Consider the following 112977-nt stretch of genomic DNA (forward strand, 5'->3'; position numbering starts at 1 on the left):
TTGCTGGCCGGCGTCGCCAGCGACGACGTCATCGTCAACATCCTGGCCCGCCGGCGCGAACCGCCGCGACCGCTGACTATTGTCACGCCAGAAGACCTGGCGCTGCGCCATCCGCCCCGCGCCGACTGCAACCGCTATGACAGCCTGCGAGGCCTCCATGCAGCGGCATGAGATGATGACGGCCATGACCGAGTTGGGGCTGAAGGGCATGGCTGGCGCTTTCGACGAGGCGGTCACTACCGGTCTCCAGCGCAAGCGCACGACCATGGAGGTCCTGACCGACCTGCTGCGTGCCGAGGCGACGCACCGCCATGCAGCCTCGGTCCGTTACCGGATGTCGGCCGCCAGGTTGCCCGCGGTGAAGGACCTCGACGCCTTCGTCTTCAGCGACACTCCCATCAACGAGGGACTGGTGCGCTCGCTGTACAGCGGCTCGTTTCTTCCGGGCCGACGCAACGTCGTGCTGGTCGGTGGAACGGGTACCGGCAAGACGCATCTCGCCACCGCCATCACTGCCAATGTGGTACGAGCCGGCGCCCGCGGACGCTACTTCAACACAGTGGACCTGGTGAACCGGCTCGAGGAGGAAACGCGCCTTGGCAAGGCCGGCACGCTGGCGGCCCAGCTCTCGCGCCTCGACCTCGTGGTGCTCGACGAGCTTGGCTACCTGCCGTTTGCACGCTCGGGCGGTCAAATGCTCTTCCACCTCGTCAGCAAGCTCTACGAGCAGACCTCCGTCATCGTCACCACGAACCTCGCCTTTGGCGAGTGGCCGACCGTCTTTGGCGACCCCAAGATGACCACCGCACTGCTCGACCGTATTACCCACCATTGCGACATCGTCGAAACCGGCAACGACAGCTGGCGCTTCAAACATCGAAGCTGACGCCCAGGACCACCGGCAGAGAACGCTTCGCGCTGGTTGCGCCTCCGGTCGGGCTACGCCCGCCCTACGCCGCAACCAGCGCGAACGGTGCACCCGTCATACCCGTCACGCTGCTCGACGAAGGGGGTCCCTTTTGGACGCCGATAGGGGGTCCTTTTTGGACGCCGATTGACACGCGAGATCGACGAGACAGGAACTGCCCCACCGATCACCGCGATGGCGAGCCTGCGACTCGTCTCATACGCCTCTCGCGTATTGGCGGTCCAAGCGCGGGTCGGATCGTCGATGTAGCTGCGATACGCCTCGCCAAGCGTGAGCGGTTTGTCGGGCTGAGCATTTGTATTGAGCGGCTGAGCGATCTCAATCGCATGCTCGACATGGTCGCCCTTCAACGATTGGATGAGCAGCGCATCGACCGGCAAGCCCGCCATCGCGCGAGCATGCTCAATTTCCATCTCAATTCGCGCTATCACGCTGGGCAATCGCCGCACAGCGATGGTGAGGCTGTCCGTCCGCAATGAACGCCAAATTTCGAGCCGATTCAGAAGCCGCTGAGCGTCAACCGGAATGGTGTGGCGATAGTAGAGTTTGCGCCCGCGTCGAGCCACGCCTTTGGGCAAATCCCGTAGCAGCTTACCGTAGCAGCCGGGGCTGTCAGAACGGACGGTTTTCCGGGATTTTCGGCCTGACGATTGGCCACGTTCCCGTAGCAGTTTGTCGTAACAAACACTCTCTGGGGACCGTCTTTCCGACGATCCCCAAGAGATTTCAACGCTGTATGAAGCGATGGTGCCCAGAAGAGGACTCGAACCTCCACGACCTTGCGATCGCCAGCACCTGAAGCTGGTGCGTCTACCAATTCCGCCATCTGGGCACGGGGTAGGCCCGCGCCTTTAGGGGAGGGTTCGAATCCTTGTCAACGGCTTTTTTGCGAGGCAAAGGGGCGCAGCACGATTTTTTTCGGGAAATAGGGACGGTCATGACGAACAAGCTGGTGACGCTGATCGGCGGCGGGGGCTTTCTGGGCCGCTATGTCGCACGCGAGTTGATGCGCGACGGAACGCGGGTGCGGGTGGCGCAGCGCGATCCGCGCCAGGCCTATTTCCTGCGCACGCAGGGCGGGTTGGGCCAGACGCAGTTCGTCGCCGCCGACATCACCCGCCCCGACACGGTCGCCCGCGCGGTCGAGGGGGCGGATGCGGTCGTCAATCTGGTCGGCGTGATGGGCGGCAAGATGCAGGCCGTCCATGTCGAAGGCGCGCGCACCGTCGCCGAGGCGGCTCGTGCGGCGGGCGTGGCGGCGCTGGCGCATGTCTCGGCGATCGGCGCCGATGCCAACGGCCAGGCGGCCTATGCGCGTTCCAAGGGCGAGGGCGAGGCGGCGGTGCGCCAGGCCTTCCCGAACGCCACCATCCTGCGCCCCTCGATCGTATTCGGGCGCGAGGATCAGTTCGTGAACCGCTTCGCGGGCATGGTGTCGGCGCCGGTCGTGCCGATCCTGCGCGCGGGCGTGAAGTTCCAGCCGGTGTTCGCCGGCGATGTCGGCGAGGCGATCGCCGCCGCGTTGCTCGATCCCGAGGCGCATGGCGGCCGCACCTATGAGCTGGGCGGCCCCGATGTCATTTCCATGGGCGAGCTGGTCCGCTGGATCGCCAAGACGCTGGGCCGCGCGCCCCATTTCCTCGAGCTGCCCGACGCCGTCGGCGCGCTGCTGGCGCGGGTGCCCGGCTCGCCGATCACCCGGGACCAGTGGCTGATGCTGCAACAGGACAATGTCGTTGCCGACGGCGCGCCGGGTCTGGCCGAGCTGGGCGTGACGGCCGAGCCGCTGGCCGCGATCGCCCCCGATTATCTGGTGCGGTTCCGCAAGGCGGGCCGTTTCGGACGACGGACCGAGACGCTGACGGCCTGAGCCGTCCCGGGCGAGCACGTCTTTGTCGTTTCGCTCGACGCCCCGTCGCCTTATGGCGGCGGGGCTTTTTCTTGGGGACGCATGTGAACGATCTGCTGGCCGCCATCATCCTGGGCATTGTCGAGGGTGTCACCGAATTCCTGCCGGTGTCCTCCACCGGGCACCTGATCCTGGCGGGCGCGCTGCTCGGCTATGACGATGCGCGGTGGCAGATGTTCAACATCGTCATCCAGCTGGGCGCGATCCTGGCGGTCGTCGTCCTCTATTGGCGGACCTTCTGGACCGTCATGGTCGGCCTCGCCAAGCGCGATCCCGGTTCGATCCGCTTCGTGCGCAACCTGCTGATCGCCTTCATTCCCGCCGCCGTCATCGGCGTGCTGGCCAAGAAGCATATCGAGGCGCTGCTGCTCCAGCCCAAGGTCGTCGCCGTCGCGCTGATCGTCGGCGGCATCGCGATCCTGGTCATCGAGCGGCTGGTGAAGCCCGGCACCACGCGCGGCATCGCCGCCGTGCCGGCCAGGACCGCGCTGGGCGTCGGCTTCCTCCAGTGTCTGGCGATGATCCCCGGCGTCAGCCGCTCGGGCGCGACGATCCTGGGCGCGCTGACCCTGGGCGTCGAGCGGCGTACGGCCGCCGAATTCAGCTTCTTCCTCGCCATCCCCACCATGCTGGGCGCCAGTGTGGTCGAGACGGCGGGACATCTGGACGCGATGCGCGCCGGCAACAGCGTCGGTCCGCTGGAGATCGGGATCGGCTTCGTCGTGTCGTTCATCGTCGCGCTGCTGGTCGTGCGCTGGTTCGTTGGCATCGTCGGCAAGCACGGCTTTGGCCCCTTTGCCTGGTATCGAATCGTCGCCGGTTCGCTCGCACTCGCCCTGCTGACGATGCATTGATGCCATATCGGACCTATTTTATTGCGGGTCTTTCGCAATAGATAGGGCTGATCGACGATATGGCGATTAAATAGGACAGCTTGGCTTTCCTATATGTCGCTTTTGGCGTGACATAGGATCGTTCGCGCAATATCCGGCTCTTCGGAGGCGCATATGGCGAACGATTCTATGCTGAAGTTTGTAGGCCGCGATCAGGCCTATCCGGCCAAGCGGGCCGCAGAGACCCGCGCGGAGGATTTCCGCGAGATCGCCGAGCGCTATGCGCCCCCGGCGGCAGAGGATCAGGCCGGGCGCTGCTCGCAATGCGGCGTGCCCTATTGCTCGGTCCATTGCCCGCTGCACAACCATATCCCCGACTGGCTGCGCCTGACCGCCGAGGGGCGCCTGCGCGAAGCCTATGAGCTGTCCAACGCCACCTCGACCATGCCCGAGATTTGCGGCCGTATCTGCCCGCAGGACCGGCTGTGCGAAGGCAATTGCGTCATCGAATTTTCGGGCCACGGCGCGGTCACGATCGGATCGGTCGAGAAGTTCATCACCGACACCGCTTGGGAAGAAGGCTGGGTCGAGCCGCTGGTCCCCGGACCGCCGCGCGGTCAGTCGGTCGCGGTGATCGGCGCGGGGCCTGCGGGCCTGACGGCGGCGGAATATCTGCGCGTCTCGGGTTACGAGGTGCATGTCTATGACCGGCACGACCGGGCTGGCGGCCTGCTGACCTATGGTATCCCCGGTTTCAAGCTGGAAAAGCCCGTCGTCATGCGCCGGGTCGAGCGGCTGAAGGCGGGCGGCATCGTCTTCCATGAGGGCTTTGCGGTCGGCCAGGACGCGACGCTGGAGGAACTGCGCCGCCGCCATGACGCGGTGCTGATTGCGACCGGCGTGTATAAGGCCCGCAATGTCGATGTGGACGGTTCGGGCGCGAACGGCGTGATCGCCGCGCTCGACTATCTGACGGCCTCCAACCGCAAGAGCTTCGGCGATACCGTCGAGGCGTTCGAGAATGGCTCGATGAATGCCGAGGGCAAGAATGTCGTCGTGATCGGTGGTGGCGACACCGCGATGGACTGCGTCCGCACCGCGATCCGTCAGGGCGCCAAGTCGGTGAAGTGCCTCTATCGCCGCGACCGCGCCAACATGCCCGGCTCGCAGCGCGAAGTGGCCAATGCGGAAGAAGAAGGCGCCGAGTTCGTCTGGCTCTCCGCGCCGCTCGGTTTCGAGGGCGGCGAGACGGTGACCGGCGTGCGCGCCGCCAAGATGCGCCTGGGGGCGCCCGACGCTTCGGGCCGCCGCGCGCCGGAGGCCGAGCCGGGTGCCGACCATCTGCTGGAGGCCGACATGGTCATCAAGGCTCTGGGCTTCGACGCGGAAGACCTGCCCAGCCTGTTCGGCACCGCCGAACTGGGCGTCAGCCGCTGGGGCACGGTGCTGGTCGATGGCCGCACGCTGATGACCAGCTTGGACGGCGTGTTCGCCGCCGGTGACATCGTGCGCGGCGCCTCGCTGGTCGTGTGGGCGATCCGTGACGGGCGCGACGTCGCCAAGGCGATGCACCAGTGGCTCAAGGCGCGGGCGAAGACCGGTGTGCGTGAAAGGCAAGCGGCGTGAGACGGAACGCTTCCCTGATCGCGTCGGTCGCGATCCTCACTCCGGGCGTGGCCTTTGCACAGGCCGCCCCGGTGGCCACGCCCGCAGCTGCCGTCGCCGAACCTGATGCGGCGCGCCTCGCCTCCGCCCGGCAATTGCTCGACCAGATCATGCCGCCCGCGACGCGCGAAGCCATGATCCAGTCGATGCTGACCCCGATGCAGGCCAATATGCGGCAAGGCATCTTGCAGTCCGAGGGCATGCAAAAGATGCTGGGCGATCCGAAGGCCAAGGCCGCATTCGATCAGTTCCTGGCCAAACAGGACGCACGGACCGGAACCATGTTGCGTGAATCGCTGCCTGGCATGGTCGATGCGATGTCGCGCGCCTATGCCCGTCGCTTCGATGTCGCCCAGCTGGACGATCTGAAGCGGTTTTTCGCGACCCCGACCGGCCAGGCCTATGTAGCCAACTCGTTCTCGATCATGGCCGACCCCGACATCGCCGCTTGGCAGCGCAAATTGATGAGCCAGGCGATGACCCACATGCAGGACGACATCGCCGCGATGGTCAAGGACATCGAAGCGACCCAGCAGGATAAGAAGTGATGACCGACCAGCGCCAATATCTCGCCGAGCATGGCATGTACCGCCCCGAGTTCGAGGGCGATGCGTGCGGCGTCGGCATGGTCGCGGCCACCGATGGCCAGCCCTCGCGCCGGGTCGTCCAGTCGGCGATCGACGCGCTGAAGGCGGTGTGGCATCGTGGCGCGGTGGACGCGGACGGCAAGACCGGCGACGGTGCGGGCCTGCACGTCGACCTGCCGCACCGCTTCTTCGACGATGCGATCGCCGCTTCGGGGCACAAGGTGCTGCCGAACCGGCTGGCGGTCGGCATGATCTTCATGCCGCGCACCGATCTGGGCGCGCAGGAAACCTGCCGCACCATCGTCGAGAGCGTCATCATCGAGGCGGGCTATACCATCTATGGCTGGCGCCAGGTGCCGGTCGACGTGTCGGTCATCGGGTTGAAGGCGCAGGCGACGCGTCCCGAGATCGAGCAGATCATGATCGCCGGGCCGATGCCCGACGAGGTCGACGCCGCCGAGTTCGAGAAGAACCTGTACCTGATCCGCCGTCGCATCGAAAAGCGGGTGATCGCGGCGCAGATCAGCGGCTTCTATATCTGTTCGCTGTCCTGCCGCTCGATCATCTACAAGGGGCTGTTCCTCGCCGAGAGCCTGTCGGTCTTCTACCCCGACCTGCAGGATCACCGGTTCGAGAGCCGCGTGGCAATCTTCCACCAGCGGTACTCTACCAACACCTTCCCGCAATGGTGGCTGGCGCAGCCCTTCCGCTGCCTGGCGCATAATGGCGAGATCAACACGATCCGTGGCAACAAGAACTGGATGCTCAGCCACGAGATCCGCATGGCCAGTATCGCGTTCGGCGACAATTCGGAGGACATCAAGCCGGTGATCCCGGCGGGTGCGTCCGATACCGCCGCACTCGACGCGGTGTTCGAGGCGATCTGCCGCTCTGGGCGCGACGCACCGACCGCCAAGCTGATGCTGGTGCCCGAGGCGTGGCAGAAGGATCTCGACGCGCCCAAGGCGCATGCCGACATGTACCAGTATCTCGCCTCCGTCATGGAGCCGTGGGACGGCCCCGCCGCGCTGGCGATGACCGATGGCCGCTGGGCGGTGGCGGGCATGGACCGCAACGCGCTGCGCCCGCTTCGCTACACGCTGACCGCCGACGGCCTGCTGATCGTCGGGTCGGAAAGCGGTATGGTCGTGGTGCCCGAAGCCACCATCACTGCCAAGGGGCGCCTGGGGCCGGGGCAGATGATCGCCGTCGATCTGGCCGAGGGCAAGCTCTACGACGACCGCGCGATCAAGGACCAGATCTCGGGCGAGCAGGACTATGCCGCGATGATCGGCGAGTTCCTGACCATGGACCAGCTGCCCCAGCCGTCCGAAGAGGAAGCGCTGGTGCGGATGCCGCGCGCCGAAATGCTGCGCCGTCAGGTCGCCGCCGGCCAGACCATGGAGGATATGGAACTGATCCTGTCGCCCATGGCCGAGGGGGGCAAGGAAGCCATCGGCTCGATGGGTGACGACACGCCGCTTGCGGTCATCTCCGACAAGCCGCGCCTGATCAGCCAGTTCTTCCGCCAGAATTTCAGCCAGGTCACCAACCCGCCGATCGATTCTTTGCGCGAACGCTATGTGATGTCGCTCAAGACCCGGTTCGGCAATCTCGCCAACATCCTCGACACCGAGGATCGGCGGGAGCGCGTGCTGGTCCTGCCGTCCCCGGTCCTGACCGGCGCCGACTGGCACCGGTTGAGGGCGCATTTCGGTCGTTCGGCGGCGGAAATCGACTGCACCTTCGAGGCCGATGGCGGCCCCGACCGTCTGCGCGCCGCGATCCAGCGCATCCGCAACCAGGCCGAACAGGCGGTGCGCGAGGGCCGGTCCGAGCTGTTCCTGACCGACGAGCATGTCTCCGAAGGCCGGGTCGCCATTGCGGGCGTGCTGGCGGCGGCGGCGGTGCACACGCATCTCGTCCGCCGGGGCCTGCGCAGCTATGCGTCGATCAACGTCCGCTCGGCCGAATGCCTCGACACGCATTATTATGCGGTGCTGATCGGCGTCGGAGCGACCACGGTGAACGCCTATCTGGCCGAGGCCGCGATCGTCGACCGGCATGGGCGTGGCCTGTTCGGCGATCTGACCATCGAACAATGCCTGACCAACCATCGCACCGCGATCGAGGACGGCCTGCTCAAGATCATGGCCAAGATGGGGATCGCGGTGATCTCCAGCTATCGTGGCGGTTATAATTTCGAGGCGGTGGGTCTGTCCCGCGCGCTGGTCAACGACCTATTCCCCGGCATGCCCGCCAAGATCTCGGGCGAGGGGTATAACTCGCTCCATTACTCGGCGATGGTCCGCCACGAAGCGGCCTGGGACCAGCATGTCGCGACGCTGCCGATCGGCGGCTTCTATCGTCAGCGCGACGGCGGTGAGACCCATGCCTATTCGGCGCAGCTCATGCACCTGTTGCAGACGGCGGTCGCGACCGACAGCTACTCGACGTACCTGCAATTCGCGCGCGGGGTCGGCGATCTGCCGCCGGTCTATTTGCGCGACCTCCTCCAGTTCAACTTCCCGAACGAGGGTGTGCCGGTCGATCAGGTCGAGGCGATCACCGAGATCCGCAAGCGGTTCGTGACGCCGGGCATGTCGCTGGGCGCGCTGTCGCCGGAAGCGCATGAGACGCTGGCGATCGCGATGAACCGGATCGGCGCGAAGGCCGTGTCGGGTGAGGGCGGCGAGGACAAGCTGCGCTATCAGCCCTATGACAATGGCGACAACGCCAACTCGACGATCAAGCAGATCGCGAGCGGCCGCTTCGGCGTGACGGCGGAATATCTGAACGCCTGCGACGAGATCGAGATCAAGGTCGCGCAGGGTGCCAAGCCCGGCGAGGGCGGGCAGCTGCCCGGCTTCAAGGTGACCGAGTTCATCGCCAAGCTGCGTCACGCGACGCCGGGCGTGACGCTGATCTCGCCGCCGCCGCACCACGACATCTACTCGATCGAAGATCTCGCGCAGCTCATCTATGACTGCAAGCAGATCAACCCCCGCGCGCGCGTCTGCGTGAAGCTGGTGTCGTCCGCTGGCATCGGCACCGTCGCGGCGGGCGTGGCGAAAGCGCATGCCGACGTCATCCTGGTGTCGGGCCATGTCGGCGGCACGGGTGCCTCGCCCCAGACCTCGATCAAATACGCCGGAACGCCGTGGGAAATGGGCCTGTCGGAGGTCAACCAGACGCTGACCCTCAACGGTCTGCGCGGTCGCATTCGCCTGCGCGCCGATGGTGGCCTGAAGACCGGGCGCGACATCGTGATCGCGGCGATCCTGGGGGCGGAGGAGTTCGGCATCGGCACGCTGAGCCTCGTGGCGATGGGCTGCATCATGGTGCGCCAGTGCCATTCGAACACCTGCCCGGTCGGTGTCTGCGTGCAGGATGAGCGGCTTCGCGCCAAGTTCACCGGCACGCCGGAAAAGGTCATCAACCTGATGACCTTCATCGCCGAGGAAGTCCGCGACATCCTGGCGCGCCTGGGCGTGCGCTCGCTGGACGAGGTGATCGGGCGGACCGAGCTGCTGCGCCAGGTCAGCCGTGGGGCCGAGCATCTCGACGATCTCGACCTCAATCCGGTGCTGGCCAAGGTCGATGCGACCGATGCCGAGCGGCGGTTCAGCCTGTCGACCTTCCGCAACGAAGTGCCCGACAGCCTGGATGCGCAGATCATCAAGGATGCCGCCGCCGTCTTCTCGCGCGGCGAGAAGATGCAGCTGACCTATTCGGTGCGCAACACCCACCGTGCGGTCGGCACGCGGCTGTCGTCCGAGATCACCCGCAAGTTCGGGATGAGCAAGCTGGCCGACGGGCATGTCACCGTCCGGCTGCGGGGCAGCGCGGGCCAGTCGCTGGGCGCGTTCCTGTGCAAGGGCATCACGCTGGAAGTGTTCGGCGATGCCAACGACTATGTCGGCAAGGGGCTGTCGGGCGGCACGATCATTGTGCGGCCTGCGGTCAGCTCGCCGCTGGCCAGCCAGAAGAACACGATCATCGGCAACACCGTCCTCTATGGTGCAACGAGCGGCAAGCTGTTTGCGGCGGGCCAGGCAGGCGAGCGTTTCGCGGTGCGCAATTCGGGCGCGACCGTGGTGGTCGAGGGCTGCGGCGCCAATGGCTGCGAGTATATGACCGGCGGCACCGCCGTCGTGCTGGGTGAGGTCGGCGCGAACTTCGGCGCGGGTATGACCGGCGGCATGGCCTTCATCTACGACCCCGAAGAGCGCTTTACCCGCCGTGCGAACCCTGAAAACATCGTGTGGCAGCGCTTGGCTTCGGCGCATTGGGAAGGCGTGCTGCGCGGCCTGATCGAGGAACATGCCGCACGCACCGACAGCAAGTGGTCGAAGGGCCTGCTGGAGGATTGGGACCGGGTGGCCGGGCATTTCTGGCAGGTCTGCCCGAAGGAAATGCTGACCCGTCTGGCGCATCCGCTCGACGACAGCGTCGCGGCGGTGGCGGCGGAGTAGGGCTGTACTTTTCCTCCCCTGCAAGGGGAGGGGGACCATCCGAAGGATGGTGGAGGGGTGTCCCCGCTGGCCGTGACACCCCTCCGTCAGCCCTCCGGGCTGCCACCTCCCCTTGCAGGGGAGGAGTGACTAAAACCTCCGTTCAGCCTGAGCGACGTCGAAGGCCACACGACTTCCTGTCCACGCGCGCGGGGCGACGGGATTCCCTTTGCCTTCGACTTCGCTCAGGCTGAACGGGGGGCGGGGGTTTGCGCATTCCTGCCATCGCCGCCATCCCCTGAACCAGATCACGGAACCGTTCCGCCGCCGTGACGGTTGGGGCGCGATGCGGAAAGGGGACGGCAGCATGACCATCGATCGGCAGAAGATCGAACGCGGGGGGTTCATCCTGTTCCTCGCGCTGATCACCATCGGCCTGACGGCGGTGATCTCCAGCTTCCTGATCGCGCTGCTCTGGGCGGCGCTGGCGGCGATCCTGTTTCGGTCGCTGTTTCAATGGCTGCTGACCAAGACCGGCGGGCGGCGCAATCTGGCCGCCGGGCTGACCATGTTGATCATCACCTTCGCGGTCGTCGTCCCAACGCTGCTGATCGGTAGCATGGTCGTCGACCAGGCCAGTGGCGTCTATCTGAAGATGCGCAGCGGCCAGATCGACTTCGCGCAATATTTCCAGCAGGTGCGCGACGCGCTTCCCACGCGCCTCCGCCAGGCGATGGACAATTCGGGCGTCGGCAGCCTGGAGGGGCTGCAACAGCGCATCTCGCGCACGCTGAGCAGCAGCGTCAGCCAGATCGCGTCCCAGGCGCTGTCGATCGGTCGCAACGCCTTCGCGTTCGCGCTGGCCTTCGGCGTCGGCCTCTATGTCGCCTTCTTCCTGATCCGCGACGGTGAGCGTTTGGGCCCCGCCTTCGTCCGCGCGCTGCCGCTGGAGCAGGGGGTGGCCGCGCGGTTGACCGAGACCTTCGTCGCGGTGGTGCGTGCCACCATCAAGGGGTCGGTGATCGTCGGGCTGGTGCAGGGTGCGCTGGGGGCGATCACCTTCTGGATCGTCGGCGTGCCCGCCGCCTTGCTTTGGGGCGTGCTGATGGCGATCGCGGCGCTGCTGCCGGCGATCGGGCCGGCGATCATCTGGGGGCCGGTCGCCATCTATCTGCTTGCCACCGGTGCGATCTGGCAGGGGGCGGTGGTCATCGCCTCGGGCGTGCTGGTCATCGGCCTGGCCGACAATATCCTGCGGCCTATCCTGGTCGGGCGCGACACCGGCCTGCCGGACTGGATCGTGCTGCTGACCACGCTGGGCGGGATCGAGTTGCTGGGGCTGAGCGGCATCGTCGTCGGCCCGGTGGTCGCGGCGCTCTTCCTGGCGGGCTGGCGCATCCTGAGCGAAGAGCGCGGCGTCGCGCTGCCCGAGACGGAAACCGCCTGACCCGCGCCGGCCCATTTCGGACCGGCGGCGCGTGCAAAGCCGGTTTGCGCCAGGCCCTCGCGCTACCTATGGTCCGCGCCCGGGGCGGGCCGGCCGGATCGGGCCGGACAATGGGGTAGGGACATGCGATTGCGACTGGGGGCCTGGGGGATGATGGCCGGGCTTGCCGGACTGTTGGCGGGGTGCGGCGATGGCGGCGCGGTGGCGCGCCGGGCGGGCTCCAGCGGTACCTCGCTCGAGCTGCCCGTGCCCGAGCCGTCGCCGAGCGCCAAGGCACCCAGCACCACCGAGACGCGATCGGACGCGATGGTGATCGGCTTTCCCGAGGGCGGGGCTTCGCTGAACCGGGAAGCGAGGGCGGTGCTCGACCGGCTGGCGGCCGAGCCGGCGGTGCGGAGCCGTCGCCTGATCTTACGCGGTCATTCGGACTGCGATGGCGACGATGCGGGCAATCGCCGCATGTCGCGCCAGCGGGCCGAGGCGGTGCGCGACTATCTGGCGGATAAAGGTATCGCGCGGGATCATATGCAGGTGATCGCGCTCGGCGAGACCCGCCCCATCGCCCCCAACGCCAAACCCGATGGCAGCGACGACCGCGCCGGCCGCGCCCGCAACCGCCGGGTGGAGATCGAGGTCACGACGTGATCCCGCCAGCGGCTTGCCACTGGTCGCCTGCCCGCGCATCCTGACGCGATGGAAAGCCAGCGTCTGGAACCGTCAGCGACGACCTTCAAGCCATGGAAGCTGGCCGTATCGGCCTTGATCGTCGCCGGTTTGACGTTCGTAACCGTCATGGGCAACGCGGATGGCGACCGATGCCGGCAATATGGCCGAGACCACGGGGTCAAGACGCGGGCATGGTCGATCAACGAATGGGGCTCATGCCAATATTTCGATGGCGGGTCGTGGCGCAGCGTGCATACCGACAAGCCGATGAAGCATCTGAACTGGAGCTCCCGCTGAGGCCAGGGCGGGATCGCCGCCCTTGGCCGTTCAATTCCGCCGGTTGCGCTCGTTGGTGCTGGTCATGTTGAGCGCGCGGCGAAACTCGCCCACGCCCTGCTGATTGACCCCGTCGAACTCGCGCCACTGGGCCTCGGTATTACAGACGCGGGTCGGCATGAAGGACCCGGTCGGCGTCAGCGAGCGACAGGTCTTCTTTAGTTTCGGCGCGGGTGCCGGCGCTGGTTCGGCCGACTGGGCCATGGCCGGTGCGGCCGTCATCAGCATCGCCGTGGCGGCGATCGCTGTCCAGATTCGATTCATCCTGTCGTCCTCCCTCTTGTGGAGCGAGGATGCGACAGGAATGCAGACTTATCAAGCGGTTGGACGGGGGCGGCCCCGATCCGTCACGCTGCCTGCAACGCCTCCACCGCCACGGCCGCGATGTCGTCGCCCAGCTCGTCCACCCGCGCCGGATCGGCGTCCCAGGCGAACATGAACCGCGCGCCGCCGCCGATGAAGGTATAGAAGCGCCAGCCCCTAGCGCGCAGCCCCTCCAGCACCGCCGGCGGCGCGCTCAGGAACACGGCATTCGCCTCGACCGGGAACATCGGCGCGATGCCGGGCAGCCCCGCGACCCGCGCCGCCAGCCTTTGCGCACAGGCATTGGCGTGCGCGGCGTTGCGCAGCCACGCGCCGCTGTCGAGCATGCCGATCCAGGGCGCGGCCAGATAGCGCATCTTGGACGCCAGCTGTCCCGCCTGTTTGCAGCGATAATCGAAATCCTCCGCCAGCGCAGGGTCGAAGAACAGGATCGCCTCGCCGACCGCCATGCCGTTCTTGGTGCCGCCGAAGCACAATACGTCGACGCCCGCGCGCCATGTCATGTCGGCGGGCGAGCAGCCCAGCGCGGCACAGGCATTGGCGAAGCGCGCGCCGTCCATGTGCAGCCGCAGGCCCAGTTCGCGGCAGGTCGCCGACAGCGCGTGGATTTCGGCCAGCGTATAGACCTGGCCCGTCTCGGTCGGCTGGGTGATCGTCACCGCGCGGGGTTTGGGGAAGTGGATGTCCGAGCGACCGGTGGCGAGCGCGCGCACCGCCTCGGGGGTCAGCTTGCCGTCCTCGGTCTGCGCGACGAGCAGCTTCGATCCGTTGGAGAAGAATTCGGGCGCGCCGCACTCATCCGTCTCGACATGTGCGGAGGCCGAACAGATGACGCTGTGATAGCTCTGGCAAAGCGCCGCCAGCGCCAGCGAGTTGGCCGCCGTGCCGTTGAAGGCGAAGAAGACCTCGCACTTGGTCTGGAACAGCGTGCGGAACGCGTCGGCGGCACGGTCCGTGAACGGGTCCTCGCCGTAAGCCGGGACATAACCGCGATTCGCCTCGGCCATCGCCGCCCACGCCTCGGGACAGATTCCGGCGTAATTGTCGCTGGCGAATTGCTGGGGAATAACCGCGTCCATCACAAATCCTTCCGTCCGTGTCGCGAGTCGGAGATGAGGAATGTGGCGGATCGTCCCGTTGTTGCCGGTTCGGCCACATCCCTCCCCATATCCGGAGAGGCACCACCTTGCCGGGGGGCAGGTTGGTGCCGGGTATTGGCCCGACTCTTGATGCTGGCGCGGCGCCTAGCCCCAAGGACGGTGCGAATCAAGCGCGTATCGATGCGGCAACGGTCATAAAAGCCGCGCAAAGCATTGCGTATCGGGTGCGAAACGTGGAAGCGTAAACGTTATGAGCATCAGGACCACGCGGCGCGGCAGCAGCGCTCCCACGATCAGCGATGTCGCGCGGGTCGCCGGCGTGTCGTTGATGACCGTCTCGCGCGTCATCAACAACGAAGCCAATGTCCGCCCCGTCACCCGCGAAAAGGTGGAAGCGGCGATCGCGCAGCTCAATTATGCGCCCAATCCGGCGGCGCGCAGCCTGGCGGGCGCGGCGCAGATCCGGGTCGGCATGCTCTACAGCAACCCCAGCCAGGGGTTCCTCAGCGAGTTCCTGCTCGGCACGCTAGACCAGGCGTCGCGGCTCGACGTGCAGATGGTGGTCGAGAAATGCGAGATCGGCGACCATGAGGTCGAGGTCGCGCGCCACCTGATCAAGGGCGGGATCGACGGCGTGATCCTGCCGCCGCCCCTGTGCGAGGCGGAGGCGGTGCTGACCCTGCTGCGCGAAGCCGGGGTGCCCGCCGTGGTGGTCGCGACCGGGCGTCCGCCCGAGGAGATGCCCGAGGCGACGATGGCGGTGCAGATCGACGACCGCGCGGCGGCCGAGGCGATGACCCGGCATGTCATGACGCTGGGCCATCGGCGCATCGGCTTCATCTGCGGCAACCCCAATCTGACCGCCAGCGCGCGGCGGTACGAAGGCTTCCGCGCCGCGCTCGACGCTCTCGGCGTGCCGTTCGACGAGGATCTGGTCGCGCCCGGCCTCTATACCTATCGCTCGGGACTGGACGCGGCCGAGCGGCTGCTCGACCTGGCCGAGCCGCCCACCGCGATCATCGCGTCGAACGACGACATGGCGGCGGCGACGGTGGCGGTGGCGCATCGCCGCGGGCTGGACGTGCCCAGCGACCTGACCGTCTGCGGCTTCGACGACACCACGCTGTCGACGACGATCTGGCCCGAGCTGACCACGATTCACCAGCCGATCGCCGACATGGCGCGCGCCGCCGTCGAGATGATGGCGACCGTCATCCGCCAGAAGAACGCCGAGGCTCCGCCGCATCGCCTGCTCGACTATAGCCTGATCCGGCGCCAGTCCGATGCCGCGCCCCGGCGTAGGCCGCGCGGGATCTAGGGTTTCGTCTATTCCTCCCCTGGAAGGGGAGGTGGCAGGCCGAAGGCCTGACGGTGGGGTGTCCCCATCGGAAAAGGCGGGCAAACCTACGACCCGTAACACCCCTCCACCACCCTTCGGGTGGTCCCCCTCCCCTTGCAGGGGAGGAATGAAGGCGATCCGGTCGGGGGCCACCGGCTCGTGTTCTGCGGCGAAGCGGGACGAACCGTGTGTACATCCGCTTGACGGCGCGATGTTTTAAGATAGCGTTACCATTATGGCTGGCCGTGAATCGCGCCGGTGACAGGACATTGCCGTGCGGATAGGCGAAGACGCCATGCACGGACGAGGAGAGGGCCCGAGTGACCGATAATGTGAGAGGATTGGACGCCGCGCGCGTCAATCATGGTTTCATCGCCGCCATCGTGGTCGTCGCGACCATTGGCGGCTTCATGTTCGGCTATGACTCGGGCGTCATCAACGGCACCCAGAAGGGGCTGGAGGCCGCGTTCGACCTCGGTCGCCTGGGCGTGGGCGTCAATGTCGGTGCGATCCTGGTCGGCTCGGCCATCGGTGCGTTCGGCGCCGGCCGGCTGGCCGATGCGATCGGCCGCCGCAACGTGATGATGCTCGCCGCCGGCCTGTTCCTGGTGAGCGCCATTCTGGCGGGGGCGGCCAATAGTTCGGCCATCTTCATCCTGGCGCGTATCATCGGCGGCCTGGGCGTCGGCGCGGCCAGCGTCATCTCGCCCGTCTATATTTCCGAAGTGACCCCGGCCTCGATTCGCGGCCGTTTGTCCAGCGTGCAGCAGGTGATGATCATCACCGGCCTGACCGGCGCGTTCGTCGCCAACTTCGCGCTGGCGCGTTATGCCGGTGGTTCGACCGCCGAGTTCTGGCTGGGCTATCCCGCCTGGCGCTGGATGTTCTGGCTGCAGGCGATCCCGGCGGCGGTCTATTTCGCGGCGCTGTCGATCATCCCGGAAAGCCCGCGCTTCCTGGTCGCCAAGGGCCGCGATGCCGAGGCGCATACCGTCCTGACCAAGCTTTTCGGCGAGGCCGAGGCGACGCGCAAGGTCGCCGACATCCGCCGCTCGCTCGCCGCCGACCAGCACAAGCCCAAGCTGTCCGACCTGATCGACAAGACCACCGGCAAGATCCGCCCGATCCTGTGGGCGGGCATCGGCCTGGCGGTGTTCCAACAGCTCGTCGGTATCAACGTCGTCTTCTATTACGGTGCGACGCTCTGGGAAGCGGTCGGCTTCTCGGAGGATTACGCGCTCCAGACCAACATCCTGTCGGGCGTGCTGTCGATCGCGGCCTGTCTGTTCACCATCGCGACCGTCGACAAGATCGGCCGCAAGCCGCTGCTGCTGATCGGCTCGGCGGGCATGGCGGTGACGCTGGCGATCGTGGCCTATGCCTTCTCGACCGCCGTCACGGGTGCCAACGGCGCGGTGTCGCTGCCCGGCAATAACGGCGTGATCGCGCTGGTCGCGGCGAACCTGTACGTTATCTTCTTCAACGCCAGCTGGGGCCCCGTGATGTGGGTCATGCTGGGCGAGATGTTCCCGAACCAGATTCGCGGATCGGGCCTCGCCGTCTCGGGCTTCGCCCAGTGGATCGCCAACGCCGCCATCTCGGTCAGCTTCCCGGCGCTTGCCGTGTCGCCGGGCCTGAGCGTGACCTATTTCGGTTACGCCTTCTTCGCGGCGGTATCGTTCTTCTTCGTCCGCGCCATGGTCAACGAGACCCGTGGTCGCGAGCTGGAGGATATGGCGGGATAATCGCCATCATGATGTGAGACGCCTGACAGGCCCGCCTTCCCCAGGGAGGCGGGCCTTTTCTTTATATTCCCCGACCCCCGTTCCGCCTGAGCGAAGTCGAAGGTCAAGGGAATGCATTGGCCCAAGGGGTTGGGCGCGGTCCGGGCGTGGCCTTCGACTTCGCTCAGGCTGAACGGAGCGGGGGGGATGGGGGAGTGGGGCGCCCCTAACCCCGCCCGGCCTGGATCAGGATCGAATCGGACGGCAGCAGCCTGTCCATGAAGGGCAGCATCGCCGCGCCGATCGCGGGGGCGTCCTGCGCCATATGCGCCGGGCGGATGTCGGGCCGGGTGGGCAGGTCGATCGCCGCCAGCGCCTGCGCGACGGCGGTCGCCAACCGCGCGTTGAGGCAGGCGGGCAGGCGCCCCCCGATCAGGATCGCATCGGGGTCGAACAGGGTGGTGACCGCGACCAGCGGCTGGACCAGCGCCGCGACCGAATCGGCGACCCACCGGTCGATGACCGCGCGCGCCGCCGGATCGTCCATCGTCGCCAGCGCCTCGGGCGAGGCGAGGCTCTGCCCCACCGCCGCCAGCCGGGTGCGCAGCGCGGCGAGCGATACGCAGTCCTGCACCACCGCGCCCGCACGCCCGGCCGTCGGGTCGGGCATCAGTCCGATCTCCCCCGACCGGCCATGCGCGCCGCGATGATAGCTGCGATCGATCACCAGTCCGCCGCCCAGGCCGGCGGTGATCAGCAGATAGAAGAAACTGGGGCAGTCGAACGCCTCGTCATATTGCGTCTCGCCCAGCGCGGCGGCGGCGGCGTCATTGTCGCGGTAGATCGGCCAGGGCAGGACCGGGCCGAGCAGCGCGTCCAGATCGATCGCGTCCCACTGGTCATAGCCTTGGGGCTGGTCGGGCAGCGAGCGGCCGACATCGTCGGGCATGGCGACGCCGACGCCCAATATGCGGTCGTGCGCGACATCGCCCTCGACCAGCGCGGCGGGCAGCGCTTCCTGCACGAAGGCCAGCACCTGCTCGGGGCCGGCAAAGGCGATCTCGCGCGTCGTACGCGCCCGCACCCGCCCGGTCAGGTCGAGAATGGCGAGCGACAGGTGGTCGCGGTCGATGGTCAGGCCGATGCCGAACGCGCCGTCGGGACACAACTCGATCTTGAGCGCCGGCTGGCCGCGCCCGCCATGCAGCCGCCCGGCATGGCGGATCAGTCCCATCTCGGTCAGCCGGCCGGTGATGTTGGCGATGGTCGGTGCGGTCAGCCCGGTCTGCTGGGCGATCGCGACGCGGGTCGACTCGCGGTGGACGCGGATGACCTGCAATACGGTGCGCAGATTATAATCGCCCGCGCGCTCCAGATTGGTGCCCGACAGCCCGCGCGACAGCCGGGCGTCGCGCGAATGTCCCTCGGCGCGGCGGCGGCCCGGTGGAATCGGGTGCGGCGATGTCATCTTTGTCTCTCCCCACCGCTTCTTCGACACGATGGGGGTATCAGGTCAAGCCGTGCCGTCACCGTCGCGCAAACGATAACGGCACGGATCGGGCGAGCGGGTGATCAGGCCGGGGTCAGCTTGATCAGGCGCCCCTGCGAATCGCCGCCATCCTCCAGGACATAGATGGCGCCGTCCGGCCCTTGCTCGACCTCGCGGATGCGCGCGCCCATGTCCCACTGGTCGCCCTTGGCGGCGCTGGTGCCGTTCAGGTCGACGCGGATCAGCGCCTTGCTCGACAGCCCGCCGATAAAGGCGGCGCCGCGCCATTGCGGGAATAGCGAGCCCGAATAGATCATCAGCCCGCCCGGCGAGATCACCGGGTTCCACCAGACCTTGGGCGCTTCATAGCCATCGCCGGCGCGGTGGTCGGGAATGTCGCGGCCGTCATAATGCGATCCGTTGGACGCGTTGGGCCAGCCATAATTGCGCCCCGGCAGGATCAGATTGACCTCGTCGCCGCCCTTGGGGCCCATTTCCTGTTCCCACAGATTGCCGCTGGCGTCGAAGGCGAGGCCGAGCAGGTTGCGATGGCCATAGGACCAGACGGCCGGATCGAACCCCTGCGCCGCCAGCGGATTGCCCGGCGCCGGCTGGCCGTCCGGGGTCAGACGCAGCACCTTGCCCAACGTCGCCTTGGGGTCCTGCGCGGGCGTGAACTTCTGTCGGTCGCCGGCGGTCAGGAACAGATACTGGCCATCGGGGGAAAAGGCGATTCGGCCCGAATAATGGCCGTCGCCCGTCACCGCCGGGGTCGCGGTCCACAGGGTCTCGATACCGGTCAGCTGCGCGGTGCCGTTCGCCTCCTGCAAACGCCCGCGCGCCAGCACGACGCGCTTGCCGCCATCGGCGGCGGCCGAATAGGTGAAATAGACGCGCCGGCTCTGTGCGAAATCGGGGGCGAGGACCACGTCCATCAGGCCGCCCTGGCCCGCCGAATCGACCGCGACGGTCGCCACCGTCTGTCGCGCCTGCCCGTCGGCGGTGACGAGCAGCATCCGCCCGTCCTTCTCGGTCACCAGCATCCGCCGGTCGGGCAGGAAGGTCATCGCCCAGGGCGCATCGAAATCGGCGATGACGGTCCGGCCGAAGGGCTGTCCGTCGACGACCGTCGCGGGCGGGGTGGCGGAGGCGGAGGGCGAGGGGCTGGGCGTGCCGGGGGTCACCGTCACCGGGGGCGTATTCCCCGTCTCGTCGGGGCCGGGGCCATTGCCCGAACAGGCGAGAAGGGCCACCGGCAGGGCGGCAAGCAACGGCATCTTCATCATCGACTCTCCCGGAGGGGCCATTTGGACCCGGATGGACCATGTCGGCCCGATGGGCCGCTAACGCTTCGAGATGGCAGCTTGTTTCGTCATGCCATTCCGGCTATAGAATGGGCCATTCTCTTACATCGTCGGGTGAAAGAGGCTGCGGGACGGGTTCCGCGGCAGCGCACCGGCACATCTGGAGCTTTCATGGCGGACATCGCCCTTCTGACGCAACTCATCGAACCCGAGGCCAAGGCGCTCGGCTTCGAGCTCGTGCGCGTGAAGATGTATGGCGGCACGTCGGACCCGACGCTTCAGGTGATGGCCGAGCGTCCCGACACCCGCCAGCTGAACATCGACGATTGCGCCGACCTGTCGCGTCGCATCTCGGACGTGATGGACGCGCTGGAAGCGGAAGGCCGCGACCCGATCGACCATGCGTACCGGCTGGAGGTCTCCTCGCCCGGTATCGACCGGCCGCTGACCCGGCTGAAGGATTTCGCCGACTGGGCGGGGCATGAGGCGCGGATTACGCTCGCTGAGAAGCTGAACGGTCGCAAGCAGTTCAAGGGCGATCTGGCTGGCATAGAGGGCGAGACGGTCGTCATCGTCGACGGGGAGGAGGTTCGCCACGAACTGCCCTTCACCGCGATCGAGGATGCCAAGCTCGTCATGACCGACCGGCTGATCGCCGCGACGGTGCCGCTGTCCGTCGAGGGCGCGGAAGAGGTTTATTATCAGGACGCGCCCGAACAGGACGGCGCCACCACGGAAGGACGGCACTGATGGCTACCGCCATTTCCGCCAACAAGGCGGAACTGATCGCGATCGCGAATGCGGTCGCCTCGGAAAAGATGATCGACAAGGGCATCGTCATCGAGGCGATGGAGGACGCGATCCAGCGCGCCGCCCGCGCCCGCTATGGTGCCGAGAACGACATCCGCGCCAAGCTTGATCCGAACTCGGGCGATCTGCGCCTGTGGCGTGTCGTCGAGGTGGTCGAGCAGGTCGACGATTATTACAAGCAGATCGACCTGAAAGGTGCTGAGAAGCTGCAAAAGGGTGCCGCGATCGGCGACTTCATCGTCGATCCGCTGCCTCCGATCGAGTTCGGCCGCATCGCGGCGCAGGCCGCCAAGCAGGTCATCTTCCAGAAGGTTCGCGACGCGGAGCGCGATCGTCAGTATGACGAGTTCAAGGACCGCCAGGGCGAGATCATCACCGGCGTCGTCAAGCGCGTCGAGTTCGGTCACATCGTCGTCGATCTGGGCCGCGCCGAGGGTGTGATCCGTCGCGACCAGCAGATCCCGCGCGAAGTCGTCCGCGTGAACGACCGCATCCGCTCGCTGATCCTGAACGTCCGCCGCGAAAATCGCGGGCCCCAGATCTTCCTCAGCCGCGCGCACCCGGACTTCATGAAGAAGCTGTTCGCGCAGGAAGTGCCCGAAATCTATGACGGCATCATCGAGATCAAGGCCGCCGCCCGCGATCCGGGCAGCCGTGCCAAGATCGGCGTGATTTCGCACGACTCGAGCATCGATCCCGTAGGCGCCTGCGTCGGCATGAAGGGCAGCCGCGTTCAGGCCGTCGTGCAGGAGATGCAGGGCGAGAAGATCGACATCATCCCCTGGTCGCCCGACACCGCGACCTTCGTGGTGAACGCGCTCCAGCCCGCCAATGTCAGCCGCGTCGTGATCGACGAGGAAGAGGACCGGATCGAGGTCGTCGTTCCCGACGATCAGCTCAGCCTCGCCATCGGCCGTCGCGGCCAGAATGTCCGCCTTGCCAGCCAGCTGACCGCCAAGGCGATCGACATCCTGACCGAGGCCGATGCCTCCGAGAAGCGCCAGAAGGAGTTCGTCGCGAATTCCGAGATGTTCCAGAACGAACTGGACGTGGACGAGACGCTGGCCCAGCTGCTGGTCGCCGAAGGCTTCGGCGCGCTGGAAGAGGTCGCCTATGTCGAGCTCGACGAGCTGGCCGCGATCGAGGGCTTCGACGAGGACCTGGCGCAGGAGCTGCAGAGCCGTGCGCAGGAAGCGCTGGACCGCCGCGAACAGGCTGCCCGCGACGAGCGTCGTGGCCTGGGCGTCGAGGACGCGCTGGCCGAGATGCCCTATCTGACCGAGGCGATGCTGGTCACGCTGGGCAAGGCGGGCATCAAGACGCTCGACGATCTCGCCGACCTGGCGACCGACGAGCTGGTCGAGAAGAAGCGCGCCGAGCCGCGTCGTCGTGGTGACGATACCCCGCGTCCCGCCCCCAAGGGCGGCATCCTGGCCGAATATGGCCTGAGCGATGAGCAGGGCAACGAGATCATCATGGCCGCTCGCGCGCACTGGTTCACCGATGAGGACGAACCCGCAGCGGACGACGCGCAGGCGGAGGGCGACGAAGCCTGATGCCGTTCGTCTCGATCCGTCTGGCGGGCACCGCCTCCAAGCAGCAAAAGGCCGAGATCGTCGCCGACGTGACTCGTTCGCTGGTGGAGCGGCTGGGCAAGAACCCGGCCGCCGTCCAGATCGTGATCGAGGAGGTCTCCACCGAAAATTACGGTGCGGGCGGTCAGTTGATTGCCGACCGTGATGCCCCTGCCCCTCAACCCCGGGGAGACGCGCATGCGGAACCGGGACAATGAGCGCGCTGGCGTAACCACCGCTCCGGCCGCCAAGGGCCGGAGCCCCCGGAACGCGGCGAAGGCGGCCCGCGAGTCGATCGACGGGCCGGTTCGCCGCTGCATCCTGTCGGGCGAGCATGACGCGCGCCCGCATCTGATCCGTCTGGCGCTCGCGCCCGACGGGCGGGTGCTGCCCGATGTCCGTGCGAAAGCGCCAGGCCGGGGCGGCTGGATCGGCGTGAACCGGGCGGAGCTTGAGGCGGCCATCGCCAAGGGCAAGTTGAAGGGAGCCTTGGCGCGCGCGTTCAAGACGGGCGAGTTCAGCATCCCGGACGACCTGCCCGACCTGATCGCGTCCGCGCTGGAGCGCAACGCGCTCGACCGGCTGGGACTCGAGTCGCGTTCGGGCATGCTGCTGACGGGATCGGACAAGATCGCGACGGCCGCACGCTCGGGGCAGTTGCATGCGCTCTATCATGCGTCCGATGCGGGCGAGGATGGCATGCGCAAGCTCGCCCAGGCGTGGCGCGTCGGATCGGACCGCGAAGGTTCCGATCTCAAGGGGTTGGCACTGCCCGCCACACGCCCCATATTGTCAATGGCGTTGGGCCGCGAAAATGTGGTACACATCGGCCTGACAGATCGTAACGCGGCAAAGCGGGTGAGCGAAGCGCTCGACCGCTGGCTGCATTTTATCGGACCCGACCCTGTGGCAACGCCTTGCGAAACGGCCTCGCAAGGCGCATCGGCGTCCGACATTACTGGTGACCGAACGGCCGTGACCGTACACGAGGATTTTGAGTGAGCGAGACCGACAACGACAAGCCGAAACTCGGGATGCGCCAGCCTTTGGGGCTGAAGCGCACGGTCGAGACCGGCAAGGTGAAGCAGAGCTTCAGCCACGGCCGCTCGAACACCGTGATCGTCGAGACGAAGCGCCGTCGCGTCCTGGGTCCCCAGGGTGGCGCGCCCGAAGCGGCTACTCCGGCGCCGACTCCGGCTCCGGCCGCCCCTGTGGCAACGGCTCCGGTCGCCCCGCCGCGTCCCGTTCCGTCGAACGAGACGGCACTGGAGCGTCAGGCCCGCCTGCTGCGTGAGGCCGAGGAACAGCGCCTCGCCATGCAGGAAGAGATGCGCCGCCGCGAGGACGCCGAGCGTCAGCAGCGCGCCGAGGACGAGCGTGCCCGCGCCGAGGAACGCGCCCGCGCCGAGGCGGAAGCCGCCGCAACACCCGAGCCGACTCCGGCCCCGGAACCGGCCCCCGAGCCTGTCGCCGAAACGCCCGCCCCGGCGGAAGCGCCGGCCGCGCCGACCATCTCGGTGCAGCCGCGCATGTTCCGCCCGGTCGAGCGCCCGGTGATCCCGGCGCCCGAGCCCAAGGCCGAGGAACCGAAGGTCGAGGTACCCGCCCCGACTCCGGCGCCTGCGCCCGCACCCGCTCCGGTTGCGGCCAAGCCTGCACCCGCTCCGGCCCCGGCGCCCGCCGTGCCGACGCCGCCCGTGCTGGGTCGCGATCCCGCCATGCCCGCGCCGCGCCGCTTCTCGCCGGTGCAGCGTCCTGAGATTCCGAAGCCCGCGCCCAAGCCCGCGCCTGCGCCCGCCGCAGCCGCTGCGCCTGCCGCCAGCGCGCCGAGCAACAACGCCGCCTCCGCCCCGTCGGGTGGCGCGCCGCGTTCGATGCCCTCGGGCCAGCCGACGCCGCGCAACGCGCCTCCGGGCCGTCCGCAGCAGCGCGACCGCAAGGGTGACGAACGTCGTGGCGGCAAGCTGACCGTCACGCGTGCGCTGAACGAGGACGGCGCCCGCGCCCGCTCGCTCGCCGCGCTGAAGCGTGCCCGCGAGAAGGAAAAGCGTGGCTTTGGCGGCCCGCGCGAGCCGCAGGTCAAGCAGGTCCGCGACGTGCAGGTGCCGGAGGCGATCACCGTCCAGGAACTGGCCAACCGTATGGCTGAAAAGGGCGCGGATTTGGTCAAGGCGCTGTTCAAGATGGGCATGCCCGTCACGATGACGCAGACCATCGACCAGGATACGGCCGAGCTGCTGGTGACCGAATTCGGCCACAACATCGTCCGCGTCTCCGACAGCGACATCGACCTGGCGCTCGACACCACCGAGGATGCGGCGGAAAGCTTGCGTCCGCGTCCGCCGGTCGTGACGATCATGGGTCACGTCGACCACGGCAAGACCTCGCTGCTCGACGCGCTGCGTGGCACCGACGTGGTGCGCGGCGAGGCCGGTGGCATCACCCAGCATATCGGCGCCTATCAGGTCACGCTGAAGGACAAGTCGAAGATCACCTTCCTCGACACGCCGGGCCACGAGGCCTTCACCCAGATGCGCGCCCGCGGTGCCGACGTCACGGATATCGTGGTGCTGGTGGTTGCGGCCGATGACGGGCTGATGCCGCAGACGATCGAGGCGATCAACCACACCAAGGCGGCGGGCAAGCCGATGATCGTGGCGATCAACAAGATCGACAAGCACGACGCCAATGCCCAGCGCGTCCGCGAACGCCTGCTCGAGCATGACGTGCAGGTCGAGGACATGGGCGGCGAAACCCAGGACGTCGAAGTGTCGGCGCTCAAGAAGATCGGTCTGGATACGCTGATCGAAAAGATCCAGCTTCAGGCCGAGCTGCTCGAACTGTCCGCCAATCCCGATCGGCCTGCCGAGGGCAGCGTGGTCGAGGCCAAGCTGGACAAGGGCCGTGGTCCGGTCGCGACCGTGCTCGTCACGCGCGGCACGCTGAAGGTCGGCGACGTGTTCGTGGTCGGCGCGGAAAGCGGCAAGGTCCGTGCGCTGGTCGACGACAAGGGCCGTCAGGTGAAGGAAGCGGGTCCGGCGATGCCGGTCGAGGTCCTCGGCCTGTCGGGCGTGCCCCAGGCGGGCGACCTGCTCCAGGTCGTCGAGAACGAGGCGCGTGCCCGCGAGGTCGCCGAATACCGCCAGAGCGTGCTGCTCCAGAAGCGCACCACCTCGGCCCCGGCCAGCCTGGAGTCGATGTTCTCGGCACTGAAGGCGAACCAGGCCAAGGAATATCCGCTGGTCGTGAAGGCGGATACGCAGGGGACGGTCGAGGCGATCGTGGCGTCGATCAACAAGATCGCGTCCGACCTGATCAAGGCGCGCATCCTGCATTCGGGCGTCGGTGGCATCACCGAGTCGGACGTGACGCTCGCCGCCGCCAGCGGTGCGCCGATCATCGGCTTCAACGTCCGTGCCAATGCCAAGGCGCGCGAGATCGCCGAGCGGAACAAGGTGGCGCTCAAATATTACGACGTCATCTACGACCTGATCGACGAGATTCGCGCGGGCATGGCCGGCGAGCTGGGCCCCGAGGCGTTCGAAACGGTCGTCGGCCGCGCCGAAATCCGCGAGGTCTTCTCGGCGGGCAAGATCGGCAAGGCCGCTGGTCTACTGGTCACCGAGGGTGTCATCCGCAAGGCGCTCAAGGCGCGCATCACGCGCAACGACGTCATCATCTACCAGGGCGAAATCAACTCGCTCCGCCGGTTCAAGGACGATGTCGCCGAGGTTCGCGCCGGTCTGGAATGTGGTGTGACGTTCACGCAGAACTTCACCGACATCAAGGCGGGCGACTATCTCGAAACCTTCGAGGTCGAACTGCGCGAGCGTTCGCTCTGATGCGGGCAGGGTGGTGGGATCGCTCCTGCCGCCCGCCTCTGCCGGACATGATCGCGGTCGCCCGTCGGGCGGCCGCGATTTCCGTTTGAAGAAGAACTGATATGGTCCAAGCCAAGAACCCCGCCGAACCCTCGGTCCGCCTGCTCCGCGTCGGCGAGCAGGTGCGTCACATCCTCTCCGACATCCTCGCACGCGGCGACGTGCATGACGAGACGCTGGCCAAGCACATGGTCAGCGTTACCGAGGTGCGCATGTCACCCGACCTGCGCCACGCGACGGTCTTCGTGAAGCCGCTGCTTGGGCGTGACGAGGAGGTGGTGATCAAGGCGCTGCGCACCAACACCGCGTATTTGCAGCGAGAGGTCGCGCACCGGGTGAAGATGAAATACGCCGCCAAGCTGAAGTTCCTGGCGGACGAGAGCTTCGATGAGGGAAGTCACATCGACTCGCTCCTGCGCTCGCCCAAAGTGTCGCAGGATCTGGAGGAAGGGGAAGCGGGAGAGGCGTGATCGCTTTCCTGCTTCAGGCATCTTCCCACCCTTCGTTCAGCCTGAGCGAAGTCGAAGGCCACGCTGTGACCGTCGTAAAATAGGGTTCACGCGAAGCCACGAAGACGCAAAGATTTTTGGTTCGCGCAGAGGCGCGGAGGGCGCAGGGAAGAAGAGCCCTTACCCAATAGTGCACCCCACCCCCGGCGAAGGCCGGGGTCCAGTATCTTCCACGTCGATGGCCCACTGCGCCAAGGCGGGGGAGGGAAATGCACCGCGCCATCGTGCATCCATCGCAACTGGACCCCGGCCTTCGCCGGGGTGGCGCTTGGGGGATTCGGGCCATGATGACATTACATGAACTCAACGCGAGCCCCTCCCCTTCAGGGGAGGGGTTGGGGTGGGGCCTCGCCACAGGCGGCATGCTTGCGGAGGTGCCCCACCCTCCGCCCCTAAAGGGGAGGGGTGAATCCATCTTGTGTGATCACGCTTTAGCAGAATCCCTCTGTGTCCTCCGCGCCTCTGCGCGAACCAAAACGCTACGCCTTCGCGTGGCCTTCGACTTCGCTCAGGCTGAACGGGGGTGGGGTTAAGTCCCCGAAGGCACCAAGTCCGCGTCGATCGCGATCGTCACCTGTCGGCCGACGATCAGCGGATAGGCCGTCATCCCGAAGTCCCGCCGGTCGATCCGTGTCGTCGCGGCGATATGCACCGGCTCGCGCCCCGTCATCGCTTCGAAGGCGCGGGAGAAGTCGACCGCCAGCGTCGCCGGACGCGTGACGCCGCGCGCGGCGATCGTGCCCGTGACGGTCGCGCTGTGCGGCCCGGTGCGGGTCATGCCGGTCGCGTGGAAGGTCACGCGCGGATAATGGTCGACATCGAAGAAGTCCGGCCCCCGCAACCGCGACCGGGTGAGTGAATCGCCCGCTTCCAGCGCCTGGGCATCGATCCGCACGTCGAGCGTCACCGCCTTCGCGTCATGGTCGGACAAGGCGACACGCCCCTCCACCTTGGGAAAGCGCGCGGTCTTGCTGCCCAGCCCGAAAAAGCCGACCTTGGCCTGGACGCGGGCATGGGCGGGATCGATGGCATAGCCGATCGCCCCCGGACTGGCCGACCCATCCGCGGCGCTGATCATGATCGCCGCGATGATCGCCGCTCGTATCCCTGTCCTCGTCACGTCGATTCGTCCTGCCGCTCGAAATGGCGGCTCCCTTCCGATAAGGGCGGGCGATGGCCAAGCTCTATTTCTATTATGCCAGCATGAATGCGGGCAAATCGACCATGCTGCTGCAGGCCGACTTCAATTATCGCGAGCGGGGGATGAACACGATGCTGTTCACCGCCGCGATCGACGACCGCTTCGCCTATGGCACCATCGCCTCGCGCATCGGCTTGTCGCAACCCGCCACGCCGTTCCATGCGACGACCGATCTGGAGGCCTGCGCGCTGGGCCAGCACGGCAAGACGCCGCTCGCCTGCATCCTCGTCGACGAAGCGCAGTTCCTGACGGCGGAGCAGGTGGATCAGCTGGCGCGGCTGGCCGACCAGCATCGGATTCCGGTGCTGTGTTACGGCCTGCGTACCGACTTCAAGGGGCAGCTCTTTCCCGGATCGGCGCGGCTGCTGGCGCTGGCCGATGCGCTCAGCGAGATCAAATCGGTGTGCGTGTGCGGCGCCAAGGCGACCATGAACCTGCGCGTTGACGCGCAAGGCCATGCCATCGCGGAGGGCGCGCAGACCGAGATCGGCGGCAATGACCGCTATGTCGCGCTGTGTCGCCGCCATTTCTGTGCAGCGCTGGCGGGAGAGCCGGTGCTTGAGGGGCGGGGCAAGCCCGACTAACGCCTTGCCGATGCATGGATGGATCATTCTCGACAAGCCGCTGGGGCTGGGTTCGACACAAGGGGTGAGCGCGGTCAAGCGCTGCTTGCGCCAGGGCGGCTATGGCAAGGGCATCAAGGTCGGCCATGGCGGCACGCTCGATCCGCTGGCGACGGGCGTGCTGCCGATCGCGGTGGGGGAGGCGACCAAGCTGGCGGGCCGGATGCTCGACAGCGACAAGGTGTATGACTTCACCATCCGTTTCGGCGAGCAGACCGCGACGCTGGACGCGGAGGGCGAAGTGGTGGCGACCAGCGATTTGCGGCCGACTCGCGCGGCGCTGGAGGCGGTGCTGCCGCGCTTCACTGGGCCGATTAACCAGGTGCCGCCCGCCTATTCCGCGCTGAAGATCGATGGCGAGCGCGCGTACGACCTCGCGCGTGCCGGCGAAGAGGTGGTGCTGGCGAGTCGCGCGGTGACGATTCACAACCTCCATTCCTCCCCATCTCCGATGGGGAGGGGGACCGCGCTCGAAGAGCGTGGTGGAGGGGCGGGGGCGCTCGCCGCCGTTCTCGGCGCTGGCGCGCCGCCCCTCCACCATCCTGCGGATGGTCCCCCTCCCCAAGCGGAGCTTGGGGAGGAATTGTTGGGGGAGGTTACCCTCACCGCCCATGTCTCGAAGGGCACGTATATCCGCTCCCTCGCTCGCGACATCGCGCTGGCGCTCGGCACGGTCGGCCATGTCACCATGCTCCGCCGCATCAAGGCGGGGCCGTTCACCCTGGCGCCTGCGATATCGCTGGACAAATTGAACAAAATGGGGCAGGCGGCCACCCTTGAACAGATACTCCTGCCGCTGAGGGCGGGGCTGGACGACATCCCGGCTCTTGCTCTCGACCCCGACCAGGCAGGGGCGCTCCGTCAGGGGCGTGTGCTGGCCGGGATTGCCGTGGACGATGGCCAATATTTCGCGATGCTGGGGGACACCCCGGTGGCGCTGGTGGAGGCGCTGGACGCACAGGTCCGGGTCGTTCGTGGTTTCAACCTCGATTAAGAAAGGATCACGATGTCGATCACCGCTGAACGCCGCCAGGAAATCATCAAGGATCATGCCCGCGCCGAGGGTGACACGGGTTCGCCCGAAGTCCAGGTCGCGATCCTGACCCAGCGTATTCAGAACCTGACCGAGCACTTCAAGACCCACGCGAAGGACAACCATTCGCGTCGCGGCCTGCTGATGCTGGTCAACAAGCGCCGCTCGCTGCTCGACTATCTGCGTCACAAGGATGGCGACCGCTATCTGGCGCTGATCGCCAAGCTCGGCCTGCGCAAGTAAGCCACGCGGCGATACGCCACGAAAAAGGGCATCCCTCACGGGGTGCCCTTTTTTTATCGGCTGGTGTATAGAGCCCCCGGCCGACCGGACGGCGCGGATGCGCCTCCCCAAAGCCCATATGTCATGAAACCCGTCGAACGCGGCGGGTAGGATCGGAGGATCGGCAATTCGGTCGACCTCCAGAGCCAATCTTGGCTCAACCCATAGGCCCCGGCGGGATAGGCCCGTCGGAGTGAAGGATATTCCATGTTCAATACCAAGAAAGTGGCCATCGAGTGGGGCGGCAAGACGCTGACCCTCGAAACCGGCAAGGTGGCCCGTCAGGCCGACGGCGCGGTGATCGCGACGCTGGGCGAGACGGTGGTGCTGTGCGCCGTGACGGCCGCGAAGAATGTGAAGGAAGGGCAGGACTTCTTCCCGCTGACCGTTCACTATCAGGAGAAGTTCTCGGCGGCGGGCCGCATCCCCGGCGGTTTCTTCAAGCGCGAGCGCGGCGCGACCGAGCGTGAGACGCTGATCAGCCGCCTGATCGATCGTCCGATCCGCCCGCTGTTCCCCGAAGGTTTCTACAACGAGATCAACTGCATCTGCCAGGTGCTCTCCTATGACGGCGAGAACGAGCCGGACATCCTGGCGCTGGTCGCCGCGTCGGCCGCGCTCACCATCTCGGGCGTGCCCTTCATGGGCCCGATCGGCGCGGCGCGCGTCGGCTATGTCGATGGCGAGTATCAGCTGAACCCGACCGACGCCGAGGCGCTGGCCGGTGACCTGGACCTGGTCGTCGCCGCGACGCATGACGCGGTGATGATGGTCGAGTCGGAAGCCAAGGAGCTGTCCGAGGAAGTGATGCTGGGCGCGGTCATGTTCGCGCACAAGGCGTCGCAGCAGATCATCGACGCGATCATCGATCTCGCCGAACAGTCCGCCAAGGACCCCTGGGAGCTGAAGGTCGGCGACGACCAGAAGGCGGTCAAGGCCGAGCTGAAGAAGCTGGTCGGCAAGGACATCACCGCCGCCTACAAGCTGACCGACAAGCAAGCGCGCCAGACCGCGCTGGGCGAGGCGCGCGCCAAGGCGAAGGCCGCCATGGCCGACCGCACGCCGCAGGAGCAGCTCGTCGCCGCCAAGCTCGTCAAGAAGCTGGAAGCCGAGATCGTCCGCACCGCGATCCTGAAGGACGGCCGCCGCATCGACGGTCGCTCGACCACCCAGATCCGTCCGATCGAGGCGGAAGTTCACTTCCTGCCGCGTTCGCACGGCTCGGCGCTGTTCACGCGCGGCGAGACCCAGACGATCGCGACCACCACGCTGGGCACCCGCGACGCCGAGCAGATGATCGACGGCCTGAACGGCCTGTCGTACCAGCACTTCATGCTGCACTATAACTTCCCGCCCTATTCGGTCGGCGAAGTGGGCCGCTTCGGCGCGCCGGGTCGTCGTGAGATCGGCCATGGCAAGCTGGCCTGGCGCGCGCTGCACCCGGTGCTGCCGACCAAGGAGGAATTCCCCTACACCATCCGCGTGACCAGCGACATCACCGAGTCGAACGGCTCGTCGTCGATGGCCACCGTCTGCGGCGGCTCGCTGTCGCTGATGGATGCAGGTGTTCCGCTGAAGCGTCCGGTCTCGGGCATCGCCATGGGCCTGATCCTGGAAGGCAAGGACTTCGCCGTCCTGTCGGACATCCTGGGTGACGAAGATCACCTGGGCGACATGGACTTCAAGGTGGCGGGCACCTCCGAGGGCATCACCTCGCTCCAGATGGACATCAAGATCGCCGGTATCACCGAGGAGATCATGAAGGTCGCGCTGGCACAGGCCAAGGAAGGCCGTGCGCACATCCTGGGTGAGATGAACAAGGCGCTGGGCGAGACCCGCACCGAGCTGTCGGCCCACGCTCCGCGCATCGAGACGATGACGATCGACAAGTCGAAGATCCGCGACGTGATCGGCACCGGCGGCAAGGTGATCCGCGAGATCGTCGCCACCACCGGCGCCAAGGTCGACATCGACGACGAGGGCGTGATCAAGATCAGCTCGTCGGACGGTTCGCAGATCGAAGCCGCGATGAACTGGATCAAGGGCATCGTCGAAGAGGCCGAGGTCGGCAAGATCTACAACGGCAAGGTCGTCAACCTGGTCGATTTCGGCGCGTTCGTGAACTTCATGGGCGGCAAGGACGGTCTGGTCCACGTCTCGGAGATCAAGAACGAGCGTGTCGAGAAGGTCTCGGACGTCCTGAGTGAAGGCCAGGACGTCAAGGTCAAGGTCCTCGAGATCGATCCGCGCGGCAAGGTCCGCCTGTCGATGCGCGTCGTCGACCAGGAAACCGGCGCCGAGCTGGAGGACAATCGTCCGGCCCGCGAACCGCGTGAACCGCGCGGCGACCGTGGCCCGCGCGGCGACCGTGAAGGCGGTCGCGGTACGCGCCGTGACGGCGGCGACCGTGGTGGCGAAGGACGTGGTGACCGGGGCGGCGAAGGCCGCAGCGGCCCGCGTCGCGACCGTGGCGACCGTCCCCGTCGTGAAGGCGGCGAGCAGGGCGGTTCGTCCGAATTCGCCGCTCCGGCCTTCCTGACCGGTGATCGCGACTGATTCCGGCGCGATTCGGAACGAAAAGAAGGAGGCCCGGAGCGATCCGGGCCTCTTTTTTTGGGCAGCGGCCCGGACATGGGCGCATGTTACAAAAATAATTTCATCACTAAATCCATGATAGTGCGGCAAATGCCGCGCCCCTGCGTCGAGGGGCGCATCCGCTCACAACGGCTCGTTAAACCTCCCCGCCTAACCGTTCGCGCGATTGACGGAATAGAGGAACGGGCGAATGCTGGCGGTTAGGAACAAGCTGGAATGGCTGGCGACGCTGTGCAATCATTCGGGGGTGGGGCTGTGGGATGCGCTGATCCACAATGGCGATGCCGCCCATGCCAAATCACGCTGGACCTGGTCGTCCGAGTTTCGGCGTCTGCTGGGCTATAGCTCCGAGGTCGATTTTCCCAATGTGATGACGTCCTGGTCGGATTTGCTGCACCCCGATGACGTCGCACCGACCTTCGCGGCCTTTGGCCAGACGCTGGAGAGCGGCATCCCCTATTGCGTGACCTATCGCCTGAAGGTGAAGAGCGGCGATTATCGCTGGTATCAGGCGACGGGCGGCGTGGTGAAGGGGCGCAACGGCAAGGTGCGGCGCGCCAGCGGCTCGCTCGTGGATATCCACACCGCCAAGACGCTGGAACTGGAGCAGCAGGAGGCCGTGTCGGTGCTGCTCGACCGGATGCGCGGGCTGGCCGCCGGACAGCTGGCGGTGCGCATCGGCGACGATTTCCCCGCACGTTTTGGGGAGCTGAAGAGCGATTTCAACGCGGCGATGGAGTCGCTGTGCACGACGATCGGCGGCGTGTCCCAGGCGTCGGGCATCATTCGCGGCGGTACCGACGAGGTTCGCACCGCGGCCGACGATCTGTCGCGCCGTACCGAGCAGCAGGCCGCCTCGCTGGAGGAAAGCGCCGCCGCCATCGGAGAGATCACCGATACGGTCCGCCGCTCGGCCGAGGATGCGAGCCGCGCCAATGATCTGGTCGCGCAGGCGCGCAAGGAAGCCATCGAGTCGGACGACGTCGTCGAACGCACGATCAGCGCGATGCGCGGGATCGAGCATACCTCGAACGAGATCGCCGATATTATCGGCGTGATCGACGGCATCGCGTTCCAGACCAATCTCCTCGCGCTCAATGCGGGCGTCGAGGCGGCACGCGCGGGCGATGCGGGCAAGGGCTTCGCGGTCGTCGCCTCCGAAGTGCGTGCATTGGCGCTCCGCTCCGCCGATGCGGCCAAGGATGTGAAGGCGCGGATCACCGCCAGCTCCGAACAGGTCGGCACCGGCAGCAGGCTGGTGGTCGAAACCGGACAGGCGCTGCAACGCATCAGCGGCCGGATCAACGAGATCAGCGGCCTGATGACCGACATGGCCAGCAACGCCCGGCAGCAGGCGGCGTCGCTGGAGCAGGTCAATATCGCGATCGGCGAGATGGACGGCGTGACGCAGCAGAACGCCGCGATGGTCGAGGAGGCGACCGCCCTCTCGCGCCAGCTGGCGGCGGAAGCCGAACAGTTGAACGGCCAGATCGCGCGGTTCGATGTCGGTGCCTATGGCGGACAGTCGGGCCACGCCGGGCGGACCATGGGGCGTCCCACGCTACGCGCGGTCGGTCTGTAACGATCGGCCAGCGCAGGGGGGCTGATCAGCGCGGCGGCGCCGTCGCCCCCTCATGCGCGCTATAGCCCAGCCGCGCATGGCCCTGCACCGGCCCGGCGACATCGGCGACGAGATAAAGCGGCCGCCGCTTCGATTCGATATAGAGCCGCCCCAGATACTCGCCGATCATGCCCAGCACGAACATCTGCACCGCGCCCAGGATGACGGTGACCAGCATGGTCGAGGTCCAGCCCTGCACTGCCGTCCCCGTCAGCCAGCCGATCGCGATATAGACCAGCAGCAGCAGCGACGCCGCCGTCAGCGCCAGGCCGATATGGCTGGCCCAGCGCAAGGGGGCTGTCGAGAAACCCGTCACCGCGTCGAAGGCCAGCGCGATCATCTTACCCAGCGGATAGTGCGTCTCGCCCGCATGGCGCTCGGCGCGGTCATAGGGGAAGGGGACCTGGCGGAAACCGACCCAGGCGACCATCCCGCGAATGAAGCGCGCCTGTTCGGGCAGCGACTGCAATGCGTCGAGCGCGCGCCGGCTCATCAGGCGGAAGTCGCCGGTGTCGAGCGGGATCGGCGTGTCGGTCAGCCGGTCGAGCATCCGGTAGAAGAGCGCCGCCGTCGCCTTCTTGAACAGCGTCTCGCCCGCCCGCTTGCGCCGCACGGCATAGACCACATCGGCCTCTTGCGCCGCCATGGTCGCGCGCATCTCGGTCAGCAGTTCGGGCGGGTCCTGCAAATCGGCGTCGATGATCAGGATCTGCTCGCCCGCGCACAGGTCGAGCCCGGCGGTCAGCGCCAGCTGATGCCCGTGATTGCGCGACAGGTTGATCGCGACCAGATGCGGATCGGCGGCGGCCAGCCGCTGCATCACCGGCCAGCTGTCGTCGCGCGAGCCGTCGTTGATCAGGACGATCTCATAATCCTCGCCCACCGCCGCGCGCGCCGCGCCCGAGATGCGCGCGTGCAGCACGTCCAGACAGGCGGCTTCGTTATAGCAGGGGACGACGACGGACAGGGCGGGGCGCTTCATGACGCCGCCGGTTTAGGGTCCGGCCCCATAAACGGCAATGGCCGTGACGGAGCCGATTTTGGTTCAGGGCAAGAAGCGAGGAGTGGAGCGATGCTTGCGCATCGAGACCGACGAGCGACGCCATCCTGGGGTAAAATCGGCCCGCCGCACAGCGGTTGCCCTGTCGCGCCCGCCGCCTGCGCCGCACGTCTTGCAGGTAGCGCCGCTACCTGCTGCACCGCGCTCCTTGCCGGACGAACACGACAGGGCAATCACGACCGTTGCCGCTTATGGGGCCGGACCCTCGCGGCGTCCGAAGCGTCCGTCACCCGTTGACGACAAGCTTGACCAAGCGGCCCGGCGTCAGCGCCTGTTCCGCATCCAACCCGTTCAGCGTGATGAAGCGTTCGCGCTTGTAATCGGGATAGGCCATGCGCGCCGCAAGGCTGTCGATCGTGTCGCCCTGACGGACGGTCACGATGCTGATCTTCTTGCCGCGAATGGCATTGGCTTCGGCGGTCGAGAGCGGCGCGACCGAGGCGAGCAGCGGCTGGAACGGCCCGATCCCCGAACCCGCCGGCGTGACCAGCGTGAAGGTATAGGTGGCCGAGGGGAAGCGGTACGCGACCACCGTCGCATCCACCGCGCGGCGATTGGCGGCGGCGCGCGTCGTCACATAGGCATAGGGGATGCCGTTGGCAGTGCCGTTCTGCAACTGGCCCGAGGGGGTGCCGGTGCCGAGCTGGCCGAAACGCTGGGTGATCGCCTGGCCCAGATCGCTGCCCTGGGCGAGGCGCATCTCGGCCTGTCCGCCCTGGCCGACGATGCTCACCGCATCGCTGCCATTGGCGATGCGATAGCCGCTGGGCGCGGTGAATTTCAGCTTCAGGCCCGGATGGCGGAAGGTCTGGCCGTCGATGATGCCTTCCTTGGGATCGTCGTCATAGGGCATGCCGTCGAGCATCCGCAGGAAGGCGGTGTCCTGCGCCGGCGTGGTCTCGGGCCGGCCGGTCGCTTGCGCCAGCGCGGCGGCGCGGCGCACGCGGTCGGCGCTGTTGGGGTGGGTCGACGCCCAGGTGGGCACGGCATTGGCATCGCGCCCCGCCGTGCGCGCCGCCAGATTGCTCGACGCCGCCAGCGAGGCGAGCATGTCGGCCGAGGCGTAAGGATCATAGCCGGCGGCGGTCATGTAGCGGATGCCCAGGCCATCGGCCTGATATTCCTGATCGCGCCCATATTTCAGCGTGTAGAGCTGCGCACCGGTGCCGACGACCTGGCTGGCGAGATTGCTGCCGGTCAGCAGCCCCGCACCCGCCGCCAGGATCGAGCCGATGGTCGAGCGGGTGTTGCGGCTCTGCGAGTGACGCGCGGCGACATGGCCGACCTCATGCCCCAGCACCGAGGCGAGCTCGGCCTCCGAGTTCATCAGCGCGAGCAGCTGGCGCGTGACATAGATATAGCCGCCGGGGATGGCGAAGGCGTTCTCGACCGGCGAATTGAGCGTGGTGACGGTGAAGTCGCCCTGCGCGTTCGACAGGCCCGACTGGACCGCGACCCGCTTGCCGACGCGCTCGACGAACGCCGCCTGCGGGCCGGTGTAGCGGCCGCCATATTGCTTGACGAGTTCGGGATTGGCCTGCGCCCCTTGCGCCTTGTCCGAGGCGGAGATTGATCGCGCCTGCTGGGCGGCGGCGGGGGTCGCGACGAGCGCGAGCATGGCGGCGGCGGTGACGAAACGCATCGATGACGGACTCCCTGTTCGCGCTTTTCAAAGCGTGTCGCGGGCATGGGTTCCAGGATTTTGTTACGGGGGCGTCATTCTGGCGTCAGGATCGTCTCCAACGGCGGGGCGTACCCCGGCGAAGGCCGGGGTCCAGTTTCTTCTCAGTCTGTGATGCGCGAAACGGTGCGGGGCAGGCATCTGCCTCGCATCGCCGCTGAGCTCTGGCGTTCGCGGGGTACAAGAACTGGTTCGCGCGGAGGCGCGGAGGACGCAGAGGTGTCTGGCCGCGCCGCACAGGTCGGCCGCCCCTCCAGCCAAACATTCCTCCCCTGTAAGGGGAGGGGGACCATGCGCAGCATGGTGGAGGGGTGTCACCCCTATCGAGAGCGGGACACCCCTCCGTCAGGGCTTACACCCTGCCACCTCCCCTTACAGGGGAGGAAAGTGCAATTTTGGCGCAGCGCGCATCCTCCGCGCAAATTAAACCCGCTCCACCATACTCACCACATCGGCCGCCCGCAGCGCCGCGATCAGGCGCATCAGGTGTTGCAGGTCGTGTACCTCGACATCGATCAGGTTCGTATGGAAGCGCGTGTCGCGCGTATCCAGCCGGACGTTGATGATGTTGGCCTTATGCTGGCCGATGATCGTCGCCAGGATGCCCAGCGCGCCGGGCTCGTTCTTGACCATGACCGAGATGCGCGCGGTCGCGCCCTCGCTGTCGTCGCCCCAGGACACGTCGACCCAGTCGGTTTCCTCGTCGGTCCGATCCGCCAGCTCGGCCAGTACCGGGCACTGGATCGCGTGCACCTCGATCCCCGCATCGGGACGGCGCAGGCCGACGATCCGGTCGCCGGGCACCGGGTGACAGCATTGCGCGAGATCGTATGCGACGCCGGGCGTCAGCCCCTTGATCGAGATCGCGCTCGACTGCGGCGGGACGGCGGCGACATCCGCGCCCGCCGAGCCGGGCATCAGCGCCTCCATCACGGCGGCGTCGGACAGGGTGCGCCTGGCGATCGCGATCATTAGATGCGCCTCGTCGGGCATCTTCAACCGCTGCAGCGCATGGGTCAGCGCATCGGGGCCGATCTGCGCGGGCAGGCGGCGGACGATATCCTCGTACAGCTTGGTGCCGAGCGTCACCTGCTCGTCGCGCTCGGCATGGCGCAGATGGCGGCGGATCGCGGCGAGCGCCTTGCCGGTGATCGCCAGATTCAGCCAATTGGCCTGCGGCGTCTGTCCCGCCGAGCGCAATATCTGCACCTGGTCACCGTTCGAGATGACGGTCGACAGTGGCACGACGCGGCCATTGAGTTTGGCACCCACCGCCTGGTCACCCAGATCGGTGTGCACCGCATAGGCGAAGTCGATCGGCGTCGCGCCCTTGGGCAGCTGGATCAGCTCGCCCTTGGGGGTGAAGGCGAAGATGCGATCCTGATACATCGCCATCTTCGTATGCTCGATCAGCTCTTCGGGGCTGTCCGAGGTGTCGAGGATTTCGACGAGATCGCGAATCCAGCTGACCTGCGCGTCGTGGCGGGTCGCCTGCTTGTAGGTCCAGTGCGCCGCCAGACCGAAATCGGCCTCGGCATGCATTTCCGGCGTGCGAATCTGAATCTCGATGCGCGCATTGTCGGCATGGATGACGGATGTGTGCAGCGAGCGATAGCCGTTGCGCTTGGGCGTCGAGATATAATCCTTGAACCGCCCCGGCACCATCGGCCAGCGGCGATGAATCAGGCCCAGCGCGCGGTAGCAATCCTCTTCCGTGGGTACGATCGCACGGAAGGCCATGACGTCGGACAGCTGCTCGAAGCTGATGTGCCGCTCGTTCATCTTGCGGAAGATCGAGAAGGCGGACTTTTCGCGCCCCGTCACCTCGGCATCGACGCCGCCGCGCGACATGAGGAGCTTCAGGCCCGAGGCGATCTTGGCGATCCGGTCGCCGCCGCCCTCCTTCATCTGAGCGAGACGCAGCGTGATCGATTCATACGCCTCGGGTTCGAGCTGCTGGAAGGAGAGCATCTGCATCTCCTTCATGAACTCGTACATGCCGATCCGCTCGGCGAGCGGGGCGTAGATGTCCATCGTCTCCTTCGCGATGCGGCGGCGCTTCTCCGGCTTCGCGATGTGATGGAGGGTGCGCATATTGTGGAGGCGATCGGCCAGCTTGACCAGCAAGACGCGGATGTCGTCCGACATGGCGAGCAGGAACTTGCGCAGATTCTCGGCCGCGCGTTCGCTCTCGGTCTGCGCCTCGATCTTGGACAGCTTGGTGACGCCGTCGACCAGCCGCGCGACATTGGGACCGAACAGCCGCTCGATCTCGTCATAGGTGGCGACGGTATCCTCGATCGTGTCGTGCAGGATGGCGGTGGCGATCGTCTCGTCATCCAGATGCAGGTCGGTGAGAATCCCGGCCACCTCGATCGGATGGCTGAAATACGGGTCGCCCGAGGCACGCTTCTGGCTGCCATGCGCCTTCATCGAGAAGACATAGGCACGGTTGAGCAGCGCCTCATCGGCCTGGGGGTCATAGTCGAGCACGCGGTCGACGAGTTCATACTGGCGGAGCACGAAATCAGATTTGCGGGGTAGGGATGGGCATTGCAACATTTTTGATGCGATCAGGGTGATCGATTCGCGGTGATGCTTCTTCTTTTTTGACGCCCCTCCCGCAGGCGGGAGGGGTTTGGGGAGGGCATGGGGTCTCACCGAGTCTGTCGCTTGTGGCGTGCCCTCCCCCATCCCCTCCCGCCTGCGGGAGGGGAGCGGCAAGACGGTAGGGATTCCTATCCCTCGCTCCGTTCCGCCTGAGCGAAGTCGAAGGCCATACGAATCCCTTACCTCACGCCCCCATCGCCTCCGCCGCGAGCGCTTCCGCCTCGATCAACAGATCGTCATCCGCACTCCCCGTCGCGACCTTTTCCCGCCCGATCAGCACCAGCACCGGCACCGCCAGCGGGCTCACCCGCTCCAGATCGACGTGCAGCATCGTGCCCCCCGCCCGGTCGAGCAGATTCGCCAGCCGCCCCACATCGGTCATCCGCGCCCGCGCATCGTCCCACGCCGCCTGGAGCAGCAGATGGCCGGGCTCGTACTTGCGCAGCACGTCGTAGATCAGGTCGGTCGAAAAGGTCACCTGCCGCCCGGTCTTGCGCTTGCCGGGATGCTGGCGGTCGACCAGCCCGCCGATCACCGCGACCTCGCGAAAGGCCCGCTTGAGCAGATGCGATTGCTGCACCCAGTCGACGAACTCGTTTTCGAGGATGTCGGGGGAGAAGAGGCTCGCCGGATCGGTTACCTTCTCCAGCCCGTAACAGGCGAGCGCATAGTCGCTGGCGACGAAACCCAGCGGCTTCAGCCCCTGCGCCTCCATCCGCCGGGTGATCAGCATCCCCAGCGACTGATGCGCGTTCCACCCCTCGAAGCTGTAGGCGACCATGTAATGCCGCCCCTCGCGCGGGAAGGTCTCGACCAGCAACTGGCCGGGGCGGGGGAGGACCGAGCGGCGGTCCTGCATCTCCAGCCAGTCGTGCACGTCCGGGGGAAAGCGGTCCCACTCTTTCCGGTCGGCGAGGAATGCGCGCACTCGGTCGGCGAGACTGGTCGACAGCGGCATCCGGCTGCCGCCATAGGTCGGGATGCGCGCGGGGCGGGAGGTGGCGCGGACGATCAGGTCCTCGCCGTCTATCGATTCCACCTCCAGGCTGAGACCGGCGAATAAGAAGGTGTCGCCGGGCGCCAGCGTCGCGGCGAAGCCTTCCTCGACGCGGCCGAGCTGGCGGCCGTTGCGGAAGCGGACCTTGAGCATCGTCGCTTCCACGATGATCCCGGCGTTGAGGCGGTGTTGGGCGACGAATTGCGGATGGGTGACGCGCCACGTCCCGTCCGGCTGCTGGACCAGCCGCTTGAACCGGTCATAGGCTTTCAGCGCATAGCCGCCGTCCGCGATGAAGCGCAGCACCCGCTCGAACGTTTCGTCGTCCAGCGCCGAATAAGGCATGGCCGAGCGGATTTCGTCGAGCAGCGCGCCCTGCTCGAACGGTGCGGCGCAGGCACAGGCCATGACATGCTGCGCCAGCACGTCGAGCGCACCGGGGCGGAACAGGTCGGGGTCCAGCTCGCCCGCCTCCACCGCATCGAGCGCGGCGCGTGCCTCCAGATATTCGAAGCGGTTGCCGGGGACCAGGATCGCGCGGCTCGACTCGTCCAGCCGGTGGTTGGCGCGGCCGATGCGTTGCAGGAGGCGCGACGAGCCCTTGGGCGCCCCCATCTGGATCACGCAATCGACATCGCCCCAGTCGACGCCGAGGTCGAGGCTGGCGGTCGCGACCAGCGCGCGAAGCTGGCCGTCCGCCATCGCCGCCTCGACCTTCGCCCTCGCCTCCAGCGAGAGTGAGCCGTGATGGACGCCGATCGGCAGGCTCTTGTCATTGGCCTTCCACAGATCCTGGAAGATCAGCTCGGCCAGGCTGCGCGTGTTGCAGAAGAGGATGGTGGTCCGGTTCGCCTCGATGACGCGCATCACTTGGCTCGCGGCGTAACGGCCCGAATGGCCCGCCCAGGGGATGCGATCCTCTGGCAGCAGGATCGAGATGTCCGGCGGCGCGCCGGGCTCGCCGGTGACGAGGCCGACCGCATCGATGTCACCATCGGGCGCGAGCCAGGCGCGATAGCCGTCCGGGTCCGCCACCGTTGCCGACAGCGCGACGCGGCGCATGGCGGGGGCGATCCGCTGGAGCCGTGCCATGCACAGGGACAGCAGGTCGCCGCGCTTGCCGGTGGCGAAGGCATGGACCTCGTCGACCACGATCGTCTTGAGGCTGGCGAACATCGTCCCGGCATCGGGATAGCTGAGCAGCAGCGACAGCGATTCGGGCGTGGTGAGGAGTATCTGCGGCGGCTTCACCCGCTGCCGCGCCTTCTTGTCCGACGAGGTGTCTCCGGTGCGTGTCTCGACCCGGATGTCGAGGCCCATCTCCTCGATCGGCGTGACGAGGTTGCGGCGGATGTCGACCGCCAAGGCTTTCAGCGGCGAGACATAGAGGGTGTGCAGCCCCTCGCTCGGGGCTTCGATCAGCTCGGTCAGCGTCGGCAAGAACCCCGCCAGTGTCTTGCCCGCACCGGTCGTCGCGACCAGCAGCGCGTGGCGTCCGGCGCGCGCTTCCTCCAACATCGCCAGCTGGTGGCTACGCGGCTGCCAGCCCTTGGCGGCGAACCAGTCGGTCAGGGCAGGGGGAAGGGAACCGGGGAGCATCCCGAAGGATATAGGTATCATGGTCAAGCTCGGCGACTGGATACAGCCCCATAAACATGGGATTCACGTGGCCCCCGCCGATGTGTGGGTCGATCCGTCCGAACCCGAACCTAAGGCGCTGGTGACCCACGGCCATGCCGACCATGCGCGCGGTGGGCACGGCACCGTCTGGGCGACGCCGGAGACGCTGGCGATCATGGAAGCGCGCTACGGCCCGCAGAACGGTGTCGGCGTTGGCTATGGCGAGACGATCCGGCTGGGCGAGGTGGATGTCAGCTTCGTACCTGCGGGCCATGTGCTGGGATCGGCGCAGATCGTGCTCGACTATCGGGATGAGCGGGTCGTGGTGTCGGGCGATTACAAACGCCGCGCCGATCCGACCTGTACGCCGTTCGAGCCGGTGAAATGCGACGTGTTCGTCACCGAGGCAACCTTCGCGCTGCCCGTCTTTCGCCATCCCGAGACGGGCGACGAGATCGACAAGCTGATCGCGCGGCTGCACGCCAATCCGACGCGCTGCGTGCTGGTGGGGGCCTATGCGCTGGGCAAGGCGCAGCGGGTGATCGCCGAACTTCGCGTGCGCGGGCATGAGGCGCCCATCTATCTCCATGGCGCTTTGGCGCGGCTCTGCGCGCTCTATCAGGAACTGGGCGTCGATCTGGGCGAGCTTCGCATGGTGGCCGACACGCCCAAGGCCGAGATGGCGGGGCATGTCGTCATGTGCCCGCCCGGAGCCCTCAACGATCGCTGGTCGCGGCGGCTGCCCGAGCCCATCACGGCGATGGCGAGCGGCTGGATGCGGGTCCGCCAGCGCGCGCGGCAGAAGAATGTCGAGCTGCCGCTGATCCTATCCGACCATGCCGATTGGGATGAGCTGACGACCACGCTGACCGAGATCGCACCGCGCGAGGTGTGGGTGACGCATGGGCGCGAGGAGGCGTTAGTGCACTGGTGCGAGACGCGGCAGATGAAGGCGCGGGCCTTGGCGCTGGTCGGGTTTGAGGATGAGGATGATTGAGTCCCTTGGCCTTCGACTTCGCTCAGGCTGAACGGGGGTTTGGGATTGGGTCCTTTACCAACGGCCGTTCAGCCTGAGCGAAGTCGAAGGCCAAGGGAATCACGCCAAGGCCAAGGGCCGAACCGGCTCCGCCACCTCCGACCCCGGCACCGCGAACACGCCCTTCTTCGCCAGCCGCTCGCCCGGCCGCACCTTGGCGGTCTCCATCGCCAGCCACGGCGCCAGCAGCAAGCCCAGCGTCACCGGCGACAGCCACGCCCCCAGCATCGGGTTCAGGAACGACACGAAGACCAACGCGGCCCCCACTCCCAGATGCCAGTAATAACGCGGCATCGCATCCGCCGCCGCCAAGCCGTCGCGCACCCGGCTTTGCGGGCTCCAGCCCGAGGGCTTGCCGCGCACGATGTTGATCAGATCGATCGTCTGAGTGAGCGCGATGACGGGCGCGGTCAGGATCGACAGCGGCACGTCGAGCGCGACCGAGGCCAGGATGCCCTTCGCCCCGCCATAGCTCGCCCGCCGTTCGGCATCCGCCATCGCCCATATGATGCTCAACACCTTCGGCCCGAACAGCAGGACCAGCGTCACGACCAGCACCTGGGTCGAGGTGACCGCGCGCACCGTTGCGGCATCGTCGGACAGGCTTTGCGCGATCGAGGTCGCGATCAGGATCAGCCAGGCGGGCGACATCAGATAGGCGGAGGCACCAATTAGCAACTGCAATCGGCTGATCCAGTGGAACCCGCTCGCCCCCAGCAGCTTCAGATGCTGGATGTTACCCTGTGCCCAGCGCCGGTCGCGCACCGCCTGGTCGATCAGGGTCGGCGGAAACTCCTCGAAACTGTCCTCGACCATCAGCATGTGCAGCCGCCAGCCGCGCCGGCGGAGCAGCGCCGCCTCGACCATGTCATGGCTCATGATCGTGCCGCCGAAGGGCGGCCGTCCGGGCAGGTCGGGCAGGCCGCAACTCTCGGCGAAGGCGCGGATGCGGATCAGCGCGTTATGCCCCCAGAAGGTCGATTCGGACCCCGACCACCAGACGAGGCCAGCGGTCGAGATCGGCCCGTAGAAGCGGCTGGCGAACTGCATCCAGCGCTGGAAGAAGGTCGTCGCGCCGATGATCATCGGCACGGTCTGCAACAGCGCGATCGACGGGCGCTGCTCCATCACCTGCGCCATGCCGACGATGGTGTCGCCGCCCATCAGGCTGTCGGCGTCGAGCATCAGCATGAAGTCGTACCCGCCGCCATGGTTGCGAATCCATTCGGCGACATTGCCGGGCTTGCGCCCGATATTCTCGGTCCGGCGACGATAATAGAGCGGCACCCGCAGGCGCGGTGCCCAGCATTGCCAGGCGGCACGCTCCTCGTCCTCGGCCGCTTCGCCCGAGTCGGACAGGACGAAAAAGGCGAAGCGGTGGGCCGCGCCGGCGCGGTCGATCATGACCGCCATGCGCGCGATCCGGTCGAAGACCGCGTCGACATCCTCATTGTGCACCGGCACCAGCACGGCGGTGCGCGCGGTCGGCGGCGCGGCGTTCTTGGGGGCGGCGGTGATGCCGGGATGCGCGCGCGAGATCAGCAGGATGAAGCCGATCGCCGCCGTCACGAAGCCGAACGAAATCCAGGCGAACAGCGGAAAGAACAGCAACAACAACAGCCCGTCGAGCAGGCTGAACCCGTCGCTGAGCAACGCCTCCTTCACCGAGGCGGAGGCGGCGGTGGCGAGCAACCCGGTCAGCAGCACCAGCAGCAGACGGCGCGTCAATATGTCGTCGGGGGACAGGTTGACGCCCGGTCGCGGTTCGGGCGCGTTGTGTGGCGGCGGCGGGCCGTCGAACCGCTGGACCGGCATCGCCAGCGGCACCGGTTCGGGCATCATGACGCGCGAGGTGTTCATGGCAGGAAGACCGGCGCCAGCACCGTCTCGGTCAGCGCCTTGGTCCCCCGCTTCAGGAACAGGCGGACATCGGCGGGACCCTGACCCTCGGGCGCGACGTCGGCGGTCACGCGCCAGCGATTGGCTTGGCCGACCACCGGATAGGCGGCCTGGGTCAGCAGCTTGCCGCGCGCGACCGAGATGTCGGTGGCAACGCCGCTCTGCCGGTCGAGGCCCGCCAGCGCCGGGCCGACGAAATCGACGACCAGCTTGCGCGCGCCGGGCGTCGGCTCCGCGCCGGGGCGGCCGGCGGCGCCGGTCCACTGGTCGACCGCATGCGCCACGGCGGACACCACCGTCGGATCGGTCGAGCCCCAGCTCAGCCGGTAATCGAACTGGCGCTTCTGTCCGGCCTTGGGCGCATCGGCGGGGTTCCAGAAGGCGACGATATTGTCGACCGTCTCCGAATTGGTGGGGAAAGCGTAGAGCATCACCTGGCCCCGGCCCCAATCGCCTTGTGGCTGGACCCACAGATTGGCGCGTCGGTCGTAAAAAGCCCCGTCATCCTGATAATGGTCGAAGTCGCGGTCGCGCTGGAGCAGGCCAAAGCCGCGTGGATTGGTGTCGGCGAAGCTGTCGAGGGTGGCGCGCGGCGGATTGACCAGCGGTCGCCACAGCCGCTCGCCCGCGCCGGTCAACAGCGCGAGGCCGTCCGAATCGTGAATCTCGGGCCGCCAGTCGCTGCCCGCCGCACGATTGCCCTCACCATACCAGAACATGCTGGTCGCGGGCGCGATGCCCAGCCGCTCGACGTCGCGGCGGAAGAACAGGACGGCGGACACGCGCTGTTCGACGCCGTTCGCGCCCTTGATCGACTCGATCCGATAGGCACCGGTGACGCTCGGCCCGTCGAGCAGGGCATGGACGGTATAGGCCTGCGCCCCCGTCCGCTCGATCCAGAAATCGGTGAAGGCGGGAAATTCCTCGCGCCCGTCGATGCCGGTGTCGATCGCGATCCCCCGCGCCGACAGACCGTATTGGTCCTGCGCGCCGGCGGTGCGGAAATAGGAGGCGCCCTGGAACGCCAGCCAGTCGCTCTTGCCGTCCGCCGTCATCGCGCGGAAGCCGGCGATGCCGAGCGGCGGGGCGTGACCGGCCTCGGCGGTGAACAGGTCGGCCGAGAAGGGGACGGTGCGTGCGGTGCCGCCCTCGACGATATGGATGCCGACCGGGTTGGGGGCATAGCGACCGAGCGGAAAGAGCCGGATACCGCCCGCCAGCGTCTTGTCGTCGCGGTAGCGGATGGTGCCGACCGCGTCATAATCGATCGCGGCGGCCGCCTCGACCTTGGCCTGCGGCGTATAGGGCTGGCGGGCCAGCTGTTCGGCCCGGCTCTGGAGCATCGCCCAGGAAAAGGGCTGCGCCTTGCCCAGCGGCGCAGCACTCTGCGCGGCGAGGCGCGTGGCCATCGCCGGCGACAGTCCCAAAATGGCGAAGGCGGCGACCAGCTCGCGGCGATTGGCCTGCATCATCGGCTCCCTGAAGCGTCATTCGTCACGTCCGATAGTTCGCTGGGCGCAACGATCCATTGGTGCAACGCAACATGCGATGATCGGTTGCCTGGGGCTGCCCACCCGACCTCCCATCCCAAAATAGCATCCTAAATACGGTATAATATATTTGACATGGACGTGATCTTAGGTCAGCCTTTGGTCCTATAAGATCAAAGAGGGGGGTCATACGTGACCGGAAATTACAAGAAGCTGGCCTGTTCGGCCGGCGCCATTGCGATTGCGCTGCTCTCGGTGTCGACGGCGCAAGCCCAGCAACAGACGACCACGTCCGATGCCGTGACGGTATCCAGCGATGGGTCGGCAGGGCAGGACGGCGAGGCGATCGTCGTCACCGGCACCCGCCTGCAACGGCCCAACCTGACCAGCAACAGCCCGCTGACCGTCGTCGATGCGACCGAAATCCGCTATCAGGGCGCGGTCCAGGTCGAGAATGTGCTCAACCGCCTGCCGCAGGTGACGCCGGACGCCAATGAGAATGGCTCGAACGGTTCGGACGGCACCGCGCGCGTCAACCTGCGCAACCTGGGCAGCAACCGCAACCTGGTGCTGATCAACGGCCAGCGCATGCTGCCGGTGCAGGCCAACGACCTGAACTTCGTGCCGACCGCGCTGATCAAGCGCGTCGACGTGGTGACCGGCGGCGCCTCGGCGGTGTACGGCTCGGACGCGATTTCGGGCGTGGTCAACTTCATCCTGCGCGACGATCTGAACGGCGTGCGCGCGGATGTGCAGTATGGCTTCGCCCAGCACCAGAACGACAACGACTTCGCGCGCGGCATCCAGCGTCAGGCCAATTACCGCTTGGCTCAGCCGATGATCCTCGACGGGCAGAAGCTGGACGTCAATCTGGCCTTCGGCACCAACTTTCCTGACGGGCGCGGCAATGTGACCGCCTATTTCGGCTATCGCGACACCAAGCCGGTGCTGCAGGGCAATCGCGACGTCTCGGCCTGCGCCTTCGATCCGGCGGGGGCGGGCAATTCGACGCTGACCTGCGGCGGATCGAGCAACAACCAGTACGGCCTGTTCGACCCGATCACCGGTCCCAGCGCCGATGCGGGCCGCTTCAACAACACGCGCGACGGCAACCGAACCTGGGTCCCCTATGATTCCAGCTTCCGCTACAATTATGCGCCGCTGAACTATTTCCAGCGCAACGACACGCGCTACACCGCCGGTGCCTTTGCCAAGTACGAGGTCACGCCCGCGATCGAGGCCTATGGCAGCGTGATGTTCATGGACGACCGCACCAATTCGCAGGTCGCCCCCTCCGCGCTGTTCCAGGGCTTCACCTACACGGTCAACTGCGACAATCCGTTCCTGAGCGCGCAGCAGGGCCAGATCCTGTGCGGCAACGCCTATGGCACCAACGCCTCGCAACAGGCCTATATCGGCTATCGCCCGGTCGCCGGGAATGCGCGGCCGCGCCGCGACGATCTGCGCCATACCGATTACCGCTTCTCGGGCGGCGTGCGCGGCCAGATCGCCGAGGGCATCCGCTATGACGCCAACGCGCTGTTCTCGACGGTGTTGTTCAACGAGACCTATTCGAACGACATCGATCCCACCCGCGCCAATCGCGCGATCCAGGTGGTCAACCGCAACGGCACGCCCACCTGCAAATCGGTGATCGACGGCACCGACCCGAACTGCATTCCGCTCGACATCTTCCGCTTCAACGGCATTTCGGATGCGGCCTTCGGCTATATCTATGCGCCGACCTCGACCCGCGGCATCGACAAGGAAACGGTGCTCAGCGGCAATATCAGCGCGGATCTGGGCACGTACGGCGTGAAGTCGCTCTGGTCGGACGACGGCATCGGCCTCGTCCTGGGCGTCGAGCATCGTTACGAGAGCCTGGAGTTCAAGGCCGACGCACTCGCCCTGCAAAAGGGGACGAAGGAAACCGAGGGCCGGTTCGACGTGAACGAGGTCTTCGCCGAAATCGAAGTGCCGCTGATCCAGAACAAGCCGTTCTTCAAGGATCTGTCGCTCAACGCCGGCTATCGCGGATCGGACTATAGCAACCTGTCCAAGATCGTCTCGACCTACAAGGCCGAGCTGTCCTGGGCGCCGAGCAGCGACATCCGCCTGCGCGGCAGCTACAACCGCGCGATCCGCGCCGCCAATGTGTCCGAGCTGTTCGGGCCGCAGGTCAACGGCAATGTCAGCGCGCAGGACCCCTGCGCCACCGCGACGCCGACCGCGACCTTCGCCCAGTGCGCGCGCACCGGCGTGACCCAGGCGCAATATGGCCGCATCACCGACTGCCCGGCGGAAACCTGCACCGCGCAGTTCGGCGGCAACCCGGCGCTGCGCCCCGAAACCGCCGACACCTATACGGCGGGCATCGTCTTCACGCCCAGCTTCCTGCGTCGCCTGACCTTCTCGGTCGACTATTACGACATCCGCGTGCGCGACTATATCGGCTCGATCTCGGTCAACCAGACGATCAGCCAGTGCATCCAGACCGGCAACCCGTTCTTCTGCCGCCTGTTCAACCGCGATCCGCGCGGCGGCATCATCTTCGGCGACCAGGGCTATATCGTCTCGACGACGCAGAATACTGGCTCGCTGCGCACCTCGGGCGTCGATTTCGGGCTCAGCTACCTCCAGCCGCTGAGCGGCGCCGGTTCGCTGGGCGTCGACTTCCAGGGCAACTGGAACCGCAAGCTGGTCAACGAGCCGGTGCCGGGCCTCGGCTCCTATGACTGCGTCGGTTTCTTCGGTCCGGTCTGCGGCCAGCCGACGCCCGAATGGCGGCATCAGGCGCGCTTCACCTGGACCGATGCGGCCAAGGTCGGCTCGCTGTCGCTCAACTGGCGCTATATCGGCGCGACGAACCTGACCAGCAATTCGTCCGACCCGAATCTGGCCGGCACGCCGTCCGCGTTCAACAGCCGGATCAAGGCGTACAACTATTTCGACCTCGCCGGCACCGCCAAGGTGCAGGACGGCATCGTCTTCCGCGCGGGCGTCAACAACCTGTTCGACAAGGACCCGCCGATCATCGCCCAGGGCCTGCTGACCTCGTTCGGCAACGGCAACACCTATCCGGGCCTGTACGATGCGGTCGGCCGGACCATCTTCATCGGCCTGACCGCCGAGTTCTGATGCCGGATGGGGGCGGCGCCCGTCGCCCCCATTCGACGAGTTGGCGTGCGCATCTAAACCCCAGACTGCCCCGTTCGGCCCGAAGGCCGGGCGGGGTTCTTTTTGCGCCTGTGCTGGCCCACCCCTCCGTTCACGCTGAGCGAAGTCGAAGCGAACGGGGCACCCTTGGCGATCGCGGGGCGTGGGCTTCGACTTCGGCGCTATGCGTCGAAGTTTATCCTGAGCGGCTGGCTTACCGGCCAGCCGAATGGCTCAGCCTGAACGGGGAGGGGGCTTACGCCTCGGCGAGCAGCTTCTGCGCTTCGGCCCCGGCCCAGTCGAAACCGCCGGTGACGCGCCAGATTTCCTTGCCGGTCGCATCATACAGGATCGTGGTCGGCAGGTTGGCACGGTAATGGGTGCTCAGCCCCAGCTTGGGGTCGAGATAGACGGGCAGCGCGTCGAGCTTGCGACCGGCCAGGAACGGCGTGACCTTGGCCGCGCCGTCCAGGTCCTGGCTGACCGCGATCACCGCGACCTTGCCCTTCAGCCGTTCGGCCTTGGCGGCCAGCGTCGGCATCTCGGCGACGCACGGCCCGCACCAGGTCGCCCAGAGATTGACCAGCACCGGCTTGCCCCGGAAATCGGCCAGCGTCGCCGGCTTGCCGTCCAGCGTGGTGAAGCCCAGCGCCGGGGCGGCCTCGCCCTTATGGGCACGGTCGACCGTGCCGGCGGGCTTGGGCGCTTCGGGCGCGGGCGCGGCGGTGACTTCGCCGCCGGTCACTTCGCCGCTCGAAACTTGCGCCACGGCGGTGTTGGCGGCTTGCTCCGGGGCGGGGCTTTGCTTATCGCACCCGGCGACCATCAGCCCCAGGAGACAGGCGATCACGGTACGCGACGACATGGGCGGCTCCAACGCAATGTGGGGCGGGCGCTTCGCAGAAGGTCCCGCCGCGGTGATGCGCGAGATAAACGCGTCCATCCCCTTCGACAAGCGACTGTGGAAACAGGACATCGCCGGGTCGAAAGCGCATTTCGCCATGCTGGGCAAACAGGGCATCGTCTCGGCCGAGGATGCCGCGACGATCGCCGCCGGGCTGGACAAGGTTGCCGAGGATTATGCCGCCAATGGCGTGGCCGAGGACTTGACCCTCGAAGACATCCATATGCAGACCGAGGCGAAGCTCAGCCAGCTGATCGGCCCTGTTGCTGGGCGCCTGCACACCGCACGGTCGCGCAACGACCAGGTGGCGACCGATTTCCGCCTGTGGGTGCGCGATGCGATCGACGAGACGCTGACCGCGCTGGGCGCGCTGCGCGAGGCGCTGCTGACCCGTGCGGAAGAGCATGCCGACAGCGTGATGCCGGGCTTTACGCATCTGCAATCCGCGCAGCCGGTGACGCTCGGCCATCACCTGATGGCCTATCACGAGATGATCGTGCGCGACGCCAGCCGCTTTGCCGATGCGCGCGCGCGGATGAACCAGTGCCCACTCGGCTCGGCGGCGCTGGCGGGGACGGGCTTCCCGGTCGACCGGCACATGACGGCCGCCGCGCTGGGTTTCGACGCGCCGACGCGCAACTCGCTCGATGCGGTCAGCGACCGCGACTTCGCGATCGACTATCTGCAGGCGGCGACCAACTGCTCGCTGCACCTGTCGCGCCTTGCGGAAGAGTTCGTGCTCTGGGCGTCGCAGCCCTTCGGCTTTGTAGCGCTGTCCGATCAATGGTCGACCGGCAGCTCGATCATGCCGCAGAAGCGCAACCCCGACGCCGCTGAGTTGGTGCGCGGCCATGCCGGGCGGATCATGGGCTGCATGACCAGCCTGATGGTCACGATGAAGGGCCTGCCGCTCGCCTATTCCAAGGACATGCAGGACGACAAGCCGCCGGTGTTCGAGGCGCACGACCTGCTGGCGCTGTCGATCGCGGCGATGACCGGCATGATCCAGAGCGCGACCTTCCGGACGGAGCGGATGCGCGGCGTCGCGGAGGCGGGTTTCTCGACCGCGACCGATCTGGCCGACTGGCTGGTGCGGGTCGGCGGCATCCCCTTCCGTGAGGCGCATCATATCACCGGCCGCGCGGTGAAGCTGGCCGAGGAGAAGGGCGTGATGCTGCACGAGCTGTCGATCGACGACCTGACCGCGATCGACGCGCGGATCGATGACGGCATCTATGACGTGCTGTCGGTCGATGCCTCGGTCGCCAGCCGGGTCAGCTTCGGCGGCACCGCGCCCGCCAATGTCCGCGCCGCCATAGCCACCGCGCGGGGCCTGCGGCCATGAAGCGCGCGTCCGTCCTGCTGATCGCGCTCGGCCTGTCGGCCTGTGGCGCGGCCAACCGGCTGCAACCGCCCAAGGGCGAGCCGCTGCCGGTCGCGCCGCGTGGTGCCAGCGCCCGTCCGACGGCGCAGCAATTGCTGACGCCCACCCCCCAACAACGCCCGCAACGCTCCGACGAACTGATGACCCAGTCGCAGGAACGGCGTTCGGACGAATTCGATTTGCCCCCCCGCTGATGGACCATTTTCACTTTTCGAACGGCGAACTCCATGTGGAGGATGTGCCCGTATCCAAGATTGCCGCGGACGTCGGTACGCCGGTCTATATCTATTCCGCGTCCACCTTCCGCCGCCATGCGCAGGTGTTTCGCGAAGGGCTGAGCGCCTTGCCGCGCGTGCATCTGGCCTATGCGATCAAGGCGAATCCGAACCTCGCCGTGCTGCGCGTGCTGGCCGATGAAGGGTACGGTGCCGACGTCGTCTCGGTCGGCGAGATGCGCCGTGCGCTGGCGGCGGGGATGAAGGCGGAGGACATCGTCTTCTCCGGCGTCGGCAAGACCCGTGCCGAGCTGGTCGCGGCGCTCGAGGCCGGGATCGGCCAGTTCAATCTGGAACTGGAAGAGGAAGGCGCGGTCCTTGCCGAGTTGGCGCATGCGCGTGGCCTGGTCGCGCCCGCCACGTTGCGGGTGAACCCGGACGTCGATGCCGGCACCCACGCCAAGATCTCGACGGGGCGGAAAGAGAACAAGTTCGGCGTGCCGATCGACCAGGCGCTCGGCATGTTCGATCGGCTGGCGGGGCTGCCCGGTATCGACCTGAAGGGCGTCGCCTGTCACATCGGCAGCCAGCTGGGCGATCTCGCGCCCTTGGAAGCCGCCTATAAGCGTGTCGGCGAACTGGTCGCCGAGCTGCGCGGGGCGGGACATCGCATCAGCCGCGTCGATCTGGGCGGTGGCCTGGGCGTGCCGTACAAGCCGGGCGACGTGATGCCCGCGCCCGCCGCCTATGGCGAGATGGTGGCGCGCGTGACCAGCGACTGGGATGTCGAGCTGATGTTCGAGCCCGGCCGGGTGATCGCGGGCAATGCCGGGGTTCTCGCGACCGAAGTCGTCTGGGTGAAGCCCGGCGTCGCCAACCCCTATGTCATCGTCGATGCGGCGATGAACGATCTCGCGCGGCCGGCGCTCTATGACGCCTATCATGATTTCGTCGCGGTGAAGCCGACCGGCGAGACGATGATGGCGAATATCGCCGGGCCGGTGTGCGAGACGGGCGACACCTTCGCCATGAACCGCGAGATCGATGTGGTGCAATCGGGCGACCTCGCCGTGTTCCGCACCGCCGGCGCGTATGGCGCGACCATGGCGTCGACCTATAACAGCCGCCCGCTGGTGCCCGAAGTGATGGTCGAGGGCGATCGCTACGCCGTCGTCGCCGACCGCATCGCCGCCGAGACGATCATCGCCGCCGAGCGCGTGCCGGAGTGGCTGAAGAAGTGATGCCCGCCGCCCCATTCCTCCCCAAGCTGTGCTTGGGGAGGGGGACCATCGCGCCAGCGATGGTGGAGGGGCAGGACGGACCGGTCATGCCCCTCCACCACGGCCTTCGGCCGCGGTCCCCCTCCCCGAGCAAGCTCAGGGAGGAATAGGTGAGTCTTAACAGCCTGCCCCTGTTCGTCCGGCTGGGTGGCCGCCCGGTCATCCTGCTGGGCGAGGGGGAGCCGGCCGAGGCCAAGCGGCGTCTGCTCGACCGCGCCGGGGCGCGGGTCGTCGGCGAGGACGCCGCCGCCACCCTCGCCATCGTCGCGATCGAGGATGAGGACGCGGCGCAAGCCGCCATTGCCCGGCTGAAGGCGCGCGGGATACTGGTCAACGCGGTCGACCGCCCGGCGGCGTGCGACTTCACCCTGCCCGCCATCGTCGAGCGCGGGCCGGTGATCGTCGCGATCGGGACGGGCGGCGTGTCGGCGGGCCTCGCGGCGGCACTTCGCCAGCGGCTGGAGACGCTGCTGCCCGCCGGCCTCGGCGCGCTGGCCGAGGGGCTGTTTGCCGCCCGTTCGACCTTGCGCGCGCGCTTTCCCGACGGGGCCGAACGGCGGCGCGCGATCGGTGCGGCGCTGTCGCCCGGCGGCGCGCTCGATCCGCTGGCGGGCGAGACCGATGTGGAGGGCTGGCTGGCCAGCGCCGACCGCCCGGCGGCACGGGTCGAGGCGTTCGTGCTGACCTCGACCGACCCCGACGACCTGACGCTGCGTCAGGCACGCGCGCTCGCCGCCGCCGACCGGGTCTATCACCGCGCCGACGTACCGCCCGCCATCCTCGACCGCGCGCGTGCCGATGCGGTGCGGATCGAAAGCGACATGCTGCCCGCCGATGCGAGCGAGGGGCAGGTTGTCGATCTGTCGATGGCGGCGCGCGCATGACCGGGTTCGCCTATCGCATCGATCAGGGCCATGCCGAGGCGATCGGCGTGCGCGACGCCGTGTCGGTCGAGGCGCGGCTGGTCTGGGTGCATCTGGAGACCAACAATGCCGATGCGCAGGCCTGGCTGCATGATTCCGCGCATCTGCCCGATTATGTCGTCGACGCGCTGACCGCCGCCGAGACGCGACCGCGTTGCGAGGCGGTGGGCGAGGGGGCGTTCCTCAACATGCGCGGGCGCAGCAGCCAGCCGCTCGACGGGTCGGACATGCTCGCCTCGGTGCGCATCTGGGCGGTCAAGGGCCGCGTCTATTCGGTGACGCGCCGCCCGCTGCTGGCGGTCGATACGGTGCGCCGGGAGGTGGAGAGCGGCACGGTCGCCGATCCGGGCGACCTGATCACCGCCTTCGCCACCGCGATCACCAGCGATCTCGACCCCGATGTCGCCAGCCTGGGCGACGACCTCGACACCTGCGAGGAGCAGCTGGACGAACACCGCGTATTCCAACTGCGCCGGACCGTCAGCCGGGTGCGCGTTGCCGCGATCGGCTATCGCCGCTTCCTCAGCCCGCAGCGTGCGGCGCTGGAAAAGCTGGCGGCGCTGCCCGGCGACTGGCTGGCCGATGACGACCGGCTGCATCTGTCCGCCGCCGCCGACCGCGCCGCGCGCATGGCCGAAGAGCTGGAGTCGATCCGCGAGCGCGCTGCGCTGATCCACGAAACGCTCACCGACATGCGCGCCGAGCAGATCGACAATCGCGCGCTGCTGATCTCGATCGTGGCGATGGTGTTCCTGCCGCTGACCTTCATTACCGGGCTGTACGGGATGAACGTCAAGAACCTGCCCTATGCCGACGAACCCTGGGCGTTCGACGCGATCCTGGGCGCCTGCGCGCTGATCGCGGCAGGGATCGTCATCTATTTCGTCCAGCGGCACTGGTTCCGGCGGTAAGCCGGGCGCGCGGTTCCTGAGCCTGGTCCAGCCTGAGCAGGAGGTCGGGGGATGGCGCCGGGCGTGCGCTTCGACTTCGCTCAGCGTGAACGGGGGTAAGGTGTTGTGGCCGGGGCTTGGTTCGACGCGCTGGCCTATCCCCCCGCGCCGTTCAGCCTGAGCGAAGTCGAAGGCCACGGGATGGCGTTTCTTGGCGCGGCGCGGGGCGTGCGCTTCGACTTCGCTCAGCGTGAACGGGGGCCGAGGTGTTGTTGAGCCAACGCTCGGTTCGACACCCCGACCTATTCCCCCGCACCGTTCAGCCTGAGCGAAGTCGAAGGCCACGGGACGGGGTTTCGTCGCGCAGCGCGGGGGCGTGCGCTTCGACTTCGCTCAGCGTGAACGGGGATGGGGTATTGTCAGCCCGAAACTCAGTTCCCGGCCTTGCCCGCGTTCATCTTGCGGACCGTTTCCCAGGCCTCGGCGATCTCGACCATGTTGGCGGCGACCGCGCGGAAGACATTGGCGTCCTGGCCCAGCGAGCCGTCGACGATCTGCTTGCGCGCCCCGGCATAGAGCTTGGCAAAGGTGATCGACATCTCGCCGCCATTGTCGAAGTCGAGGCCGGCTTCCAGCGCGAACAGGATGGCGGTGGCCCGGGTCACGCGCTCGCTCTTGCGCGCGAGCTGGCCATGTTCGGTCGCCCAGGCGGCCGAGCGCAAGGCCGCGATCAGTTCCTCGTAGAGCAGCTGCACCAACGCGGGGCCGTCGGCCATCGCGGTGCGGCCGACCACGTCGATCTGGCGATAGACGGCGGCGGGATCGGTGAGAAAGGCGGACGCATAGGTCATGTCAGCTGCTCTTCGTCCACATCTTGACCTGCTGGTCCATGAAGCTCTGCACCGATTTATACGCCGAGACGCGGTTGTTCATTGCCGAGAAGCGCGCGGTCAGCGCGTCGCTTGCCCGGTCGCGATTGTCGGACAGCCGGCTTTGCTGGTCCGACAGGTCCTTTTGCGCTTCGTTGAGATTGTTGTACGACGCGGTCAGGCCATAGACGCTGCTGGTCGCTGACAGCTGGACGCTGTTCATTCGCGCCGACAGGCCGATCAGATTGTCGCCGCTGGCCTGGAACATCTTCTCGACCGAACCCGGAAAGTCCGACAGCGTCTTGGCAAGTCGCGTCTGATCAATGCTGAGCGTGCCGTCCTTTTCGGTCTTCACGCCCAGATCGGCCAGCGTCTTGGGCCCCAGATCGACATCGTCGCCGGGCACCAGCTTGGTGGTGGTCAGCGTGCGCATCGTCTGCGCCAGCGAGCGTGCGGCGGGGTCGCTGCGCAGTTCGCCGGTGATCGGATCGATCGCCTTGTTCAGCGCGCTCATATTGTCGTTGAAGGTCGACACGAAATTGGCAACCACGGTGCTCAGCGCCGCGGTGGGCGCGGTGCCGGTCAGCGACAGCGGCTTGGTCGACACCGCCGACAGGGTCATGGTCACGCCGGGCACCAGGTCGTTGACGGTGTTGCTCGCGCGCTCGACAGTGACGCCGTCCATCGTGATGCTGGCATTGGCCGCGCTCGACGAGGTGACGGTGCCGCTCGCGCCGCTGCCGACGTTCAGCCGGGCCAGACCCGCCGTATCGCCTTCGGTCGCGGTGATGGTGAAGCTGTTGTCCTTGCCGCTGGCGCCCGTGAAGGACAGGAAGGCGTTGCCGCTGGCATCGGTGATGACCGACGCCTTGATCCCGGTATTGGCGGCGTTGATCTTGGCGGCGAGCTGATCGGGCGTCGAATCGTCCGCGCCGAACGACACCGACACCGCGTCCTTCGACCCGACCTTGATCGACAGGCTGCCCGTGCCCAGCGACGCGGTCTTGGAATAGGCGTCCTTGGTCGAGGAGACCTGCGCGCTGGCCAGCGCGTTGATGCTGATCGACTTGGACATGCCCGCCAGCTTGGCGCCGGCGGCCGTCGTCACGCTCAGCGTCGAGGGATCGGAGCTGGTCGCCTGGGTCGCGAGCGTGCCGCCGCTGGCCAGCGAGGCGAGCGCCGCGGAGAAGTCGGTGATCGCGCTCTTGATCGACGACACGACCGAAATCTGCGCGGTCAGCGTGTCCGCCTTCGCCTTCAGCGCGGCGGTCTTGGCGGCGAACTGCGCCTCGATCAGCGAGGGGACGACGGTGGAGAGGTCGATGCCCGAGCCCGTTTGGAGCGAGTTGAACAGCTGCTGCGCGGCGGTCTTGGTCGCGGCCTGCGTGCCGTTGCCCGTCTTCGAGGTCGACGTGCTGCTCGTCGGCGTCGGTGTCGGGGACGATGTGCTCGAGGAAACGGTGGTCATCGACGATACTCCGGCGCGCGCTTGTCTTGCTTAACGGCCGTACGGCGCCGGACTTTAGGGGTTCGGGCACCGGCGATCATGGCTGTGCGACGCCGTTTTCGTCGAAGCGTGCGGTCGTCGGCACCTCGACCGACGGCTGCGCGGTGCCGCCCGCGCCCGCATTGAGGCCGAAGACGAAGGCGAGGACGACGGCGATCGCCTGATACAGGTCGGCGCGCACCTCCTGGCCCTCGCGGCTGGTATAATAGAGCGCGCGGGCGAGCTGCGGATATTCCAGGATCGGCGTCGCGAACTCGCCGGCCAGTTCGCGAATGGCCAGCGCGGTCGCGCCGCGCCCCTTGGCGACGACCACCGGCACCTCGTCCCGCCCGCGATCATAGCGTAGCGCGACCGCGAAATGGGTCGGGTTGGTCAGGATGACATGCGCCTCCTGCACCGCCGCGCGCACCGCGCGGTGCGACATCTCGCGCTGCTTGGCGCGCATATGCGCCTTGGCCTCGGGATTGCCTTCGCTTTCCTTGTGCTCGTCCTTGACCTCCTGCTTGGTCATCTTCAGCTTGGACATCAGCTGGACGATCTGGATCGGCACGTCGAACCCGGCGATCAGCACCAGGCCGAAGCCCATCACCAGCAGGATGGTGATGAAGGTGCCGCCCAGATAGCCGATCGCGCCGTTCAGGTCCGACTGCGCCAGCCCCAGCGTGGCGTGCGACGACGACCACAGCAGATAGCCGCCGATCGCGCCGAGCAGCACGACCTTCAGCAGCGACTTGCCCAGCTCGGTCCAGCCCTGCATCCCGAAGATGCGCTTCAGGCCCGAGGCGGGGTTCAGCTTGGACGGTTTGGGTGCCACCGCCTTGGGGTTGAACTGCAGCGAGCCCAGCCCCGCCTGCGACGCGATGGTCGCGACGATGGTAACCGCGAACAATGAGGCGAGCGAGGGGATGACCTTCCACCCCGCCTCCAGAAGCGGGCGGAACGGCTCGAAATCCTCGACATCGGCATGGGTGAACTGGAAGCTGGTCGCCATCACCGCCTTGCACGCGCCGAGCAGGGTGGGGCCGGCGAACATCAGCCAGGCGATACCCGCCATCATCACCAGCGCCGCCGCCAGATCCTTGCTGCGCAGGATCTGCCCATCCTCGCGCGCTTTGTCGCGGCGCTTTTGGGTTGGGGCTTCTGTTTTCTCGCCGCCCTCCGACATCAGCCCATCACCAGATTTTCGGTGGCGGACAGCGCCTCGCGGATGATCACCAGCATGTAATCACCCATGGCGGGGAAGGCGACGGCGATGGTGATGACACCGATCGCCAGCGCGGCGGGCATGCCCACCGAGAAGAGGTTGAGCGAGGGCGCGGCGCGGCTCATCATCCCCATGACGAGGTTCAGGCTGAGCAGCAGGAAACCGACCGGCAGCGCGAGCAGCAGCCCGGCGAGAAAGGCATAGCTGCCGAACAGCGCGATCGCGCGGAACTGCGCCGGGGCCATCCAGGCCTGACCGGGCGGCAGCGCCTCATAGCTTTTGACGATCGTGTCGACCAGGATCAGGTGCCCGTCGACCGACAGGAACAACAGCGTCAGCATGACGGTGAAGAACTGGCCCAGCGCCTGGGTCGAGCGGCCGTTGAGCGGATCGATCGTCGTGGCGAAGCTCAGCCCCATCGACCCGCCGATCAGCTCGCTGGCGACGAGCGGCGCGGTGAAGGCGACCTGCAGGATCAGGCCGAGCGCCAGGCCGACGATCGCCTCGGCCGCGACCGACATGATGGTGGGCAGCGAGAAGATGACCGGCGGCGGCACGACCGGATGGACCGAGTTGACCAGGAAGGCGATGGCGCCCGCCAGGCTGACACGCACGGGCAGGGGGATCGCCACCGCGCCGAACACGGGCGCGGTGATGAACGCCGCCCCGATCCGGATCATGATGAACAGGATCGCCCAGGCCTGTGGCTCGATCGAAAGGCCGAAGCCGAGCATGGTTACTGCACCCGGACCGTCACTTGACCAGATCCGGAATGCGCTCGAACATGCTGACCATGAAGTCGCTGAGCAGTCCGACGATCAGGCCGCCGAAGATCAGGATCGAGACGGCGACGACGATCAGCTTCGGCACGAAGGACAGGGTCTGTTCGTTGATCGAGGTCGCGGCCTGGATCATGCCGATGACCAGGCCCGAGACCAGCACGGGCAACAGGATCGGCGTGGCGGCGAGCGCCAGCACCCACATGCTCTGATTGGCCAGCGTCAGGAAATATTGGGCGTCCATGATGCGGTCTTTGGTCCCGTGTGGGTGAGGTTTTCCCGTGGCCTTCGACTTCGCTCAGGCTGAACGGATTATGCCGCGAGAATGGTTAACGAAGACCTGCCGATGCGCCATCGAAGTGCCAGTATGGGCTGCGTCGACTTCCCGTTATTCCTCCCCTGTAAGGGGAGGGGGACCATGCGAAGCATGGTGGAGGGGTGTCACCGTCTGTGAGGAAGGTCCGTCACCACGGGCGGTGACACCCCTCCGTCAGGCCTTCGGCCTGCCACCTCCCCTTGCAGGGGAGGAAGGCTTTGCCGGCGGGACATCGGCTCACCCGCTACGTCGCGAAACTGTTCGCCAGGCTGCCCATGGTCAGCGCCCATCCGTCGACCAGCACGAACAGCAGCAGCTTGAACGGCAGGGATATGATCGAGGGCGATAGCATCATCATGCCCAGCGCCATCAGCACGGTGGCGACCACCAGGTCGATGACGATGAAGGGCAGGAAGATCAGGAAGCCGATCTGGAACGCGGTCTTCAGCTCCGAGGTGACGAAGGCGGGCAGCAGCACCGAATAGGGAATGTCGTTGGGGCTGGCATAGGGGCCGGACTTGGCCATCTGCGCGAACATCGTCACGTCCTTCACCCGCGTCTGCTTGGCCATGAAGGCGTGGAGCGGCGCGCCGGCGGCCTTGATCATCTCGGTGCCCGGCAGGCGACCCTCGGCATAGGGCTGGATGGCGTTGGCGTTCATCTGGCTGATCGTCGGCGACATGATGAAGAAGGACAGGAACATGGCCAGCCCGATCAGCACCTGGTTGGGCGGGGTCTGTTGCAGGCCCAGCGCCTGGCGCAGGATGGCCAGCACGATGACGATCCGGGTGAAGCTGGTCATCATCAGGACGATGCCCGGCAGGATCGTCAGCAGGCCCATGATGATCAGGACCTGGAGCGACAGGCTCAGCGAGCCGCTGCTGCCATTGCCGCCGCCACCCAGCTGGCCGATCGCGCGGTCGACCGCGTCGCCGACGCCGGGGGCCGGCGCGGCCGCCGGTGCGGCGGCGGGCGCGGCCTGGGCGAAGGCCGGCATCGCGATGATGAAGGCGAGGATGAGCGCCAGGATGATCCACAGCGGCTTCAGGCTGCGCTTCGGCGCGGCGTCTTGGCGTGGGCGGATCAGCGCGGGGCCGGTGCCCCGGCGGGTGACCGAGATGCTCACAGCTCACCCTGGGGCGGCTTGGGCGCGAAGCGCGACACGAAGTCGGTGCGGCGCGGCGGGACCGGCGGGACCGGAGCGGCGGGGACGGGCGCGCCGGCCTTGCCCTCGACCTTGTCGACCAGCTGGACGCCGCTGCGTCCGACCGAGACGAGCAGGTTGCGCCCCTCGAACTCGATGACCGCCAGGCGCAGGCCGGGCGAGATCATCATCGTCTCGCGCACATGGATCAGCTTGGTGGCGGGGCGACCCGGCATCCGGGTCTCCAGCCGCCGCCACAGGTACAGGCACCCGATCATCAGGCCGCAGATCAGCGGCAGCAGGATGACCAGCTTCAGGACATAGGACCAGAGCATGGTGGGATCAGCCGCGCTTGTCGGGATTGACCAGCTCGGTCATGCGCACGCCGAAGCGGTCGCCGACCGTCACCACCTCACCGCGCCCGATCAGCGTGCCGTTGACCAGCACGTCGAGCAGCTCGTTGGCCTGACGGTCCAGTTCGATCACGCTCGATTCGGACAGCGCCAGCAGCTCGCGCAGCGACAGCTGGGTCGAACCGATCTCGACGGTCAGCTTGACGTCGACGTCCTGGAGCAGCCGGAAATTGGCCGCAACCGAGGTGTCGACCGGGAATCCGCCGGCCATATCGTTCATTCTACGGGTCCTTCGTGGAAACTCTGCGCCAGGCCTTCGGCCGAACGGGCGAGCGAGGTGAGCTGGACGGCGGCGCGGCCATTGGCGGTGCCGACCGTGCCCATGCCGAGCAGATCGCCGCCGACCATCACCGGCACTTCCGGCCCGAAGCTGATCGGGATCACGTCGCCGGTCTTCAGCTCCATCAGGCGGCTGAGCGAGACGACGGGTTCGGCCAGCACCGAGCGGACCGGGAAGCGCACCGTCATCACCGCGCGGGTCAGGTCGCCGCGCCAGGTGGGATCGGCCTCGGCCTGCTTGTCGACGACCTTGCCGGTCAGCGCCGAGCCATGCGGCTTCAAGGCGGCGACCGGATAGAGGATGTCGAGCATGGTCGGGCGGCGATCCTGCCCGGCGATGCCGAAGCGGGTGACGATCATCGCGTCCTCGCCGTCGATCCGGGCGAGCATCGCGGGCGAGCTTTCGGGCGCGCCGGGCTGGAACTCGATCCGGGCCAGCGATTCCCAGGCCTGGCGCAGCGGCGTGGCCATCATGTCGCCCAGCTGGGTGATCATGGCATCGACGGCGGGCGAGAATTCGGTGGGCAGCGTATCGGGCGCGCGGCCGGCGCCGCCGAAGAACAGGTCGATCAGCGACAGCATGAAGCCGCCCTCGACCACGCACAGCGCCTGCGCATCGGCCTGGATCGCCGGGCCGCCGACCGACGCCATGGTCATCGGCAGCCAGGCGCTCAGCCCATCGCCGCGCTCGGCCCGGTAATCGGCGAAGCGCTGGACCACCAGAGGCTCGGCCCAGCAGCGCAGTTCCTCACGAAGAAGCGATTCGAACAGCCCGCGCAACGACCGCGCGAGGCGCGCGGACAGATGCTGCATCGTGTGCAGGTCGCCGAACGGATTGAGCTTGGTCGTGCCCAGCACGCCGTGATCGGCGGTCTGGGGACGATGACGCTCGCGTTCGTCGATCCGGGCTGTGGCGTTAACCATGCCTCACTGAACAACGAAATTGGTAAAGTAGACGTTAGCGATACCCCCGAATCCCTCTTTTTGACGCAGAATCTCGTTGATCGCGTTCACCAGCTTGCGTTGCAGGTCGCGCTTGCCCTCGCTGCTGAACACCTGCTCCTCATTGGCGTCGCCCAGCGTCATCAGGATCGACGAGCGCACCGCCAGGTCGTTGGTCTTCAGATTGTTGATGACCGTGTCGTCATAGGGGGTGGAAACCGCCAGGCCGACCTGGATGACATGCACCGAGTCGCGCAGGTTCGAGGTGAAGTCCTTGGGCAGCTCATAATAATTAGAGGCATAGCGTTCGCCGCCATCGCCGATGGGGGTGGGCATGCCGACATTCTTTTTGGCCTCGCCACCCTCTTCGCCGTGACCGCCGCCTTCGCCGCCGCCGCCATGGCCGCCTTCACCCTCGCCCTCGCCGCCTTCGCCGGCGCGCTTCTGTTCGGATTTGGGCACCAGCTTGGGGCCGGCATGCTCGGCTTCGGCCTCATGGCCCTTGTCATGGCCACCGCCCCCGATCAGCCCCGAATTGGCCGCGTACAGCCCGGCGCCGACGCCGCCGCCCAGCAGGACGAGCACGCCGACCACCATCGCCAGGATCTTGACCAGCTTGCCCTTTTTCTTGGGCGCCTTTTCGTCCTTCTCGTCGCTCATCTCTCAATCCTCACGCAATTCGGGTGGTGGCGCCGGCCGGCTGGTCGCCGGTTTCGGTGCCGGAGGGCGTGCCCGCGAAGGCGGGGCGCGCCGGAATGACGGGTTCGGGCTGGCGCTGCGGCGCCTGGCGCTCGCCGCCGCCCGACTGGCCGAGATCGACCGCGGTCTGGCCCAGCCGCATGCCCTTGTCCTCGGCGAGCTGCGCCAGCGTCGGCCGCGCCTCGGCGAGCAGGGTCGCGGTCTGCGCCTGTTCGGCGGTGAAGTGGATATGAGTCGCGCCGTCCTCGCGCCGAATCGCGACCGCGATGCCACCCAGCGCGTCGGGCGAAAGCTGGATACGCGAATCGGCGGTGGCGGCATCCTCGCGCATCCGGTCGATGCGTTCGATCATCGCCTGCGGCCAATGCGCCTGCGTCATGTCGAGCGGCGCGCGGTCCGGCCCGGTGGGCGCGGCGACCGGGGCCATCACCGGTGCCGCGACCAGCCCGGCGGCATCGATCGTCAAGGGGCCGGTGGTCTTGGTGCGATCCCGCAAGGGATCGCTCTCGTCCTGCTGGCCCGCGCGCATCAGCCCTGCGAACAGCTGCATCGCGGGGGCGGTCTGGCCCGGCTGGATGGTCAGCGCGGGTGCGTTGACGGGAAGCGGCGTGGCGGCCGGCGTGGCGGCGATGCTGAACCGGGCCGGCAGGTCGGCGCGGAGCACGGGCCGGGGCTGTGTCTGGTCGGGCATGGCGGTCGGAGTCGCCGGGGCCGTCATCGCCTCGGTCACCCGCGCCGGCCTATCGGCGCTGCGGTCGATTGGCGGCGCTGCCGAAACGCGGCCGACATTCTCCGCCGGGAGCGAGGCCTCCGGCAAAGGCGGCGCGCTGCCATCGTCATGCGGCGCGCCGGGCGTCGCAGGAGCGGGCGCTATCGGAGCGGGCGCTTCGAGCGGATGGGGCGTTGCCGCGTCGATCCTCGGCAGGGACACCGGCGATGCGATGTCTGCGCGGATCGGGGCTGCGCTATTATTGATAGCACCCGGGCCAGCAGATTTCGCCGCGACGCGCGTCAACGACGAGAGCGGCGTCGCGTCAACCGCCTCCATTCCGGCGGGCAGGACGATGCCGTCACCCAGTTCCGATCGTAGAGTGGTACGAACGCCCGGCATGGACGGCGCGGTTTCGATCCCGGAGTCGGGCCGTGCCTGGGCGTCCGGCGACGCGGTGGTCAGCGCGGGGCCGGTATCGGACGCGACCCCGATCTGAGGGGACGATCCGGCAACGGGTTGGGCCGAACCTGGGTCCGGACGCATGGCCGGGACGTCATCGAATGTCCCGGCGTTCATCGGCGGCAGCTCTGTCGTCGCCGCGACCAGGCTGGCGGACGACTTGACGGGATCGGTCGCGCCACGGACACCCATATCGACCGGCGGCAGGCCAGGCATCGCCGCGATCAGGCTGGGGGGCGGCTTGGTGGGATCGGTCGCGCCACGCACGCCCCTATCGACCGGCGGCAGGCCGGGCATCGCGGCGAGCAGGCTGGCGATCGGGGCGGGCGAGCCGGTGCTGGCGCGCAGCGTCGTGGTCGCCGCCAGGGGCGTGTCCACGACCGGCGGCAGCGCGAAGGGCATGAGCGGCATCGACGGCAAGAGGATGGCGTCGCTCGGCAAGTCCTTGCCGTCGTCTTCGGCGGTGCTGCCGTCCTTCCCGGCGTCGCCATCGCCCTTCGCCTTGGCCTCACCGGTTGCGGGGGCGGGCTCGCCGGCCATGCCGGGCATCAGCGCGAAGAGCATCGCGAAGGCGGAGGTCATCGCGTCCCCGCCGCCGGGCGTCGCCGGCGATCCGGGGAAACCAGCGCCGCCGGGCGCGATCATCGAGGAGAGCGAGGAGATCATGACAGGTCTGTCAGCAAGGATCGTGCCGATTACGGCGACCGCCGCTGGCCGGCATATCCTCCAGCGCGCGCATCTCGGCACGGATCGCGGCGACGCGGGCGCGGTCGATCAGCTTCTCGACCGCGGTCTGGTCGCGCTTGGCGGCCTTGGTCTGCTCGCCGGCATGCGCTGCGCGCTGTTCGGCGACCTCGACACGGCGGGTGGCGGCATCGGCCGACTCGATCAGCCGGTGGCGGAAATGCGCGCTGGCCATCAGCGACGCGGCCGAGGCCGACGGCGTCGGGGTGGGCGACACCGCCTGGATCAGCTGGCCGATCCGGTGCGACAATTGCTGCTCGGTCGCGACGCGCTCCTGCGCGCGCGCTTCCTCCGCCATCGTCAGGTTGAGTTGCAGGGTGCGGACCCGGTGGAGCCGGGTCAGCATCTTGTCGTGTCGCGATGCCATGAATGTCCCCCTGAAACGCTATCAGCCGGCGGGCTGGCCGAAGACGCCGACCAGCTCCTCGACCGCATGGTCGAGCGGTACGACCTCGTCGGCATCCTGCCGGATATATTCCATCACCGCCGGATGGCAGGCGATGGCGGCGTCGATCGCGGGATCGGCGCCCGAGCGATAGGCGCCCATCAGCACCAGATCGCGATTTTCCTCATAGGTCGCCAGATGCCGGCGCAGCGTGCGCGCCGCCTGGGCATGCGGGCGGCCGACGATGTCGGTCATCACGCGGCTGACCGAGGGACCGATGTCGATCGCCGGATAGACGCCGCGCTCGGCGAGGTGGCGGTTGAGCACGATATGCCCGTCCAGGATCGAGCGCGCCGAGTCGACGACCGGGTCGTTGCCGTCGTCGCCGTCCGCCAGCACGGTGTAGATGGCGGTGATCGATCCGGTGCCGTGCGCATCGGCGCCCGCGCGTTCGATCAGGTTGGGCAGCATCGCGATGGCGGACGGCGGATAGCCGCGCGCCGAGGCGGGCTCGCCCAGCGCCAGCCCGATCTCGCGGCCCGCATGCGCGACGCGGGTCAGCGAATCCATGATCAGCAGCACCTTCTTGCCCTCGGCGCGGAACGCCTCGGCAATGGCGGTGGCGCGCAGCGCGCCGCGAATACGCAACACCGGTGAGTGGTTGGCCGGCACCGCGACCACGACCGAGCGCGCGCGCGCCTCGCCGGCGACCTTGGTCTCCAGAAAGTCGGCGACCTCGCGGCTGCGCTCGCCGATCAGGCCGATGACGATGACATCGGCCTTGGCGGCGCGAACCATCATGCCCAGCAGCACCGACTTGCCGACGCCCGAGCCCGCCATAATGCCGACGCGCTGGCCCTGGCCGATGGTCAGCAGGCCGTTGATCGCGCGGACGCCGACGTCGAGCGGCTCGCGCACGCGGCCACGGTCCAGCGGCGACTGCATCTTGCCCGCCAGCGGCCAGCGGCCTGCACCGCGAATGGGGCCGAGACCGTCGATCGGCTTGCCCGACCCGTCGACCACGCGGCCGAGCATCGCCGCACCGACTTCCGCCTCGCCCGGAGGGCCGAGCGGGCGCACCGGGGCGCGCGGGAGCAGGGGGGCGGGGCCGCCCAGATTCATCATCAGCGTGCGGCCGTTGCGGAACCCGATCACCTCGGCCTCGACGCGCTCCTCCGCCTTGTCGCCGATCGCGCAGACGGTGCCGACCGGCAGCGAGAGGCCGACCGCCTCCATCAGCAACCCGTCATAGGAGGCGAGCCGCCCGGCGACGCTGGCGCGCGGGGCGAAATCCGCCTGGGCCAGCGTGTCCAGATAATCGGCGGTGAAACGGTTCAGCATTGCGGAACGGGAACCTTGTCGATCGCGGCGGCCAGCTGGTCCAGCCACATGGTCGGGCCGTCCTCGACGATGGTCGAGGCGCTTTCGAGGACGAAGCTGCCCCGCTCCAGCGCGGCGTCGCCGACGGGGAAGATGCTCTGCGGCAGGCGGCCTTCGAGCAGCGCGACATCGTCCGGGTGGACGCGCAGCAGGGCGGCTTCCTGCGCATCGGCCATCAGGTCGATCGCCGCCTCGATCCGGCCGGCCAGCCGGGCGCCGTCGACGCCGATCTCACCGACCAGCTTGCCGACGAGCGCGAGCACGGTCTGGCGCAGCTGTTCGGCCATCGCCTGGCGATCGAGACGCGAGGACATCGCCTGCGCGATCGAGTCGATCAGCTGGCCGTCGCGTGCCTCGGCCTCGGCACGGGCCTGGAATTGCTGTGCCGCGACCGCCAGCCCCTCGGCATAGCCCTCCGCATGGCCGGCGGCATGGGCGGCGCCGATCGGGTCGTGCATCGCCTCGGCGGGCGAGTCCTGGCACGCGCCGAACGGGTCCCAGCCCTCGGTCGGGTCCTGGTCGCGATTGGCGGGATGGAAATGGCGCGGCTGGCCGTTCGACGGCGCGTCGGTGGCCGAGGGGCCAGCACCCATCGGTCCGCGGGCGCGGAACGAGACGGGGCCGACATCGCCGCCCAGGCCCAGGCCCGGCACGCCCGACGGGGAAAAGCCGCCCGGCGGCATGAACGCGCGTTGCAGCGCGGCCGCCGCGTCGTTGCGGGCGGAAAAGCCGGCGACGAAATCAGACATAATCGTCCTCGCCTCCGCCCATCATGATCGTGCCTTCCTTGGCCAGGTTGCGCGCGACGGTGATCATCGCCTTCTGCGCCTCCAGCACCTCGGACAGCTTCATCGGCCCGCGCGACTCGATCTCGTCGCGGATACCAGCCGCCGCACGCGCCGACATGCAGCCCAGGAAGCGCTCGCGCGCCGCCTCGTCCGCGCCCTTGAGCGCACGGGTGAGGATCTCGCCATCGACGTTGCGGATGAGCGTCCCCAGATTCTTGTCGTCCATGTCGAGCAGGTTCTCGAAGATGAACAGCGCCTCCTCGATCTGCTTGGCGACGTCGCGGTCGATCTTGAACAGCTTGGGCATGACCCGCTGTTCGGTCGCCTTGCGCGCGCTCGACAGGATCTTGGCCGCCTCGCGCGAACCGCCCAGCGCCAGACCCTGGCCGCTGCTGCCGCCCTCGCTCCAGCGGGTCAGCACCGCGTTCAGCGTCTCGATCGCCTGCGGCGTCACCGGACCCAGCCGCGCGACGCGGTGGAGGATGTCGGGCTGCATGACGTCGGGCAGCAGCTCCAGGACCTTGCCGGCGACCACGGGATCGCAATTGGCGATCAGGACCGCGCCGATCTGCGGATGCTCCTTCTCGACGATCTTAGCGATGTCGGTCGGGTCGAGCCAGCCGAGCATCTCGATCTCGCACTGCGCCTTGGGCGGCACGATGCGCGACAGCACGCTGCCGGCGCGTTCGGGACCGAGCGCGCGGTTCATCAGGCTTTCGACCATCGGCTTGGGCTGGAACGCGATCGAGGCGCGGGCGCGGGCACAGCCGACGAAATCGTCGAGCACGAAGCCGACATCCTGCTCGCTGACATCGGCGATCGAATACATCGCCTTGCCCAGTTCGCGGACCTCGTCCGGCTCCAGCTTCTGGAGGATGGCCGAGGCTTCCTCCTCGCCGACCAGCATCATCAGCACGGCGGCGCGCTCAACCCCCGAATAGACGCGGCCCCCTTCGGATGCGGTGACGGTCACGACTGCGCCTCCGAGCGGATCATGTCACGGATGGCCAGCGCGGCGCGCGCCGGATTGTCGCGGGTGAAGCCGCGCACCTTGACGATGCGGTCGTCGAAATTGTTCGTCTCCTCGATCTCGTCGAGCGTGACGGCGGGCTGGACCGCGATCTGTTCAGGGACCGGCTGGCCATCGGCGGCGACGCGCGGGGCGGCCCCGTCGGCTCCCGCACCATCGGCGGCACCCATGGGCAGCGCCTTGGTCTCGGCCTCGTCCTTCTTCTTCGTCATCGCCTTGACCAGCGGACGGACGCCCAGCAGCAGGACGAGGAGCGCGATCAGGACGGCGGTGGCGTTGCGTGCCACGATCGGCAGCCAGCTATTGTCGTACCACGCGCGGCTGTCCTCGACACCCGCGTCGGCGAACTTGCGGCTGATGACGGTGACATTGTCGTTGCGCTGCTGGTCGAAACCGACCGCCGACTTCACCAGGTCGGAAATCTGGTTGATCTCCATCTGGCTGCGCTTGCCCGTGGCGGGGTCGCGCAGCAGGACGGCGACGGTCAGCCGCTTGATCGAGCCCGGCGCGGCGCGGGTGACCGAGATCTGCTTGTTCAGGTCATACGCGCGCTGGAAGGCATCGGACTGCTTTTCGGGATTGACCCCCGGGCCCCCTGCGACCGGCTTGCCATCGGCCGGCGGCGCGCCGTTCGCGCCATTGGCGGCCTGCGGCTGCTGCAGCGTGCTGGCGGGCGGCGGCGTGTTGGACAGCGCGCCCGGAATGCCGCCCGGCGTGGTCGGGTCCTTCTGGTTGCCGGTCCAGTTGCCGGTTTCGGCGCGCAGCGCACCGTCCTTGTCATAGCGTTCGCTGGTCGCGCTGGTCTCGTCGAGATTGACGTCCGCCTGCACCTCGGCGGTGAAGTTGCCCGCGCCGACCAGCGGGGTCAGCAGCTGGATCAGCTGGGTGCGGTATTTCTCTTCCAGGCGGCGCTGGAAATCGATGCGACGATCATCGCCGCTCGCGCCCTCGGCGCCCTTCTTGGACAACAGGCCGCCCATCTGGTCGACGACGGTGACGTCCTCGGGCTTCATGCCGGGCACCGACGAGGCGACGAGATTGATGATCGACTGAACCTGCGATTCCGACAGCGAGCGCCCGGCATTGAGCTTCAGCACCACCGAGGCAGACGGCGAGGACTTGTCGCGGATGAAGGGCGACGCTTCGGGCGTGGCCAGGTGCACGCGCGCCTCGGCCACCGCGTCGATCTCCTCGATCGAACGCGCCAGTTCGCTCTCGCGCGCCTGGCGAAGGCGTTCGCCCTCGACCGCGCGGCTGACGCCCATCGGCAACTGGTCGAGGATCGCATAGCCGCCGGGCGCCTGTTTCGGGAGCCCCTGGCCGGCGAGCAGCATCCGCGCCTTGGAGTAATCCTCCTCGTTCACGGTCAGCGCGCCGGTGCCGTCGTTGATCTTGCTCTTGATGTTCGCGGCCGACAGCGCGGTCGTCACCGCCTGCTTGTCCGCGTCCGAGAGATTCTCGAACAGCGTCTTTTGCGGCGGGCTCGACAAAGCCATCCAGGCGAGCGCGGCGGCGGCGATCAGGCCGATCAGCATCGCCATCGGTGCCGAGCGGCGCACGGCGGGCTGCGCCATCACCGACTTGATCTGGCGCAGCGGGTTGGCGAACTTTTCCGGCAACGGCGGCAGGGCCGGCGGCGTGTTGGATGCGGGGGTGAGGGCTGTGCTCATCTTACACCGGCATGCTCATGATGTCCTTATAGGCGGACAGGAGTTTGTTGCGGACTTGCAGCGTCGCCTCGAACCCGACCGAGGCCTGCTGGCGGGCCATCATCACCTTGGCGATGTCGACGGTCTCGCCGCGTTCGTAGGATTCGGACAGGCGGGCGGCCTGTTGCTGGCCCTCGTTCACGCCCTTCAGCGCGGACTCGAGCGTATCGGCAAAGCTGGTCGGGGGTGCGACCGGCTGGGACTGGGCGGCCTGTGCCGCCTGGTTGGCACCGGCCTGGCTTGCCGCCTTGAGCGCCTGATTGCGTTCCAGGATCTGGGCACGAAGTGCCATCACCCGGTCGACGCTCATCGCGCCGCCGACACCGCCGACGCTCATGCCATCATGGCCCGGCTAGAGGGGCGGATGATCTCCTCGCCCTGCTCGCGCGCCTTGGCGAGGCGGTAGCGCAGCGTGCGCTCCGAGATGCCGAGGCGCTTGGCGGTCTCGATCCGGTTGCCGCCGCATGCGGCCAGCATCTCGCGGATCGCGGCGAACTCGCTCATCTGCACGACCTTGCCCAGCGTGGCTTCCGCGGTCGTCACGGTCAGCGGGGTCTCGTCGGTGTCGTTGGCGACCATCGGGCGGTCGAACACGATATGCTCGGGCTCGATCGTCGCACCGCCGGCAAACAGGAGCGCGCGCTGGATCACATTCTCCAGCTCGCGGACATTGCCGGGCCAGTTGTGCATCGCCAGCTTCTCGATCGCCGCGACGCTGGGCCAGGGCATGACGGCGCGGCTGGCGGCGTGGCGCAGGATCATCGTGGCGGCGAGCGCCGGAATGTCCATGCGCCGCTCGTTCAGCGACTTGGTGGTCAGCGGGAAGACCGACAGGCGGTAGTACAAGTCGGCGCGGAACCGGCCGGCGGCGACTTCCGCCTGCAGGTCGCGGTTGGCGCAGGCGATGACGCGGACATCAACCGACTGCGGCATCGACGCGCCGAGCGGGATCACCTCGCGCTCCTGGAGGACGCGGAGCAGCTTGGCCTGGAGCTGGAGCGGCATCTCGGCGATCTCGTCGAGGAGCAGCGTGCCGCCATCGGCCGCGCGGAAGAAGCCTTCGCCCGCCTGCGCCGCGCCGGTGAACGCGCCCTTCTGGTGACCGAAGAGCAGCGCTTCGAGCATCGATTCCGGCAGGGCGGCGCAGTTGATCGCGACGAAAGGCTTGGCCGCGCGCGGCGACTGGGCGTGGATGGCGCGCGCCACCACTTCCTTGCCGGTGCCGGTCGGGCCGTTGATCAGGACGGTGATGTCGGCCTGTGCCACCCGCTCGGCCAGCGTGAAGAGCGCGAGGCTCTCCGGATCGGCGGCGGTCGGCATCTCCGGCCCGGCGACGAGCGCGCGGACGAAGCTGTTGCCGACGCCGGCTTCGCTGGCCGGATAGGTCACGGTCGCGGGGCGGCCGCCCTGTGCCGGGGTCAGCGACGGAACCGGGCCGTCATTGACGATGACGGTGCGTGCCGGATGCGCGATCACGTCGCCCTCGGTCACCAGGGCGGTGTCGCCCGGCAGGAATGCGGCACCGGGTTCGGCAATCGCCAGCCCCTGCGCACGCAGCGCGGAGATCAGCGCGTATTTCTGCTTAACCAGCGCAGCGGAGGGGTGAATCGACGGCATCGGGCTTCAGTCCTTTCGTGACTCGCTAATGCCGTCTCCTTGGTAAAGCCGCGGTTAATCCTGGCAGCTTGCCGGCAAGTTTTTTCCGGGCGCGACGCGCGCCCGTATGTGTGCGGGCAACGCGCCGCCGCGCGCGCGACCGTTCCGGCAATACCGGCAAGGCGACCGGCAAAAATTTGCAGAGGCCGGCTAAAACCTGCCGGAATGCGGCCGTTACTCCACTCGGCGGCTCGGTGGTCCAGAGGGGACACAGACGGATCGCCGAGCAGATTTGGAGACAAGACATGACCGTTATTGCCAGCAATATCAGCGCTTTGCGTGCCACCGCCGCGTCGACCTCGGCGCAGAACGCGCTCAGCACCTCGATGCAGCGCCTGTCGACCGGCAACCGCATCAACTCGGCAAAGGACGATGCCGCCGGTCTGGCCATCAGCGACTCGATGACCGCGCAGATCAAGGGCATGGCGCAGGGCATCCGCAACGCGAATGACGGTATCTCGCTGGCGCAGACGGCCGAAGGCGCGCTGAACGAAGTCACCAACATGCTGCAGCGTATGCGTGAGCTGAAGGTCCAGTCGTCGAACGGCACCTATTCGTCGGCCGACAAGGCGAACATCACCAACGAGCAGACCTCGCTGGCCTCGCAGATCAGCGCCGTCGTGAAGAACACGCAGTTCAACGGCAAGCAGCTGTTCAACGCTGCCTCGACCGTCACGATCCAGACCGGTGCGACGACCAACGATACGGTCAATATCGGCCTGCGTGACATGACGGCGACCTACGACACCTCCGGTGCGTCTCCCGCTGGTTCGAAGCTTCAGGCGGTCGTCAATTTTGCGCCGACGGGCACGGATACCGCGCTGAAGTCGGACACGCTGGCCAACTATGACGACGCGATCGCCGACGTCTCGTCGATCCGTGCGGGCCTGGGTGCGACCCAGAACCGTCTCCAGTCGGCGGTCAACTCGGCGACCTCGAACATGACCAACCTCGCCGAAGCGAAGAGCCGCATCGCAGACACCGACTTCTCGGAAGAAACGACCGCGCTCGCTAAGGCGCAGATCCTGAGCCAGGCGTCGACCGCGATGCTGAGCCAGGCCAACCAGTCGCAGCAGGGCGTGCTGAAGCTCCTCGGCTAATCGCCCTGGGCGAATGCCGACCGCGGTTTTCCCCTCGGTCGCGGAAGGTGGACCCCCCGGTGCTCTTTAAGAGGGTGCCGGGGGGCTCCGCCCGAAAAAATGCGCCCATTCGACTCTTTTCTCTAAAGCCCTGCCGAACGCGGTCGTTACCCGTCTTGGCAGCTCGACCTTCGCCTTGGGGGCGGCGGAGAGCTCCGGCTTTGGAGAACGACCATGACGGTTATCGCCAGTAATATTTCGGCGTTACGCGCATCGAGCGCCAACGGCGCCGCGACGGAAGCGCTGAACGTGTCGATGCAGCGCCTGTCCACCGGCAAGCGAATCAATTCCGCGAAGGACGACGCCGCCGGCCTCGCCATTGCCGCCTCGATGACCTCGCAGGTCCGCGGCATGAACCAGGCGATCCGCAATTCCAACGACGGCATCTCGATGGCGCAGACCGCCGAAGGCGCGCTCGACGAAGTGAGCAACATGCTCCAGCGTATGCGCGAACTGGCGGTGCAGAAGGCCAACGGCATCTATTCGTCGAACGACAAGGCGAACATCACGTCCGAGCAGAACGCGCTGGCGTCGCAGGTGTCGAACATCCTGTTCAACACCCAGTTCAACGGCCAGAAGCTGCTCGACGGTTCGGCGGGAACGGCCGGTGTCGTCGCCATTCAGGCGGGCGCGAACACCAGCGACGCCATCACCATGACCTTCAGCAATCTGACGACCGATGCCGACATCAACAGCGCCATCGCCGTGGTCGATCCGGCCACCGGCCCCAGCAGCATCGCGACCGCCGCGACGCTGGAGAAGTTCGACGCCGCCATCGGCCGGGTCGCCAATATCCGCGCCGGCCTCGGCGCCACGCAGAACCGGCTCCAGTCGGCGGTCAACAACCTGACCTCGAACGTCACCAACCTGACCGACGCGCGAAGCCGGATCGAGGACACCGATTTCTCGGCGGAAACCACCGCGCTCGCCAAGGCGCAGATTCTCAGCCAGGCCTCGACCGCGATGTTGAGCCAGGCCAACCAGTCGCAGCAGGGTGTGCTCAAGCTGCTGGGCGGCTAATTCCCGGTTCCTGAGCGCCCCGGCACCGCGCCCCCACTCGGGTGACGGGGCCGACCGGCCACGAGTCTCTCGCAGGCCGGTTCGCAGGACAAACCCCGGCGGCAGTCATGCCGCCGGGGTTTACTCGCGTTTGAATCGCGTCAGGTGCCGAGCGGCGTCCGGCCGATCGAGGCCTGGGCAAAGGCGATGATCGCGTCATTCACGTCGCCCGCCACTTCGCCCGGCACCACGGTGAACGGCAATGCCCGCAATTCCTCGCTCGCCAATTGATAGGCGTGATGCGCGGCCGGCTCCGCATCCGATGTCGGTCCCTGGGTGGCGATCAATATGTCATGCGGGGTGATACGCTGCCGATCGAGCAGATAGTCCAGTCGCTTGCGCCAGTGCGCGGCATAGTCGACCATCGCCATCGGGCTCTTCTGCGTGAAGGCGAGCGGCCGGATCGCGCGCAGCCGATCTCCCCGATGCGCCAGCGGAAAGGAGATCGACATGAGTTCGTCGTCGATCTTGACCGACTTGAAGAAGTCCAGATGCCGCCGCCGCAGCGCATGCCGAATGTCGCGGGTCAGCTCGACCTCGGGCGTGTCGGTCGAGAAATCGCGGCGGACGAAGCGGGCATATAATCCCTCGACGAAGGCGGTCAGGTTCAGGTCCGCCTGGGCGATTCGCGGTTCGCTGAACCGGATGCTCGATTCGCGTCGGGCGATAATGTCCCGGAAGGTCGCCTCGGCATCCCATTCGCCAAAGCTCGGCAGGAACTCGCTGACCCGGCCCAGCTCCAGCCGCAGCAGGTCGATCGCGCCGGCATAGGCGGCATAACCCTTGTCATCGAAGAAGTGACGGACCCGTGCGAACCGCTTGGGCGCGATGCGATAGTCGATCAGGCGGTGGGTCAGATCGAGCGCGATCACGCCGATATTGGCGAACTCCTCGGTCTCGGCGAAGGGCCGAAAGCGGATGATGGCGTATCGATAGAGCGTCTTCATGCGAGTTCTGCCCAGAATCGGGGGTCGTCGTGGCGGCGCAAGCGCGTGGCGATAGTGTCGAGGAAATCAGCCTGCCCATCCAGCCATTCCTCGGGGAGGGCGTGGAATATGTGGGGCAGCAGCCTTGCCGCGTTCGTCATGCCGGCCATCATCGCATCGCGCAGCGGATCGCGCCGCCGCATTCTATCCCAGGCGGGACGCCCGGCATGCAACGGCAATTCCCGGGCGGGATCGTAGGATGCTGCGAACGCCAGATTGTGATCGATGACGATCAGCGCGCCGTCTTCCAGACGCACGAAAAGATTGGGATTGCCGCCATGTTCCGTCAGCGTCCGGTCACCATTCGCGATCCAGTGGTCGAAGACATAGAGCCAGCATGACAAAGCGGCATTTTGCTGCGCCAGAATGACCGGCGTGACCGGCTGTATCGGTTCCTGCCATGCCGAGGCGAACACCGGGCCATCCCCGATCGCATGCGCCACATCCGGGTCGCCATGATGCCGGACCAGCGACGTCGGCATGCGCCCGATGACGAAGGGGGGTATGGGCAGTCCCAGTTCCCGGCCCAAAAAGCCGGCGACCACCTCGGCGATCAACCCCTGGCGCAACGCCTGGCGGCCCTTGACCGCGTAGAGCTGGCCATCATCGAGATGGCACAGGAAGGGCTGGGTCATGCCGCTGGCGATCGGCTGGACGATCTCCACGATATCGAGAATGTCCAGCCGCACTGTCATCGCGCCGCAGCCTATCAGCTGGCGGAGAAGGCGGCCATGGTTAAGATCGGCCCGGCATGCCGGGCCTTGCGCGACCTCAACGCTGGCTGGCCAGCGCCTTCTTCAACCGGGCATGCGCCGTGCTCTTGATCTGGCAGACGCGCGCGGCGCCGACGCCGAGCACCTGGCCGATTTCCTCCAGATTGAGTTCCTCGACATAATAGAGCTGGATCACCATCGCCTCGCGCTCGGGCAGCGCGGTGATCGCGGCGATCAGCGCGTCGCGCAGGTCGCTTTCGGCGAGCTGCTCGAAGGCGTCGGGAGTGTCGTCGGCGAACCAGGGGAGGTCGTCGGCATAGACGTCGTCGATCGGCTCCATCCGCACGGCCTCGGCCGTCTTATAGTCGGTGCGCAGCTTTTCGGTCGTGACGCCCAGCTTCTCGGCGACCGCCTCGTCGGTCGGGACCTGGCCCGCGACCTGCGACAGCGCGGTCACCGCCTCGTGATACTGGCGGCGGCGGCGCATCGCGCCGCGCGTCGTCGTCGCCTGGCGGCGCAGCTCGTCGATCATCGCGCCGCGCAGACGCGCCTTCAGATAATGGCCGAACTCGACCCCGCGCTCCTCGAACGAGGCGGCGGCCTCGACCAGCGCGACCAGGCCGACCTGGACCAGATCCTCGACCTCGATCAGGCTCGACATCGATCCATGCACATGCCACGCGATCCGGCGGACCAGCGGCAGGTGCTGGCGGATGATCGCATCCGCCTCGATCCCGCCCCGCCGGCGCGGTGCCGGGCGATAGGTGATCGGCTGGTCGGCGACCGTGGGGTTGGCGAGCGCCGGGTCGAAATTGACCGGGTTGATCGCCTGGGCGTTCAGGAACGCGCCGCTCAAGGGGTGCGCGCTCATGCCGCCAGCGCCTGCGGTGCGCCGATCACGGCGACGACCTCGACCGCCTTCTCCTCGGGCACCTCGAAGAAGGACAGGACCGGCGTGTCGGGCAGGCAGGTGCGCAGCAGCTTGCGCATCGCGATCCGTACGCCCGGCTGGACGACCAGCGCGAAGGGCTTGGCCTCGGCGAGCAGCGGCTGCGCGGCATGGGTCAGCGCCTCGGTGATGCGGCGGCCCAGATCGGGCTCGATCACATGGCGGCGGCCGGTGTCGGCGCGCATCGCCTGGGCGAGCAGCCCTTCGAGCTGACCGTCCAGCGTCATGACGCGCAGCGGCTCGCGCATGCCACACAGCTTCTGGATGATGAGCGCGCCCAGCTGCGGCCGGATCAGCTCGACGATCTCTTCGGCGTCGAGCGTCTTCTGGGCCGCCACGGCGATCGCGCTGGCGATGCGGCGGAACTCCTTCAAGGTGATATTCTCCGAAAGAAGGCCCTTGAGAACCTGGGTCAGGGTGGTGAGCGGCAAAGGATTGGGGCTGAGCGAGGCGGCGAGTTGCGCGGCGCGCTCCTTCAGCCCGTCGAGCAGCGACTGGACCTCGTCGGGGCCGAGCAGCTCGGCGCTGTTCGAGGACAGGATGTGGTTCAGGTGCGTCGCCATGACGGTGCCCGGATCGACGACCAGATAGCCCATGCCGGTGGCGGCATCCGCGTCACCCTTCAGGATCCAGGTGGCGGGCAGGCCGAAGGTCGGGTCCTTGACGGACTTGCCGTTCAGCGCGCCGAACGCCTGGCCGGTGTCGAGCGCCAGCATCTCGTCGGGCGACACCTGATCCTCCGCGGCGACGACGCCGTTGATGATGATCCGGTAGTTGAACGGCCCGAGATTGATGTCGTCGCGCACCCGCGCCTGCGGTACGACGAAGCCCAGTTCCTTGGACAGCTGGCGGCGGACGCCGGTGATGCGCGCCATCAGCGGGGCACCGCGACGCTCGTCGACCAGCGGCACCAGGCCGTAGCCGATGTCGATATGGACCTGCATCCCGTCGATCACCTCGTCCCAGCCGATGCGCGAGGGATCGGTCGGCTCGGCGGCGGGGGCCGGGGGGACGGGGACCGGGCGCTTCTCGATCTGGCGCAGCTTGTGCGCGGTGAACCCGGCGATCGCGGCGGCGGGCAGCAGGATCAGGTGCGGCATGCCGGGCAGGACGCCCAGCAGGCCCAGGATCACCGCGACCGGAATCCAGGTCTTGGACGCACCGAACTGTGAGCCGATCTGGCCCGCCAGATCCTTGTCCGACGACACGCGCGTCACGATGGCGGCGGCGGCGATCGACAGCATCAGGCTGGGCAGCTGCGCGACCAGCGCGTCACCGATGGCGAGCAGGATATAGGTCTTGGCGGCGTCGGCCACGCCCATGCCATGGCTGACCGGACCCAGGATGAGGCCGCCGATGATGTTGGCCGCCAGGATCAGCATGGCGGCGACCGCGTCGCCCTTCACGAACTTGGACGAACCGTCCATCGAGCCGTAGAAATCGGCTTCGGTCGAAACCTCGACGCGGCGCGCCTTGGCCTGGTCCGGGGTGATCAGGCCGGCGTTCAGATCGGCGTCGATCGCCATCTGCTTGCCGGGCAGCGCGTCCAGGGTGAAGCGCGCGGAGACTTCGGACACGCGGCCGGCGCCTTTGGTCACGACGATCAGGTTGATGATCATCAGGATCGCGAAGACGAAGAGACCCACGACATAGTCGCCGCCGATCAGGAAGGTGCCGAACGCCTCGATGACGTGACCCGCAGCACTTTCGCCCTCATGGCCATGGACCAGCACGATGCGGGTCGAGGCGACGTTGAGGCCCAGGCGGAACAGGGTCGCGAACAGGAGCACGGTCGGGAAGGCCGAGAAGTCGAGCGGCTTTTCGGCGTTCAGCGCGACCATCAGCACGGCCAGGCTGATCGCGATGTTGGCGACGAAGAAGATGTCGAGCAGCGCCGGCGGGATCGGCACGACCATGACGAGCACCAGCAGCAGGATCGCGGCGGGCAGGGCCATGGTGCGGCCATTGGCGAAAAGCTTGCCCATCGCTTAGCCCCCCATGCTCGCGAGCATCATATAGGCCAGCCGGGCGTGGTCGGGCTTCGGCCGCAACAGGCTGTCGCTCGTGGCATTGGCGCCCATGGCATTGGCGGTCGCGCCGCCGCGCAGGCCCAGCTGGTTCATCGTGCTGGTCGCCCAGGCGAGCGCGTCGCTGGCGCTTTCATTGTTACCGGTGACGACGGTCGCGTCGCCCTGACCCTGCAGCGCCAGCGCCTGGGCGGCGAACTGCATATTGGCGGCGCGGGTCGCGTCGCTGTCGGCCGAGCTGCCGGCCAGCTTGTTGGCGAACCGGTCATAGATATCGGCGACCGTGCGCGGCTGGCCGTTCGAGGCATAGAAGACCGAGCGGTTGGCGCGCGCGGCGGCGGGGAACAGCGCGGCGCCCGTCGTCTGCGGGCTGGAGGCCAGCTTGGACAGGAACTTGGTCGCGCCGCCCAGGCCCAGGAAATGCGCCATATACAGGTCGGTGCCGTTCGTTTCGCGGCCCAGCGTCGATTCCAGCGCGGCCTTGTTGTCCGAAGCGTGCTCGGCGGCCATCAGCGAGGCGGCGGTGGGATCGTTGCGCAGGCCCATCACGGCATTGCGGGCGCCGCCGCTGACATAATAGCGACCGCCCGACTGGCCGATCGAGTCGGCGGCCCAGCCCAGCCCATGCTCGGCGCCATGCTTCTTGAGCACGGCGAGCCAGCTCTGCTCGACGAACTGATACAGGCCCGAGGCCGACGAAGTGCCGGCGCGCGCATTGGCGTTCAGCCCGGATTCGAGCTTGGCCTGACCCAGCAGATAGCCGAAATCGACTCCCGTGCGGCTCGAGGCCAGCGCGATCGCCGACTGTATCCGGGATTGAGAGACGGGTTGGACGGTCATGCTGTTTGGTAAATGCCCTTGTTCGGGCTTCACCCAGCAAGGGCCGTGCCAATTCTCCGGCGGCAATGGCTCAGGAATCAAAAAGCCCCGGAAATCCGCGAGTCGGCGGCGTTCGGGGCTTGGGTCGGCAAGGGTCTGGGGGCAGGGTGGTCGGGGTTTCCGGCAAAGCGGCAAGCGGTTGCCGGCCGGCAACGGCAAGTCGGGGGCAAAGCCGGCGGCAATCAGGCGTAGGCGCGCATCATCGGGCGATAGCCGCCACCGCCGGCATCGCCGGTCAGCGTCTGCAGCTTGCGCCGCACATTGGCCGCCATCAGGTTGACGTAGATGCGGCAGGTCTCGTTCAGGCGATTGGCCTCGTCGGCCAGTTCGCGCAGCTCGGGGCCGGCGGGGCCGGTGCCGAGCGAGGCGACATCCTCGATCGCGGCCAGCTTCTCGGTGGTGGCACGTTCCAGCGCGGCCACGTCGTTCGACTTCAGCGCCGCGATTTCACGATGAAGGGCCTCGATGACCCGGATCAGGGCGTCACGCCGCGTCATTTACCATTCCAGTCGAGCTTCAGCGCGATCATCTGGTCGGCGATGGTCGCCGGCAGGATCGGGAAATTGCCATCGGCGATCGCTTTCTTGATCGCGGCGACGCGGTCCTGGTCGACCGGCGGCTGGGCGGCCAGCGTGCGGGCCAGATTGCCCACGCCGCTCATGTCGCCCATCGTCTTGGCGGGGGTGAAACCGGTCTGGCTGTCTGCGGCGAGCGCGCTGGGACGCGACACGCCGGCGATCCGCGCGATCCTCGTTTCCCCGGCACTGAGCCTTGTTACATCGACCATGTCCGCACCCGTTGGTTTCGCTGACATGGGGTATAACGGCCCCGGCCGGGGAATCTTTAGCGGGAATTTACAACCTGCCCCGCGAAAACCCGCATCATTCCGACCAGCCGGGCAGGGTGGCGCGACCACTGGCCAGCGCGACCGCCTGGACGGGCTGGCGCGCGGCGTCGATGCGCACGGGGAAATGCCCGCCGGGCACCGCATCCGCCATGGCAACCCCTTCTCTTGTAATGGAAAATCCGTCCGAGCCGGCTTCGATCACGACCGGATCGCCGCGCCGGATGACGGGTTCGGCCTTCACCGCGATCGCCGGCATCGCCCGCGGCGTGGCGGCCGGGCGGGGCGGGCTGAGTACGGGCACGAAGATCCGCCATTGCGGCCCGGCGCAATTAACCACGACCGCATCATGCGCCTCGGTCCGCCAGGATAGCGAGACGGTGGCGCATTGCGCGAGCTTCAACCGTGTGTCGACCGGCGCGCGCGCGCCGCCCTCCACACCGATCGGCCGGCCGGTAAAGGCGGCGACGGCTGCGTCCAATGCGCCGATATCCTGGAAATTGGCGGCGCCCGCCAGCAACAGGGACAGGATCATCAGGGTCTCCGTGACGGTTCGCCGGCAAAGACGAGCGTGACCATCGCGACGCGCTGGCCGGGCTTTGCGGCGGTGGAAAGGATCAGGCGGTCGGCGGCGGCCGGACCGATCAGCGCGGCGGTCGCGCGCGCGCGATCGGCGGCGAGGACGACCGCGCTACGGCTGGCGGGATCGACATCGGCGGCGCTGCCATCGGTGGCGCCGACGACCGACAGGCGGACGCGCGGATCGGCGAGTGCCTCCTGCGCCCAGGGGACGAACAGCGGATCGGGATCGGTCGGAATGGCCGAACCGGGGGCGAAGCGCAGCGAGGCGGCCGCGACCGGCATGGCGGGCGTCGGCTCGGGCGGCAGGCGCAGCGCCTGGTCGGCGATCGACTGGCTCGACCCGAATTGCGCGCGCAGGCCGTTGAGCAGCGCAGGGCGTCGCTCCGCCCCCGTCGCCTGGACGAGAACCAGGAAGCCGACCAGCAGCAGGGCGAGGTCGGCCAGGGTCACGAGCCAGATCGGCCGCGCGGGCGCGGCCTCCGGGAAAGGGGGATCGGTCGTCATGCGACGCTGACCAGATTGGGGCCGCCCGACTTGCCAGGGCTGAGGGGCGCGCGCGTCGGACGCGGCGCCTCGCGCGCGGCGAGCAGCGCCAGCGGGGCGACCAGGCGGGTGCGCTCGAATGCCTCGATCCGCGCGGCACGGCGCAGGCGGATGGCGATCGGCTGCGCGACCAGATTGGCGAACAGCGCACCATAGAGGGTGGCGAGCAGCGCGATCGCCATCGCGCCGCCGATCCGCTGCGGATCGTTCATCGTCGCGAACATCGCGGCCAAGCCGATCAACGTGCCGACCATGCCCATGGCGGGCGCGGCCTCGGCGGCCCCCGCCCAGACATCGGCGACCGCGACATGGCGCTCGATCCGGCCCTGACGCGCCATGGCCAGCTTGCTGGTGACCGATTCCGCGCCCTCGCCATCGACGATCGCGGCGATCGCCTCGGCCAGATCGGGATCGGTGACGACCGAGCGGTCGAGCGTCAGTACGCCGTGGCGCTTGGCGATGCGCGACAGATGCGCGATCTGCTCAATCAGCGGATCGGCCGAGAAGGGGCGTCGCAACAGCACCATCAACGCCCGCATCGCGCGGCGCGCATCGCGCCACGGCGTGCGCAGCAGGGTGGCGATCAGGGTCCCGCCCAGCACGATGGCAAGCGCGGCCGGATCAAGGAACTGGTGAAGCGGTGGCAAAGCGATCATGCGCGTGACCCTGCAAGGGGCGGGCCAAGTGCGTTTGTCGGGCCGGGCCGTCTGTTGCCGTGGCCAAATTCCTCCCCTGCAAGGGGAGGGGGACCATGCCTAGCATGGTGGAGGGGTGTCGCCGCTTGAGAGGAGAGTCCAACCTTACCAAGGGCGACACCCCTCCGTCAGGCCTTCGGCCTACCACCTCCCCTTGCAGGGGAGGAATGCGAGACGCCGTCATCCGGGCGGACTCTGCCGCTTCGTTGCCGCCGGCCGGCAAGATCCGGCAATGCCTTGCCGCTTGCCGGCTGCCGATCCCGGCTCCCCGCCCAAATTCCGCAAATTCCGCAATTGGCACGGAGGTTGCGAGACCCCGGTGACGCGATGATCCGCTCGGGGATCGGCGGGGGAAAGGAGGTTGATGATGGCCGCAGAAACATTGTTCGGAATTCACGGCGCCGCGCTCGAAGTCCGGGGGCAGCGCATGGGCGTGCTGGCGTCCAACATCGCCAACGCTTCCACGCCGGGCTTCAAGGCGCGCGACATCGACTTCAAGGCGGCGCTCGCCGCCGTCGAGGGCGGGCAGCAGGACCAGGGCATCGCCAAGGCGATGAAGTACCGCATCCCGCTCCAGACCTCGCTCGACGGCAACACCGTGGAGCTGGCCGAGGAGCAGACCGCCTTCGCCGAGAACGCCGTCCAGTATCAGACGACGCTGTCGTTCCTGAACGGGCGCATCTCCACCATCACCCGTGCGCTGAAGGGCGAATAAGCGATGCCGAACGGACCGCTTTCCATCTTCCAGGTTTCGGGGCGCGCCATGTCGGCGCAGCTCATCCGCATGAACACGACCGCGTCGAACCTGGCCAATGCCGGTGGCATCGCGGGCACCGCCGACACCGCGTACAAGACGATGAAGCCGGTGTTCCGCACCAGCTTCGACGCCGCGACCGGCCTGTCGACCGTCGATGTCGAAAAGATCGTGACTGCGGGCGAGGACCCCACCAAGCGCCACGACCCCAACAATCCGATGGCCGACAAGGACGGCAACGTCTTCGAGGCGGCGGTCGATGAAACCCGCGAGCTGGTCGACATGATGGAGACCGCGCGCACCTATCAGAACAATGTCGAAGTGATGCAGACCGCCAAGTCGCTGATCCTCGACACCCTCAAGCTGGGCCGCTGATCATGACCTCCACCGCGATGAATTCGACGCTGGACAGCCTGGGCATCGCGCGTGCCGGCTCGACCGCCAACAACGCCGCCGCCGCGACCTCGGCCAAGAAGTCGACCACGCTCGACCAGTCCGCCTTCCTCAAGCTGCTGACCGCGCAGCTGAAGAACCAGGACCCGTTCGCGCCGATGGACAATACCCAGATGGTCGCCCAGATGGCGCAGTTCTCCAGCGTCGCCGGCATCTCCGAGATGAACACGACGCTCGCCTCGATTGCGACCAAGCTGAACGCGACGACCCCGGCGGACGCGATGAACTATGTCGGCAAGACCGTGCTGACCGAGGGCACCACCGCCTATGGCCGCACCAGCGGCGGGCTGGCGGGGCAGGTCGAACTCGACAATGCCGCCACCGACGTCTCGGTCACGATTTCGGATGCGCACGGCACGGTGCTCAGGACGCTGCCGCTCGGCATGCAGAAGGCCGGCACCGCCAGCTATGACTGGGACGGCAAGACCGAGGACGGCAAGGACGCCGGCTCGGGCCCCTTCACCATCTCGGTCGGCGCGCTCGACGGCAGCAACGTCGTCAACGCCCGCTCGCTCGTCTGGGCGCCGGTCCAGTCGGTGTCGATGCCGTCGAACGGCACCCCCGTCCTCTCCGTCGCCGGCCTCGGCCAGGTCAAGCTTTCCGCCGTCCGCTCGGTCGGCTGATCCCCCTTTACGCACCAGGAAGATAGCCCATGTCCTTCTACACCTCGCTCAGCGGCCTCCAGGCCTCGCAGACCGACATGTCGGTCATCTCGCACAACCTCGCGAATGTCGGCACCAACGGCTTCAAGAAGAGCCGCGCCGAATTCGCCGACGTGATGGCGGCGAACTTCTCGACCGATCCGTTCAAGCAGGTCGGCTCGGGCACGGTGGTCAAGGCCAACCGGCAGGAGTTCAAGGAGGGCAATTACACCAGCACCTCCAACGCGCTCGACCTCGCCATCTCGGGCGACGGCTTCTTCACGGTGCAGGCGGGGGGCACGACCGGCACGCTGAACTACACCCGCAACGGCGCGTTCCAGGTCGACACCAACAACTATGTCACCGACACGCAGGGCAACCGGCTTCAGGTGTTCCCGGTCGACAAGGACGGCAACGTCACCTCGTTCGGCAATGACGGCCTGACCAGCCTGCAGCTGCCGCCGACCAGCGGCACGCCGGTCGCGACCAAGAAGGTGACGCTGGACATCAACCTGTCGAGCACCGCCACCGCGCCGACCGGGGCGTTCGATCGCACCAACATGGGCACGTACAACAATACGACCCAGACCAAGATCTTCGACACGTCGGGCAACGCCATGACGCTGACCAACTATTATGTCCGCAAGCCGCTGCCGGTCGATTCCGAGGGCAATGCGATCCAGCCGGCGGACGGCAGCAGCGAGTGGCTGGTGTACAGCTATGTCGGCGACCAGCGCCTGACGCGCGGCGGTTCGTCCGATCCGTTGCCGATGACGTTCAATGCGGGCGGCAACATGACCTTCCCGACCGGCGCCGTCACCTTCGACAACTTCACGCCGCGGACCTCGGTCATCTCGCAGCCGCTGACCATGGACTATCGCGGTTCGTCGCAGTCGGGTTCGATCTTCTCGGTCAACTCGCGCACCCAGGACGGCAAGGCGGTCGGCCTGTTGTCGGGCGTGTCGGTCGGCGAGGACGGGCTGATCACCGCGTCCTTCTCGAACGGCGAGACCGCCGCACTCGGCAAGGTGGCGGTGGCGACCTTCGTCAACATGCCGGGCCTGCGCCAGGAGGGGAACAGCTATTGGGAAGCGACCGGCATGTCGGGCGCGGCCAAGTTCGGCACCGCCAACGAGGGCGCGTACGGCGCGATCCGGTCGAGCACCATCGAGGGGTCGAACGTCGACATCACCGAAGAGCTGGTCAACCTGATCGCGGCGCAGCGCAATTTCCAGGCGAACGCCAAGGCGCTCGATACCTCGAGCCAGATCTCGCAGACCATCTTCAACATCCGCAGCTAAGCGCACGGTTCGGGTAACAGGGGGCAACGATGGACAAGCTGGTCTATACGGCGGCGACGGGGATGCGTTCGCACATGGCGGCGCAGTCGGCGATCGCCAACAACATGGCCAATGTCTCGACCATCGGGTTCCGTGCCGACCGCGTCGTGTTCGACCGCATCGACCTGAAGGGCGGCGGCGCGGCGTTCGAGGCGCGGATGCCCACCGCCGAGGAAGTGACCGACGCCGACCGCGCGCCGGGCACGGTGCAGCATACCGGCAACCCGCTGGACGTGGCGATCGCGACGTCCAGCGCCTGGCTGGCGGTGCAGTCGCCCGACGGGTCGGAGGCCTATACGCGGCGCGGCGACCTGGAGGTCACCGCCTCGGGCGTGTTGCAGACCGGCGACGGCTACCCGGTGATCGGCCAGAACGGCCCGATCACCGTGCCCCCCTATAACTCGCTGTCGGTCTCGCCCGACGGCACCGTGTCGATCATTCCGCTGGGCGCCGGCCCCGATACCCAGGCGCAGGTGATCGACCGCATGAAGCTGGCCGATGCGCGCGTGTCGCAGACGGTCAAGGGCCTCGACAACCTGCTGCGCGTCAAGGGCGGCGGCGCGCTACCCCAGGACATGGACGCCACCGTCCAGTCGGGCGCGCTCGAGGGATCGAACGTCAACATGGCGCAGACGCTGGTCGACATGATCGAGAACCAGCGCAGCTACGAGGTGCAGGCCAACCTCATGAAAGAGGCCAAGTCACTGGACGAGAGCAGCGCATCCCTGATGCGGCTGCCGAGCTGAGGATTAAGAGACCATGTCTTCCGCCGCCATGCACATCGCACGCACCGGGCTCGACGCCCAGGACATGCGCATGCGGGTCATCTCGAACAACCTGGCCAACGTCAACACAACCGGGTTCAAGCGCGATCGCGCTGCGTTCGAGACGCTGGCCTATCAGACGATCACCGCGCCGGGCGCCGCCAGCTCGACCGAGAGCAAGTACGCGACCGGCCTGAACCTGGGCACCGGCGTGCGCATCCAGGGCACCGCGCGTATCAACACGCAAGGTGCGATGCAGACGACCAACAACAGCCTCGACATGGCGCTGGACGGCGAAGGCTTTTTCCAGGTGCAGATGCCGGGCGGTACGCTGGGTTATACCCGCGCGGGCAATTTCTCGCGCTCGGCCGAGGGGCTGCTGGTCACCTCCGAGGGTTATCAGGTGATGCCGGGCATCACCGTGCCAGAGGGCGCGACCCAGATCACCATCGGCACCGACGGCACCGTGTCGGCCACCATCCAGGGCCAGACCGCGCCGGCCGAGATTGGCCAGATCCAGATCGCGACCTTCCCCAACCCGGCGGGCCTCCAGTCCAAGGGCGACAATTACCTGACCGAAACCGCCGCCTCGGGCGCGGTGAACATGGGTGTCGCCGGCCTGGAAGGGCGCGGCCAGATCCGTCAGGGCATGCTCGAAGGCTCGAACGTCAATGTCGTTGAGGAACTGGTCGACATGATCGAGACGCAGCGCGCCTATGAGGTCAACTCGAAGATGATCAAGTCGACCGACGAGATGCTCCAATACGCGAACCAGAATCTGTGAGCCGGACGATGCGCTTCTCCGCTTTGCTGCGTGGCGGTCTGGTCCTGGTGCTCGCCGCCTCGGCGACCGCGCCGGCGCAGGCCAGCCTGTTCGGCAAGAAGGCCCCGCCCGAGGATTTCTCTACCACCCGGCCGCTGCCCGTCGCGGCCCAGCCGGTCGCGCCCGCCAACGGCTCGATCTTCCAGGCGGCGGACGGCTATGCCGCGCTCTACGAAGGCTGGCGCGCGCGCCGGGTCGGCGATCCGCTGACCATCGTCCTTGTCGAGCGGACGGCGGCGTCCAAGTCGGCCAATTCCAAGCTGGGCTCGAAGGGCGATCTGGGCATCAATCCGCCGACCACAGGCCCGCTCGGCTCGCTGCTGAAGTCCACCGACATCGGCATGGGCGGCAGCCGCAACTTCAACGGCTCGGGCGCGGCCGACCAGTCCAACTCGCTGTCGGGCGAGATCAGCGTGACCGTGGCGCAGGTGTTCGCCAACGGCACCATGCTGGTCCAGGGGCAGAAGCGCGTGACGCTCAATCGCGGGGACGAGTTCATCCAGATCAAGGGGCTGGTGCGCATGGCCGACATCGGCATCGACAACCGCGTCCCCTCGACCCGCGTCGCCGATGCGCAGATCGCCTATACCGGCAAGGGCGATGTCGCCCGCGCCAGCCGCCAGGGCTGGCTGAGCCGTTTCTTCCAGGCCGTCAGCCCGTTCTGAGGCATTTGACCATGATCCTCCGCTTCCTTCTCGCCATGCTCGCCACCTTCGCGATCGCCGCGCCGGCCTCGGCCGACCGGATCAAGGATCTGGGCGGGTTCCAGGGCATCCGCTCCAACCAGCTGACTGGTTACGGCATCGTCGTCGGTCTGCCGGGCACGGGCGACGACAATCTGGAATATACCGTCCAGTCGCTGAAGGCTGTCGTGTCGCGCTTCGGGCTGCAACTGCCGCCCAACGCCAATCCGGGCATGAAGAACGCGGCGGTGGTGATGGTCACCGCCGACCTGCCGCCCTTCGCCAAGCCGGGCCAGAAGCTGGACATCACCGTCGCCTCGATGGGCAAGGCCAAGTCGCTTCGCGGCGGCAGCCTGATCCTGACCCCGCTTCAGGGTGCCGATGGCCAGATCTATGCGATGGCGCAGGGCAATCTGGCGGTCGGCGGTCTGGGCGCGGAAGGCGCGGACGGATCGAAGATCGTCGTCAACGTCCCCTCCGCCGGCCGCATCCCCGAGGGCGCGACCGTCGAACGCGCGGTCGCCACCGGTTTCGACACCGCGCCGACGCTGACCTTCAACCTGGCGCGCGCCGACTTCACCACCGCGCAGAATGTCGCGCAGGCGATCAATGCGCGCCTGGGCATGGGGATCGCGCAGGCGATGGACGCCGTGTCGGTCGCAGTCCGCGCGCCGATGGGCGCCGATGTCCGCGCCACGCTGATGTCCGAGATCGAGAATCTGAACGTCGTCTCGGCCGAGCCGCCCGCCAAGGTGATCGTCAACGCGCGCACCGGCACCGTCGTCATCAACTCGGCGGTGCGCGTCGGCCCGGCGGCCGTCACCCACGGCAAGCTGACCGTCAAGATCGACGAGAATCAGCGCGTCAGCCAACCCGCCCCGCTCAGCGGCGGCCAGACCGTCGTCACGCCCAAATCGGGTGTCGCGGTCGAGGAGGAGCGTCGTCCGATGTTCCTGCTGAACCCCGGCCCCAAGCTGGCCGATGTGGTCAAGGCGGTGAACGCCATCGGTGCCGCGCCGTCCGACCTGGTCGCCATTCTCGAAGCGCTGAAGGAAGCCGGCGCGCTCAAGGCGGAGTTGATCGTCCTGTGACCCAGAGCATCGCATCCACCCCGTCGGCGGCCTCGGCCGCCGGCATCACCGGCACGGTGTCCACCGACACCCGCCGCCTGTCGAACGGCGCCAATCTGGACAAGGCGGGCACCCAGTTCGAGGCGATCTTCACCGGCATGATGCTGAAGGCGATGCGCCAGACCAAGCTGGGCGATTCGCTGTTCGAATCGAAGGCGCTCGACACGTTCCGCGACATGCGGGATCAACAGGTTGCGCAGACCATGGCCGCCCATGCCCCGATGGGGATCGGCCAGGCGGTGACCGCATTCCTGGCCAAATCGCAACCCGCTGTTAACCAGAGTTGACGTAGTTAACGCGCATGAGCGACCTGCTCTCTATCGGCGCTTCGGGCGTCCGCGCATATCAGACCGCGCTTACCGCCGTCGGCGAAAACATCGCCAATGTCGGAACGGACGGCTATTCGCGTCGCACGGTCACCATGCGCGAGGTCGCGCCCGCCGCAGGCCTTGCCGCCAACAAGGTCTCGGCCGGCTCGGGCGTGATGGTCGAGGGCATCGCGCGGGCCACCGACGTCTATGCCAGCGCCGCCGTGCGCGCCGCCACCGCCGACCTGTCGCGCACCCAGACGGGGGCCACCTGGCTGACCCGGATCGAGGGTGCGATGACGGGCGATCAGGTCCAGACCCGGCTCACCGCCTTCTTCACCGCCGCGCGCACGCTGGCGGCCGAGCCGACCTCGGGCGCGTTGCGCTCGACGATGCTGGAAACCGCCAAGTCGACCGCGACCGCCTTCACCGCGACCGACTCGGCCTTCGAGCAGATCAACGCCGATTTCGACGGTCAGGCGCGCCAGGCCGCGCACGACCTGTCCTCACTCGCCACCTCGCTGGTGCGGGTCAATGACGGGCTGGGCCGGACCCAGCCGGGCACCGCCGCCGCCGCGCAGCTGACCGATCAGCGCGACCAGATCCTGGCGCAGATGAGCGCGCTGTCCGACATCACCAGCACGACCGACCAGTTGGGCCGCGCGACGGTGCGACTCGGCGACCGGGCCGGTCCGGTGCTGGCCTCGACCGACATGGTCGGCTCGGTCAGCTATCAGCGTCGCCCCGATCGCAGCGTCGGCTTCACCGTCTCGCTGCAGGGCGAAAGCCACGACTTCATCCCCACCGGTGGCGCGCTCGCCGGTGCGCTCGACGGCGCGGAGCGGATCAACGCCACGCGGGCGGCCTTCAACCAGGTCGCCAAGGATTTCGTGAAGACGGTCAACGACCTTCAGGTCAACGGCCAGGACCTGACCGGTGCGCAGGGCAAGCCGATGTTCACCCTGGCCGACAACAGCGCGGTGATGGGTCTGAACTTCACTGAAGGATCGATGATCGCGGCGGCGAAGGACAATCAGGGGTCGCGCAACGCCGACAATCTGTACGATCTGCAAACGCTGCGCGGCACCGGCAAGTTCGAAGGGCGGCTGACCCAGATCGTCACCGACAACGCCACCACGCTCAAGCAGCGCCAGACCGTCGCCGAGGCGCAGACCGCGATCAGCGACGGCGCCAAGGCGACGCTGTCGGGCGCCTCGGGCGTGACGCTCGATTCGGAGGCGGTCACGCTGATGCGCTTCCAGCAGGCCTATTCGGCCTCCAGCCGGGTCATCCAGATGGCGCGCGAAACCTTCCAGTCGATCCTCGAGATCCGGTAACGGTCATGCAGATTTCCACCAACGTCTTCTATGACATGGCATCGCGGCGGATGACCGCGCTGACCGGCAAGGCCAATGCGGCCATGCTGGAGATCTCGACGGGCAAGAAGCTGCAAAACCCGTCCGACAACGCCGCCGCCGCCGCGCAGGTCGCCGAGTTCGACCGCCGCGACGCCGACGATGCCGTCTACAAGACCAATCTGACGCTCGCCGGATCGCTGTTGCAGCAGGCCGACACCACGCTGGGCCAGATCGGCAACCAGGTGCAAAAGGCGCTGGAATTGGCGACGCAGGCGGCCAACGGCACGCTGTCGGTCGCCAACCGCGCCAGCGTCGGCGATCAGATCGCCTCGATCCGCGACGCGCTGGTCGGCCTCGCCAATTCCAAGGACGCACGCGGCCTGCCGCTGTTCGGCGCGGCGGCGGGCACCGACGCGGTCCGGCTGAGCGGTGGCGCGTACACCTATACCCAGGCTGATGTGTCGGAGATTCCGATCGCCGATGGCCAGTCGATCGAGGTTTCGGTCGGCGCCGAGCGGGTGTTCAAGGCCGGCGACAGCGACACGCTGAACGTACTGAACAGGCTGGTCACCGCGTTGCAGACCAACACTGGCGATGTCGCCGGGACGATCCGCGACTCGATGGACAAGCTGTCCGCCGCCAACGACAATATCGCCAGCGTCCAGGCCTCGATCGGTGCGCGCGAGGCGCGGGTCGAACTGCAACAGGGGTTGCAGGAACAGGCCGCGACCGATCGCGCCACGCTGCGCTCGACCGTCGAGGACGCCGATCCGACCGAATCGATCACCAAGCTGCAACAGACGATGACGGTGTTGCAGGCCACCCAGGCCAGCTTCACCAAATTAACGAGCCTGTCGCTCTTCGATTATCTGAAGTGATCGAAGGGGTTCGGTAACTCTATCTTGAGGTTACGGCGCTAGTCCGGAGATCGGACCGCCGACATGTCGGTTCTCTGGAGAATCATTCCACCATGTTTCCTGCCATCGGCCTGGTCATCCTGCTCGGCATGGTCTTCGGCGGCTTCGCCATTACCGGCGGCAAGCTGGGACCCGTGTTCGAGGCGATCCCGCACGAAATGCTCATCATCGGCGGCGCGGCCGTCGGTGCGCTCGTCATCGGCAATTCCGGCAAGGAGCTGAAGGCGCTGGGCGGCGCGATGGGCAAGATCTTCAAGGGGCCCAAGTACAAGAAGCAGGACTATCTCGACGTCATCTTCCTTGTCTCCAAGCTGATGAAGATGCTGCGCACCGAAGGTCCGATCGCGCTGGAGCCGCATGTCGAGGACCCCAAGTCCTCCTCGGTCTTCGCCGAATATCCGCGGCTCGTCGCCGACCATACGCTCGTCAACCTGATCGCCGACACGCTGCGCCTGGTCGTGGTGTCGTCCGGAACGCTCGACGTGCACGCGGTCGAGGAGGTCATGGACAACGCGATCAAGACCCATCACCACGAGGTCGAAGGGCCGCAGGGCACGCTGCAGAGTCTCGCCGACTCGCTGCCCGCGCTCGGCATCGTCGCGGCGGTGCTCGGCATCGTGAAGACCATGGGGTCGATCGACAAGCCACCGAGCGTGCTGGGCGGCATGATCGGCTCGGCGCTGGTCGGCACCTTCATGGGCGTGCTTCTGGCCTATGGTATCGTGAACCCGTTCGCGGGCCGCCTGAAGCAGGTGATCGATGCCGACGCCGCCATCTATCACGTCGTCAAGCAGATCATCATCGCCTCGCTCCACGGCCATCCGCAGCCGCTGGTTATCGAAGCCGCGCGCTCGGGCATCGCGCACAAGGACCAGCCCGGCTTCGCCGAGGTGTTCGACGGACTGCGGGGCCGCTAAGCCATGGCCCGCGCGCCCCACGGCAAGAACGAGCCGCCCAAGATCGTCATCGTCAAGAAGATCATCGCCGATGGTCATGGCGGGCATCATGGCGGCGCGTGGAAGGTCGCCTATGCCGATTTCGTGACGGCGATGATGGCGTTCTTCCTGCTGCTGTGGCTGCTCGGCGCAACGACCGAGAAGCAGCGCAAGGGCATCGCCGACTATTTCGCGCCGACCCTGCTCGACACCAAGTCGACGGGTATCGGCGGCGGCGTTCTGAACGGCGGACCCGGTGCGGGCCGTCAGCAGCAGGCCGCGAGCGGCCGCCTTCAGGTCATCATTCCCAAGGTGATGGAGGGCGGCGGCGACAAGGCGGGAACCGGCGACAAGGGCTCGCTGCGCAATCCCAATGCCGTGGTGCAGGACAAGAAGACGTTCGACGCGATCAAGCGCGAGCTCCTCAAAAAGATGCAGGTCACGCCCGAGCTCCGCAAGTTGGCGCAACAGGTGCGGTTCATCCCCACCGATGACGGGCTGCGCATCGATCTGGTCGACAATGCCGATTATTCGATGTTCGCGACGGGCACCACCAGCCTGGAGCCGGCCGCATCACAGCTGATCGGCACCATCGCCAAGACGGTGGCGGATGTGCCCAACACGATCATGATTCGCGGCCATACCGACAGCGTGCCCTATGGCGATCCGCGCGCGATGAACAACTGGATGCTGTCCTCGGGCCGTGCCGAGGCGACCCGGCGGCGTCTGGCGGCCGGCGGACTGCCCGAATCGCGCTTCGAGCGGATCGAGGGCGTCGCCGATCGCGAACCGATGATCGCGAGCAACCCGTCCGATCCGCGCAACCGGCGCGTGGCCATCACCCTGCTCTATCGCAAGGGCGTGTTCGGCGAGTGACCGGTCGGCCGGGTAATCCCGGACCCGGCTCCAATTCTGGATCAGTTCAGGTCCTGAACCAACAGGGCGGCGGCTTCGCGCTGCTGGCGGGCGTCGCGGATCGCCTCGGTCTTCAGGCTGCGTTCGGCCAATAGGGTCCAAGCGGCTTCGGCGCGCCGCGCGCGTTCGCGCACCAGCGCGAGCGGGCTGTCCTCGGCCTCGCGGTGGCAGCGTTCGGCGTGGGCGGCGAAGGTCTGGCTGTCACGCATCGAAACATCTCCTCAAGCAGAAACAAAAAAGGGGGCGAAAAGCTCGTTCCCTCGCATCGTCCTCAATCGGCCGGCTGAAGATTGACCGCGCTCGTCTTGCCGCGGCGGTCCTGCTCCAGTTCGTAATGCAGCCGCTGGTTCTGGTTCAGCGAGATCATGCCCGCCCGTTCGACCGCGGAGATATGGACGAAGGCGTCATTGCCGCCGCCATCGGGCGCGATGAAGCCATAGCCCTTGTCGGCGTTGAAGAATTTGACGGTGCCGGACTGGCTCATGCTGTTTTCCTTCTGAACGGACCGCCGAGACATGGTCGATCCTTATGCTTCGACAGCAGGGAAAGAAGGAAAAGGGGGCCGCAAAGCGCCAAGAACCGTCGATATGCGACTATAGCGCAACCCATGTCGGGTGCCCGGCGATAATTACAACCAGGCGGCGCATTTATTATCGTCCTGGCGCGAATCGCGGCGTGGCGCCTCGAAGACTTTGGGGCGCGTGGCGATGGTGGGAAAAATATTAGGCGGCGGGCGAATATATCCGCCAATTCCCGAGGGTTGCGGATGAAAAGGTCCATCGCCGCCAGGTGCCATGAAAAACGCCCGCCATCCTGCTCCGGGAGAAGAGCGGACGGCGGGCGATCTTCACGCCACCAAGGTGGAACCGGGGATTATTCCTCGGTCGCGGTCTCGGCGCCCTTGCGGGGCTTGCGCGGGGCGGTGGTGCCGTTGCGCTGGCCGGGCTTGCGGCCCAGGCCGATCTTCTTGGCCATCGCGCGACGGCTTTCCGAATAGCTCTCGGCAACCATCGGATAGTCCGGCTTCAGGCCGTAACGCTCGCGATATTCCTCCGGCGTCAGGCCATGGGTGGCCAGGTGACGGCGCAGCGTCTTGTACGGCTTGCCGTCGATCATCGAAATGATGTGATCCTTCGACGCCAAAGACTTACGCGCCGAAACGGCGGGGACATATTCGGTGGGCGCCTCGACATCAGTCGTCTGCGGCGCGCTGCCCAGAAGCGACGACACGGTTTCGTGCATCTTGCCGAGAAATGCGGGAACCTCCTCCGCCGAGGTGCGGGTATTGGGATTACCCAGCCACGCGATCGTCAGTTCGGTTGCCAGTTCAACGGCATTCACATCGATAGGGTCGTCGGCCATGTTACGCTCCTGTTGCAATTGATCGTGAACTAGCCGTGATTTCCGCAACGTCAACCTGCGGCGGTGTCATTTTTGCTCCTGAAACGTAATATTTCGGGCAATATTTATCTTCAGGAGCGATATGATCTTTAGGGCGTGAAATTCTTTTACACGGATCAATATAGCCCACCTCGGATCAGCATTTGCCCATGTCGGGGCATGATCGCCATCGAGGCCTTACAGGCCTTTCGAAAACGCAGACAATTGGAACGATGGCGGTGCGCACAGGTATCCCTGGCAAAGTGCATGATTGCATTTTTTGCAAGAAAAATTGATGAGCTTGCAGTTGTGTTAATCGTGCGGCTGACGCAAAGGGAACGGGCCTTTCAGGCATCCTCTCCTAAAAACTTTCACGGCTGGTCTTCGGACCAGCCTTTTTTTTGGCTATGCAGCGGGCATCGGTCGGCTTAGGCTCACTATGTCGCCGCGCACACCATAACGAATAAGCAGGAGCGGAAGCCGCCGGGAAACCGGCACCGCGCGACGATACCGGGGGTTGAGCGACCCGTCGCTCCCCCCGTCCAACCTCATCCTTGGATTTGCGACGTTCAGCTCTTGTCGGTCGGCGCCTTGCGCTGGACGAACTGTTCCAGCGCCGACAGTGCCAGCCCGGCGATCGCGGTGACATCCGGCCGGGTTGATGCGGGCGGAGTCGGTGCAGGCTGAGTTGGTATCGACGGGGGCGGTGGGGGCGCGGCCGCATCGCTCGCGTTTGGTGCCGGTGTCGGATCGGTGGCCCCGCGCGTCGTATCGCGCGTCAGGGCGGCCGCCATGGCGACGACGCCCGTGGCGATCAGTTGCCGCCCTATCGGACTGCGCGCCTGATCCAGCAGGACCTGCCCCACCCGGTGCAGCGGCGAGGGCTGTTCCCCGGCGGCCCGCGCCGCGGCGGCCTGTTCGAAGGCGGCCCGTTCGGCCTTTTTCTGTTTCTTCTTCTGCTTCTTCTTGCCCATCGCCGCGCCACTCCCGCCAAGCTGTATTTGCAATATAATACACCTGCGCGCCCATTCAACGGGCGGAGCGGATCAGCCGTTCAGCGTGCGGGCGCGGCGGCGTTGCACCGAGCTGCCGATGCCCATCGACTCGCGATATTTGGCCACCGTCCGCCGCGCGATGTCGAAGCCCTTGGCCTGGAGCAGTTCGACCAGCGTGTCGTCGGACAGGATCTTGGCGCCTTCGTTCGCGATCAGCGTCTTGATCGCGCTCTTCACCGCCTCGGCCGACACCGCATCGCCGCCATCCGCCGCCGCGATGCCGCTGGTGAAGAAGAATTTGAGTTCGAACAGCCCGCGCGCGCAGCTGAGATATTTGTTGCTGGTCACCCGGCTGACGGTCGATTCGTGCATGCCGATCGCCTCGGCGACTCGCGCCAGCGTCAGCGGCTTCAGATGCGCGACGCCGTGGAGGAAGAACGCCTCCTGCTGCTTGACGATTTCGGTCGCGACCTTGATGATCGTGCGCTGCCGCTGGTCGAGCGCCTTCATCAGCCAGTTGGCGCTGGCCAGACAATCGGCGAGCCACGCCTTGGACCCCTTGTCCTGCGGGCCGTGGCGCAGCTCCTGATAATAGCGGCGGTTGACCAGCACGCGGGGCAGGGTGGCGGTGTTGAGCTCGATGCCCCAGCCATTCTTCGTCCGGGTAACGAACAGATCGGGCACCACGCCCTGCGCGGCCTCGCCGCCATAGCGACAGCCGGGCTTGGGGTCATAGCCGCGCAACTCGCGGATCATGTCCGCCATGTCCTCGTCATCGACCCCGCACAGCCGTTTGAGCCGGACCAGGTCGCCGCGTGCGAGAAGGTCGAGATTGGCGATCAGCCTGGCCATGCACGGGTCGTAACGGTCCGCCTCGCGCGCCTGGAGCGCCAGACATTCGGCCAGATCGCGCGCGCCGACGCCGGTGGGATCGAAGCTCTGGACGACGCCCAGCACCGCCTCGACCTGCGCCACCGCGACGCCCAGACGCTGCGCGATCTCACCCAGCGGCGCGGTCAGATAGCCCGCCTCGTCCAGCTGGTCGATCAGATGGCTGGCGATGGTCCGCTCGACGCCCGACAGGGCGAGCGCCGCCTGCGCCTCCAGATGCTCGGCGAGATTGGGCGCGGCGTCGGCCAGCGAGTCCCAGTCGGGACCGTCCTCGCTCCCCAAGCCGGCGCCGCCACTCCCGCCGTTCAGCGACAGGCCGCCATCGGGGCCGGTGCCACCATCGGCGATGCTGTCCTGCTGATGGCTTTCGGTGGCGTAGTCCAGGTCGAGCGCGCGGTCCTCGGCCGGTGCGGTGCCGCTCACCAGTTCGTCGGCACCCGCCGGGGCCTCGCGCTCGGGGCGTTCGGGCGTCGCCACCTCACGCACTGCACTCGCGTCGAGCAGGGGGTTCTTCTCCACCTCCTCGGCGATGAACGCCTCGATCTCCAGATTGGACAGCGTCAGCAGCTTGATCGCCTGCTGCAACTGCGGCGTCATCACCAGCGATTGCGACTGGCGGATGTCGAGGCGCGGCGCCAGGCTCATGGCTTTTTTCCTCCCCTGCAAGGGGAGGGGGACCATGCGAAGCATGGTGGAGGGGTGTCGCCCTCTCGATGGCGGGACACCCCTCCGTCAGGCCTGCGGCCTGCCACCTCCCCTGCGAGGGAAGGAAGGAGGGAGATGCCAATCCGCCCCGCGCCGCCCGCCTCGCCGGTCATGCCCACAGGTGCGGATCGACGGGCGCTTCTCATCAGATCAGAGCGAGAAGCCTTCGCCCAGATAGAGCCGGCGGACATTGGCGTCGGCGACCAGTTCCTCCGGCGATCCGGTGAACAGCACGCGGCCGTCATAGATGATGTAGGCGCGGTCGACGATGTCGAGCGTCTCGCGGACATTGTGATCGGTGATGAGGACGCCGATGTCGCGGCTCTTCAGATCCTTCACCAGATCGCGGATGTCGGCGATCGAGATCGGATCGATGCCCGCGAACGGTTCGTCGAGCAGCATGATCGACGGGTCGGCGGCCAGCGCGCGCGCGATCTCGGCCCGGCGACGTTCACCACCTGACAGCGCCATGGCGGGCGCGGCGCGCAACCGCGTCAGCCCGAATTCCTCGAGCAGTCGGTCCAGCTTGCGCGCGCGCTCGGCGGGGTCCGGCTCGGCCAGTTCGAGCACGGTCGAGATGTTCTTCTCGATCGATAGCCCGCGAAAGATCGAGGTTTCCTGCGGCAGATACCCCAGGCCCAGGATCGCGCGGCGATACATGGGCAGGCCGGTGATGTCCTCGCCGTCCAGCATGATGCGGCCCGAATCGGGCTTCACCAGCCCCATGACGGAATAGAAGCAGGTCGTCTTGCCCGCGCCATTGGGGCCGAGCAGGCCGATCACCTCGCCGCGCCCGACCGACACCGACACGTCGGTCAGGACGACGCGCTTGTCATAGCTCTTGGCGATCGAGACGACCTGAAGCCCTTGCGACACGGGCGGCTCGGCCGCCGGGCGCGGCGCGCCGCCGGTGCGATCGCTGCCCTCGCGGGTCGGGGTTTCCATGTCCATCGGCCGGTGTCTTCCCTTTCCTGGGCGACTGTAGCGGCCCCCGCGCCGACCGCAAATGGTCATCGGCGCGGACGGCATCGCCCTGATGATGTCAGTTGCGGTCGGGGACCGAGAAGGTGCCCGTCACCCGGCCCGACGGCGCGCGTGTCGTGGTGCCCGCTGCCGCGCCGCTGCCGCCGCCCGCGACCGACGATCCGTCGATCACCGCGCGACCGGTATCCAGATTGATGGTCAGCCGCCCGCCGCTCACCGTATTGCCGCCCTGGGTCAGGGTGACGTTGCCCAGCATGGTGATGACCCGGCGGTTGAGGTCGTAGATCGCATATTGGCTGCGCGCGGTCTGGTCGGGCCGCTTGACGACCACCCCGCCCGAGGCGTCCAGCCGCGAGACCTGCGGATTGCCGCCGATCACCTGGCCGGTATAGGCCACCGTCATCCGCGCTGCGTTCAGCGTCATCTCCGCCTGGCGCACCGCGACATTGCCCGCCAGGACGGCGCGATTCGCCTTGTCCTGCAACTCGATATGGTCCGCGCCGAAATCGATCGGCGCGCGGCTGTTGTGCCGGGTCTGCGCCGGGGCGGAGGCCGCGAGGGCGATGAGGACAGGCGCCATCACGGCGGTGAGCTTGTGCATGACGCGCTATTTCGTGCTTTACGGGACGATGCGCAAGCGGGCGTTGCCATCCAGCGTGACGGTGCGATCTTCCAGATTGGCCCGCAGCTTATCGGCACGGAACGTGCCCTGCGGAACCTGTCCGGTGACCGCCCCGCCCGAGACCAGCATCCGCTGCTGCAGATCGATCGTCGCGTCGTGCGTCTTCAGATTATAGCCGCCGGCCGATTTGAAATCGAGCGGGCCGTCCAGCTTCACCTGTTCGGTGCGCATGTCATAGCGGCCCGAATTGGCGCTGACCGTGGCGGGGCCGTCCGACAGGCGGATCTGCGCGGCCAGTCGGTTGAGCTGGACCACCGGCTCGGCCGAGCTGCGCTGGATCGCCGAGCCGGCGTCGAGCGAGAAGGGCTGCCCCTTGTCGTCGACGCCGCGATACTGCGCCGCCTGGATCTTCATCCGCTCCTGCGCGACCTCGACCTTCTTCTTGTCGAGCACGAAGGACACCTCGCTCGACGAATAGATCGGCGCCATCACCAGGAACGCGGTCAGCACGCCGATCGCGCTGGGCAGCACCCAGCGGGCCATCGTCACGAATCGGTCGTGACGGCTGCCCGGCGCGGCCCAGATCTGGCGCTGGGTGCGGGCGCGGTCGGCGATTTCGGACATGGCGGCCTTTCCTGCGAAGCCCCGATTCAGGCAAAGATACCTTAGGCGTGGGCGAAGATATCGGTTTCCGGCCAGCCCGCCAGATCGAGTTCGGCGCGCGCCGGCAGGAAATCGAAACAGGCCTGCGCCAGTTCCATCCGCCCCTCGCGCACCAGGCGCTTGTCCAGCTCCACCTTCATACGGTGAAGATAGCGCACGTCCGACGCGGCATATTCGCGCTGCGCGTCCGACAGCTCGGGCGCGCCCCAGTCCGACGACTGCTGCGCCTTGGACAGCTCGATGCCCAGCAATTCGCGCACCAGTTCCTTCAGGCCATGGCGGTCGGTATAGGTGCGGATCAGCCGCGAGGCGATCTTGGTGCAGTAGACGGGGGCGGCCACCACGCCCAGATAATGGCGGATCGCGGCGATATCGAATCGCCCGAAATGATAGAGCTTCAGCCGTGCCGGATCGGCCAGCAGCGCGCGCAGATTGGGCGCGGCATAGTCGCTGTCGGGCGAAAAGCGGACGAGATGCTCGTCCGGGCCGCCATCGGACAGCTGGACGACGCACAGCCGGTCGCGCGGCGTGATCAGGCCCATGGTCTCGGTATCGACCGCGATCGCGGCGCCGGGCGCGAACAGATCGGCGGGAATGTCTTCTTCATGCAAGTGAACGGTCATGCAAATGCCCTAGCGACCGGCGGGGCAAGCCTCAACCATGATGATGGAGTCGGGGATCGGCCAAGACGCGGTGCGGCGGTGTCCGGTTCGCCACGGCGATTCGCGCGAATTTTCGGAGATGTTGTGGAGTTTCGGCCACAATTCCGACGCAATCTGCTTTGTTCGCGATAAAGCGAGAAGCGGTTCGCACGATTTCGTTCGCGATGGCTCGCCTTCTGCGTTATGGATCGGAACTAGGCGCAAAAGGTTTGGCGCCAAAAGACCCGCGCTCTTCGTCCGGCGCACGGTTCTTGAAGATGACATTTGCGGGCGAACCGGGAAGACGAACAGGGCTTATGGGTTTCGATAGAGGTAGCCGGGGCAATCGCGGCACGCGTGGTCGCGACAAGCGGGACAATTTCGGCGGCAGCGACGATTTCGGTGGCGGCGGCTTCGGCGGCGGTGACCGTTTCGGTGGCGGCGGCTTCGGCGGTGGCTTCGGTGGTGGCGATCGCTTCGGCGGCGGCGGCGATCGTGGCGGCTTCGGCGGTGGTGATCGCGGCGGCTTCGGCGGCGGTGGCGGCGGTTTCCGTGGCGGCGGTGGCGGCTTCGGCGGCGGTCGTGGCGGCGGCGGCATGCCCCCCCAGGTCGTTGGCGAGGGCACCGGCGTCGTGAAGTTCTTCAACGCGCAGAAGGGCTTCGGCTTCGTCGTGCGCGATGACGGCGGCGAAGACGTGTTCGTGCACATCTCGGCCGTCGAGCAGGCGGGCCTGACCGGTCTGGCCGAGGGTCAGCCGCTCGGCTTCACCCTGGTCGATCGTGGTGGCCGCATCTCGGCGACCGAACTGAAGATCGAGGGCGAGCCGCTTCCGGTCCAGGAACGCGCCCCCCGCGAACCGCGTGAAGGCGGCTTCGGCGGCGACCGTGATCGTGGCCCGCGCGGTGGCGCCGGCGGCGGTTTCGGTGGCGCCCCGCAGCGTCAGCTGACCGGTGAGAAGGCGACCGGCACGGTCAAGTTCTTCAACGCGATGAAGGGCTTCGGCTTCATTCAGCGCGACGATGGCCAGCCCGACGCGTTCGTCCACATCTCGGCCGTCGAGCGCGCCGGCATGGGTTCGCTGAACGAAGGCGACCGTCTGCAGTTCGAGATCGAAGTCGATCGTCGCGGCAAGTACGCAGCGGTCAACCTGCAGAACGAGGGCTGATCCCCTCGGCTGAATAAGCCTCCCTTTTCGGGCGACAGGGCCCGGCGTCGCAGCGATGCGACGCCGGGCCTTTTCGTTTTGATGGGGTCTTCGCCTTTGATCCGGTGGCGGTCGGCGCTGGAGAGTTGCGGGTGCGCGGGGCTTTCCATCGACGCAGTGCGAACGCTACATCGTCGGCCATGTCCCGCCCTTCCATCACCAATGTGCTGTTCGTGTGTAGCCAGAACCGGCTGCGCAGTCCGACCGCCGAGCAGGTCTTCGCGACGCGCCGCGACCTGGAGGTCATGTCGGCGGGTACGAATAACGATGCCGACAATCCGCTGACCGCCGAACTGGTGACCTGGGCCGATGTCATCGTGGTCATGGAGAAGACCCACCGCACCAAGGTGCAGACGCGGTTTCGATCCGCCCTGAATGGCAAGCGGATGATCTGCCTCGATATTCCGGACGACTATGCCTTTATGGACCCGGCCTTGATCACCTTGCTGACGGCGCGGTTGGCCCGCCATTTCCCATCACGGTGAGTGTGGGCGGTAACGCTCGATCGCACCATGCCCGCGATCATGCACGGCCCGTGACGGTTGCGGTTGCAGGGGGGCGAGTTAGGCACTCCGCCTGCGCAACGGCCACCGCCACCCACGCCGCACCGCGATCCAACGTAGCAACGCCAGTATCAGTAGCCCCGCCACCAACCAGGGCAAGCCCCCGATCGCCAGCGTGATCAGCGACGCGATGCTGGCCGACAGGGTCTCGCCCGCGCTGACCAGGCTCTGGAGAATGGGCGAGCGATCGCTGGGTATCGCGCTGAAATGATAGCTGATGGTCACACGCGACATGGCGACGCGCTGCGCGAGATCGGCCTGCGCGGCGCGTGCGGCGTCAAGTTCTTCCTGCGTCGTGGCATAGGCGCGTTCGGCTTGAACCAGTTCACCGACATTGCCCTTGCCCGCCCGGATGATCGTCAGCAGCCGTTCGGCCAGCGCCTGTTTCGCGCGCACACGAGCGTCGGTATCGATCACCTGGCGCGTGACGTCCTCGGCCTCCACCTGGCGGCTGGCGACGCGAGCGCCGCTTTCGGTCGCCAAGGCGTCCAGCCGCTGATTGACGTTCGGCACCATATGCGCATCGATCAGCAGCACGGCCTCGTCGTTGACGACCGAATCATCGGGTCCGGACGTGTCGAGCGACGACGACATGACCAGGCAGCGGGTCGGCCCCAGCTTGCGGCACAGCGCCAATTGCTGGCCTTGCACCTTCGCAATGGTACGCTCATCGAAATCATAGGTGACCGAATAGCTATAGGCGATGCGCGGCCCATTGGCGGAGGACGGGGAAGGCGCATAGCCCATCGGGGCCGGGACTGGCTCTTCGACATTGAAGGTGTCCATTTTTTCGACCCGGCTATGCGGCGCGCGATCGCATGAGATCAGTGCCAGTGATAGCAACATGACAAACCAATGGCGCATGACGTCGTCTCCCCTAGGTCATTGTATCATGGTCCGAACAACGGCCTGTCAATGCGATGACAGGCGCGGGCGGAATTTCACCAATCGGCGATGAACCATCGTCCCGCCGCCGCGTAGCCCGTTCCGGACTCCACACGAACGGACCGCACCATGTCTCACCCAGCTTTGCCCGCCCCCGTCCGCCTGCTCGGCCCCGCCGGTATCCTGCCGCAGGCGATCTGCGTCGCCTTCGCCCTGCTGTGGCCCGAGCAGCGGATCTTGGCGGGGATCGCCGGTGGATTGTATGCCGCGTCGATCCTGTCCTTCCTGGGTGGGCTGTGGTGGATCGAGGCGCTGATGCGCGGTGACCAGCGTGCCGTCCCTTATGTCATTGCCGTCCTGCCCAGCCTGATCGCCTGGGCGGCGCTGCTGGCGCCGCTGACGGGGCTGAGCGGCATGGCGGGGTCGTTGTTGTTGCTGGGCATCGTCATCCTGATGTCGCCGATCGCCGACAAGAGCATCGGGCGGCTGGCGAGCGACATGCCGGGCTGGTGGCGGCTGCGCTGGGGGCTGTCGATCGGGCTGGGCGGTCTGACGCTGCTGCTGGGCGCGATCCTGGCGTAATACGCAACCGGCTTGCCTCGCCGGCCATGCTCCTGTACCGATCGGTACACTGAAAGATGATCGAGAGGCATGATGCGTCCGCCATTTCCGCCCTTCAACGCCGAGAGCGCCGCGCAAAAGGTTCGCGCCGCCGAGGACGCCTGGAACAGTCGCGACCCGGAACGCGTGGTGCGGGCCTATACGCCTGACTGCGCATGGCGGAACCGGGCCCAGTTCGTCACCGGTCATGCCGAGATCGTCGCCTTCCTGCGCGCCAAATGGACGCGTGAGCTGGACTATCGGCTCATCAAGGAGTTGTGGGCGCAGGAAGGCAGCCGGATCGCGGTGCGCTTCGCCTATGAATGGCATGACGATAGCGGCCAATGGTATCGGTCCTATGGCAATGAAAACTGGGATTTCGCCGAGGACGGCCGGATGGCGCGGCGGATCGCGTCGATCAACGACCTGCCGATCGCCGAGGACGCGCGGCTGTTCCATTGGCCGCTGGGTGCGCGTCCCGCCGATCACCCGTCGCTGAGCGACCTGGGGCTGTAACGTCATGGCGCGGATCGTCGCCGAGCGGGCGGACACGCTGCCGGGCCTGATCGAGGCGTTTCGCGAGCATGGCTATGCCGGGGCCAGCCTGTCGACGATCGGCGCGGCGACGGGGCTGGGGCGGGGGAGCCTCTATCACTTCTTCCCCGGCGGAAAGCGCGAAATGGCCGAGGCCGTGTTGGCCGACATCGCCGCCTGGTTCGAGGCATCGGTCTTCACGCCGCTGGCCGACGCGGAGGACCCGCGCGCCGGTATCGAGGCGATGATGGTCGCGATCGACCGCTATTTCCAGTCGGGACGCCGGGCGTGCCTGATGGGCGCCTGGGGACTGGGGGCGACGCGCGATCCCTTCGCCGAGGCGATCACCGGCTATTTCCAGCGCTGGATCGCCGCGCTTCAGGCCGCGCTGATGCGGGGCGGAGTGGCGGCGGATCATGCGCTGACGCTGGCGCAGGATGTGGTCGGCGGTATCCAGGGCGCGATCACGCTGTCGCGCGCACTCGACGATCCGGGGCTGTTCCGCGCGACGCTGGGGCGGCTGACGGCGCGGCTCTACACCGCGCTCGCCAGCGCCGGGTGAGGCGGGGGCGGCCAGCGCCCCCGCCCGGTTCAGATCGCGGCCAGCGCCTGTTCGCAGTCGGCGATCAGGTCGTCGGCATCCTCGACGCCGATCGAGATGCGCACCAGATTGTCGGTGATGCCCAACGCCGCCTTGCGTTCGTCGGGGACCGACAGATGCGTCATCGCGGCCGGATGGCTCGCCAGCGTCTCGGTTCCGCCCAGACTGACCGCCAGTTTGGCGATGCGAAGCGCGTCGAGGAAGCGGAAGGACTCCGCCTCACCGCCCTTGAGGTACAGCGAGAAGGTCGAACCGCCGCCGGTGCAGTGGCGGCGATAAATGTCGGCCTGCCGCTCGAGGCCCGGCGTGCCTTCGAGAAAGCCGAGATAGCCGACCCGCTCGACCTTGGGGTGATCGCGTAAGTAAGCGCAGACCTTGGCGGCATTCTCGCCCGCCCGGCTCATCCGCAACTCCAGCGTCTCCAGCGAACGCAGCAGCATCCACGCCGTATTGGGGTCGCAGATGGTGCCGATGGTGTTGCGCATCGAGCGGATGGTGGCGATGTGCGCCTTTGACCCCAGCACGCCGCCCGCGACCAGATCGGAATGACCGCCGGCATATTTGGTCAGCGAATAGACGACGAGGTCGGCGCCGTGCTTGAGCGGACGCTGCCAGAGCGGACCGAGAAAGGTGTTGTCGATCGCGATCGGTGGCTTTTCGCCCGCATCGGCAAAGGCCGCGTCACGCGCCGCCGCCACGGCTTCGATGTCGACCAGCGCGTTGGTCGGGTTGGCGGGGCTTTCCAGATAGATCATCGCGACCCGCCCCAGCGCGGCGGCCTTGGCGAGCACCGCGTCGATCTCCTCGCGGGTGGCGCCGGCGGGGAAGTCGAGCCACTGGACCCCGAACCGGCCCAGGATGCGGCCGATCAGCGTCTCGGTCGCGGCATAGAGCGGGCCGGAATGGACGATGACGTCGCCCGGCTGGACCATCGACAGGAACAGCGTGGCGATCGCCGCCATGCCGCTGGAAAAGGTCAGCGCATCCTCCGCCTCGTCCCAGATGGCCAGGCGGTCCTCCAGGATTTCCTGGTTCGGCCCGTTGAAGCGCGAATAGACCAGCCCGTCCGCGCCGCCGGGGCGCTTGCCCGTCACGCCCTCGAAATGGCGCTTGCCGGCGGCGGCGTTGGGGAAGACGAAGGTCGAGGTCAGGAAGATCGGCGGCTTCAGCGATCCTTCCGACAACACCGGATCGAAGCCATAGCCCATCATCAGCGTCGATGGCTTCAGCTTGCGGTCGCCGATGGTCGTCGCATCGCTCTTGCGGTCGGCGGTGGCCCCGGCCGCAGCCTGGCCCTGCGGCGGAACGCCGGTCAGATCGGATTCGGTCGGCATGGATAATCTCCTCGGGACATTGGGGACCGCTCTGTCGGCGGCCATGTCCCGAGGATAACGCGACAAATGGCTTTGGCGAGATGCCAATCTTCTTCCCCTGAAAGGGGAGGTGGCGCGCGGAGCGCGTCGGAGGGGTGTCCAGCTATCGATAGGGTGACACCCCTCCGTCAGGCCTTCGGCCTGCCACCTCCCCTTTCAGGGGAGGAATTTATGACGGGAGGCCGATTAGCGAAATCTGGCGGCCGTAAGAGGGTTCGCCGCGATGGGTGGCGCGGCGGAAGCTGAAGAAGCGATCCTCCTGCGTATAGGTGTCCTCGCCCAGCGCGGCGACGCGGGTGATCCCGGCGGCGGCGAGGCGGTGTGCGACATAGGCCTCCAGGTCGAACTGGTAATGGTCCGCACGGGTGCCGTCGGCGAAGAAGCGCTCATTGTCGGGATCGGCCTCGGCGAAGCGGCGCAGGAAGCCGGCATCGACCTCATAGCTGGCGCGCGCGATGCACGGGCCGATCGCGGCGGCGATCCGGTCGCGCCGCGCGCCCAGTGCTTCCATGGCCAGCAAAGTGGCGTCGGTGATCCCGCCCAGCGCCCCCTTCCACCCGGCATGGGCCGCCCCCACGACGCCCGCCTGCGGATCGGCGAACAGCACCGGCGCGCAATCGGCGGTCAGGATGCCGAGCAACAGGCCCGGCCGGTTGGTCACCAGCGCGTCGCCATGCGGGCGGACATCGTCCTCAGGTGGGGTCAGGATCGTCACCGCCTCGGCCGAGTGGATTTGATAGCAGGTGATCAGCCGAGCACCGGGCAGTACCGCGTCTCGGGCGAGGCGACGATTCTCGGCGACCGCATCGGCGTCATCCTCCGAACCCAGCCCGACATTCAGCCCGCCATGAATCCCCGCCGACACGCCGCCGCGCCGCCCGAGAAAGCCGTGCGGGACATCGCCGAGCAGCGGCGTGCGAAGCGTTTCGATGGTCATAGCGACAGCCTCATGATCCGGTCCTCGTCGATGGTGGCGCCCACGGGGAAGTCGTAGCGACCGACATCGACGAAGCCGTAGCGCGCGTAAAAGGCCTTGGCCCGGTGATTGTCGACATAGACCGACAGGATCAGCTCGCTGGCGCCGCGTACCCGCGCGGCGGCGATCGCCCAGTCCATCAGCGCGGGGCCGATCCCTGCACCCAGATGGCTCGACGCGACATAGAGCTGGTAGAGTTCGATGGCATCGTCGGGCCATTCGCCGGGAAAGCCGACGGGGCCGATCTTGGCATAGCCGATGATCGCCGCGTCCGCGACCGCCAGGCGGATGGTGAAATCGGGGTGGCCGATTTGGGCAGGCAGGCCTTCGGGGCCAAAGGCTTCGTCCAGAAACGCGTTCAGGTCGGCGGGCGGATAGAGATGGCCGAACGTCTCGGTGAAGGACGCGCGCGCCATCGCGGCCAGCGCCTTGCCATCGCCGGGCGCGGCGTCACGATAGGCGATCATTCGCCATACCCCGCCGGCACCGGCCAGTCGGGCCGCGCCACCGCCAGCGCACGGAACAGCGTGCCCATGTCCTGCATCAACCGGTTGCGATCGGCGAGCAGTGCATCGGCGCGATCGGGATGCGCGCGGGCGAGGCCGGCGGTACGCTGATCGATGCCAAGCGCGCCGAGCAGATCGCGCTGCGTCACCGGGCCGAAGGCGGCGAGGCCCGAGCCTTGCGCGGCGGCGGCCAGCGTCGTGAAATCGACATGCGCGCTCAGATCCTGTTCGCCCGGCCGGTCGAAGGGATTGGCGAAAGCATGGCCGCGCACCGCCTGCAGCGTGTCGGCGATGGCGGGGCCTTCATAGCCGTAATCGATAATCAGCGCCGCGCCGCCCTGCGCGGCGATCCGGGCGGCGAGCTGGCGCATCACCGCGACGCTGGCGGGGGACACCTCGATGACAGACCCGGTCTCGGCTTCGCGCAGCGGTTCGGGAATGATCTCGGGCGGCACCGGCGGGCCGGCGATCGGCAGGAAGAGCAGGTCCTGCGCCGCGACCAGCCGCTCGTGCCAGCCCTCACCGCGGCGGACGAGCTGGCGGATGGGCAGCGCGTCGAAGAATTCGTTGGCGACGACGATCAGCGGCCGGTCGGTGGGCAGCGTCTCGACCGTGTCGTGCCAAGTGGCGTCGGCGACCCGCTCGGCCTGGGCGGTACGCAGCGTCGCGCTGGTCTCGACGAAATGGATGCTGGGCGCAAAACCCGCCTTGGCCATCGCCCGCCGGGCGTCCGCCGCCAGCGTGCCGCGCCCCGGCCCCAGTTCGACCCAGTGAACCTCGGGCCGCCCCGCGCGGTCCCACAGGTCGGCGCACCACAGGCCGATCAGCTCGCCGAACATCTGGCTGATCTCGGGGCTGGTGGTGAAGTCGCCGCCCGCGCCCAGCGGATCGCGGGTGCCGTAATAATGCGCATTGGCGGCGGCCATGAACTGCGCCACCGGGATCGGCCCGGCCAGCGCGATGGCGCGGGCGAGCCGTTCGGGCAGTGCGTCCTCGGGCTCGGGCTTGTGATCGGCGGGGGGGATCAACGGGTTGGTCATGTCCCCGCTCTGCCGATCCGCCCCGTTTGCGGCAAGCCCGTCAGACATCCTTGGGCGGATCGACATGCCTCTTGTTCTATAACGCCCCTCTCCCCTCTATGAGGGGAGAGGGGAAAACAGGGTTGCCGCGATGTCGATTCGCGTGAGCGATCAGGAAACGCTGTGAGTGCCCGCGATCGGCTCGACCCGGACGCGGCGCGCCTTGGCGGAGTTCATCAGGTAGAGGCCGCCCAGGATCATCGGCACGCACAGCCACTGGCCCATGTGCAGCCCGGTCATCTCGGCGAACTGGCGAAGCTGCTGGTCGGGCTCGCGGAAGAATTCGACGATGAAGCGCGCGATGCCATAGCCCAGCAGGAACAGGCCCGACAGCTTGCCCGGGTCGTACCGCGCCTTGGTCCGCCAGAAGGCCAAGCTCATCACCGCGAACAGGATCAGCCCTTCGAGGCCCGCCTCATAGAGCTGGCTGGGATGGCGCGCGGGGTCGGGCAGGCCGAAGGGCACGGTGCGCGGGAAGATGATCGCCCAGGGCACGTCGGTCGGCTTGCCCCACAGTTCGCCGTTCACGAAATTGGCCAAGCGGCCCAGGAACAGCCCGACCGGCGCGGTGCAGACCAGATAGTCGAGGATGCGCAAGCCCTGCAGCTTGTGCTTGCGCGCGAACAGCCAGACGCCGAGGCCCACGCCGATCGCGCCGCCGTGAAAGCTCATCCCGCCGTCCCACAGCCGCAGGATGCGCAAGGGGTGCAGGAACATCTCGGGCGCGTAGAAGATCACATAGCCGATCCGCCCACCCAGGATGATGCCCAGCGTGGCATAGAAGACCAGATCGTCGGCATGGGTCCGCGACATCGGCGCACCCGGCCGGTCGAGCATCTTGCCCAGATACCACCAGCCGAACAGGATGCCGGCGATATAGGCCAGGCTGTACCAGCGGAGCGTGAAGAAGCCGATCGAGAAGACGTCCGGGTGCAACCCCAGATCCTCGAACCGGATATGGCCGCTGGCGGCCGCGAGCATGGGCAGGATCAAGCGTGTTTCCCTTATCTCTGGCCCGCTCTCATAGAGCGGCCGAGCGACAACACCAAGACCATGGGTTCGGTGCCCTTATGGCGGGGTTTGGGTGGGGCGTGGCCTTCGACTGCGCTCAGGCTGAACGGAGGTGGGGAATGGTTCTGGACACAAGAACCCGTTCAGCCTGAACGAAGTCGAAGGCCACGCTGCGAGCGCCGCGAAGAAGGGGTTCGCGCAGAGGCGCGGAGGGCGCAGAGGTGTCCGGTCCGGCCGCAAGGCCAGTCCCTACTCCGTGAGCGACACGGTCTGCCGATTGAGACAGCGGGATGCCCGCGCCGCCGGTCCCCCTCTGCGTCCTCTGCGCCTCTGCGCGCAAAAAGCCTTCGCGTCTTCGCGTCTCCGCGCGAACAATCGAATCCTTCGCTCTGAGACAGAGAAACCCCGCCCTTGCCTGCCCGCCCTTGTCCGGTAAGGCTCGACCGCAATGGAGTTGAGCAGGCGCAACATCTTGGTCGGTGGGGGCGTGGGGGCCGGGTTGGTCGTCGCTTGGGGGCTGTGGCCGCGCGCCTATGCCCCCAATCTGGCGACCGAATCTGGCCAGCAGGCGTTCGGCGCATGGTTGAAGATCGGGCGCGACGGCATCGTCACCGTCGCGGTGCCGCAGGCTGAACATGGACAGGGGATCGTCACCACGCTGGCGCAGGTCGTCGCCGACGAATTGGGAGCCGACTGGCGCACCGTGGCGGTCGAGACGGCGCCGCTCAGCCCGCTCTACGCCAATCCGGTCGCGGTCGATACGCTGTTCGAGGGCGCGTTCGGCCGGTTGCCGGCGGCGGTGCGCGACGAATGGCTGCGGCGCGACATGGTGATGCTGACCGCCGGATCGTCCTCGCTGCGCATGTTCGAGGAACCGGCCCGCGCGGCGGCGGCGACCGCGCGCGCGCTGATGGCGCAGGCCGCCGCGCGCCGCTGGGGCGTGGACTGGACGTTGTGCGAGGCCAGGGATGGATTCATCGTCGCGGGCGATCGCCGCCTGCGCTTCGCCGAACTGGCCGAGGCGGCGGCGGGCGAGACGGTGCCGCAGCCTTTGCCGCTGGGCAGCGGCGGCGCGGGCAAGCTGGCGGGCAAGGATGTGCCCCGGCTCGATTCGCCGGCCAAGGTCGATGGCTCGGCCAATTTCACCGCCGACATCCGCCTGCCCGACATGGTGCATGTCGCGCTTCGCCATGCGCCGTTGGGGCACATGCGCGGGCTGCGGATCGACCGCGACGCCGCGATGAAGGTCACCGGTGTCGTCGATGTGATCGAGGGTGAGGACTGGGTCGCGGTCGCCGCCGCCAGCTGGTGGATCGCGCAAAAGGGGCTGGACGCGCTTCACCCCCGGGCAATCACCGTTGGCCCCCGCCCGACCAGTGCGGGGATCGCGCAGGCGCTGGAAAGGGCGCTGAGCGAGGAGGGGCGGCTGGTCACGTCGCGCGGCGATGTCGCGGGCGCGCTGGAGGGCGGGGGGCTGGTCTCCGCCAGCTACCGCGTCGGCGTCGGCGTCCACGCCGCGATCGAGCCGCGCGCGGTGGTGGCGGCGTGGCGGGACGATGGGCTGGAGCTGTGGGTGCCGACCCAGGCGCCGGTGCGCGCCCGCACGGTCGCGGCGCAGGCGGCGGGGATCGCGGCGGACCGGGTGGTCGTCCACCCCATGCCGATCGGCGGCGGCTTCGGCATCGGGCTGGAGACGGAGGCGGTCGCGCAAGCCGCCACGATCGCCGCCAGGCTGAAGCGCCCGGTCAATCTGCAATGGTCGCGCGCCGACGATCTGCGCCGCGACGCCTTCCGCGCGCCCGCACTGGCCCGGATGACCGCGCGGCTGGACAGGGGGCGGATCACGGGTTGGCGCAGCCGGATCGCGACCCCCTCGACGGGCGCAGGCCTGGCCGAGCGGCTGATGCCCGGTGGCCTGACCCGATTCGCCATGGCGGGGCAGCGGCAGGGTGACGCCTATGCGATGGGCGGCGCGGTGCCCGCCTATGCCTTGCCCGCGCTGGCGGTGCATCACCACCCGGCCGACCTGTCCTTGCCGACCGGGCATGTTCGGGGCGGTGCGCATGTCGCGAACTGCTTCTTCACCGAATCCTTCATCGACGAACTGGCGGCGCGGTCGGTGGCCGATCGGCTCAATTGGCGGCTGGGGCTGCTGCGCGATGCGCCCCGGCTGGCGCAATGCCTGTCGACCGCCGCCTCGCTGGGCGGATGGGAGGGCGGCGGCGCGGGCAGCGGGCAGGGGCTGGCCGCGCACCGGTTTCGCGACAGCCATATCGCGGTCATGGCCGAGGCGCACCGCGATGCCGCCGGTCGCCCGGTCGTCGACCGGCTGGTCGCGGCGGTCGATTGCGGGCGGATCGTCCATCCGGATATCGTGCGCCAGCAGATCGAGGGCGGGCTGGTCTTCGGTCTCGCCAATCTGCTGGGCGCCGCGACCGGCTTCGCGCGGGGGCAGCCGCAGGCCGACCGGCTGGCGGCGCTGAACCTGCCGCGCCTGGCCGACATGCCCGACATCACCGTCGAGCTGATCGTCTCCGATGAGGTACCGGGCGGTGTCTCCGAACTCGCCGTCCCGCCGGTCGCCCCCGCCATCGCCAATGCGCTTGCCACTTTGGGCGGTGCTTCACGGATACGAAGCCTGCCGATGGAGTTTCCCGCCTGATGCTGCCCCCCGATCATCCGCCCGTCCCGCGTCCGAAGATCGGCGTGCTCCTGATGAACCTCGGCACGCCCGAGGCGCCCGAGCCGCGCGCGGTGAAGCGGTATTTACGCGAATTCCTGTCGGATCGCCGGGTGATCGAGATTCCTGCGCTCCTCTGGCAGCCGATCCTGCGCGGCATCATCCTGAACACGCGGCCGAAAAAGTCGGCGCATGCCTATTCGCTGGTATGGCGCGACGACGGCTCGCCGCTGGCCGCGATCACCCGCGCGC

At 67.3% G+C, this 112977-nt stretch carries 108 protein-coding genes, 1 tRNA gene, 1 pseudogene and 1 riboswitch (1 of these 111 only partly in view); of the genes and pseudogenes, 53 read left to right on the forward strand and 57 right to left on the reverse strand.

Features of this window, described 5'->3' with window-relative positions; all coding sequences use genetic code 11:
* Positions 1-171, forward strand: a pseudogene (locus GGR48_RS00005) (IS21 family transposase); the annotation flags it as partial.
* Positions 158-886, forward strand: coding sequence for an IS21-like element helper ATPase IstB (gene istB / locus GGR48_RS00010; RefSeq protein WP_183949631.1), 729 nt, complete (start codon positions 158-160; stop codon positions 884-886). The pseudogene GGR48_RS00005 and the gene istB, both read left to right, overlap by 14 nt.
* Positions 887-939: 53 nt before the next feature.
* Here istB and GGR48_RS00015 read toward each other — a convergent pair whose 3' ends face one another.
* Positions 940-1494 carry a DUF6538 domain-containing protein gene (locus GGR48_RS00015; protein ID WP_183949632.1) on the reverse strand — a complete coding sequence of 185 codons (555 nt, stop codon included), beginning with the start codon at positions 1492-1494 and terminating at the stop codon, positions 940-942.
* Between the two features lie 179 nt (positions 1495-1673).
* Positions 1674-1760 (reverse strand) — tRNA-Leu (locus GGR48_RS00020).
* 105 nt (positions 1761-1865) lie between these two features.
* Here GGR48_RS00020 and GGR48_RS00025 point away from each other — a divergent pair.
* The 8 genes from GGR48_RS00025 to GGR48_RS00060 all read left to right on the forward strand — a co-directional run bounded on the left by GGR48_RS00025 (position 1866) and on the right by GGR48_RS00060 (position 12786).
* Positions 1866-2798: a complex I NDUFA9 subunit family protein gene (locus GGR48_RS00025; protein ID WP_183949633.1), complete on the forward strand. Its 933-nt coding sequence runs from the start codon at positions 1866-1868 to the stop codon at positions 2796-2798.
* A gap of 83 nt (positions 2799-2881) precedes the next feature.
* Positions 2882-3691: an undecaprenyl-diphosphate phosphatase gene (locus GGR48_RS00030; protein WP_183949634.1), complete on the forward strand. Its 810-nt coding sequence runs from the start codon at positions 2882-2884 to the stop codon at positions 3689-3691.
* Between the two features lie 153 nt (positions 3692-3844).
* Positions 3845-5296 (forward strand): NAD(P)-dependent oxidoreductase, encoded by a 1452-nt coding sequence (locus GGR48_RS00035; protein ID WP_183949635.1) that lies wholly within the window; start codon positions 3845-3847, stop codon positions 5294-5296.
* On the forward strand, positions 5293-5883 hold the full coding sequence (locus tag GGR48_RS18360; protein ID WP_183949636.1) for a DUF2059 domain-containing protein: 591 nt from the start codon (positions 5293-5295) through the stop codon (positions 5881-5883). Before GGR48_RS00035 ends, GGR48_RS18360 begins: the two co-directional genes overlap by 4 nt.
* Positions 5883-10397: a glutamate synthase large subunit gene (gene gltB, locus GGR48_RS00045; protein WP_183949637.1), complete on the forward strand. Its 4515-nt coding sequence runs from the start codon at positions 5883-5885 to the stop codon at positions 10395-10397. Before GGR48_RS18360 ends, gltB begins: the two co-directional genes overlap by 1 nt.
* 346 nt (positions 10398-10743) lie before the next feature.
* Positions 10744-11823, forward strand: coding sequence for an AI-2E family transporter (locus GGR48_RS00050; protein ID WP_183949638.1), 1080 nt, complete (start codon positions 10744-10746; stop codon positions 11821-11823).
* Positions 11824-11946: 123 nt separating this feature from the next.
* Complete coding sequence (locus GGR48_RS00055) at positions 11947-12468, forward strand: OmpA family protein (protein ID WP_206362526.1); 522 nt, start codon at positions 11947-11949, stop codon at positions 12466-12468.
* Between the two features lie 48 nt (positions 12469-12516).
* Complete coding sequence (locus GGR48_RS00060) at positions 12517-12786, forward strand: hypothetical protein (protein WP_183949639.1); 270 nt, start codon at positions 12517-12519, stop codon at positions 12784-12786.
* Between the two features lie 30 nt (positions 12787-12816).
* Here GGR48_RS00060 and GGR48_RS00065 read toward each other — a convergent pair whose 3' ends face one another.
* Both GGR48_RS00065 and GGR48_RS00070 read right to left on the reverse strand, forming a co-directional pair.
* Positions 12817-13089 carry a hypothetical protein gene (locus GGR48_RS00065; RefSeq protein ID WP_183949640.1) on the reverse strand — a complete coding sequence of 91 codons (273 nt, stop codon included), beginning with the start codon at positions 13087-13089 and terminating at the stop codon, positions 12817-12819.
* A gap of 83 nt (positions 13090-13172) precedes the next feature.
* The gene (locus GGR48_RS00070) at positions 13173-14228 is read right to left on the reverse strand and encodes a threonine aldolase family protein (protein ID WP_183949642.1); all 1056 of its coding nucleotides are present in this window, start codon (positions 14226-14228) and stop codon (positions 13173-13175) included.
* Positions 14229-14275: 47 nt separating this feature from the next.
* Positions 14276-14387, reverse strand: a riboswitch (SAM-I-IV-variant riboswitch).
* A 112-nt stretch (positions 14388-14499) separates the two neighbouring features.
* On the opposite strand from GGR48_RS00070, the gene GGR48_RS00075 reads away from it, so the two are divergent.
* Both GGR48_RS00075 and GGR48_RS00080 read left to right on the forward strand, forming a co-directional pair.
* Positions 14500-15567 carry a LacI family DNA-binding transcriptional regulator gene (locus GGR48_RS00075; protein ID WP_183949643.1) on the forward strand — a complete coding sequence of 356 codons (1068 nt, stop codon included), beginning with the start codon at positions 14500-14502 and terminating at the stop codon, positions 15565-15567.
* A 341-nt stretch (positions 15568-15908) separates the two neighbouring features.
* Complete coding sequence (locus GGR48_RS00080) at positions 15909-17333, forward strand: sugar porter family MFS transporter (protein ID WP_183949644.1); 1425 nt, start codon at positions 15909-15911, stop codon at positions 17331-17333.
* 205 nt (positions 17334-17538) lie between these two features.
* On the opposite strand, the gene GGR48_RS00085 is transcribed toward GGR48_RS00080, so the two are convergent.
* Both GGR48_RS00085 and GGR48_RS00090 read right to left on the reverse strand, forming a co-directional pair.
* Positions 17539-18780 (reverse strand): ROK family protein, encoded by a 1242-nt coding sequence (locus GGR48_RS00085; protein WP_183949645.1) that lies wholly within the window; start codon positions 18778-18780, stop codon positions 17539-17541.
* 104 nt (positions 18781-18884) lie between these two features.
* Positions 18885-20084, reverse strand: coding sequence for a PQQ-dependent sugar dehydrogenase (locus GGR48_RS00090; protein WP_183949646.1), 1200 nt, complete (start codon positions 20082-20084; stop codon positions 18885-18887).
* Positions 20085-20276: 192 nt separating this feature from the next.
* On the opposite strand from GGR48_RS00090, the gene rimP reads away from it, so the two are divergent.
* The 6 genes from rimP to rbfA all read left to right on the forward strand — a co-directional run bounded on the left by rimP (position 20277) and on the right by rbfA (position 26840).
* Positions 20277-20855 (forward strand): ribosome maturation protein RimP, encoded by a 579-nt coding sequence (rimP, locus tag GGR48_RS00095; RefSeq protein WP_183949647.1) that lies wholly within the window; start codon positions 20277-20279, stop codon positions 20853-20855.
* The gene (gene nusA, locus GGR48_RS00100; protein ID WP_183949648.1) at positions 20855-22471 is read left to right on the forward strand and encodes a transcription termination factor NusA; all 1617 of its coding nucleotides are present in this window, start codon (positions 20855-20857) and stop codon (positions 22469-22471) included. The genes rimP and nusA overlap by 1 nt, the downstream gene beginning before the upstream one ends.
* On the forward strand, positions 22471-22707 hold the full coding sequence (locus GGR48_RS00105) for a tautomerase family protein (RefSeq protein ID WP_183949650.1): 237 nt from the start codon (positions 22471-22473) through the stop codon (positions 22705-22707). The genes nusA and GGR48_RS00105 overlap by 1 nt, the downstream gene beginning before the upstream one ends.
* Complete coding sequence (locus tag GGR48_RS00110) at positions 22688-23491, forward strand: DUF448 domain-containing protein (protein ID WP_420854084.1); 804 nt, start codon at positions 22688-22690, stop codon at positions 23489-23491. Before GGR48_RS00105 ends, GGR48_RS00110 begins: the two co-directional genes overlap by 20 nt.
* Positions 23488-26331, forward strand: a complete 2844-nt coding sequence (gene infB / locus GGR48_RS00115; protein ID WP_183949652.1) for a translation initiation factor IF-2 — start codon at positions 23488-23490, stop codon at positions 26329-26331. Before GGR48_RS00110 ends, infB begins: the two co-directional genes overlap by 4 nt.
* Before the next feature lie 101 nt (positions 26332-26432).
* Positions 26433-26840, forward strand: coding sequence for a 30S ribosome-binding factor RbfA (rbfA, locus tag GGR48_RS00120; RefSeq protein WP_183949654.1), 408 nt, complete (start codon positions 26433-26435; stop codon positions 26838-26840).
* Between the two features lie 568 nt (positions 26841-27408).
* On the opposite strand, the gene GGR48_RS00125 is transcribed toward rbfA, so the two are convergent.
* Entirely contained in the window at positions 27409-27999 is a 591-nt protein-coding gene (locus GGR48_RS00125) for a YceI family protein (RefSeq protein WP_338110533.1), read from the reverse strand.
* A gap of 53 nt (positions 28000-28052) precedes the next feature.
* Here GGR48_RS00125 and GGR48_RS00130 point away from each other — a divergent pair, with 53 nt between their 5' ends.
* The 5 genes from GGR48_RS00130 to GGR48_RS00150 all read left to right on the forward strand — a co-directional run bounded on the left by GGR48_RS00130 (position 28053) and on the right by GGR48_RS00150 (position 34195).
* Positions 28053-28664 (forward strand): thymidine kinase, encoded by a 612-nt coding sequence (locus tag GGR48_RS00130; protein WP_183949657.1) that lies wholly within the window; start codon positions 28053-28055, stop codon positions 28662-28664.
* Between the two features lie 10 nt (positions 28665-28674).
* The gene (gene truB / locus GGR48_RS00135; RefSeq protein ID WP_183949659.1) at positions 28675-29697 is read left to right on the forward strand and encodes a tRNA pseudouridine(55) synthase TruB; all 1023 of its coding nucleotides are present in this window, start codon (positions 28675-28677) and stop codon (positions 29695-29697) included.
* A 12-nt stretch (positions 29698-29709) separates the two neighbouring features.
* Entirely contained in the window at positions 29710-29979 is a 270-nt protein-coding gene (rpsO, locus tag GGR48_RS00140; RefSeq protein WP_007406197.1) for a 30S ribosomal protein S15, read from the forward strand.
* Between the two features lie 246 nt (positions 29980-30225).
* A complete protein-coding gene (gene pnp / locus GGR48_RS00145; protein WP_183949661.1) occupies positions 30226-32574 on the forward strand; it encodes a polyribonucleotide nucleotidyltransferase in 2349 nt (782 codons plus the stop codon).
* A 229-nt stretch (positions 32575-32803) separates the two neighbouring features.
* Complete coding sequence (locus GGR48_RS00150; RefSeq protein ID WP_183949664.1) at positions 32804-34195, forward strand: methyl-accepting chemotaxis protein; 1392 nt, start codon at positions 32804-32806, stop codon at positions 34193-34195.
* Between the two features lie 25 nt (positions 34196-34220).
* Here GGR48_RS00150 and GGR48_RS00155 read toward each other — a convergent pair whose 3' ends face one another.
* From GGR48_RS00155 to GGR48_RS00170, 4 genes are all read right to left on the reverse strand, one after another.
* The gene (locus GGR48_RS00155; protein WP_183949666.1) at positions 34221-35216 is read right to left on the reverse strand and encodes a glycosyltransferase family 2 protein; all 996 of its coding nucleotides are present in this window, start codon (positions 35214-35216) and stop codon (positions 34221-34223) included.
* A gap of 304 nt (positions 35217-35520) precedes the next feature.
* On the reverse strand, positions 35521-36936 hold the full coding sequence (locus GGR48_RS00160) for a M48 family metalloprotease (RefSeq protein WP_183949669.1): 1416 nt from the start codon (positions 36934-36936) through the stop codon (positions 35521-35523).
* Between the two features lie 462 nt (positions 36937-37398).
* A complete protein-coding gene (locus GGR48_RS00165) occupies positions 37399-39498 on the reverse strand; it encodes a RelA/SpoT family protein (protein WP_183949672.1) in 2100 nt (699 codons plus the stop codon).
* 271 nt (positions 39499-39769) lie between these two features.
* Positions 39770-42181, reverse strand: a complete 2412-nt coding sequence (locus GGR48_RS00170; protein WP_183949674.1) for a ligase-associated DNA damage response DEXH box helicase — start codon at positions 42179-42181, stop codon at positions 39770-39772.
* Between the two features lie 19 nt (positions 42182-42200).
* On the opposite strand from GGR48_RS00170, the gene GGR48_RS00175 reads away from it, so the two are divergent.
* Positions 42201-43199: a ligase-associated DNA damage response exonuclease gene (locus GGR48_RS00175; protein ID WP_183949676.1), complete on the forward strand. Its 999-nt coding sequence runs from the start codon at positions 42201-42203 to the stop codon at positions 43197-43199.
* A 99-nt stretch (positions 43200-43298) separates the two neighbouring features.
* Here GGR48_RS00175 and mdoH read toward each other — a convergent pair whose 3' ends face one another.
* Positions 43299-45098, reverse strand: a complete 1800-nt coding sequence (gene mdoH, locus GGR48_RS00180) for a glucans biosynthesis glucosyltransferase MdoH (protein WP_276208022.1) — start codon at positions 45096-45098, stop codon at positions 43299-43301.
* Positions 45095-46606, reverse strand: a complete 1512-nt coding sequence (locus GGR48_RS00185; protein ID WP_240456137.1) for an OpgD/OpgG family glucan biosynthesis protein — start codon at positions 46604-46606, stop codon at positions 45095-45097. The genes mdoH and GGR48_RS00185 overlap by 4 nt, the downstream gene beginning before the upstream one ends.
* Positions 46607-46819: 213 nt before the next feature.
* On the opposite strand from GGR48_RS00185, the gene GGR48_RS00190 reads away from it, so the two are divergent.
* The gene (locus GGR48_RS00190; protein WP_183949680.1) at positions 46820-49765 is read left to right on the forward strand and encodes a TonB-dependent receptor domain-containing protein; all 2946 of its coding nucleotides are present in this window, start codon (positions 46820-46822) and stop codon (positions 49763-49765) included.
* Positions 49766-50039: 274 nt separating this feature from the next.
* On the opposite strand, the gene GGR48_RS00195 is transcribed toward GGR48_RS00190, so the two are convergent.
* Positions 50040-50648 carry a TlpA family protein disulfide reductase gene (locus GGR48_RS00195; RefSeq protein WP_183949682.1) on the reverse strand — a complete coding sequence of 203 codons (609 nt, stop codon included), beginning with the start codon at positions 50646-50648 and terminating at the stop codon, positions 50040-50042.
* A gap of 16 nt (positions 50649-50664) precedes the next feature.
* Here GGR48_RS00195 and argH point away from each other — a divergent pair, with 16 nt between their 5' ends.
* The 5 genes from argH (at position 50665) to GGR48_RS00220 (ending at position 55400) form a co-directional block, all read left to right on the forward strand.
* Positions 50665-52032: an argininosuccinate lyase gene (argH, locus tag GGR48_RS00200; protein WP_183950577.1), complete on the forward strand. Its 1368-nt coding sequence runs from the start codon at positions 50665-50667 to the stop codon at positions 52030-52032.
* A complete protein-coding gene (locus tag GGR48_RS00205; RefSeq protein WP_183949684.1) occupies positions 52029-52265 on the forward strand; it encodes a hypothetical protein in 237 nt (78 codons plus the stop codon). The genes argH and GGR48_RS00205 overlap by 4 nt, the downstream gene beginning before the upstream one ends.
* Positions 52265-53527: a diaminopimelate decarboxylase gene (gene lysA / locus GGR48_RS00210; protein WP_183949685.1), complete on the forward strand. Its 1263-nt coding sequence runs from the start codon at positions 52265-52267 to the stop codon at positions 53525-53527. Before GGR48_RS00205 ends, lysA begins: the two co-directional genes overlap by 1 nt.
* Before the next feature lie 149 nt (positions 53528-53676).
* Entirely contained in the window at positions 53677-54450 is a 774-nt protein-coding gene (locus GGR48_RS00215; protein ID WP_183949687.1) for an NAD(P)-dependent oxidoreductase, read from the forward strand.
* Entirely contained in the window at positions 54447-55400 is a 954-nt protein-coding gene (locus GGR48_RS00220; protein ID WP_183949689.1) for a zinc transporter ZntB, read from the forward strand. Before GGR48_RS00215 ends, GGR48_RS00220 begins: the two co-directional genes overlap by 4 nt.
* A gap of 410 nt (positions 55401-55810) precedes the next feature.
* On the opposite strand, the gene GGR48_RS00225 is transcribed toward GGR48_RS00220, so the two are convergent.
* The 18 genes from GGR48_RS00225 to GGR48_RS00310 all read right to left on the reverse strand — a co-directional run bounded on the left by GGR48_RS00225 (position 55811) and on the right by GGR48_RS00310 (position 72355).
* Entirely contained in the window at positions 55811-56230 is a 420-nt protein-coding gene (locus GGR48_RS00225) for a flagellar export chaperone FliS (RefSeq protein ID WP_183949691.1), read from the reverse strand.
* Between the two features lies 1 nt (position 56231).
* Positions 56232-57716 carry a flagellar filament capping protein FliD gene (fliD, locus tag GGR48_RS00230; RefSeq protein ID WP_183949693.1) on the reverse strand — a complete coding sequence of 495 codons (1485 nt, stop codon included), beginning with the start codon at positions 57714-57716 and terminating at the stop codon, positions 56232-56234.
* Between the two features lie 76 nt (positions 57717-57792).
* Positions 57793-58920 (reverse strand): EscU/YscU/HrcU family type III secretion system export apparatus switch protein, encoded by a 1128-nt coding sequence (locus GGR48_RS00235; protein ID WP_183949695.1) that lies wholly within the window; start codon positions 58918-58920, stop codon positions 57793-57795.
* Positions 58920-59693, reverse strand: a complete 774-nt coding sequence (gene fliR / locus GGR48_RS00240) for a flagellar biosynthetic protein FliR (protein WP_183949698.1) — start codon at positions 59691-59693, stop codon at positions 58920-58922. The genes GGR48_RS00235 and fliR overlap by 1 nt, the downstream gene beginning before the upstream one ends.
* 19 nt (positions 59694-59712) lie before the next feature.
* Positions 59713-59982 carry a flagellar biosynthesis protein FliQ gene (gene fliQ, locus GGR48_RS00245; protein ID WP_183949699.1) on the reverse strand — a complete coding sequence of 90 codons (270 nt, stop codon included), beginning with the start codon at positions 59980-59982 and terminating at the stop codon, positions 59713-59715.
* A 316-nt stretch (positions 59983-60298) separates the two neighbouring features.
* Complete coding sequence (gene fliP, locus GGR48_RS00250) at positions 60299-61180, reverse strand: flagellar type III secretion system pore protein FliP (RefSeq protein WP_338110535.1); 882 nt, start codon at positions 61178-61180, stop codon at positions 60299-60301.
* Entirely contained in the window at positions 61177-61533 is a 357-nt protein-coding gene (locus GGR48_RS00255; RefSeq protein WP_183949700.1) for a flagellar biosynthetic protein FliO, read from the reverse strand. Before GGR48_RS00255 ends, fliP begins: the two co-directional genes overlap by 4 nt.
* A 7-nt stretch (positions 61534-61540) precedes the next feature.
* The gene (gene fliN, locus GGR48_RS00260; protein WP_007406148.1) at positions 61541-61831 is read right to left on the reverse strand and encodes a flagellar motor switch protein FliN; all 291 of its coding nucleotides are present in this window, start codon (positions 61829-61831) and stop codon (positions 61541-61543) included.
* Positions 61828-62814: a flagellar motor switch protein FliM gene (locus GGR48_RS00265; RefSeq protein ID WP_183949701.1), complete on the reverse strand. Its 987-nt coding sequence runs from the start codon at positions 62812-62814 to the stop codon at positions 61828-61830. The genes fliN and GGR48_RS00265 overlap by 4 nt, the downstream gene beginning before the upstream one ends.
* A 3-nt stretch (positions 62815-62817) precedes the next feature.
* The gene (locus tag GGR48_RS00270; RefSeq protein WP_183949702.1) at positions 62818-63492 is read right to left on the reverse strand and encodes a flagellar basal body-associated FliL family protein; all 675 of its coding nucleotides are present in this window, start codon (positions 63490-63492) and stop codon (positions 62818-62820) included.
* Positions 63493-63502: 10 nt separating this feature from the next.
* Positions 63503-65368, reverse strand: a complete 1866-nt coding sequence (locus tag GGR48_RS00275; RefSeq protein ID WP_183949704.1) for a flagellar hook-length control protein FliK — start codon at positions 65366-65368, stop codon at positions 63503-63505.
* Between the two features lie 10 nt (positions 65369-65378).
* Positions 65379-65813 carry a hypothetical protein gene (locus tag GGR48_RS00280; RefSeq protein ID WP_183949706.1) on the reverse strand — a complete coding sequence of 145 codons (435 nt, stop codon included), beginning with the start codon at positions 65811-65813 and terminating at the stop codon, positions 65379-65381.
* 21 nt (positions 65814-65834) lie between these two features.
* Positions 65835-67172 carry a FliI/YscN family ATPase gene (locus tag GGR48_RS00285; RefSeq protein WP_183949709.1) on the reverse strand — a complete coding sequence of 446 codons (1338 nt, stop codon included), beginning with the start codon at positions 67170-67172 and terminating at the stop codon, positions 65835-65837.
* On the reverse strand, positions 67166-67960 hold the full coding sequence (locus GGR48_RS00290) for a FliH/SctL family protein (RefSeq protein WP_183949710.1): 795 nt from the start codon (positions 67958-67960) through the stop codon (positions 67166-67168). The genes GGR48_RS00285 and GGR48_RS00290 overlap by 7 nt, the downstream gene beginning before the upstream one ends.
* Complete coding sequence (fliG, locus tag GGR48_RS00295; RefSeq protein WP_183949712.1) at positions 67953-68972, reverse strand: flagellar motor switch protein FliG; 1020 nt, start codon at positions 68970-68972, stop codon at positions 67953-67955. Before fliG ends, GGR48_RS00290 begins: the two co-directional genes overlap by 8 nt.
* Entirely contained in the window at positions 68969-70699 is a 1731-nt protein-coding gene (fliF, locus tag GGR48_RS00300; RefSeq protein ID WP_183949714.1) for a flagellar basal-body MS-ring/collar protein FliF, read from the reverse strand. Before fliF ends, fliG begins: the two co-directional genes overlap by 4 nt.
* A 1-nt stretch (position 70700) precedes the next feature.
* Positions 70701-71075: a flagellar hook-basal body complex protein FliE gene (fliE, locus tag GGR48_RS00305; RefSeq protein WP_183949716.1), complete on the reverse strand. Its 375-nt coding sequence runs from the start codon at positions 71073-71075 to the stop codon at positions 70701-70703.
* On the reverse strand, positions 71072-72355 hold the full coding sequence (locus GGR48_RS00310) for a sigma-54 interaction domain-containing protein (RefSeq protein ID WP_183949718.1): 1284 nt from the start codon (positions 72353-72355) through the stop codon (positions 71072-71074). The genes fliE and GGR48_RS00310 overlap by 4 nt, the downstream gene beginning before the upstream one ends.
* A gap of 284 nt (positions 72356-72639) precedes the next feature.
* Here GGR48_RS00310 and GGR48_RS00315 point away from each other — a divergent pair, with 284 nt between their 5' ends.
* On the forward strand, positions 72640-73494 hold the full coding sequence (locus tag GGR48_RS00315; RefSeq protein ID WP_183949720.1) for a flagellin N-terminal helical domain-containing protein: 855 nt from the start codon (positions 72640-72642) through the stop codon (positions 73492-73494).
* Between the two features lie 213 nt (positions 73495-73707).
* A complete protein-coding gene (locus GGR48_RS00320) occupies positions 73708-74553 on the forward strand; it encodes a flagellin N-terminal helical domain-containing protein (RefSeq protein WP_183949721.1) in 846 nt (281 codons plus the stop codon).
* Positions 74554-74693: 140 nt separating this feature from the next.
* Here GGR48_RS00320 and GGR48_RS00325 read toward each other — a convergent pair whose 3' ends face one another.
* From GGR48_RS00325 to GGR48_RS00370, 10 genes are all read right to left on the reverse strand, one after another.
* Positions 74694-75539: a DUF3037 domain-containing protein gene (locus tag GGR48_RS00325; RefSeq protein ID WP_183949723.1), complete on the reverse strand. Its 846-nt coding sequence runs from the start codon at positions 75537-75539 to the stop codon at positions 74694-74696.
* A complete protein-coding gene (locus tag GGR48_RS00330; RefSeq protein ID WP_183949725.1) occupies positions 75536-76273 on the reverse strand; it encodes a HipA family kinase in 738 nt (245 codons plus the stop codon). Before GGR48_RS00330 ends, GGR48_RS00325 begins: the two co-directional genes overlap by 4 nt.
* A gap of 76 nt (positions 76274-76349) precedes the next feature.
* Positions 76350-77162, reverse strand: coding sequence for a sigma-70 family RNA polymerase sigma factor (locus GGR48_RS00335; RefSeq protein WP_183949727.1), 813 nt, complete (start codon positions 77160-77162; stop codon positions 76350-76352).
* Complete coding sequence (flhA, locus tag GGR48_RS00340; protein ID WP_183949728.1) at positions 77159-79225, reverse strand: flagellar biosynthesis protein FlhA; 2067 nt, start codon at positions 79223-79225, stop codon at positions 77159-77161. The genes GGR48_RS00335 and flhA overlap by 4 nt, the downstream gene beginning before the upstream one ends.
* Positions 79226-79228: 3 nt before the next feature.
* Positions 79229-80107: a lytic transglycosylase domain-containing protein gene (locus GGR48_RS00345; RefSeq protein ID WP_183949730.1), complete on the reverse strand. Its 879-nt coding sequence runs from the start codon at positions 80105-80107 to the stop codon at positions 79229-79231.
* A gap of 221 nt (positions 80108-80328) precedes the next feature.
* Positions 80329-80643, reverse strand: a complete 315-nt coding sequence (locus GGR48_RS00350) for a flagellar protein FlgN (RefSeq protein WP_183949732.1) — start codon at positions 80641-80643, stop codon at positions 80329-80331.
* Entirely contained in the window at positions 80640-80876 is a 237-nt protein-coding gene (gene flgM, locus GGR48_RS00355; protein WP_420854077.1) for a flagellar biosynthesis anti-sigma factor FlgM, read from the reverse strand. The genes GGR48_RS00350 and flgM overlap by 4 nt, the downstream gene beginning before the upstream one ends.
* 151 nt (positions 80877-81027) lie before the next feature.
* Positions 81028-81525 carry a flagella basal body P-ring formation protein FlgA gene (locus tag GGR48_RS00360; RefSeq protein ID WP_183949734.1) on the reverse strand — a complete coding sequence of 166 codons (498 nt, stop codon included), beginning with the start codon at positions 81523-81525 and terminating at the stop codon, positions 81028-81030.
* Complete coding sequence (locus tag GGR48_RS00365; RefSeq protein WP_221211327.1) at positions 81525-82076, reverse strand: hypothetical protein; 552 nt, start codon at positions 82074-82076, stop codon at positions 81525-81527. The genes GGR48_RS00360 and GGR48_RS00365 overlap by 1 nt, the downstream gene beginning before the upstream one ends.
* Positions 82073-82771 carry a motility protein A gene (locus tag GGR48_RS00370; RefSeq protein ID WP_183949735.1) on the reverse strand — a complete coding sequence of 233 codons (699 nt, stop codon included), beginning with the start codon at positions 82769-82771 and terminating at the stop codon, positions 82073-82075. The genes GGR48_RS00365 and GGR48_RS00370 overlap by 4 nt, the downstream gene beginning before the upstream one ends.
* 403 nt (positions 82772-83174) lie before the next feature.
* On the opposite strand from GGR48_RS00370, the gene GGR48_RS00375 reads away from it, so the two are divergent.
* The 13 genes from GGR48_RS00375 (at position 83175) to GGR48_RS00435 (ending at position 93792) form a co-directional block, all read left to right on the forward strand.
* Positions 83175-83525 carry a flagellar basal body rod protein FlgB gene (locus tag GGR48_RS00375; protein WP_183949736.1) on the forward strand — a complete coding sequence of 117 codons (351 nt, stop codon included), beginning with the start codon at positions 83175-83177 and terminating at the stop codon, positions 83523-83525.
* A gap of 3 nt (positions 83526-83528) precedes the next feature.
* Positions 83529-83939, forward strand: a complete 411-nt coding sequence (gene flgC / locus GGR48_RS00380; RefSeq protein WP_183949737.1) for a flagellar basal body rod protein FlgC — start codon at positions 83529-83531, stop codon at positions 83937-83939.
* A gap of 2 nt (positions 83940-83941) precedes the next feature.
* Entirely contained in the window at positions 83942-84640 is a 699-nt protein-coding gene (locus tag GGR48_RS00385; protein WP_183949738.1) for a flagellar hook assembly protein FlgD, read from the forward strand.
* Between the two features lie 29 nt (positions 84641-84669).
* Positions 84670-85959, forward strand: coding sequence for a flagellar hook protein FlgE (locus GGR48_RS00390; RefSeq protein WP_183949740.1), 1290 nt, complete (start codon positions 84670-84672; stop codon positions 85957-85959).
* Positions 85960-85988: 29 nt separating this feature from the next.
* Positions 85989-86744: a flagellar basal body rod protein FlgF gene (locus tag GGR48_RS00395; RefSeq protein ID WP_183949742.1), complete on the forward strand. Its 756-nt coding sequence runs from the start codon at positions 85989-85991 to the stop codon at positions 86742-86744.
* A gap of 13 nt (positions 86745-86757) precedes the next feature.
* The gene (gene flgG, locus GGR48_RS00400; RefSeq protein ID WP_007406187.1) at positions 86758-87546 is read left to right on the forward strand and encodes a flagellar basal-body rod protein FlgG; all 789 of its coding nucleotides are present in this window, start codon (positions 86758-86760) and stop codon (positions 87544-87546) included.
* Between the two features lie 8 nt (positions 87547-87554).
* Positions 87555-88250, forward strand: a complete 696-nt coding sequence (locus GGR48_RS00405) for a flagellar basal body L-ring protein FlgH (RefSeq protein ID WP_183950580.1) — start codon at positions 87555-87557, stop codon at positions 88248-88250.
* Positions 88251-88261: 11 nt separating this feature from the next.
* The gene (locus GGR48_RS00410) at positions 88262-89359 is read left to right on the forward strand and encodes a flagellar basal body P-ring protein FlgI (protein WP_183949744.1); all 1098 of its coding nucleotides are present in this window, start codon (positions 88262-88264) and stop codon (positions 89357-89359) included.
* The gene (locus tag GGR48_RS00415; protein WP_183949745.1) at positions 89356-89685 is read left to right on the forward strand and encodes a rod-binding protein; all 330 of its coding nucleotides are present in this window, start codon (positions 89356-89358) and stop codon (positions 89683-89685) included. Before GGR48_RS00410 ends, GGR48_RS00415 begins: the two co-directional genes overlap by 4 nt.
* Positions 89686-89699: 14 nt before the next feature.
* The gene (gene flgK, locus GGR48_RS00420) at positions 89700-91043 is read left to right on the forward strand and encodes a flagellar hook-associated protein FlgK (RefSeq protein ID WP_183949746.1); all 1344 of its coding nucleotides are present in this window, start codon (positions 89700-89702) and stop codon (positions 91041-91043) included.
* A gap of 5 nt (positions 91044-91048) precedes the next feature.
* Positions 91049-91942 carry a flagellin N-terminal helical domain-containing protein gene (locus tag GGR48_RS00425; protein ID WP_183949748.1) on the forward strand — a complete coding sequence of 298 codons (894 nt, stop codon included), beginning with the start codon at positions 91049-91051 and terminating at the stop codon, positions 91940-91942.
* Positions 91943-92034: 92 nt separating this feature from the next.
* Positions 92035-92898 (forward strand): flagellar motor stator protein MotA, encoded by an 864-nt coding sequence (gene motA, locus GGR48_RS00430; protein WP_183949750.1) that lies wholly within the window; start codon positions 92035-92037, stop codon positions 92896-92898.
* 3 nt (positions 92899-92901) lie between these two features.
* A complete protein-coding gene (locus GGR48_RS00435) occupies positions 92902-93792 on the forward strand; it encodes a flagellar motor protein MotB (RefSeq protein ID WP_183949752.1) in 891 nt (296 codons plus the stop codon).
* A gap of 41 nt (positions 93793-93833) precedes the next feature.
* Here GGR48_RS00435 and GGR48_RS00440 read toward each other — a convergent pair whose 3' ends face one another.
* The 3 genes from GGR48_RS00440 to GGR48_RS00450 form a co-directional block, all read right to left on the reverse strand.
* Positions 93834-94040, reverse strand: a complete 207-nt coding sequence (locus GGR48_RS00440; RefSeq protein ID WP_183949754.1) for a hypothetical protein — start codon at positions 94038-94040, stop codon at positions 93834-93836.
* A 62-nt stretch (positions 94041-94102) separates the two neighbouring features.
* Positions 94103-94315, reverse strand: a complete 213-nt coding sequence (locus GGR48_RS00445; protein WP_183949756.1) for a cold-shock protein — start codon at positions 94313-94315, stop codon at positions 94103-94105.
* A gap of 389 nt (positions 94316-94704) precedes the next feature.
* Positions 94705-95193 carry a Ros/MucR family transcriptional regulator gene (locus GGR48_RS00450; protein WP_183949758.1) on the reverse strand — a complete coding sequence of 163 codons (489 nt, stop codon included), beginning with the start codon at positions 95191-95193 and terminating at the stop codon, positions 94705-94707.
* Between the two features lie 198 nt (positions 95194-95391).
* Between GGR48_RS00450 and GGR48_RS17875 the strand changes: the two genes are divergently transcribed.
* Positions 95392-95643, forward strand: coding sequence for a hypothetical protein (locus tag GGR48_RS17875; protein ID WP_221211328.1), 252 nt, complete (start codon positions 95392-95394; stop codon positions 95641-95643).
* 137 nt (positions 95644-95780) lie between these two features.
* Here the strand turns inward: GGR48_RS17875 and GGR48_RS00455 are convergent, their stop codons facing one another.
* The 6 genes from GGR48_RS00455 to GGR48_RS00480 all read right to left on the reverse strand — a co-directional run bounded on the left by GGR48_RS00455 (position 95781) and on the right by GGR48_RS00480 (position 100694).
* Complete coding sequence (locus tag GGR48_RS00455; protein WP_183949760.1) at positions 95781-96185, reverse strand: hypothetical protein; 405 nt, start codon at positions 96183-96185, stop codon at positions 95781-95783.
* A gap of 72 nt (positions 96186-96257) precedes the next feature.
* On the reverse strand, positions 96258-97742 hold the full coding sequence (gene rpoN, locus GGR48_RS00460) for an RNA polymerase factor sigma-54 (RefSeq protein ID WP_183949762.1): 1485 nt from the start codon (positions 97740-97742) through the stop codon (positions 96258-96260).
* A gap of 210 nt (positions 97743-97952) precedes the next feature.
* Positions 97953-98747 carry an LPS export ABC transporter ATP-binding protein gene (gene lptB / locus GGR48_RS00465; protein WP_409789791.1) on the reverse strand — a complete coding sequence of 265 codons (795 nt, stop codon included), beginning with the start codon at positions 98745-98747 and terminating at the stop codon, positions 97953-97955.
* A gap of 97 nt (positions 98748-98844) precedes the next feature.
* Positions 98845-99387, reverse strand: a complete 543-nt coding sequence (locus GGR48_RS00470) for an LptA/OstA family protein (RefSeq protein WP_183949764.1) — start codon at positions 99385-99387, stop codon at positions 98845-98847.
* A gap of 18 nt (positions 99388-99405) precedes the next feature.
* Positions 99406-100032, reverse strand: coding sequence for an LPS export ABC transporter periplasmic protein LptC (gene lptC, locus GGR48_RS00475; RefSeq protein WP_183949766.1), 627 nt, complete (start codon positions 100030-100032; stop codon positions 99406-99408).
* A gap of 41 nt (positions 100033-100073) precedes the next feature.
* Positions 100074-100694: a ribonuclease D gene (locus GGR48_RS00480; protein WP_183949768.1), complete on the reverse strand. Its 621-nt coding sequence runs from the start codon at positions 100692-100694 to the stop codon at positions 100074-100076.
* Positions 100695-101029: 335 nt separating this feature from the next.
* Here GGR48_RS00480 and GGR48_RS18250 point away from each other — a divergent pair, with 335 nt between their 5' ends.
* Together GGR48_RS18250 and GGR48_RS00490 are read left to right on the forward strand one after the other, a co-directional pair.
* Positions 101030-101878: a cold-shock protein gene (locus GGR48_RS18250; protein WP_183949770.1), complete on the forward strand. Its 849-nt coding sequence runs from the start codon at positions 101030-101032 to the stop codon at positions 101876-101878.
* A 179-nt stretch (positions 101879-102057) separates the two neighbouring features.
* A complete protein-coding gene (locus GGR48_RS00490) occupies positions 102058-102402 on the forward strand; it encodes a low molecular weight protein tyrosine phosphatase family protein (protein ID WP_206362527.1) in 345 nt (114 codons plus the stop codon).
* 78 nt (positions 102403-102480) lie between these two features.
* On the opposite strand, the gene GGR48_RS00495 is transcribed toward GGR48_RS00490, so the two are convergent.
* Positions 102481-103344: a DUF4349 domain-containing protein gene (locus GGR48_RS00495; RefSeq protein WP_183949772.1), complete on the reverse strand. Its 864-nt coding sequence runs from the start codon at positions 103342-103344 to the stop codon at positions 102481-102483.
* Between the two features lie 150 nt (positions 103345-103494).
* Between GGR48_RS00495 and GGR48_RS00500 the strand changes: the two genes are divergently transcribed.
* The 3 genes from GGR48_RS00500 to GGR48_RS00510 all read left to right on the forward strand — a co-directional run bounded on the left by GGR48_RS00500 (position 103495) and on the right by GGR48_RS00510 (position 105061).
* Positions 103495-103947: a DUF3429 domain-containing protein gene (locus GGR48_RS00500; protein ID WP_183949774.1), complete on the forward strand. Its 453-nt coding sequence runs from the start codon at positions 103495-103497 to the stop codon at positions 103945-103947.
* A 69-nt stretch (positions 103948-104016) separates the two neighbouring features.
* Complete coding sequence (locus tag GGR48_RS00505; RefSeq protein WP_183949776.1) at positions 104017-104481, forward strand: nuclear transport factor 2 family protein; 465 nt, start codon at positions 104017-104019, stop codon at positions 104479-104481.
* 4 nt (positions 104482-104485) lie between these two features.
* Positions 104486-105061 (forward strand): TetR/AcrR family transcriptional regulator, encoded by a 576-nt coding sequence (locus GGR48_RS00510; RefSeq protein ID WP_183949778.1) that lies wholly within the window; start codon positions 104486-104488, stop codon positions 105059-105061.
* Between the two features lie 29 nt (positions 105062-105090).
* Here the strand turns inward: GGR48_RS00510 and GGR48_RS00515 are convergent, their stop codons facing one another.
* From GGR48_RS00515 to lgt, 5 genes are all read right to left on the reverse strand, one after another.
* The gene (locus GGR48_RS00515; protein WP_183949780.1) at positions 105091-106434 is read right to left on the reverse strand and encodes a cystathionine gamma-synthase family protein; all 1344 of its coding nucleotides are present in this window, start codon (positions 106432-106434) and stop codon (positions 105091-105093) included.
* A gap of 208 nt (positions 106435-106642) precedes the next feature.
* A complete protein-coding gene (gene pgeF, locus GGR48_RS00520; RefSeq protein WP_183949782.1) occupies positions 106643-107410 on the reverse strand; it encodes a peptidoglycan editing factor PgeF in 768 nt (255 codons plus the stop codon).
* Positions 107407-107916, reverse strand: coding sequence for a GNAT family N-acetyltransferase (locus GGR48_RS00525; protein WP_183949783.1), 510 nt, complete (start codon positions 107914-107916; stop codon positions 107407-107409). Before GGR48_RS00525 ends, pgeF begins: the two co-directional genes overlap by 4 nt.
* Positions 107913-108995 (reverse strand): class I SAM-dependent methyltransferase, encoded by a 1083-nt coding sequence (locus GGR48_RS00530; protein WP_183949785.1) that lies wholly within the window; start codon positions 108993-108995, stop codon positions 107913-107915. Before GGR48_RS00530 ends, GGR48_RS00525 begins: the two co-directional genes overlap by 4 nt.
* Positions 108996-109145: 150 nt before the next feature.
* On the reverse strand, positions 109146-110027 hold the full coding sequence (gene lgt / locus GGR48_RS00535; RefSeq protein WP_183949787.1) for a prolipoprotein diacylglyceryl transferase: 882 nt from the start codon (positions 110025-110027) through the stop codon (positions 109146-109148).
* Between the two features lie 466 nt (positions 110028-110493).
* On the opposite strand from lgt, the gene GGR48_RS00540 reads away from it, so the two are divergent.
* Together GGR48_RS00540 and hemH are read left to right on the forward strand one after the other, a co-directional pair.
* The gene (locus tag GGR48_RS00540; protein ID WP_183949789.1) at positions 110494-112707 is read left to right on the forward strand and encodes a xanthine dehydrogenase family protein molybdopterin-binding subunit; all 2214 of its coding nucleotides are present in this window, start codon (positions 110494-110496) and stop codon (positions 112705-112707) included.
* Positions 112707-112977, forward strand: the 5' portion of a protein-coding gene (hemH, locus tag GGR48_RS00545; protein WP_183949791.1) for a ferrochelatase. It continues 743 nt past the right edge of the window; the window shows 271 of its 1014 coding nt (coding positions 1-271); it begins with the start codon at positions 112707-112709; the stop codon falls past the right edge of the window. Before GGR48_RS00540 ends, hemH begins: the two co-directional genes overlap by 1 nt.

Origin of the sequence: Sphingomonas pseudosanguinis (assembly GCF_014196255.1) — a bacterium.
Classification (GTDB): Bacteria; Pseudomonadota; Alphaproteobacteria; order Sphingomonadales; family Sphingomonadaceae; genus Sphingomonas; species Sphingomonas pseudosanguinis.

Bases quoted from the DNA above. Each gene is read 5' to 3' on its own strand.
- istB (WP_183949631.1), top strand. From the start codon at position 158: ATGCAGCGGCATGAGATGATGACGGCCATGACCGAGTTGGGGCTGAAG.
- GGR48_RS00025 (WP_183949633.1), top strand. From the start codon at position 1,866: ATGACGAACAAGCTGGTGACGCTGATCGGCGGCGGGGGCTTTCTGGGC.
- GGR48_RS00035 (WP_183949635.1), top strand. From the start codon at position 3,845: ATGGCGAACGATTCTATGCTGAAGTTTGTAGGCCGCGATCAGGCCTAT.
- gltB (WP_183949637.1), top strand. From the start codon at position 5,883: ATGACCGACCAGCGCCAATATCTCGCCGAGCATGGCATGTACCGCCCC.
- GGR48_RS00050 (WP_183949638.1), top strand. From the start codon at position 10,744: ATGACCATCGATCGGCAGAAGATCGAACGCGGGGGGTTCATCCTGTTC.
- GGR48_RS00055 (WP_206362526.1), top strand. From the start codon at position 11,947: ATGCGATTGCGACTGGGGGCCTGGGGGATGATGGCCGGGCTTGCCGGA.
- GGR48_RS00060 (WP_183949639.1), top strand. From the start codon at position 12,517: ATGGAAAGCCAGCGTCTGGAACCGTCAGCGACGACCTTCAAGCCATGG.
- GGR48_RS00065 (WP_183949640.1), bottom strand. From the start codon at position 13,089: ATGAATCGAATCTGGACAGCGATCGCCGCCACGGCGATGCTGATGACG.
- GGR48_RS00070 (WP_183949642.1), bottom strand. From the start codon at position 14,228: ATGGACGCGGTTATTCCCCAGCAATTCGCCAGCGACAATTACGCCGGA.
- GGR48_RS00075 (WP_183949643.1), top strand. From the start codon at position 14,500: ATGAGCATCAGGACCACGCGGCGCGGCAGCAGCGCTCCCACGATCAGC.
- GGR48_RS00085 (WP_183949645.1), bottom strand. From the start codon at position 18,780: ATGACATCGCCGCACCCGATTCCACCGGGCCGCCGCCGCGCCGAGGGA.
- GGR48_RS00090 (WP_183949646.1), bottom strand. From the start codon at position 20,084: ATGAAGATGCCGTTGCTTGCCGCCCTGCCGGTGGCCCTTCTCGCCTGT.
- rimP (WP_183949647.1), top strand. From the start codon at position 20,277: ATGGCGGACATCGCCCTTCTGACGCAACTCATCGAACCCGAGGCCAAG.
- nusA (WP_183949648.1), top strand. From the start codon at position 20,855: ATGGCTACCGCCATTTCCGCCAACAAGGCGGAACTGATCGCGATCGCG.
- GGR48_RS00105 (WP_183949650.1), top strand. From the start codon at position 22,471: ATGCCGTTCGTCTCGATCCGTCTGGCGGGCACCGCCTCCAAGCAGCAA.
- GGR48_RS00110 (WP_420854084.1), top strand. From the start codon at position 22,688: ATGCGGAACCGGGACAATGAGCGCGCTGGCGTAACCACCGCTCCGGCC.
- rbfA (WP_183949654.1), top strand. From the start codon at position 26,433: ATGGTCCAAGCCAAGAACCCCGCCGAACCCTCGGTCCGCCTGCTCCGC.
- GGR48_RS00130 (WP_183949657.1), top strand. From the start codon at position 28,053: ATGGCCAAGCTCTATTTCTATTATGCCAGCATGAATGCGGGCAAATCG.
- truB (WP_183949659.1), top strand. From the start codon at position 28,675: ATGCATGGATGGATCATTCTCGACAAGCCGCTGGGGCTGGGTTCGACA.
- rpsO (WP_007406197.1), top strand. From the start codon at position 29,710: ATGTCGATCACCGCTGAACGCCGCCAGGAAATCATCAAGGATCATGCC.
- pnp (WP_183949661.1), top strand. From the start codon at position 30,226: ATGTTCAATACCAAGAAAGTGGCCATCGAGTGGGGCGGCAAGACGCTG.
- GGR48_RS00150 (WP_183949664.1), top strand. From the start codon at position 32,804: ATGCTGGCGGTTAGGAACAAGCTGGAATGGCTGGCGACGCTGTGCAAT.
- GGR48_RS00155 (WP_183949666.1), bottom strand. From the start codon at position 35,216: ATGAAGCGCCCCGCCCTGTCCGTCGTCGTCCCCTGCTATAACGAAGCC.
- GGR48_RS00160 (WP_183949669.1), bottom strand. From the start codon at position 36,936: ATGCGTTTCGTCACCGCCGCCGCCATGCTCGCGCTCGTCGCGACCCCC.
- GGR48_RS00170 (WP_183949674.1), bottom strand. From the start codon at position 42,181: ATGCTCCCCGGTTCCCTTCCCCCTGCCCTGACCGACTGGTTCGCCGCC.
- GGR48_RS00175 (WP_183949676.1), top strand. From the start codon at position 42,201: ATGGTCAAGCTCGGCGACTGGATACAGCCCCATAAACATGGGATTCAC.
- mdoH (WP_276208022.1), bottom strand. From the start codon at position 45,098: ATGAACACCTCGCGCGTCATGATGCCCGAACCGGTGCCGCTGGCGATG.
- GGR48_RS00185 (WP_240456137.1), bottom strand. From the start codon at position 46,606: ATGCAGGCCAATCGCCGCGAGCTGGTCGCCGCCTTCGCCATTTTGGGA.
- GGR48_RS00195 (WP_183949682.1), bottom strand. From the start codon at position 50,648: ATGTCGTCGCGTACCGTGATCGCCTGTCTCCTGGGGCTGATGGTCGCC.
- argH (WP_183950577.1), top strand. From the start codon at position 50,665: ATGTGGGGCGGGCGCTTCGCAGAAGGTCCCGCCGCGGTGATGCGCGAG.
- GGR48_RS00205 (WP_183949684.1), top strand. From the start codon at position 52,029: ATGAAGCGCGCGTCCGTCCTGCTGATCGCGCTCGGCCTGTCGGCCTGT.
- lysA (WP_183949685.1), top strand. From the start codon at position 52,265: ATGGACCATTTTCACTTTTCGAACGGCGAACTCCATGTGGAGGATGTG.
- GGR48_RS00220 (WP_183949689.1), top strand. From the start codon at position 54,447: ATGACCGGGTTCGCCTATCGCATCGATCAGGGCCATGCCGAGGCGATC.
- GGR48_RS00225 (WP_183949691.1), bottom strand. From the start codon at position 56,230: ATGACCTATGCGTCCGCCTTTCTCACCGATCCCGCCGCCGTCTATCGC.
- fliD (WP_183949693.1), bottom strand. From the start codon at position 57,716: ATGACCACCGTTTCCTCGAGCACATCGTCCCCGACACCGACGCCGACG.
- GGR48_RS00235 (WP_183949695.1), bottom strand. From the start codon at position 58,920: ATGTCGGAGGGCGGCGAGAAAACAGAAGCCCCAACCCAAAAGCGCCGC.
- fliR (WP_183949698.1), bottom strand. From the start codon at position 59,693: ATGCTCGGCTTCGGCCTTTCGATCGAGCCACAGGCCTGGGCGATCCTG.
- fliQ (WP_183949699.1), bottom strand. From the start codon at position 59,982: ATGGACGCCCAATATTTCCTGACGCTGGCCAATCAGAGCATGTGGGTG.
- GGR48_RS00255 (WP_183949700.1), bottom strand. From the start codon at position 61,533: ATGCTCTGGTCCTATGTCCTGAAGCTGGTCATCCTGCTGCCGCTGATC.
- fliN (WP_007406148.1), bottom strand. From the start codon at position 61,831: ATGAACGATATGGCCGGCGGATTCCCGGTCGACACCTCGGTTGCGGCC.
- GGR48_RS00265 (WP_183949701.1), bottom strand. From the start codon at position 62,814: ATGGTTAACGCCACAGCCCGGATCGACGAACGCGAGCGTCATCGTCCC.
- GGR48_RS00270 (WP_183949702.1), bottom strand. From the start codon at position 63,492: ATGAGCGACGAGAAGGACGAAAAGGCGCCCAAGAAAAAGGGCAAGCTG.
- GGR48_RS00275 (WP_183949704.1), bottom strand. From the start codon at position 65,368: ATGATCTCCTCGCTCTCCTCGATGATCGCGCCCGGCGGCGCTGGTTTC.
- GGR48_RS00280 (WP_183949706.1), bottom strand. From the start codon at position 65,813: ATGGCATCGCGACACGACAAGATGCTGACCCGGCTCCACCGGGTCCGC.
- GGR48_RS00285 (WP_183949709.1), bottom strand. From the start codon at position 67,172: ATGCTGAACCGTTTCACCGCCGATTATCTGGACACGCTGGCCCAGGCG.
- GGR48_RS00290 (WP_183949710.1), bottom strand. From the start codon at position 67,960: ATGTCTGATTTCGTCGCCGGCTTTTCCGCCCGCAACGACGCGGCGGCC.
- fliF (WP_183949714.1), bottom strand. From the start codon at position 70,699: ATGAGCACAGCCCTCACCCCCGCATCCAACACGCCGCCGGCCCTGCCG.
- fliE (WP_183949716.1), bottom strand. From the start codon at position 71,075: ATGAGCGTCGGCGGTGTCGGCGGCGCGATGAGCGTCGACCGGGTGATG.
- GGR48_RS00310 (WP_183949718.1), bottom strand. From the start codon at position 72,355: ATGCCGTCGATTCACCCCTCCGCTGCGCTGGTTAAGCAGAAATACGCG.
- GGR48_RS00315 (WP_183949720.1), top strand. From the start codon at position 72,640: ATGACCGTTATTGCCAGCAATATCAGCGCTTTGCGTGCCACCGCCGCG.
- GGR48_RS00320 (WP_183949721.1), top strand. From the start codon at position 73,708: ATGACGGTTATCGCCAGTAATATTTCGGCGTTACGCGCATCGAGCGCC.
- GGR48_RS00325 (WP_183949723.1), bottom strand. From the start codon at position 75,539: ATGAAGACGCTCTATCGATACGCCATCATCCGCTTTCGGCCCTTCGCC.
- GGR48_RS00330 (WP_183949725.1), bottom strand. From the start codon at position 76,273: ATGACAGTGCGGCTGGACATTCTCGATATCGTGGAGATCGTCCAGCCG.
- GGR48_RS00335 (WP_183949727.1), bottom strand. From the start codon at position 77,162: ATGAGCGCGCACCCCTTGAGCGGCGCGTTCCTGAACGCCCAGGCGATC.
- flhA (WP_183949728.1), bottom strand. From the start codon at position 79,225: ATGGGCAAGCTTTTCGCCAATGGCCGCACCATGGCCCTGCCCGCCGCG.
- GGR48_RS00345 (WP_183949730.1), bottom strand. From the start codon at position 80,107: ATGACCGTCCAACCCGTCTCTCAATCCCGGATACAGTCGGCGATCGCG.
- GGR48_RS00350 (WP_183949732.1), bottom strand. From the start codon at position 80,643: ATGACGCGGCGTGACGCCCTGATCCGGGTCATCGAGGCCCTTCATCGT.
- GGR48_RS00360 (WP_183949734.1), bottom strand. From the start codon at position 81,525: ATGATCCTGTCCCTGTTGCTGGCGGGCGCCGCCAATTTCCAGGATATC.
- GGR48_RS00365 (WP_221211327.1), bottom strand. From the start codon at position 82,076: ATGACGACCGATCCCCCTTTCCCGGAGGCCGCGCCCGCGCGGCCGATC.
- GGR48_RS00370 (WP_183949735.1), bottom strand. From the start codon at position 82,771: ATGATCGCTTTGCCACCGCTTCACCAGTTCCTTGATCCGGCCGCGCTT.
- GGR48_RS00375 (WP_183949736.1), top strand. From the start codon at position 83,175: ATGATGGCCGCAGAAACATTGTTCGGAATTCACGGCGCCGCGCTCGAA.
- flgC (WP_183949737.1), top strand. From the start codon at position 83,529: ATGCCGAACGGACCGCTTTCCATCTTCCAGGTTTCGGGGCGCGCCATG.
- GGR48_RS00385 (WP_183949738.1), top strand. From the start codon at position 83,942: ATGACCTCCACCGCGATGAATTCGACGCTGGACAGCCTGGGCATCGCG.
- GGR48_RS00390 (WP_183949740.1), top strand. From the start codon at position 84,670: ATGTCCTTCTACACCTCGCTCAGCGGCCTCCAGGCCTCGCAGACCGAC.
- GGR48_RS00395 (WP_183949742.1), top strand. From the start codon at position 85,989: ATGGACAAGCTGGTCTATACGGCGGCGACGGGGATGCGTTCGCACATG.
- flgG (WP_007406187.1), top strand. From the start codon at position 86,758: ATGTCTTCCGCCGCCATGCACATCGCACGCACCGGGCTCGACGCCCAG.
- GGR48_RS00405 (WP_183950580.1), top strand. From the start codon at position 87,555: ATGCGCTTCTCCGCTTTGCTGCGTGGCGGTCTGGTCCTGGTGCTCGCC.
- GGR48_RS00410 (WP_183949744.1), top strand. From the start codon at position 88,262: ATGATCCTCCGCTTCCTTCTCGCCATGCTCGCCACCTTCGCGATCGCC.
- flgK (WP_183949746.1), top strand. From the start codon at position 89,700: ATGAGCGACCTGCTCTCTATCGGCGCTTCGGGCGTCCGCGCATATCAG.
- GGR48_RS00425 (WP_183949748.1), top strand. From the start codon at position 91,049: ATGCAGATTTCCACCAACGTCTTCTATGACATGGCATCGCGGCGGATG.
- motA (WP_183949750.1), top strand. From the start codon at position 92,035: ATGTTTCCTGCCATCGGCCTGGTCATCCTGCTCGGCATGGTCTTCGGC.
- GGR48_RS00435 (WP_183949752.1), top strand. From the start codon at position 92,902: ATGGCCCGCGCGCCCCACGGCAAGAACGAGCCGCCCAAGATCGTCATC.
- GGR48_RS00440 (WP_183949754.1), bottom strand. From the start codon at position 94,040: ATGCGTGACAGCCAGACCTTCGCCGCCCACGCCGAACGCTGCCACCGC.
- GGR48_RS00445 (WP_183949756.1), bottom strand. From the start codon at position 94,315: ATGAGCCAGTCCGGCACCGTCAAATTCTTCAACGCCGACAAGGGCTAT.
- GGR48_RS00450 (WP_183949758.1), bottom strand. From the start codon at position 95,193: ATGGCCGACGACCCTATCGATGTGAATGCCGTTGAACTGGCAACCGAA.
- GGR48_RS17875 (WP_221211328.1), top strand. From the start codon at position 95,392: ATGATCGCCATCGAGGCCTTACAGGCCTTTCGAAAACGCAGACAATTG.
- GGR48_RS00455 (WP_183949760.1), bottom strand. From the start codon at position 96,185: ATGGGCAAGAAGAAGCAGAAGAAGAAACAGAAAAAGGCCGAACGGGCC.
- rpoN (WP_183949762.1), bottom strand. From the start codon at position 97,742: ATGAGCCTGGCGCCGCGCCTCGACATCCGCCAGTCGCAATCGCTGGTG.
- lptB (WP_409789791.1), bottom strand. From the start codon at position 98,747: ATGGAAACCCCGACCCGCGAGGGCAGCGATCGCACCGGCGGCGCGCCG.
- GGR48_RS00470 (WP_183949764.1), bottom strand. From the start codon at position 99,387: ATGCACAAGCTCACCGCCGTGATGGCGCCTGTCCTCATCGCCCTCGCG.
- lptC (WP_183949766.1), bottom strand. From the start codon at position 100,032: ATGTCCGAAATCGCCGACCGCGCCCGCACCCAGCGCCAGATCTGGGCC.
- GGR48_RS00480 (WP_183949768.1), bottom strand. From the start codon at position 100,694: ATGACCGTTCACTTGCATGAAGAAGACATTCCCGCCGATCTGTTCGCG.
- GGR48_RS18250 (WP_183949770.1), top strand. From the start codon at position 101,030: ATGGGTTTCGATAGAGGTAGCCGGGGCAATCGCGGCACGCGTGGTCGC.
- GGR48_RS00490 (WP_206362527.1), top strand. From the start codon at position 102,058: ATGTCCCGCCCTTCCATCACCAATGTGCTGTTCGTGTGTAGCCAGAAC.
- GGR48_RS00495 (WP_183949772.1), bottom strand. From the start codon at position 103,344: ATGCGCCATTGGTTTGTCATGTTGCTATCACTGGCACTGATCTCATGC.
- GGR48_RS00500 (WP_183949774.1), top strand. From the start codon at position 103,495: ATGTCTCACCCAGCTTTGCCCGCCCCCGTCCGCCTGCTCGGCCCCGCC.
- GGR48_RS00505 (WP_183949776.1), top strand. From the start codon at position 104,017: ATGATGCGTCCGCCATTTCCGCCCTTCAACGCCGAGAGCGCCGCGCAA.
- GGR48_RS00510 (WP_183949778.1), top strand. From the start codon at position 104,486: ATGGCGCGGATCGTCGCCGAGCGGGCGGACACGCTGCCGGGCCTGATC.
- GGR48_RS00515 (WP_183949780.1), bottom strand. From the start codon at position 106,434: ATGCCGACCGAATCCGATCTGACCGGCGTTCCGCCGCAGGGCCAGGCT.
- pgeF (WP_183949782.1), bottom strand. From the start codon at position 107,410: ATGACCATCGAAACGCTTCGCACGCCGCTGCTCGGCGATGTCCCGCAC.
- GGR48_RS00525 (WP_183949783.1), bottom strand. From the start codon at position 107,916: ATGATCGCCTATCGTGACGCCGCGCCCGGCGATGGCAAGGCGCTGGCC.
- GGR48_RS00530 (WP_183949785.1), bottom strand. From the start codon at position 108,995: ATGACCAACCCGTTGATCCCCCCCGCCGATCACAAGCCCGAGCCCGAG.
- GGR48_RS00540 (WP_183949789.1), top strand. From the start codon at position 110,494: ATGGAGTTGAGCAGGCGCAACATCTTGGTCGGTGGGGGCGTGGGGGCC.